The organism is Brevundimonas nasdae, assembly GCF_016654005.1.
Classification (GTDB): domain Bacteria; phylum Pseudomonadota; class Alphaproteobacteria; order Caulobacterales; family Caulobacteraceae; genus Brevundimonas; species Brevundimonas nasdae.
The window spans coordinates 1-112,774 of sequence record NZ_JAEPWN010000003.1 but is presented as its reverse complement, the minus strand read 5'-3'; the positions used below and the strand labels follow the sequence as shown (position 1 = coordinate 112,774).

104 protein-coding genes and 2 tRNA genes (1 of these 106 cut by a window edge) are annotated in these 112,774 nt (G+C 66.6%); 52 read left to right on the top strand and 54 right to left on the bottom strand.

Annotation, left to right across the window (positions count from 1 at the left end; all coding sequences use genetic code 11):
• On the top strand, positions 1-1,359 hold the 3' portion of the coding sequence (locus tag JKF87_RS06240) for a M28 family metallopeptidase (protein WP_201098407.1). It extends 294 nt beyond the left edge of the window; only the last 1,359 of its 1,653 coding nucleotides appear in the window; its start codon lies beyond the left edge, outside the window; it ends in the stop codon at positions 1,357-1,359.
• Between the two features lie 21 nt (positions 1,360-1,380).
• Here the strand turns inward: JKF87_RS06240 and JKF87_RS06235 are convergent, their stop codons facing one another.
• Positions 1,381-3,708, bottom strand: a complete 2,328-nt coding sequence (locus JKF87_RS06235; RefSeq protein WP_201098405.1) for a sensor histidine kinase — start codon at positions 3,706-3,708, stop codon at positions 1,381-1,383.
• 120 nt (positions 3,709-3,828) lie between these two features.
• Between JKF87_RS06235 and JKF87_RS06230 the strand changes: the two genes are divergently transcribed.
• On the top strand, positions 3,829-4,227 hold the full coding sequence (locus JKF87_RS06230; RefSeq protein WP_201098403.1) for a metallopeptidase family protein: 399 nt from the start codon (positions 3,829-3,831) through the stop codon (positions 4,225-4,227).
• A gap of 9 nt (positions 4,228-4,236) precedes the next feature.
• On the opposite strand, the gene mutM is transcribed toward JKF87_RS06230, so the two are convergent.
• Positions 4,237-5,100 (bottom strand): bifunctional DNA-formamidopyrimidine glycosylase/DNA-(apurinic or apyrimidinic site) lyase, encoded by an 864-nt coding sequence (mutM, locus tag JKF87_RS06225; protein ID WP_201098402.1) that lies wholly within the window; start codon positions 5,098-5,100, stop codon positions 4,237-4,239.
• 91 nt (positions 5,101-5,191) lie between these two features.
• Here mutM and JKF87_RS06220 point away from each other — a divergent pair, with 91 nt between their 5' ends.
• Both JKF87_RS06220 and typA read left to right on the top strand, forming a co-directional pair.
• Positions 5,192-7,255, top strand: a complete 2,064-nt coding sequence (locus JKF87_RS06220) for an OPT family oligopeptide transporter (RefSeq protein WP_201098401.1) — start codon at positions 5,192-5,194, stop codon at positions 7,253-7,255.
• Positions 7,256-7,487: 232 nt separating this feature from the next.
• Positions 7,488-9,320, top strand: a complete 1,833-nt coding sequence (gene typA, locus JKF87_RS06215; RefSeq protein ID WP_201098399.1) for a translational GTPase TypA — start codon at positions 7,488-7,490, stop codon at positions 9,318-9,320.
• Between the two features lie 224 nt (positions 9,321-9,544).
• On the opposite strand, the gene lpdA is transcribed toward typA, so the two are convergent.
• The 6 genes from lpdA to JKF87_RS06185 form a co-directional block, all read right to left on the bottom strand.
• A complete protein-coding gene (gene lpdA / locus JKF87_RS06210; protein WP_201098397.1) occupies positions 9,545-10,951 on the bottom strand; it encodes a dihydrolipoyl dehydrogenase in 1,407 nt (468 codons plus the stop codon).
• Positions 10,952-11,092: 141 nt separating this feature from the next.
• Entirely contained in the window at positions 11,093-11,365 is a 273-nt protein-coding gene (locus JKF87_RS06205; protein ID WP_201098392.1) for an HPr family phosphocarrier protein, read from the bottom strand.
• Positions 11,362-11,766 carry a PTS sugar transporter subunit IIA gene (locus JKF87_RS06200; protein ID WP_201098390.1) on the bottom strand — a complete coding sequence of 135 codons (405 nt, stop codon included), beginning with the start codon at positions 11,764-11,766 and terminating at the stop codon, positions 11,362-11,364. Before JKF87_RS06200 ends, JKF87_RS06205 begins: the two co-directional genes overlap by 4 nt.
• A 119-nt stretch (positions 11,767-11,885) precedes the next feature.
• Positions 11,886-12,314: an HPr kinase/phosphorylase gene (locus JKF87_RS06195; RefSeq protein WP_201098388.1), complete on the bottom strand. Its 429-nt coding sequence runs from the start codon at positions 12,312-12,314 to the stop codon at positions 11,886-11,888.
• Positions 12,311-13,939 (bottom strand): sensor histidine kinase, encoded by a 1,629-nt coding sequence (locus JKF87_RS06190; RefSeq protein ID WP_201098387.1) that lies wholly within the window; start codon positions 13,937-13,939, stop codon positions 12,311-12,313. The genes JKF87_RS06195 and JKF87_RS06190 overlap by 4 nt, the downstream gene beginning before the upstream one ends.
• Entirely contained in the window at positions 13,908-14,612 is a 705-nt protein-coding gene (locus JKF87_RS06185) for a response regulator transcription factor (protein ID WP_201098386.1), read from the bottom strand. The genes JKF87_RS06190 and JKF87_RS06185 overlap by 32 nt, the downstream gene beginning before the upstream one ends.
• A 208-nt stretch (positions 14,613-14,820) precedes the next feature.
• On the opposite strand from JKF87_RS06185, the gene JKF87_RS06180 reads away from it, so the two are divergent.
• Entirely contained in the window at positions 14,821-16,539 is a 1,719-nt protein-coding gene (locus JKF87_RS06180) for a hypothetical protein (protein ID WP_201098384.1), read from the top strand.
• Between the two features lie 16 nt (positions 16,540-16,555).
• On the opposite strand, the gene JKF87_RS06175 is transcribed toward JKF87_RS06180, so the two are convergent.
• The 4 genes from JKF87_RS06175 to JKF87_RS06160 form a co-directional block, all read right to left on the bottom strand.
• The gene (locus JKF87_RS06175) at positions 16,556-16,879 is read right to left on the bottom strand and encodes a TFIIB-type zinc ribbon-containing protein (protein ID WP_201098382.1); all 324 of its coding nucleotides are present in this window, start codon (positions 16,877-16,879) and stop codon (positions 16,556-16,558) included.
• Positions 16,880-17,120: 241 nt separating this feature from the next.
• A complete protein-coding gene (locus tag JKF87_RS06170) occupies positions 17,121-18,338 on the bottom strand; it encodes a BaiN/RdsA family NAD(P)/FAD-dependent oxidoreductase (RefSeq protein WP_201098381.1) in 1,218 nt (405 codons plus the stop codon).
• A 39-nt stretch (positions 18,339-18,377) separates the two neighbouring features.
• Positions 18,378-19,769, bottom strand: coding sequence for an adenosylhomocysteinase (ahcY, locus tag JKF87_RS06165; protein WP_201098379.1), 1,392 nt, complete (start codon positions 19,767-19,769; stop codon positions 18,378-18,380).
• Between the two features lie 118 nt (positions 19,770-19,887).
• Positions 19,888-20,268 (bottom strand): hypothetical protein, encoded by a 381-nt coding sequence (locus JKF87_RS06160; protein ID WP_201098377.1) that lies wholly within the window; start codon positions 20,266-20,268, stop codon positions 19,888-19,890.
• 125 nt (positions 20,269-20,393) lie between these two features.
• On the opposite strand from JKF87_RS06160, the gene JKF87_RS06155 reads away from it, so the two are divergent.
• Entirely contained in the window at positions 20,394-21,185 is a 792-nt protein-coding gene (locus tag JKF87_RS06155; protein WP_201098375.1) for an SDR family oxidoreductase, read from the top strand.
• Here JKF87_RS06155 and JKF87_RS06150 read toward each other — a convergent pair.
• Positions 21,172-22,167, bottom strand: coding sequence for a pepsin/retropepsin-like aspartic protease family protein (locus tag JKF87_RS06150; protein WP_201098373.1), 996 nt, complete (start codon positions 22,165-22,167; stop codon positions 21,172-21,174). The genes JKF87_RS06155 and JKF87_RS06150 overlap by 14 nt on opposite strands.
• Before the next feature lie 165 nt (positions 22,168-22,332).
• Here JKF87_RS06150 and JKF87_RS06145 point away from each other — a divergent pair, with 165 nt between their 5' ends.
• Complete coding sequence (locus JKF87_RS06145) at positions 22,333-22,695, top strand: hypothetical protein (RefSeq protein WP_201098371.1); 363 nt, start codon at positions 22,333-22,335, stop codon at positions 22,693-22,695.
• A 3-nt stretch (positions 22,696-22,698) separates the two neighbouring features.
• Here JKF87_RS06145 and JKF87_RS06140 read toward each other — a convergent pair whose 3' ends face one another.
• The 4 genes from JKF87_RS06140 to fsa form a co-directional block, all read right to left on the bottom strand.
• Entirely contained in the window at positions 22,699-23,646 is a 948-nt protein-coding gene (locus tag JKF87_RS06140) for a 2-hydroxyacid dehydrogenase (RefSeq protein WP_201098369.1), read from the bottom strand.
• Positions 23,647-23,655: 9 nt separating this feature from the next.
• Complete coding sequence (locus JKF87_RS06135) at positions 23,656-24,585, bottom strand: tyrosine recombinase XerC (RefSeq protein WP_201098367.1); 930 nt, start codon at positions 24,583-24,585, stop codon at positions 23,656-23,658.
• Between the two features lie 157 nt (positions 24,586-24,742).
• Complete coding sequence (locus tag JKF87_RS06130) at positions 24,743-25,456, bottom strand: DUF484 family protein (protein ID WP_201098897.1); 714 nt, start codon at positions 25,454-25,456, stop codon at positions 24,743-24,745.
• A gap of 35 nt (positions 25,457-25,491) precedes the next feature.
• Complete coding sequence (gene fsa / locus JKF87_RS06125; protein WP_201098364.1) at positions 25,492-26,145, bottom strand: fructose-6-phosphate aldolase; 654 nt, start codon at positions 26,143-26,145, stop codon at positions 25,492-25,494.
• Between the two features lie 30 nt (positions 26,146-26,175).
• Here fsa and JKF87_RS06120 point away from each other — a divergent pair, with 30 nt between their 5' ends.
• Positions 26,176-28,338 (top strand): primosomal protein N', encoded by a 2,163-nt coding sequence (locus tag JKF87_RS06120; RefSeq protein ID WP_201098362.1) that lies wholly within the window; start codon positions 26,176-26,178, stop codon positions 28,336-28,338.
• A 19-nt stretch (positions 28,339-28,357) separates the two neighbouring features.
• Here the strand turns inward: JKF87_RS06120 and JKF87_RS06115 are convergent, their stop codons facing one another.
• On the bottom strand, positions 28,358-28,753 hold the full coding sequence (locus tag JKF87_RS06115; protein WP_201098360.1) for a Tat pathway signal protein: 396 nt from the start codon (positions 28,751-28,753) through the stop codon (positions 28,358-28,360).
• 68 nt (positions 28,754-28,821) lie between these two features.
• Positions 28,822-28,897: transfer RNA gene (locus tag JKF87_RS06110), tRNA-Ala, on the bottom strand.
• A 161-nt stretch (positions 28,898-29,058) separates the two neighbouring features.
• On the opposite strand from JKF87_RS06110, the gene JKF87_RS06105 reads away from it, so the two are divergent.
• The 6 genes from JKF87_RS06105 (at position 29,059) to JKF87_RS06080 (ending at position 35,108) form a co-directional block, all read left to right on the top strand.
• A complete protein-coding gene (locus tag JKF87_RS06105) occupies positions 29,059-29,364 on the top strand; it encodes a YggT family protein (RefSeq protein WP_201098358.1) in 306 nt (101 codons plus the stop codon).
• A gap of 149 nt (positions 29,365-29,513) precedes the next feature.
• Positions 29,514-30,395 (top strand): 3-hydroxybutyryl-CoA dehydrogenase, encoded by an 882-nt coding sequence (locus JKF87_RS06100; protein WP_201098356.1) that lies wholly within the window; start codon positions 29,514-29,516, stop codon positions 30,393-30,395.
• Positions 30,392-30,952 (top strand): phthalate transporter, encoded by a 561-nt coding sequence (locus JKF87_RS06095; RefSeq protein ID WP_201098354.1) that lies wholly within the window; start codon positions 30,392-30,394, stop codon positions 30,950-30,952. The genes JKF87_RS06100 and JKF87_RS06095 overlap by 4 nt, the downstream gene beginning before the upstream one ends.
• 28 nt (positions 30,953-30,980) lie before the next feature.
• Positions 30,981-32,213 carry a DUF418 domain-containing protein gene (locus JKF87_RS06090; RefSeq protein WP_201098352.1) on the top strand — a complete coding sequence of 411 codons (1,233 nt, stop codon included), beginning with the start codon at positions 30,981-30,983 and terminating at the stop codon, positions 32,211-32,213.
• Between the two features lie 40 nt (positions 32,214-32,253).
• Positions 32,254-34,137 (top strand): cobaltochelatase subunit CobT, encoded by a 1,884-nt coding sequence (gene cobT, locus JKF87_RS06085; RefSeq protein ID WP_201098350.1) that lies wholly within the window; start codon positions 32,254-32,256, stop codon positions 34,135-34,137.
• A complete protein-coding gene (locus tag JKF87_RS06080) occupies positions 34,134-35,108 on the top strand; it encodes an esterase-like activity of phytase family protein (protein ID WP_201098348.1) in 975 nt (324 codons plus the stop codon). The genes cobT and JKF87_RS06080 overlap by 4 nt, the downstream gene beginning before the upstream one ends.
• Before the next feature lie 56 nt (positions 35,109-35,164).
• Here JKF87_RS06080 and JKF87_RS06075 read toward each other — a convergent pair whose 3' ends face one another.
• Genes JKF87_RS06075 through otsB form a run of 3 tightly spaced genes read right to left on the bottom strand, consistent with a single transcriptional unit; the run spans position 35,165 to position 39,196 of the window.
• On the bottom strand, positions 35,165-36,577 hold the full coding sequence (locus tag JKF87_RS06075; RefSeq protein WP_201098346.1) for an alpha,alpha-trehalose-phosphate synthase (UDP-forming): 1,413 nt from the start codon (positions 36,575-36,577) through the stop codon (positions 35,165-35,167).
• A 55-nt stretch (positions 36,578-36,632) separates the two neighbouring features.
• The gene (locus tag JKF87_RS06070) at positions 36,633-38,417 is read right to left on the bottom strand and encodes a glycoside hydrolase family 15 protein (protein ID WP_201098344.1); all 1,785 of its coding nucleotides are present in this window, start codon (positions 38,415-38,417) and stop codon (positions 36,633-36,635) included.
• Positions 38,418-38,431: 14 nt separating this feature from the next.
• Positions 38,432-39,196, bottom strand: a complete 765-nt coding sequence (gene otsB, locus JKF87_RS06065) for a trehalose-phosphatase (RefSeq protein WP_370874311.1) — start codon at positions 39,194-39,196, stop codon at positions 38,432-38,434.
• A gap of 170 nt (positions 39,197-39,366) precedes the next feature.
• On the opposite strand from otsB, the gene JKF87_RS06060 reads away from it, so the two are divergent.
• From JKF87_RS06060 to truA, 9 genes are all read left to right on the top strand, one after another.
• Complete coding sequence (locus JKF87_RS06060) at positions 39,367-40,359, top strand: KpsF/GutQ family sugar-phosphate isomerase (protein WP_201098342.1); 993 nt, start codon at positions 39,367-39,369, stop codon at positions 40,357-40,359.
• Between the two features lie 10 nt (positions 40,360-40,369).
• Complete coding sequence (locus JKF87_RS06055) at positions 40,370-41,653, top strand: glycosyltransferase family 4 protein (RefSeq protein ID WP_201098340.1); 1,284 nt, start codon at positions 40,370-40,372, stop codon at positions 41,651-41,653.
• A 30-nt stretch (positions 41,654-41,683) separates the two neighbouring features.
• Positions 41,684-42,844, top strand: coding sequence for a polysaccharide biosynthesis/export family protein (locus JKF87_RS06050; protein WP_201098338.1), 1,161 nt, complete (start codon positions 41,684-41,686; stop codon positions 42,842-42,844).
• A gap of 4 nt (positions 42,845-42,848) precedes the next feature.
• The gene (locus tag JKF87_RS06045; protein WP_201098336.1) at positions 42,849-43,412 is read left to right on the top strand and encodes a hypothetical protein; all 564 of its coding nucleotides are present in this window, start codon (positions 42,849-42,851) and stop codon (positions 43,410-43,412) included.
• A gap of 35 nt (positions 43,413-43,447) precedes the next feature.
• Complete coding sequence (locus JKF87_RS06040) at positions 43,448-43,849, top strand: acyl-CoA thioesterase (protein WP_201098334.1); 402 nt, start codon at positions 43,448-43,450, stop codon at positions 43,847-43,849.
• Positions 43,850-43,951: 102 nt separating this feature from the next.
• Positions 43,952-44,527, top strand: a complete 576-nt coding sequence (gene def / locus JKF87_RS06035) for a peptide deformylase (protein ID WP_201098332.1) — start codon at positions 43,952-43,954, stop codon at positions 44,525-44,527.
• Positions 44,524-44,757 (top strand): hypothetical protein, encoded by a 234-nt coding sequence (locus JKF87_RS06030; RefSeq protein WP_201098330.1) that lies wholly within the window; start codon positions 44,524-44,526, stop codon positions 44,755-44,757. Before def ends, JKF87_RS06030 begins: the two co-directional genes overlap by 4 nt.
• A 97-nt stretch (positions 44,758-44,854) precedes the next feature.
• On the top strand, positions 44,855-45,778 hold the full coding sequence (fmt, locus tag JKF87_RS06025; RefSeq protein WP_201098328.1) for a methionyl-tRNA formyltransferase: 924 nt from the start codon (positions 44,855-44,857) through the stop codon (positions 45,776-45,778).
• The gene (gene truA, locus JKF87_RS06020; RefSeq protein ID WP_201098326.1) at positions 45,778-46,521 is read left to right on the top strand and encodes a tRNA pseudouridine(38-40) synthase TruA; all 744 of its coding nucleotides are present in this window, start codon (positions 45,778-45,780) and stop codon (positions 46,519-46,521) included. Before fmt ends, truA begins: the two co-directional genes overlap by 1 nt.
• 21 nt (positions 46,522-46,542) lie before the next feature.
• On the opposite strand, the gene JKF87_RS06015 is transcribed toward truA, so the two are convergent.
• The 4 genes from JKF87_RS06015 to JKF87_RS06000 all read right to left on the bottom strand — a co-directional run bounded on the left by JKF87_RS06015 (position 46,543) and on the right by JKF87_RS06000 (position 50,393).
• The gene (locus JKF87_RS06015; RefSeq protein WP_201098324.1) at positions 46,543-47,586 is read right to left on the bottom strand and encodes an aspartate-semialdehyde dehydrogenase; all 1,044 of its coding nucleotides are present in this window, start codon (positions 47,584-47,586) and stop codon (positions 46,543-46,545) included.
• A 322-nt stretch (positions 47,587-47,908) separates the two neighbouring features.
• The gene (fabB, locus tag JKF87_RS06010; protein WP_201098322.1) at positions 47,909-49,126 is read right to left on the bottom strand and encodes a beta-ketoacyl-ACP synthase I; all 1,218 of its coding nucleotides are present in this window, start codon (positions 49,124-49,126) and stop codon (positions 47,909-47,911) included.
• Positions 49,127-49,189: 63 nt separating this feature from the next.
• Positions 49,190-49,726, bottom strand: a complete 537-nt coding sequence (gene fabA, locus JKF87_RS06005; protein WP_201098320.1) for a 3-hydroxyacyl-[acyl-carrier-protein] dehydratase FabA — start codon at positions 49,724-49,726, stop codon at positions 49,190-49,192.
• An 82-nt stretch (positions 49,727-49,808) separates the two neighbouring features.
• Positions 49,809-50,393, bottom strand: a complete 585-nt coding sequence (locus JKF87_RS06000; RefSeq protein WP_307417594.1) for an SH3 domain-containing protein — start codon at positions 50,391-50,393, stop codon at positions 49,809-49,811.
• A 66-nt stretch (positions 50,394-50,459) separates the two neighbouring features.
• Here JKF87_RS06000 and JKF87_RS05995 point away from each other — a divergent pair, with 66 nt between their 5' ends.
• Positions 50,460-51,446 (top strand): 2-hydroxyacid dehydrogenase, encoded by a 987-nt coding sequence (locus JKF87_RS05995; protein WP_201098316.1) that lies wholly within the window; start codon positions 50,460-50,462, stop codon positions 51,444-51,446.
• On the opposite strand, the gene JKF87_RS05990 is transcribed toward JKF87_RS05995, so the two are convergent.
• The 4 genes from JKF87_RS05990 to JKF87_RS05975 form a co-directional block, all read right to left on the bottom strand.
• Positions 51,443-52,648 carry a DUF6880 family protein gene (locus JKF87_RS05990; RefSeq protein WP_236261167.1) on the bottom strand — a complete coding sequence of 402 codons (1,206 nt, stop codon included), beginning with the start codon at positions 52,646-52,648 and terminating at the stop codon, positions 51,443-51,445. The genes JKF87_RS05995 and JKF87_RS05990 overlap by 4 nt on opposite strands.
• A gap of 2 nt (positions 52,649-52,650) precedes the next feature.
• On the bottom strand, positions 52,651-53,388 hold the full coding sequence (locus JKF87_RS05985) for a HesA/MoeB/ThiF family protein (protein ID WP_201098313.1): 738 nt from the start codon (positions 53,386-53,388) through the stop codon (positions 52,651-52,653).
• Positions 53,389-53,445: 57 nt separating this feature from the next.
• Positions 53,446-53,856 carry a BLUF domain-containing protein gene (locus tag JKF87_RS05980; protein WP_201098311.1) on the bottom strand — a complete coding sequence of 137 codons (411 nt, stop codon included), beginning with the start codon at positions 53,854-53,856 and terminating at the stop codon, positions 53,446-53,448.
• A gap of 120 nt (positions 53,857-53,976) precedes the next feature.
• Entirely contained in the window at positions 53,977-54,375 is a 399-nt protein-coding gene (locus JKF87_RS05975) for a BLUF domain-containing protein (RefSeq protein ID WP_275945236.1), read from the bottom strand.
• Positions 54,376-54,546: 171 nt separating this feature from the next.
• On the opposite strand from JKF87_RS05975, the gene hslV reads away from it, so the two are divergent.
• Positions 54,547-55,110 (top strand): ATP-dependent protease subunit HslV, encoded by a 564-nt coding sequence (gene hslV, locus JKF87_RS05970; protein WP_201098309.1) that lies wholly within the window; start codon positions 54,547-54,549, stop codon positions 55,108-55,110.
• Between the two features lie 7 nt (positions 55,111-55,117).
• On the opposite strand, the gene JKF87_RS05965 is transcribed toward hslV, so the two are convergent.
• Positions 55,118-56,257, bottom strand: coding sequence for an acyltransferase family protein (locus JKF87_RS05965; RefSeq protein ID WP_201098307.1), 1,140 nt, complete (start codon positions 56,255-56,257; stop codon positions 55,118-55,120).
• Positions 56,258-56,408: 151 nt separating this feature from the next.
• Positions 56,409-58,493, bottom strand: a complete 2,085-nt coding sequence (locus JKF87_RS05960; RefSeq protein ID WP_201098305.1) for a TonB-dependent receptor domain-containing protein — start codon at positions 58,491-58,493, stop codon at positions 56,409-56,411.
• Between the two features lie 214 nt (positions 58,494-58,707).
• Between JKF87_RS05960 and hisS the strand changes: the two genes are divergently transcribed.
• Positions 58,708-60,198, top strand: coding sequence for a histidine--tRNA ligase (gene hisS / locus JKF87_RS05955; protein WP_201098303.1), 1,491 nt, complete (start codon positions 58,708-58,710; stop codon positions 60,196-60,198).
• Between the two features lie 376 nt (positions 60,199-60,574).
• Here the strand turns inward: hisS and JKF87_RS05950 are convergent, their stop codons facing one another.
• Positions 60,575-62,698 (bottom strand): M13 family metallopeptidase, encoded by a 2,124-nt coding sequence (locus JKF87_RS05950; protein ID WP_201098301.1) that lies wholly within the window; start codon positions 62,696-62,698, stop codon positions 60,575-60,577.
• A 155-nt stretch (positions 62,699-62,853) separates the two neighbouring features.
• Here JKF87_RS05950 and JKF87_RS05945 point away from each other — a divergent pair, with 155 nt between their 5' ends.
• On the top strand, positions 62,854-64,695 hold the full coding sequence (locus JKF87_RS05945) for a cation:proton antiporter domain-containing protein (RefSeq protein ID WP_201098299.1): 1,842 nt from the start codon (positions 62,854-62,856) through the stop codon (positions 64,693-64,695).
• Positions 64,696-64,884: 189 nt separating this feature from the next.
• Positions 64,885-65,523 (top strand): TetR/AcrR family transcriptional regulator, encoded by a 639-nt coding sequence (locus tag JKF87_RS05940; protein WP_201098297.1) that lies wholly within the window; start codon positions 64,885-64,887, stop codon positions 65,521-65,523.
• A gap of 54 nt (positions 65,524-65,577) precedes the next feature.
• Here JKF87_RS05940 and JKF87_RS05935 read toward each other — a convergent pair whose 3' ends face one another.
• Positions 65,578-66,714 carry an aromatic ring-hydroxylating oxygenase subunit alpha gene (locus JKF87_RS05935; RefSeq protein WP_201098295.1) on the bottom strand — a complete coding sequence of 379 codons (1,137 nt, stop codon included), beginning with the start codon at positions 66,712-66,714 and terminating at the stop codon, positions 65,578-65,580.
• Between the two features lie 144 nt (positions 66,715-66,858).
• Between JKF87_RS05935 and JKF87_RS05930 the strand changes: the two genes are divergently transcribed.
• The 3 genes from JKF87_RS05930 to JKF87_RS05920 all read left to right on the top strand — a co-directional run bounded on the left by JKF87_RS05930 (position 66,859) and on the right by JKF87_RS05920 (position 71,622).
• Positions 66,859-67,818 carry an alpha/beta hydrolase gene (locus tag JKF87_RS05930; RefSeq protein ID WP_201098293.1) on the top strand — a complete coding sequence of 320 codons (960 nt, stop codon included), beginning with the start codon at positions 66,859-66,861 and terminating at the stop codon, positions 67,816-67,818.
• A 105-nt stretch (positions 67,819-67,923) separates the two neighbouring features.
• Complete coding sequence (locus JKF87_RS05925; RefSeq protein ID WP_201098290.1) at positions 67,924-70,017, top strand: PBP1A family penicillin-binding protein; 2,094 nt, start codon at positions 67,924-67,926, stop codon at positions 70,015-70,017.
• Between the two features lie 780 nt (positions 70,018-70,797).
• Positions 70,798-71,622: a hypothetical protein gene (locus JKF87_RS05920; protein WP_201098288.1), complete on the top strand. Its 825-nt coding sequence runs from the start codon at positions 70,798-70,800 to the stop codon at positions 71,620-71,622.
• Positions 71,623-71,769: 147 nt separating this feature from the next.
• Here the strand turns inward: JKF87_RS05920 and JKF87_RS05915 are convergent, their stop codons facing one another.
• From JKF87_RS05915 to JKF87_RS05905, 3 genes are all read right to left on the bottom strand, one after another.
• Positions 71,770-72,486: a M48 family metallopeptidase gene (locus tag JKF87_RS05915; RefSeq protein WP_201098286.1), complete on the bottom strand. Its 717-nt coding sequence runs from the start codon at positions 72,484-72,486 to the stop codon at positions 71,770-71,772.
• Positions 72,452-73,732 carry a polyhydroxyalkanoate depolymerase gene (locus JKF87_RS05910; RefSeq protein ID WP_201098283.1) on the bottom strand — a complete coding sequence of 427 codons (1,281 nt, stop codon included), beginning with the start codon at positions 73,730-73,732 and terminating at the stop codon, positions 72,452-72,454. The genes JKF87_RS05915 and JKF87_RS05910 overlap by 35 nt, the downstream gene beginning before the upstream one ends.
• 85 nt (positions 73,733-73,817) lie before the next feature.
• On the bottom strand, positions 73,818-74,441 hold the full coding sequence (locus tag JKF87_RS05905; RefSeq protein ID WP_201098281.1) for an SCO family protein: 624 nt from the start codon (positions 74,439-74,441) through the stop codon (positions 73,818-73,820).
• Between the two features lie 44 nt (positions 74,442-74,485).
• On the opposite strand from JKF87_RS05905, the gene JKF87_RS05900 reads away from it, so the two are divergent.
• Together JKF87_RS05900 and JKF87_RS05895 are read left to right on the top strand one after the other, a co-directional pair.
• Entirely contained in the window at positions 74,486-75,919 is a 1,434-nt protein-coding gene (locus JKF87_RS05900) for an ActS/PrrB/RegB family redox-sensitive histidine kinase (RefSeq protein ID WP_307417599.1), read from the top strand.
• A gap of 94 nt (positions 75,920-76,013) precedes the next feature.
• Positions 76,014-76,568 (top strand): ActR/PrrA/RegA family redox response regulator transcription factor, encoded by a 555-nt coding sequence (locus JKF87_RS05895; RefSeq protein ID WP_201098279.1) that lies wholly within the window; start codon positions 76,014-76,016, stop codon positions 76,566-76,568.
• Positions 76,569-76,809: 241 nt separating this feature from the next.
• Here the strand turns inward: JKF87_RS05895 and mmcB are convergent, their stop codons facing one another.
• The 3 genes from mmcB to thpR are packed head-to-tail and all read right to left on the bottom strand — an operon-like array spanning position 76,810 to position 78,383.
• On the bottom strand, positions 76,810-77,250 hold the full coding sequence (gene mmcB, locus JKF87_RS05890) for a DNA repair putative endonuclease MmcB (protein WP_201098277.1): 441 nt from the start codon (positions 77,248-77,250) through the stop codon (positions 76,810-76,812).
• 48 nt (positions 77,251-77,298) lie between these two features.
• Positions 77,299-77,847 carry a GNAT family N-acetyltransferase gene (locus JKF87_RS05885; RefSeq protein WP_201098275.1) on the bottom strand — a complete coding sequence of 183 codons (549 nt, stop codon included), beginning with the start codon at positions 77,845-77,847 and terminating at the stop codon, positions 77,299-77,301.
• Complete coding sequence (gene thpR / locus JKF87_RS05880) at positions 77,844-78,383, bottom strand: RNA 2',3'-cyclic phosphodiesterase (protein WP_201098273.1); 540 nt, start codon at positions 78,381-78,383, stop codon at positions 77,844-77,846. The genes JKF87_RS05885 and thpR overlap by 4 nt, the downstream gene beginning before the upstream one ends.
• Positions 78,384-78,513: 130 nt before the next feature.
• On the opposite strand from thpR, the gene JKF87_RS05875 reads away from it, so the two are divergent.
• Together JKF87_RS05875 and JKF87_RS05870 are read left to right on the top strand one after the other, a co-directional pair.
• Positions 78,514-79,263 (top strand): Bax inhibitor-1/YccA family protein, encoded by a 750-nt coding sequence (locus tag JKF87_RS05875; RefSeq protein WP_201098270.1) that lies wholly within the window; start codon positions 78,514-78,516, stop codon positions 79,261-79,263.
• A 116-nt stretch (positions 79,264-79,379) separates the two neighbouring features.
• A complete protein-coding gene (locus tag JKF87_RS05870; RefSeq protein WP_201098268.1) occupies positions 79,380-80,171 on the top strand; it encodes a hypothetical protein in 792 nt (263 codons plus the stop codon).
• A gap of 6 nt (positions 80,172-80,177) precedes the next feature.
• Here JKF87_RS05870 and JKF87_RS05865 read toward each other — a convergent pair whose 3' ends face one another.
• Both JKF87_RS05865 and JKF87_RS05860 read right to left on the bottom strand, forming a co-directional pair.
• A complete protein-coding gene (locus JKF87_RS05865) occupies positions 80,178-80,513 on the bottom strand; it encodes a DUF2794 domain-containing protein (RefSeq protein ID WP_201098266.1) in 336 nt (111 codons plus the stop codon).
• 344 nt (positions 80,514-80,857) lie between these two features.
• Positions 80,858-82,201: a trypsin-like peptidase domain-containing protein gene (locus JKF87_RS05860; protein WP_201098264.1), complete on the bottom strand. Its 1,344-nt coding sequence runs from the start codon at positions 82,199-82,201 to the stop codon at positions 80,858-80,860.
• A 141-nt stretch (positions 82,202-82,342) separates the two neighbouring features.
• Between JKF87_RS05860 and JKF87_RS05855 the strand changes: the two genes are divergently transcribed.
• The 4 genes from JKF87_RS05855 (at position 82,343) to JKF87_RS05840 (ending at position 85,250) form a co-directional block, all read left to right on the top strand.
• Positions 82,343-82,642, top strand: a complete 300-nt coding sequence (locus JKF87_RS05855; RefSeq protein ID WP_201098261.1) for a DUF6356 family protein — start codon at positions 82,343-82,345, stop codon at positions 82,640-82,642.
• Between the two features lie 82 nt (positions 82,643-82,724).
• On the top strand, positions 82,725-83,885 hold the full coding sequence (rlmN, locus tag JKF87_RS05850) for a 23S rRNA (adenine(2503)-C(2))-methyltransferase RlmN (RefSeq protein WP_201098259.1): 1,161 nt from the start codon (positions 82,725-82,727) through the stop codon (positions 83,883-83,885).
• Positions 83,886-83,979: 94 nt separating this feature from the next.
• A complete protein-coding gene (locus JKF87_RS05845; protein ID WP_201098257.1) occupies positions 83,980-84,414 on the top strand; it encodes a DUF350 domain-containing protein in 435 nt (144 codons plus the stop codon).
• A 5-nt stretch (positions 84,415-84,419) separates the two neighbouring features.
• Positions 84,420-85,250: a S1 family peptidase gene (locus tag JKF87_RS05840; protein WP_201098255.1), complete on the top strand. Its 831-nt coding sequence runs from the start codon at positions 84,420-84,422 to the stop codon at positions 85,248-85,250.
• Positions 85,251-85,301: 51 nt separating this feature from the next.
• Here the strand turns inward: JKF87_RS05840 and JKF87_RS05835 are convergent, their stop codons facing one another.
• Together JKF87_RS05835 and JKF87_RS05830 are read right to left on the bottom strand one after the other, a co-directional pair.
• Positions 85,302-88,160, bottom strand: coding sequence for a M16 family metallopeptidase (locus tag JKF87_RS05835; protein WP_201098253.1), 2,859 nt, complete (start codon positions 88,158-88,160; stop codon positions 85,302-85,304).
• Positions 88,161-88,335: 175 nt separating this feature from the next.
• Entirely contained in the window at positions 88,336-89,205 is an 870-nt protein-coding gene (locus JKF87_RS05830; protein WP_201098251.1) for an isoaspartyl peptidase/L-asparaginase family protein, read from the bottom strand.
• A 145-nt stretch (positions 89,206-89,350) separates the two neighbouring features.
• Here JKF87_RS05830 and JKF87_RS05825 point away from each other — a divergent pair, with 145 nt between their 5' ends.
• Positions 89,351-90,352, top strand: a complete 1,002-nt coding sequence (locus JKF87_RS05825) for an NADPH:quinone oxidoreductase family protein (RefSeq protein ID WP_201098249.1) — start codon at positions 89,351-89,353, stop codon at positions 90,350-90,352.
• Positions 90,353-90,394: 42 nt separating this feature from the next.
• Here the strand turns inward: JKF87_RS05825 and JKF87_RS05820 are convergent, their stop codons facing one another.
• Positions 90,395-90,793, bottom strand: a complete 399-nt coding sequence (locus JKF87_RS05820) for a YkvA family protein (RefSeq protein WP_201098247.1) — start codon at positions 90,791-90,793, stop codon at positions 90,395-90,397.
• A gap of 55 nt (positions 90,794-90,848) precedes the next feature.
• Here JKF87_RS05820 and JKF87_RS05815 point away from each other — a divergent pair, with 55 nt between their 5' ends.
• The 6 genes from JKF87_RS05815 to JKF87_RS05790 all read left to right on the top strand — a co-directional run bounded on the left by JKF87_RS05815 (position 90,849) and on the right by JKF87_RS05790 (position 96,878).
• Positions 90,849-91,631, top strand: a complete 783-nt coding sequence (locus JKF87_RS05815) for an SDR family NAD(P)-dependent oxidoreductase (RefSeq protein ID WP_201098245.1) — start codon at positions 90,849-90,851, stop codon at positions 91,629-91,631.
• A 202-nt stretch (positions 91,632-91,833) separates the two neighbouring features.
• Positions 91,834-91,908, top strand: a tRNA-Gly gene (locus JKF87_RS05810).
• Between the two features lie 404 nt (positions 91,909-92,312).
• Positions 92,313-93,008: a methyltransferase family protein gene (locus JKF87_RS05805; RefSeq protein ID WP_236261165.1), complete on the top strand. Its 696-nt coding sequence runs from the start codon at positions 92,313-92,315 to the stop codon at positions 93,006-93,008.
• A gap of 72 nt (positions 93,009-93,080) precedes the next feature.
• The gene (locus JKF87_RS05800; RefSeq protein WP_201098243.1) at positions 93,081-93,380 is read left to right on the top strand and encodes a hypothetical protein; all 300 of its coding nucleotides are present in this window, start codon (positions 93,081-93,083) and stop codon (positions 93,378-93,380) included.
• 152 nt (positions 93,381-93,532) lie between these two features.
• Complete coding sequence (locus JKF87_RS05795) at positions 93,533-96,082, top strand: cation-translocating P-type ATPase (protein ID WP_317134889.1); 2,550 nt, start codon at positions 93,533-93,535, stop codon at positions 96,080-96,082.
• 94 nt (positions 96,083-96,176) lie between these two features.
• Positions 96,177-96,878 (top strand): cytochrome b/b6 domain-containing protein, encoded by a 702-nt coding sequence (locus JKF87_RS05790; protein ID WP_201098241.1) that lies wholly within the window; start codon positions 96,177-96,179, stop codon positions 96,876-96,878.
• 21 nt (positions 96,879-96,899) lie between these two features.
• Here JKF87_RS05790 and JKF87_RS05785 read toward each other — a convergent pair whose 3' ends face one another.
• The 5 genes from JKF87_RS05785 to JKF87_RS05765 are packed head-to-tail and all read right to left on the bottom strand — an operon-like array spanning position 96,900 to position 100,203.
• Positions 96,900-97,601 (bottom strand): VIT1/CCC1 transporter family protein, encoded by a 702-nt coding sequence (locus JKF87_RS05785; RefSeq protein WP_201098238.1) that lies wholly within the window; start codon positions 97,599-97,601, stop codon positions 96,900-96,902.
• Entirely contained in the window at positions 97,598-98,626 is a 1,029-nt protein-coding gene (locus tag JKF87_RS05780; protein WP_236261164.1) for a sensor histidine kinase, read from the bottom strand. The genes JKF87_RS05785 and JKF87_RS05780 overlap by 4 nt, the downstream gene beginning before the upstream one ends.
• A complete protein-coding gene (locus JKF87_RS05775; protein WP_236261163.1) occupies positions 98,623-99,300 on the bottom strand; it encodes a response regulator transcription factor in 678 nt (225 codons plus the stop codon). The genes JKF87_RS05780 and JKF87_RS05775 overlap by 4 nt, the downstream gene beginning before the upstream one ends.
• Positions 99,281-99,895 (bottom strand): cytochrome b/b6 domain-containing protein, encoded by a 615-nt coding sequence (locus JKF87_RS05770; protein WP_307417609.1) that lies wholly within the window; start codon positions 99,893-99,895, stop codon positions 99,281-99,283. The genes JKF87_RS05775 and JKF87_RS05770 overlap by 20 nt, the downstream gene beginning before the upstream one ends.
• Before the next feature lie 5 nt (positions 99,896-99,900).
• The gene (locus JKF87_RS05765) at positions 99,901-100,203 is read right to left on the bottom strand and encodes a PepSY domain-containing protein (RefSeq protein WP_236261161.1); all 303 of its coding nucleotides are present in this window, start codon (positions 100,201-100,203) and stop codon (positions 99,901-99,903) included.
• A 210-nt stretch (positions 100,204-100,413) separates the two neighbouring features.
• Between JKF87_RS05765 and JKF87_RS05760 the strand changes: the two genes are divergently transcribed.
• Complete coding sequence (locus JKF87_RS05760) at positions 100,414-100,878, top strand: rubrerythrin family protein (protein WP_201098234.1); 465 nt, start codon at positions 100,414-100,416, stop codon at positions 100,876-100,878.
• A gap of 398 nt (positions 100,879-101,276) precedes the next feature.
• On the opposite strand, the gene JKF87_RS05755 is transcribed toward JKF87_RS05760, so the two are convergent.
• Positions 101,277-101,480, bottom strand: a complete 204-nt coding sequence (locus JKF87_RS05755) for a YgaP family membrane protein (protein WP_201098868.1) — start codon at positions 101,478-101,480, stop codon at positions 101,277-101,279.
• A 3-nt stretch (positions 101,481-101,483) separates the two neighbouring features.
• Positions 101,484-102,241, bottom strand: a protein-coding gene (locus JKF87_RS05750; RefSeq protein ID WP_088582593.1) for an IS5 family transposase whose coding sequence is annotated in 2 segments (ribosomal slippage) — positions 101,484-101,920 and positions 101,920-102,241 — 759 coding nt in all. Because the reading frame shifts where the segments join, the coding sequence is not laid out codon by codon here.
• Between the two features lie 270 nt (positions 102,242-102,511).
• Between JKF87_RS05750 and JKF87_RS05745 the strand changes: the two genes are divergently transcribed.
• Positions 102,512-103,747 carry a DUF3363 domain-containing protein gene (locus JKF87_RS05745; protein WP_201098232.1) on the top strand — a complete coding sequence of 412 codons (1,236 nt, stop codon included), beginning with the start codon at positions 102,512-102,514 and terminating at the stop codon, positions 103,745-103,747.
• A 56-nt stretch (positions 103,748-103,803) separates the two neighbouring features.
• Here JKF87_RS05745 and JKF87_RS05740 read toward each other — a convergent pair whose 3' ends face one another.
• Positions 103,804-105,933, bottom strand: a complete 2,130-nt coding sequence (locus tag JKF87_RS05740; RefSeq protein ID WP_201098230.1) for a CHAT domain-containing protein — start codon at positions 105,931-105,933, stop codon at positions 103,804-103,806.
• Positions 105,934-106,129: 196 nt separating this feature from the next.
• Entirely contained in the window at positions 106,130-107,050 is a 921-nt protein-coding gene (locus JKF87_RS05735; RefSeq protein ID WP_077354143.1) for a HEPN domain-containing protein, read from the bottom strand.
• Between the two features lie 352 nt (positions 107,051-107,402).
• Here JKF87_RS05735 and JKF87_RS05730 point away from each other — a divergent pair, with 352 nt between their 5' ends.
• The 4 genes from JKF87_RS05730 to JKF87_RS05715 all read left to right on the top strand — a co-directional run bounded on the left by JKF87_RS05730 (position 107,403) and on the right by JKF87_RS05715 (position 112,717).
• Entirely contained in the window at positions 107,403-108,191 is a 789-nt protein-coding gene (locus JKF87_RS05730) for a DUF5677 domain-containing protein (protein ID WP_201098228.1), read from the top strand.
• A gap of 414 nt (positions 108,192-108,605) precedes the next feature.
• Positions 108,606-109,118 carry an RNA polymerase sigma factor gene (locus JKF87_RS05725; RefSeq protein ID WP_181669196.1) on the top strand — a complete coding sequence of 171 codons (513 nt, stop codon included), beginning with the start codon at positions 108,606-108,608 and terminating at the stop codon, positions 109,116-109,118.
• Between the two features lie 15 nt (positions 109,119-109,133).
• Complete coding sequence (locus JKF87_RS05720; RefSeq protein ID WP_201098226.1) at positions 109,134-110,111, top strand: FecR family protein; 978 nt, start codon at positions 109,134-109,136, stop codon at positions 110,109-110,111.
• A gap of 80 nt (positions 110,112-110,191) precedes the next feature.
• Positions 110,192-112,717 carry a TonB-dependent receptor gene (locus tag JKF87_RS05715; RefSeq protein WP_201098224.1) on the top strand — a complete coding sequence of 842 codons (2,526 nt, stop codon included), beginning with the start codon at positions 110,192-110,194 and terminating at the stop codon, positions 112,715-112,717.
• The last annotated feature ends 57 nt before the right edge of the window (positions 112,718-112,774 follow it).

The following is a 112,774-nucleotide window of genomic DNA, read 5'->3' as shown; positions in this document are numbered from 1 at the left end:
ACCGTAACGGCCAGGGTCGGCGGCCAGAGCCTGTCTCTGGCGCGCGGGCCAGACGTGCTGGTGTCCAGCGACCGGCCCGTGGACCATATCACCGTCACCGACGCCCCCATCGTCTTCGTCGGCTATGGCGCCGATGCGCCCGAGCGCCAGTGGGACGACTTCAAGGACGTGGACGTGCGCGGCAAGGTCATCCTGGTCCTGGTCAACGACCCGGACTTCGAGGCCGAGGCGGGCGAGCCGGTCGCCGACAAGTTCGACGGTCAGGCCATGACCTTCTATGGCCGCTGGACCTACAAGTTCCAGGAGGCGGGCCGTCGCGGGGCGGCGGGCGTGCTGGTGATCCATGAGACGGCGGGCGCTGGTTACGGCTGGTCGGTGCTGCAGAACTCGTCCGCCGCGCCCAAGTTCGACATCGTCCGAGCCGATCCCAACGCCGAGCGTGCGCCCTTCCAGGGCTGGATACAGCGGGCCAAGGCCGAGGAGATCTTCCGCGCCGCCGGGCTTGATTTCGCGGCCCTGAAGACCAGCGCCCGCCGGGCCGACTTCCGCCCCGTCGTTTTGCCGAATGCGGCCATGAGCGTTGATTTCGGCCAGATCGCTGACCGGGTTGAAAGCCGCAACGTCCTGGCCCGCATCCCCGGTTCGGAACGCCCGAACGAGACGGTCATGTACGGAGCCCATTGGGACGGCTACGGCGTCGGCACGCCGAATGCGGCGGGCGACAAGATCTATAATGCGGCGGTCGACAATGCGACCGGCGTCGCCGCCCTGCTGGAGCTGGCCCACGCCTTCGCCGAGGGGCCGCGTCCGAAGCGTTCGATCGTTTTCGCCTCCTGGACGGGCGAGGAGGCGGGGCTTCTGGGCTCGACCTATTACGCCGCCAACCCGGTCTGGCCGCTGGAGACGACCGTGGCCAACATCAATGTCGACAGCCTGCTGCCGGGGACCGAGATCGACCCGAACATCGTGGTGATCGGCAAGGGCAAGAACCAGCTGGACGACTATCTGGCGCGGCGGGCCACGCAACAGGGCCGCACCCTGATCGCGGACCCCGCGCCCCAGGCCGGGGCCTTCTATCGCTCGGACCACTTCCCGCTGGCGCTTGAGGGCGTGCCGGCCCTGTTCCCCGCCGCAGGCTTCACCGGGGCCAGCGCCGCCAGCCGCGACTATGTCCAGAACCGCTATCACCAGCCGACGGACGAGTGGGACCAGACCTGGCGCATGGACGCCGCCGCCGCTGACGTTGCCCTGATCTACGCCGTGGGTCGTGATCTGGCCGATTCCAACGTCTGGCCGGAATGGAACCCGGACGCCGAGTTCGCCGCCGCGCGGGATCGCTCCAAGGCGTCACGGAAGTAGGCGCCGCCAAGAAGGCGGAGGCTAAAAGTCTTCGCCCTCCAGCGCCAGTTCGGGCGGGGCGGCGATGGTGGCGGCGCCGAAGGGCAGGTGCAGGATGAAGGCGGCGCCCTTGCCGGGGTCGCTTTCCACCTCGGCCCAGCCGCCGTGCAGTTCGACCAACGCCTTGACCAGGGCCAGGCCCACGCCCGGACCGCCGCGCTCGCGCCGCACGAACCGGTCAAAGACGTGGGGCTGCAGGTGATAGGGGATGCCGCGTCCGGTGTCGGCGACCGACAGGCGCACTTCCGACGCCGTCGCCTCGGCGGTCAGGGTGACAGCCCCGCCTTCGGACACGGCGCGGGCCGCGTTCTCCAGCAGATGCTCCAGCGCCTGACCCACGCGGCGGGCGTCGGCGCGGATCGGCCGCAGATCGGGCGGGTAGGTGACGGTCAGGCTGGCGCCGCGTCCCTCGACCTTGCCGCGCACCTTGGCGGCGGCTTCTTCGAACAGGTCGCCGATGCGCACGTCGCCCAGCGACAGCTCCATCTCGCCCGCGTCGATCTGGGACATGTCCAGCACGTCGTCGATGGAGCGGGCCAGCTGGCTGGCGGCGACGCGGATGGCGCCGGCGTGCTGGCGGCTGCGCTCAGGCAGGTCGCCCAGGGTCTCCAGCAGTTCCGAATAGCCGACGATGGTGGTCAGGGGGGTGCGCAGCTCATAGCTGACGCTGCCGACGAACTCGCGTTTCAGGGCCTGGCTTTCGGCCAGAGCCTGTTCGCGCTGGACCAGGGCCTGCTCCAGCTCGCGCCGGGCGGTGACGTCGGAGAAGGCGACCAGGGTTGCGCCGTCCGGCAGGGGGCGGGTCTGCCAGGCGGCGGCGCGGCCGTCGGTGGTGCGCCCCTCGCCCGAGATGGCGACACGGCTTTCCGGATCGGGATCGGCGACGCGGGCCTTCAGTCCCAGCCACAGGGCGGGATCGGGCAGGACGGGCTTGCACAGCTCAGCCAGGGCGTCGAACTCGGTCGCGCCCTCGATCCGGTCTGCGGTCAGACGCCAGAAGCTTTCGAACGCCTCGTTGTGCAGGCGCAGGCGTCCGTCCGACCCGAACACGGCGACGGCGTCGTTCAGCTTGTCCAGGGTGGCGCGCTGGACCTGAAGCTGGGCGTTGAAGCGGCTGCGCAGCTGAAGCTCGTCGGTGATGTCCGAGAAGATCAGCAGGATGCCGCCCAGAGGGTGGGGCTGGCGAACGACGCGCAGGGTGCGGCCGTCCGGCAGGGACCAGCTGTCGTCGGGCGAGGCTTCTGACGCCTCGTAGAACTGCAGCTCGCGCGCCTTCCATCCGGCGTAGTCGACCACCTCGGGCAGGCGGCGGCGCTGGCGCAGGCGATCCAGCAGTTCGGCGTGTGTCGGGCGTTCGTCCAGCCAGGCCGGGTCGATGTCGAACAGGGTCTGGAAGGCGGTGTTGTGGAAAGCCAGACGCTTGGACGGGCCGAAGATGGCCACGGCGTCGGCCAGATGGTTCAGGGTCTCGTCATGGGCCTCGACATGGCGGCGCAGGTTGTCGCGCGTTTCCTCGGCCTCGGTGACCTCTATGGCGAAGACGGTGACGGCGCCCCCGCCCGCCGGTTCGGCGATGATGCGCCAGGCGCGGCGCGCGCCCCCGCCGGTGGTCCAGCGGAAACCTTCCTGGCGCACGCCCAGACGGCCCGTCTCGGCGGCCAGAGCATCGGCGCCCCGGTCGAAGCTGAGGTTCTTCTCCAGCGCCTGTTCGATGGTCTCGGCGCCAACCTCGGCCAGCCAGGCGCGATTGGCCCAGGCCAGTTTGCCGGCGCCGTCCACGACCCAGGTCGGCGTCGGCGAGGCGTCGGCCAGCAGGGCCAGTCCGCTTTCGACGGCCTCGCTTCCGGTCAGGGTCAGGCTGGAGGCGGGCGACAGCCGCACCCAGGCGACGCCGCCGGCGACGCGGCCCTCGATCCGCCACGGCTCATGGTCCAGCGACAGCAGGCCTTCGAAGGCTTCGCCCCTATGGACCAGGGCCTCGATCTGACCGGCATGGGGCAGGGCCAGCCGGGCCAGTATGGCCTCGCCCGCTTCGGCGGTTTCATCGGACAGGCGCGCGATCAGTTCGGCGGGACCGATGGGGTCGCCAGCGGGGCGGCCGTCCGGCGTCAGCGGCAGGCTGACGTCGTCAAAGGCGCGCAACATGCTCTGGTGACGGCCCAGGTCGGCCAGGGCGTCAGCGCATCTGTCCTGGGCCAGGTCGCTGGCCGAGGCCAGGCGCGCGCGCAGGCGCACGGCCCAGGCGCTGACGGCCAGCGCCAGCCCGGCGGCCCCTGCGGTGGCGACATAGGCGATGTCGGCCTCGGCCATGTGTCTCCCTGCGACGCGATTCGCGGTTAACATACCCCAGTCGCGCGAATTTGCGCCTTTTCCGTTGCAGCGTCATCACGTCCGATTGCGACTTTGGTCCGGGACGGTGATAGCGAAGCCATGACCGACGTTTTCGCCCCCTCGCTCGACGACTTCGCCCGCTTGGCCCGCGAGGCCTTCGACGCCCTGCCTGCGCCGTTCCGACAGGCGGCGGGCGAGGTGGTGTTCCGCATCGACGATTTCGCCGACGAACAGACGCTGAAGGATCTGGAGATCGAGGACCCGTTCGAACTGACCGGGCTTTATCACGGCGTGGACATCGGCAGCCGCGACGGCCTGGGTCCGGCGTTCGAACCGTCGCGGGTCTTCCTGTACCGCCGCCCCATTCTGGACGAGTGGTGCGAACGCGGCGACGTGGGCCTGGCTGAACTGATCGCCCATGTGCTGGTTCACGAGATCGGCCACCACTTCGGCCTCAGCGACGACGACATCCACGCCATCGAGGATGCGGCGGACTAGGCCTGCGCCCTACGTCTTCTGGCAGACGGGGCAGTAGAAGGTCGAACGCCCGCCCTGGACGATGCGGGCGACGGTTCCCTTGCAGTTGTCGGTGCGGCAGGCCTGGCCCTCGCGGCCATAGACGTCGAACCGGTGCTGGAAATAGCCCTGCCCGCCCTCGACATTGGCGAAGTCCTTCAGGGTCGATCCGCCCGCTTCGATGGCGTCGTTCAGGACATTGCGGACCTCGGTCGCCAGCCTCTCGAGCCGGGCCTTGGATATCGAACCGGCGGCGGACAGGGGCGAGATGCGCGCCCGGTACAGGGCCTCGCAGACGTAGATGTTGCCCAGTCCCGACACGACCCGTTGGTCCAGCAGGGACACCTTGATGTTCTGCTTCTTGCCGTCGAAAGCCTCGGCCAGATGAGCGCCCGAGAAGCCGTTGCCCAAGGGTTCGGGCCCCAGGCCTGCGAACCACGGATGCCGGTCGACGCTGGCGGTGGGGATCAGGCCCATGAAGCCGAAGCGGCGCGCGTCGGCGTATCCGATGCGGACGGCCGCATCGTTTAGCACGGCGCAGGCGCTGAAGTGTTCATGCTTGCCCGCGATGGGGGCCGGTTCCTCGAACTCGCCCAACTGCATCCCGTCCAGGGTGAAACGTCCGGTCATGCCCAGGTGGGTGATCCAGGTGTCGCCGGTCGACAGCGGCGCCAGCAGATATTTGGCGCGGCGGTCGATCCGCAGGACGACGGCGCCCTCCAGCCGGTCGGCGAAATGATCGGGGAAGGGAAATCGCAGGTCTGGCCGGTTGATCCGCACGCGCGACAGGCGCGCGCCCTCCAGCACCGGCGTCAGGCCGCGTCGGACGGTTTCAACCTCGGGAAGTTCAGGCATGAAGCGGTTCCTAGACCGGGCGATCATGCAAAGCGAGTTGCCGCCTGCGTCATTCTGCGCTTACGGTCCCGGCAAACGTGGGAATTCTTCAATGACTGACAATAACGCCGCAACGCCAAAGCCTGGCGGCAAGCGGCTGGAACTGACGCTACGCTCGCTGGTGCTGGGGTGTCTTCTGGCCGTGGTCTTCACCGCCGCCAACACCTATCTGGGCCTGCTGGTCGGCCTGACCTTCGCCTCGGCCATTCCGGCGGCGGTCATTTCGATGGCCATACTGCGGGTGTTCCGCACCTCGACCATCTGGGAGAATATGACGGTCCAGACCGTCGCCTCGGTCGGCGGGGCCATGAGCTCGATCATCTTCGTCCTGCCGGGTCTGGTGATGATCGGCTGGTGGCTGGAGTTCCCGTTCTGGCAGTCGGTCGCCATCTGCATTCTGGGCGGCATTCTGGGGGTGACATTCTCCATTCCCCTGCGTCGCGCCCTGGTCACCAACGGCGGCCTGCCCTACCCGGAAGGCGTCGCCGCCGCCGAGGTGCTGAAGGTCGGTTCGCGCGGGGCTGAACAGACCGAGAGCGCCGTGCGCGAGAACAAATCGGGTCTGTGGATCGTCGTCGCGGGCGCCGTGGTTTCGGCCGGTTATTCGTTGCTGGTCGCCGGCCGCGTCTTCGCCGGTGAGGCCGCCAAATTCATCAAACTGCCTGCCGCGCTCGGCGGCGGCGCGACGGGCATGGGCTTCGGCATGCAGTTCGCCCTGCTGGGCGCAGGCCACCTGATCGGTCTGACCGTGGGTCTGGCCCAGCTGTTCGGTCTGATCCTGGCCTGGGGCATCGCGGTGCCGCTGCTGACCTCGCCCGACACAGTGACATGGCTGACGGCGCACGGCATTCCCTCGATCGCGGCGACCCTGCCTGCGGGCGCCCACGCCGAACAACTGGCCATGACGGTCTGGAGCCGTGAAGTCCGCTTCATGGGCGCAGGCGTCATCGGCGTCGCCGCCATCTGGACCCTGATCAAGCTGGCCGGACCTCTGGTCGCCGGTCTGGCCTCGGCCCTGGCCGCCAACGCCAAGCGTGAACACGGCGAAGCCCTGGACCGCACCGAACAGGACCTGCCGATCAAGCTGGTCGGTTCGATCTCGGTGGCCTGTCTGATCGGCATCGCCGGTCTGCTGGCCTGGTTCGCCCAAACGGCGCCCGCCCTGGCTTCGTCCACCCCGCTGCTGGTGATCGGCGGCCTGGTCTATGTGGTGCTGATCGGTTTCGCCGTGGCCGCCATCTGCGGCTACATGGCCGGTCTGATCGGGTCGTCCAACAGCCCGGTGTCGGGCGTCGGCATCCTGGCCATCATCATCGCCTCGCTGCTGATGCTGGGCGTCATGGCCATTGCGGGCGTGCCTGCGGATCCGTCGATCATCGCCTTCGCCCTGATCGTGACGGCTGTGGTCTTCTCGGTCGCCGTCATCGCCAACGACAACCTGCAGGACCTGAAGACCGGCCAACTGGTCGAGGCCACGCCGTGGCGCCAGCAGACGGCCCTGATCGTCGGCGTCGCCGCCGGCGCCCTGGTCATTCCCTTCATCCTGAACCTGCTGAACCAGGCGTTCGGCTTCGAAGGCGGCCCGGCGGCCATCGTCGAGGGCACCAAGACCCTGGCGGCGCCCCAGGCCACCCTGATCTCGGCCCTGGCGCGCGGCGTCATCGGCGGCGATCTGCGTTGGGACCTGATCGGTCTGGGCGCGGCCATCGGCCTGGTCATCATCGTGCTGGACGCGGTGCTGGAGAAGGCGACCAACAAGAAGATCAAGCTGCCGCCCCTGGCGGTCGGCATCGGCTTCTATCTGCCCGCCGCCGTCACGACCATGCTGGTCATCGGCGCCGTCTGCGGCTGGCTGTACGACCGGGCCTCGCGCTCGACCCGCTACGCCGACGTGGCGCGCCGCATGGGCGTGCTGCTGGCCTCGGGCCTGATCGTGGGCGAAAGCCTGTTCGGCGTGCTGACGGCGGGCGTCATCGTCTCGACCCGCAGCGACGCGCCCTTCGCCATGCTGCCCGCCGACACCGTCTGGCCGGCCATGCTGGCGGGCGTGATCGGCTTCTTCGTGCTGACCTTCGGTCTGTACCGCTGGGCCATCACGCGGGCCGCCAAGGTCTGATGCTTTAGGGCTGGAAATCACGCGGATGGGGGCGGCGGACACAGGTCCGCCGCCCTTTTTCGTTTGTGCGCGCACGGATCATCCGCAGCGATAATCCGACAGTGAGATTTCACCGCACTGGCGTTTTGGCGCCAAGGCCTGTAAGAGGCCGCCTGAAATCCTTCCCACATCTGCATCTTGTTGCAGCGGCGCGGCCTTTTCCGTGACCGAACACAGTCCGCCCGAGCCCGATATGAACCTTCGTAACGTCGCTATTATCGCCCACGTTGACCACGGCAAGACGACCATGGTTGACGCCCTTCTCGCCCAATCCGGCGTGTTCCGAGCCAATGAGGCGACCACTGAGCGCGCCATGGACTCCGGCGATCAGGAAAAAGAACGCGGCATCACCATTCTGGCCAAGTGCACCTCGGTGCTCTGGAACGGCAAGGCAGGCGAAACCCGCATCAACATCATCGACACCCCCGGCCACGCCGACTTCGGCGGCGAGGTCGAGCGCATTCTGGGCATGGTGGACGGCTGCGTCATCCTGGTCGACGCCGAAGAGGGCGTCATGCCCCAGACCAAGTTCGTGCTGACCAAGGCGCTGAAGATGGGCCTGCGCCCGATCCTGTGCATCAACAAGGTCGACCGCGCCCACGCCGACCCGGACCGCGTCCACAACGAAACCTTCGACCTGTTCGCCGCCATCGGCGCGACGGACGAGCAGCTGGACTTCCCGCACATCTACGCCTCGGGCCGCAGCGGCTGGGCGACGCTGGACCTGAACGTCCCCAACGACAACCTGCACCCGCTGTTCGACCTGATCGTCGAACACGTTCCGGCGCCCAAGGTTCAGGAGAACCGCGACAAGCCGTTCCAGATGCTGAACGTCCTGATCGAAAGCGACCCGTTCCTGGGCCGCCTGCTGACCGGCCGCATCCAGTCCGGCAAGGCCGTGCCCGGCATGGCCATCCACGCCCTGGACCGTGACGGCAAGGAAATCGAGCGCGGCCGCATCACCAAGGTTCTGGCCTTCCGCGGCCTGAAGCGTCAGGCCCTGGACGAGGGTTCGGAAGCGGGCGACATCGTCGCCATCGCCGGCATGTCCAAGGCCACCGTCGCCGACACCCTGTGCGCCATGGAAGTCACCGACGCCCTGCCCGCCCAGCCGATCGATCCGCCCACCATCTCGATGACGGTTTCGGTGAACGACAGCCCCCTGGCCGGCCGCGAAGGCGACAAGGTCCAGTCGCGCGTCATCCGTGACCGCCTGCTGAAGGAAGCCGAAGCCAACGTGGCCATCCGCGTGACCACGACCGAAGGCGGCGACGCCTATGAGGTCGCAGGCCGTGGCGAACTGCAGCTGGGCGTTCTGATCGAAAACATGCGCCGCGAAGGCTTCGAGGTCTCGATCTCGCGTCCGCGCGTGGTCTTCAAGACCGGCGAGAACGGCGAACGCCTGGAGCCGATCGAAGACGTCATGATCGACGTGGACGACGAGTTCTCGGGCATCGTCATCGAGAAGCTGTCGGCCCGTAAGGCCGAAATGACCGACATGGGCCCGTCGGGCGCAGGCAAGACCCGCATCCAGCTGAAATGCCCGTCGCGTTCGCTGATCGGCTATCAGGGCGAGTTCCTGACCGACACGCGCGGTTCGGGCGTGCTGAACCGCGTGTTCAGCCACTATGAGCCGCACAAGGGCGAGATCGCCGGCCGCCTGAAGGGCGTGCTGATCTCCAACTCGGACGGCGACACGGCGGCCTTCGCCCTGTGGAACCTGGAAGACCGCGGCGTCATGTTCGTCGGCGCAGGCGAGAAGACCTACCAGGGCATGATCATCGGCGAGAACAGCCGTTGGGACGACCTGGACGTCAACCCGATCAAGGGTAAGCAACTGACCAACGTGCGCGCCTCGGGCAAGGACGAGTCGGTCCGCCTGACGCCGCCGCGCCAGATGTCGCTGGAGCAGGCCATCGCCTATATCGACGACGATGAGCTGGTCGAGGTGACGCCGAAGTCGATCCGCCTGCGCAAGCAGGTGCTGAACCCCTCGTTCCGCAAGAAGCGCGTTCGCCCGGAGTAGTCGCGAGACGATGTCCTTCTCCCGGCGGGAGAAGGTGGCCCGAAGGGTCGGATGAGGGTTGTGCGGCGGACCAGTCCGGACACCGGACCCTCACCCTTTCGCGCCAGGACGACGGCTGCGCCGTCGTGCGCTCAAACCCTCTCCCGGCGGGAGAGGGATGCACAAAGAAAAACGGCGCGCCCCGCAAGGAGCGCGCCGTTTCTGTTTTCAGGGTGTGCGGCCGATCAGGCCTGCATGGCCCAGCCTTCGACATCCATGGCCGCCTGACGCACGGCTTCCGAACGGGTCGGGTGGGCGTGGCAGGTGCGGGCGATGTCTTCCGAGGCGCCGCCGAAGCTCATGGTGATGGCGGCTTCGTGGATCATCTCGCCGGCCTGCGGGCCGATGATGTGAACGCCCAGAACCTTGTCCGTGGCGGCGTCGGCCAGAACCTTCACGAAGCCGTCGGTCTCGTGATTGATCTTGGCGCGGCTGTTGGCGATGAAGGGGAACTTGCCCTTCTTGTAGTTGACGCCAGCGGCCTTGAGCTGCTCCTCGGTCTGGCCGACCCACGACACTTCCGGGGCCGTATAGACGACGCTGGGGACCAGGGCGTAGTCGACGTGGCCGTACTTGCCCGCGATGATGTCGATGGCGGCGACGGCGTCTTCTTCCGCCTTGTGCGCCAGCATCGGGCCGTGGGTCACGTCGCCGATCACCCACACGCCGTCAGCAACCTTGAAGTGGTCGTGGTCGATGAAGCCGCGCTTGTCGGGCGTCACGCCCACGCTCTCCAGACCCAGGCCGTCCGTATAGGGACGACGGCCGATGGCGACCAGGACGACGTCGCCCTTGATCGTTTCCGCAGCGCCGCCCGCCGACGGCTCGACCGTCAGCTCGACCCCGTCCTTGCCCGACTTGGCGGCCGTGACCTTGGCGCCCAGTTTGAACTTCATGCCCTGTTTGGTCAGGGTGCGCTGGAAGGTGGTGGCGACTTCGGTGTCCATGCCCGGCGTGATCCGGTCCAGGAACTCGACCACGGTGACCTCGGCGCCCAGGCGGCGCCAGACCGAACCCAGCTCCAGGCCGATGATGCCGGCGCCGACCACGATCAGCTTCTTGGGCACCGACGGCAGCGACAGGGCGCCGGTGGAATCGATCACCTTGCCCGCCTCGAAGGCGACGCCCGGCAGCGGGGTCGGCTCGGAGCCGGTGGCGATGACGATGTTCTTGGTCTCCAGCGTCTGGACCGAACCGTCCTCGGCGGTGACTTCAACCTTACCCTTGCCGACGATCTTGCCCTTGCCCTTGATCCAGTCGGCCTTGTTCTTCTTGAACAGGAACTCGATGCCCTTGGTCAGGCCCAGAACGCTCTCGTCCTTGGACTTCTGCATCTGGGCCAGGTTCAGCTTGGGCGAGACCTCGATGCCGATCTTGGCGAACTCGCCGTTGGCGGCTTCCCACAGCTCCGAGGCGTGCAGCAGGGCCTTGGACGGCATGCAGCCGACGTTAAGGCAGGTGCCGCCCAGCGTGCCGCGCATTTCGACGCAGGCAACCTTCAGGCCCAGCTGTCCGGCGCGGATCGCGGCGTTATAGCCGCCCGGCCCTCCGCCGATGATGACGACGTCGTAGGGAGCGGGGGCTTCGGCCATGATATCCTCTGATCGTTCAGCGCTTGGGATGCTGCGCGGGGCTTAGGCGCCAGACCCGTCGGGGTCAACCGCCGCGCTCCATATGGGTATGGGTTTGCGACCTTTGGAGGGGCCTGTGGCGTTTGCGTCGCCGCGTGGCGTCTATTGGTCTTCGTCGAACTTGCGCGCGACCAGATCCCGCAGGGCCTCGATGGCCTCGTCGGCGTCCGGGCCTTCCGCCGAGACGTCGATGCTGCAGCCGATGCCGGCGCCCAGCATCAACAGACCCATGATCGAGCGGGCGTCCACGGTGACGCCGTCGCGCGTGACCTGAATTTCGCTTTCAAAGCCGGAGGCCAGCTTGACGAACTTGGCCGAGGCGCGGGCGTGCAGGCCGCGCGTGTTGCAGATGTCGAACCGGGCCGCTGCGCTCATTTTTCGCCCGCAAGAACCCAGGACGCGACCGAGATGTATTTGCGCCCCGCGTCCTGGGCGTGGGCCACGCAGGCCTCCAGCGTCTCGCGGCTGCGCACGCTGGCCAGCTTGATCAGCATGGGCAGGTTCAGGCCGGCGATGACCTCGGCCTTGGTCTGCTCCATCACCGAGATGGCCAGGTTGGAGGGGGTGCCGCCGAACATGTCGGTCAGGAGGATGACGCCGTCGCCGTCGTCCACGGCCGCAGCCGCGTCAACGATGTCGCGACGTCGACGCTCCATGTCGTCTTCCGGGCCGATGCAGATGGCCGCGACGCCGCGTTGCGGGCCGACCACATGCTCCATCGCCGAAAGAAATTCTGACGCCAGTCCCCCGTGGGTGACGATGACCAGACCGATCATAAGGACTTCACTCGCAACCCGCCCAAACCGTCCCAGCACGTCGACATCGCCCCGGCTGGCGCCCGGACGCGCCCGCTCAGGACCGCAAGAGGCCTGTCATAGACCCGTTATCTGCGGGGTCAAAGCGTAAGCAACGCCGCATCGACCATGTCGGGGGCGGAGGGCAGGCGCGGGTCGAGGGCGAACAGGGGCAGGTCCACTCCCTCGAAACGCCGTGTCTGCGGCTCTGGAAGCCGTTCGACCGCCTCTGGAACACAGGCGACGGCCAGGACGACTCTGGCGATAGGGCGTGTCTCGACGGACACGATTCCCACGCCGCGCGCTTCGATTCTTCCGGCGATCTGCACCGGCGCCGTGGCGTAGAGCGCGCCCTGGGAGGCCCAGACGCGGGTGTAGTCGTCGCTGACCAGTCGCCAGCCGCGTCCGATCAGGCGCAGGCCCAGGTCGCTCTTGCCCGCGCCGGACGGCCCCAGCAGCATCACCGCCCGCCAGCCGTCCGGGCCGAAGCGGGCGACGGTAGTGGCGTGGAGGGGCTGAATCTGGGTCATGCGCGTTTGCCCACGGCCGGCAGGGCGATCACGAACCGGGCGCCGAGGATCCGGCCGTCTTCCGCCAGCCGGTTTTCTGCCCAGGCGAGGCCGCCGTGCGCCTCGGCGATCTGGCGCACGATCGACAGGCCAAGGCCGGAGTTGGAGCCGAAGGCCGCCCCCTTGGGCCGCGAGGTGTAGAAGCGTTCGAACACCGTCTCCAGGTTTTCGGCCGGGATGCCGGGGCCGTCGTCCTCGACGCGAATCTGGATCGGCTGGTCGCCGTCGGTCTCCTCCAGGGTCACGTGCACCACGCCGTCGGGGGGGCTGAACGAGCGGGCGTTGTCGATCAGGTTGCGGAACACCTGGCCCAGCGGCCCGTCACGGCCCATGACGCGCAGGAAGTCCTGCGGCTGGGTCAACTGCACGGGAATGTCGCCCGGCTTGGCTGTGGTCTCATAGACGCTGACGATGTCGCCCAGCAGCCGGTTCAGTTCGATGGCGCGCGGCCGGTCGCGCGACAGTTCGGCGTCCAGGCGCGAGGCGTTGGAGATGTCGGTGATCAGCCGGTCCAGGCGCCGTACGTCCTGCTGCAGCAGGTTGGTCAGCTTCTCGCGATGTTCATCCGTCTTGACCAGAGGCAGGGTCTCCAGCGCCGAACGGATGGAGGTCAGGGGGTTTTTGATCTCGTGCGACACGTCGGCGGCGAACCGCTCGATGGCGTCCATCCGCGTCGACAGGGTGTCGGTCATGGATTCCAGCGACCGGGCCAGATCGCCGATCTCGTCCTTGCGGTCCTCAAGATCGGGCAGGGAGATGGCGCGCGCGCGTTGCAGCTTCACCTGATCCGCCGCCGCCGACAGGCGCATGACCGGGCGGGCCACGAACAGATGCAGCATCAGCGACGCCAGCAGGTTCACCCCCAGCGCCACCAGGGCGAAGGGCATCAGGGCGCGGCGCTGGGCGCTGAGGATTTCATCCACATTGCCCGCCTCGACCGTCAGGGCGCCCAGCACCTGACGCACATGGCGCACGGGAATGGTGACCGAGACGACGCGCTCGCCCTGTTCATTGCGGCGGACGGTGACGACGGAGCGGCCGTCGAGGGCGGCGTTGACCTCGCCGCGAATGGCGGCCTCGGCCTTTTCGGCTTCCGCCGCTGCACGGGCCTTCTTGCGGCTGTCGTCGGCGACGGGGGTTCCGGCGGCCTGCGCCGCGCCCAGAGGCTGGCCGCTGACGGCCTCGGTCACCTGATAGGAATCGACGACCAGAAGGCCGTTGCTGTCATACAGGCGCACCCGCTGGCCCGCCGGGATGAAGCGGTCGGTCAGCCAGATGGAGGCGCGCTCCAGGTCCAGTTCGGGCGTGGGGACGCCGCGCGTCACCCCCTCTTCGCGCAGCACGTTGGCCAGCAGTTCGGCCTGAACGGTCAGGGATTCCTGGCGCGCCTCGATCAGGCCCTGGCGCCATTCGTTCAGCAGCAGGGCGCCGCCGAACAGGATCAGAAGGCTGAGCAGATTGAGCGAGAGGATGAAACCGCCCAGCCGCGAGCCGCCGAAGCGGAAGCGTCTTCGGCGGGCGGGCGTTTCATCCTCGGGCCGAGGCCCGGAGAGGTCAGCTTTCGCGGTAGCGGTAGCCGACGCCATACAGGGTCTCGATCGCGTCGAATTCGTTGTCCACGGCGCGGAACTTCTTGCGCATCCGCTTCACGTGGCTGTCGATGGTGCGGTCGTCGACATAGACCTGATCGTCGTAGGCGGCGTCCATCAGGTTGTCGCGGCTCTTAACAAAGCCGGGGCGCTGGGCCAGGGCCTGGAGCAGCAGGAACTCGGTGACGGTCAGCTTGACCGGCTTGCCGTCCCACATGGATTCGTGGCGGGCGGGGTCCAGCGACAGCTTGCCGCGCTTGATGGCCTTGCCCGAGATGTCGGCGGTGGGTTCGGCCTCGATGCCGTCGGCGCCGGTGCGGCGCAGCAGCGCCTTGACCCGCTCGATCAGCAGACGCTGGCTGAATGGCTTGTGGATGTAGTCGTCGGCGCCGAGGTTGAAGCCGAGAATCTCGTCGATCTCCTCGTCCTTGGACGTCAGCATGATGACCGGAATCTGCGAGGTCTGACGCAGGCGGCGCAGCACCTCCATGCCGTCCATGCGCGGCATCTTCACATCGAGGATCGCCAGATCCGGCGGCGTGCTCTCCAGCGCCGCAAGGCCCGCGGCCCCGTCGTGATAGGCCGTGATCTTGTGGCCGTGACTTTCCAACGCCAGTGAGACGGAGGCGACGATGTTCTCGTCGTCGTCGACCAGAGTGATGTTCGCCAAAGGGCTTCTCCTGAACTTAACGTTCCCGCGAGCGAGAACGCACGGCAAGCGTAACCGTTCGATCTGGTTCACAATAGGGCCGTTTAATTGGCCCTTCATGACATGATTTCAACGTAAGGAGGTCCTCGCCTCCGTCGTCTCGCGGAAAATTCATCGTTCAGCCTGGTCTGCAACCGGTCCTTAAAGGCTTCCCCGGTTAGAAGCGGGCATGGCCGGGCCGATCCATTACGAAGTCTATGTTCGCAAGACGGCCCTGTCCGACTGGGCCCTGCTGATTGCGTCGGAGAACCGCAGGCATGCGGTCGAGGCGGGGCGCGAGCACATCGACGCCAAACAGGCCGTCGCCGTGCGTGTCACCAAAGAGACGCTGGATCCGGATACGATGGCGTTTCAGAGCGTCGTCATCCTGAACCTGGGCTTGCCGGAGCAGAAGGTGAAAACCTCGTCCGAGACCGAAACACGCCCGGCCTGCAGCACCCCGGTCGAGCTTTACGCCCCCCATGCGCGGATGCTGGTGGCGCGGGTGCTGGAGGACTGGCTGAAACGTCAGGGCGTGACGGCGTTCGAACTGTTGCACCGACCCGATCTGGCCGAGCTTCTGGAGGCGTCGGGCGTGGAACTGCAGCACGCGGTGCAGAAGATCGCCGTGCCGGAGGCCCAGGCCTCGGGCCAGGAGGTCCACGCCATGATCCGGCACTATCAGCGGCTGGCGGACGCCACGGTGGCCCGGCTGCTGAAAGCGCGACGGGACGGACGGTTTCCGGCGCTGGACAAGGCGTCGGTCGCGGATGTGGCGCGCCGTCTGGTCGATGAGCCGGAGCGGGTCTTTGCGATGGGGGGCGTGGTGTCGCAGGCCCTGGCCGGCAAGAAGGGCGCGCGGGCGCGTCTGGACGCCCTGATGGACCTGGTCGCCTCTGCACCGGCGGATGGACCGGAACGCGCCCTGGTGCTGGGCGCCGTCGAACAGATCGCCGCCGAGATGCTGGCTGTGCGGGCCAATGTGGTCGAGATTCTGGAGCCGTCGCTGGATCTGGGCGCCAATCTGGCCGCCGTGATCCGCATGATCGCCCCGCGCGAGGTCGAGGCCCTGGTCGCAGTGGACGGTCGGATGGCGCGTCTGACCCCGCAGGTCGAGGGGCCGGCAAGGCGGCTGGGCGATCATCTGGCGGCGGGCGGATCGTCGCTGCTGACCGCCTCGCTGACGCGGATAGTGGTGCGCGAACTGACGGGGCAGCGCCGCCTGCGGCCCTCTGACCCGGTCGGCGAGATCGATATTCTGCGCGTTCTGGCCATGGGGCTGACGGCTTCGGCGGGACGGCTGCTGAGCCTGGAAGAGGTCCAGAACGCCTTCATCGAACGCTCCAGACGCCTGGTCGCCGCCGATTTCGTCGCCGCCTATGTCAAGGATTGCCCGACCGCCCTGGCCGAGGCCGAACAACTGGCGCGGCTGTGCGAGAACGTCACCGGCGGGGCCAGCAAGCGGGCGGCGGCGCGCTGGCTTCTGGCCTGTATCGCCGCGCTTAGATTCGAGACCGAGATGCGGCAATCGACGCCGGGCGGACCGACGGCGGCGCAGAGGCTGGCGACGCTGGCGCGGCTGCAGCGTTCGGTGCGCATATCGCATCTGGGCGAACCCGAAGAGACCCAGATCCTGGCCGCCATCGGCGTGGTCGGCGGCGCGGTGGAGGCCGACGTCGGTCTGACGGCCCAGATCAGCCGGGCTAAGATCGCGCCGCTGCACAGGCTGGGCGTGCTGCTGCGGCTGGCGGCGGGCGAGACGGCGCCGATCGGCCCGGCGGCGGATCGCGCGCGGGCCGAGGCGCTCAGGCTGTTGCGCGCACCCGAGGTCCGCACGGCTCTGGCCGACGCCCCCGGCGAGATGGCGGTGTTGAAACCTCTGATGCAGACGGCGGGACTGGCGGCCTGATCCGCCGCCTGACGGCTCAGTCGAAGATGTCGAAGATGCTGTCGCGTTTCTTCTTCTTATAGCGATAGTCGTCGTCGCGGCGGTGATCGTCGTGGCGTCTGTCATCACGACGCGGCTGATGCGGCGCGCTCCACGGCTGGGGCGGGGCCTGATGGTGGGGTTGGGGGGCGGCAAGGGGCGCAGAGGCGCGGCCTTCTTCGACGGCGGCGGCCATCAGCTTTTCCAACTCGCCGCGATCCAGCCAGACCCCGCGGCAGGTCGGGCACATGTCGAACTGGACGCCGTTACGCTCCAGCGTCTGCATGGCGGCGTTGTCGTTCGGGCACATCAACAGGGGCATGTGGGCTCCATGGGTTTCCAGAGGAAACGGGGGTCGATGCATGGAATCCTGAGGGGGAAATGATCCACGCACCGACGCACCCGTGCGGTCCGACATCGCATCGCTCGATCCGGCTGAGGAAGAACAGGGGCGCCGAACCGGAGCGGCGCCAGAGGGGCCCGTCCCGCCTCTTCAAGCTAGGGAGGCCCCCTGGCCCCCGCCATGCGTCGCGGGGCCGCAGGGGGCGTTATGCGGTTTCAGATCAGGCGTTCTGGCCTGCAGCCCAGCCGGACGACCAGGCCCACTGGAAATTATAGCCGCCCAGCCAGCCGGTCACATCGACCGCTTCGCCGATGAAATAGAGGCCCGGAACCGCCCTGGCCTGCATCGTCTGCTGGTCCAGGGCCGCCGTATCGACGCCGCCCAGGGTGACCTCGGCGGTGCGGTAGCCCTCTGATCCCACGGGTTTGACGCTCCAGGCGTTCACCGCCTGATCCAGACGACGCAGCACCTTGTCGGACAGGTCCGCCAGATTGCCCGCCGCCCCTTCGCGTTCGCACAGGCTTTCGGCCAGACGACGGGGGATGATGTGGCCGAGCGCCGTGTGGATCGCCTGACGCCCGTTCGCCGCCTTGGCCGCCTTCAGTTCGTCGAAGATGTTCCGCCCCGGCGCCATCGAGGCGACGATGGCCTCGCCCTCGCGCCAGTAGGAGCTGATCTGCAGGATGGCCGGGCCGCTGAGGCCGCGGTGGGTGAACAGCATGGCCTCGGTGAAGCTGGCCTTGCGCGTCCTGGCCTCGGCCTTGGTTTCGGGGGCGGAGGCGACGACGGCGTCCACCGCCACGCCCGCCAGCGGCGTCAGCGTCTCCAGCAGACCGGCCTCGAAGGTCAGGGGCACCAGGGCGGGGCGGGTGTCGGTGACGCGGATGTCGAACTGGCGCGCGACCTCATAGGCCCAGCCGGTCGCGCCCATCTTGGGGATCGACTTGCCGCCCGTCGCCACGACCAGAGACGCCGCCGTGACCTGTGATCCGTCGGACAGATGGGCCGTGAAGCCGTCGCCGCTGCGGGCCAGACGGTCCACGCCGGTCTTCATTTTCAGGCTGACGCCGGCCGCCGCCATGTCATCCGTCAGCATGCGGATGATCTGCTTGGCGCTGTCGTCGCAGAACAGTTGGCCCAGCGTCTTTTCGTGCCAGGCGATCCCGGCCCTATCGATGCGCTTGATGAAATCGTGCTGGGTGTAGCGGCGCAGGGCCGAGGTGGCGAACCGGGGGTTCTCGCCCAGGAAGTTCGCCGGACCGCAGCCCAGATTGGTGAAGTTGCAACGGCCGCCGCCGGAGATGCGGATCTTTTCGCCCGGTCGGTCGGCGTGATCGACGACCAGGACCCGGCGTCCGCGCCGTCCCGCCTCGATGGCGCACATCATGCCGGCGGCGCCAGCCCCGACGACGAGGACGTCGTAAGACGCCCTCGTCATTTTGGCCCCCTGCAAGCGGGGACCGGCCTCGGGGAGAGCTTAGTAACGGTAGTGATCCGCCTTGAACGGGCCTTCTTGCGGCACGTTGATATAGTCGGCCTGATCCTTGGTCAGGACGGTCAGCTTGGCGCCCAGCTTGGCCAGGTGCAGGAAGGCGACCTTCTCGTCAAGGTGCTTGGGCAGGGTGTAGACCTTGTTCTCGTACTTGGCGGCGTTGGTCCACAGTTCGATCTGGGCCAGGGTCTGGTTGGTGAAGGACGCCGACATCACGAAGGACGGGTGGCCCGTGGCGTTGCCCAGGTTCACCAGACGGCCTTCCGACAGCAGGATGATCTTCTTGCCGTCCGGGAATTCGACGTGGTGGACCTGCGGCTTGATCTCGTCCCACTTGAAGTTCTTCAGGCCCGCGACCTGAATTTCACTGTCGAAATGGCCGATGTTGCAGACGATGGCGTTGTTCTTCATCCGGCGCATGTGCTCGACCGTGATGACGTCCTTGTTGCCCGTCGTCGTGACATAGATGTCGGCGCGGTCGGCGGCGTCGTCCAGGGTCTGGACCTCATAGCCTTCCATCGCGGCCTGCAGGGCGCAGATCGGGTCGATTTCGGTGACGATCACGCGGGCGCCGCCCTGACGCAGCGAAGCGGCCGAGCCCTTGCCCACGTCGCCGTAACCGCAGACCACGGCGACCTTGCCCGACAGCATGACGTCGGTGCCGCGACGGATGGCGTCGACCAGGCTCTCACGGCAGCCGTACAGGTTGTCGAACTTCGACTTGGTGACGCTGTCGTTGACGTTGATGGCGGGGAAGGGCAGCTCGCCCTTTTCGGCCATCTGGTACAGGCGGTGCACGCCTGTGGTGGTTTCTTCCGACACGCCGCCGATGGCGTCGCGGATGGCCGAATAGAAGCCGGGCTTTTCGGCGATGTAGCGCTTCATCACCGCGAACAGGGCTTCTTCTTCTTCGTTCTGCGGGTTGGCCAGGACCGAGATGTCCTTCTCGGCCTTGGGACCCAGAACGGTCAGCAGGGTGGCGTCGCCGCCGTCGTCCAGGATCAGGTTCGGATAGCCGCCGTCAGCCCATTCGAAGATCTTGTGCGCATAGTCCCAGTATTCCACCAGCGTCTCGCCCTTGGTGGCGAAGACCGGGGTGCCGTTGGCCGCGATGGCGGCGGCGGCGTGGTCCTGGGTCGAGAAGATGTTGCACGAGGCCCAGCGCACTTCGGCGCCCAGGGCTTCCAGCGTCTGGATCAGGACCGCCGTCTGGATGGTCATGTGCAGCGAACCGGCGATGCGGGCGCCCTTCAGCGGCTGGCTGGCGCCGAATTCGTCGCGCAGCGCCATCAGGCCCGGCATTTCGGTTTCGGCGATCGCGATTTCCTTATTGCCCCAGTCGGCCAGGGTGATGTCGCGAACAATATAGTCGGTCATGGTCAGGCTCCTGGCCGGATGGGGCCGAATGGGGTCGAACGAGGGATTTGAGCCCTCCTTAACCCGACAGGCTTCCTGGAGCAATAAACATATAAGGAAATCCTTATATGTGGGTCGATCAGGCCTTCAGACTGACATATCCGCGCTCAACCATGCGCCGCAGGGCGTCATAGACCTCGACCAATTCCTCAAAGGCGGTGCGTGCGGCCGTCAGGCGAGCGGCCTGGTCGGGCGTGACCGGCGATCCTGAATGGGCCAGGCGCAGCGCCTCCGCCGCCCATTTGGCCCGCGCCGTCGCCGTCAGCACCGCCAGTTTCTGCATCGCCGCGGCGTCCAGGCCGTTCAGGCTCTGGCCGATGATCTCGCGGTTGGCGACATAGGCGGCGTAGTCGATCTGCTCCAGCTGGCCGCGCAGGCGGCGCTGCTCCTGCGGGTCGGTGTCCTGCGGTTCGAAATGGTCGCTGTAGCGGCGTGTGCTCGAAGTCATCTTGGTCGACATGACGGCCCCTCCCGGCCTGTCGCGAAGGCCATAGGCGACGAAGGGTGCGCTTTGTCGGTTAACGACGCGTTGCGGATCGCGCTTCAGCGCCGATATGGAAGGCGACGCCCAGCAAGGAGATCGACATGGACCTGAAACTGACCGGAAAACGCGCCCTGATCTGCGGCGGATCCTCGGGTCTGGGCCGGGCGGTGGCGACGGCGCTGGTCGCGGAAGGCGCCCATGTCGCCCTGCTGTCGCGCGATGCGGCCAAGCTTCAGGCGGTCGCCGACGAACTGAATGCCGCAGGTCCCGGCAAGGCGGTGGCGGTCACCGCCGATCTGTCCGATCACGAGGCCCTGCTCAAAGCCGCCGACCTGGCTGAGGAGCTGCTGGGCGGCCATATCGAGATCCTGCTGAACAATACGGGCGGACCGCCGCCGTCGGGCGTGTCGAACCTGGAGCCGTCGGTATGGCGCGATCATTTCGAATCCATGGTGCTGTCGGTCTTCCGCCTGACGGACCGGGTGCTGCCTCGCATGCGGGCGGCGGGATGGGGCCGCATTCTGAACGTCGCCTCGATCACGGTGGTGGAGCCGTCGGCGGCGCTGGGCGTGTCCAACACCCTGCGGGCCTCGGTCGCGGCCTGGGCCAAGACCCTGGCCAATGAGGTCGGCCCCGACGGGGTGACGGTCAACACCCTGCTGCCAGGCCGCATCGACACCCCGCGCATCCAGAGCCTGGACAAGTCCGCCGCCGAACGCACCGGCGTGACCCCTGCGGAGGCTCGCGCGGAATCGGTGAAATCCATTCCCGTCGGCCGCATCGGCACGACCGAGGAGTTCGGCGCCACCGCCGCCTTCCTGGCCAGCCCGTTGGCCGCCTATGTCACCGGCTCGCTGATCCGTCTGGACGGCGGGGCGATCAAGGCGATCTGACCTCGGGTCTGGGCGCAGGGCGGCGAAGCAGGCCGCCGAAGGTCACGCGGTTGCGGCCGTAGTCCAGGCTGATGCGGCTGAACCGGGTCAGGAGGTCGCCGCCCAGCAGCAGGGCCGGCTGCTCGATCAGGTTCATGATGCGAAAGGCGTGCAGGTCGGCGAACAGCAGGGGCGTCGGACCCAGCGACCGGCCCGCCACCTTCAGCGACCGCACGGTTCCCGTCTGGGCCGTGACCCCGCCGCCGACAATGCCGAGCAGACGGACCATGCGGGCGGCGTCATTGGACTGGCTGACCCCGACCGCCCGCATGAGGGCCAGGTTGCCGATGGAATACTGCGCCCCGCTGTCGATGAAGGCGGACACGTCGACGCCATCCGCTTCGACCCGGGTCAGGATCAACTGACCGGATTGGCCCCGGCGCCCGGTGACGACGACCTCTCGCTGCCGCAGGCTGTAGCTGGCCTGGGCGTCGCGTAGGACAGGGGCGTCGCGGGAGCCCGACTGTGAAAGGGTCACCCGCCGCGCGCTCATGTCCAGGGTCAGGCGGAACCGCGACAGCAGGTCCAGCCCCAGCAGGCCGTCGGCGCCCAGAAGACTGCGGGGAAAGACCGGAAGGGTCAGGTCGGTGAAACTCTGGCGTCCGATGTCGATCCGGGCGACCCGCACCGTCGGCGTGATCTCGGCGGCGGTGACCCCGTGCACATTGACCGAAGGGCCGGGCGGCAGGCCCAGGCTCTGGGCCAGTTCAACGGAGACGGCGCTGGCCTCGGCGCCGGTGTCGATGAAGAACAGACGCGGACTGTCGCCCTCCAACCGGACCTCGACCCCCATCCGGGTCAGCAGGTTCTGCAGCAGCCGCACTTCTTCGGAGGGTGAGGACTGATCCTGGGCGGCGGCCAGAAAGGGGGTTGAGGCCAAGAGGCCCAGCGCATCGCGTCGCGATGCGGTCGGCGGCGTCGGATCGTGAACTGGCGGGCGCAAACGCCTGTCCTCCTCAAGCCCCAGCGGGCCGTGACGAACTATAGACCTTCACTGATGACGGAAAAGCCGAGCCTGCTCGTCATCCTGAAGAAAAAGAACGGACATCGTGCGGCTGGCCAATCCTGAGTTGCGGCAGTAGTCTTGGTCCACCACAGGAGGCTGCCCATGCTGACCCTTCTCGCGCTTGCCCTGTCCGGCCAGTTGGCTGTTTCGTCGCCGCCATCGCCGCCTATCGTCAGTCAATCGCCTATCGCTTCCGTTATGAACCGGGTTCCTGAGGCCTGTGGTGATGGGATCGTTTCGGTCGATTTCCAGCCGTCGGCATCGGCGGGGTCTGGGCCATCGACCCTACGTTTCGATGGCGCACAGACTGCGGACGGGCGGGTCCGAAAATACATGCTTCTGGATCGTCGCGATCAAAACAACTGCCCGTCGCCGATCAGCTACGCTGTTCCGGATCAGCCGCGCGCCCTGGGCCGGGTGATCGGCGAGCGTGCGTCGGAGGCGCCAGTTCAGCTTAACCGCTAAGGCTCAGTCAGGAACCGGCGAAACGGGCGGCTTGCCGGCGAAGACGGCCTGCAGATTGGCGATCATCCGTTCGGCCATGGCTGTGCGGGTCTCGACGGTGGCCGAGGCGACGTGGGGCGCAAGGACGCAGCGGTCGCTGTCGATCAAGGCCTGCGGCACATTGGGTTCGTCGGCGAAGACGTCCAGCCCTGCGCCGCCCAGACGGCCGTGGGTCAGGGCCTCGACCAGCGCCGTCTGATCCACCACCTCGCCGCGCGCGACATTGATCAGGACCCCGGTGGGGCCAAGCGCTTCCAGAACCTCAGCCGAGACCAGGCCGCGCGTCGCGGTGCCGCCCGGCACGATGACGATCAGCACATCGACCGAGGCGGCCAGATCGACCAGCCGGGGTTCATGCCGCCACGGCGCGCCCGCGACGGGGTTGCGGGTGTGATAGGCGATCTTTCCGGCGAAGGGGGCCAGACGGCTGGCGATGGCCTGACCGATCCGACCCAGACCCAACAGGCCGTAGCGCAGGCCGCTGGCGGTGCGCGACAGGGGCGGCGGCCCTTCCTCAGCCCAGCGTCCGGCGCGGACATAGGCGTCCATCGCGGGCAGGCGTCGCAGGGTCGCCAGCGTCAGCAGCAGGGCCATGTCCGCCACATCGTCGTTCAGCACATCCGGCGTATGGGTGACCACGATCCCGCGCGACCGGGCGTGGGCCAGATCGACCAGATCATAGCCGACGGCATGGACCGAGATGATCTTCAGGTTCGGCAAGGCGTCGATCAGCCGGGCGTCGACAGGCGACGATCCGGCGGCGGCTATGGCGGTGATGCGTTCGGCCGCCTGCGGCGGGGGCAGGCCATCCGGGCCGGGACGATGCACGGTCCAGCCCAGCGACGGGGCGCGGCGGGTCAGAAGATCATCGGCGAGGCCGGGCAGGCCGATGGCGAGAATGTCGTGGCTCATGCGCCCAATCTAGGCGCGGGGGTGGGCCGCCGCATAGGCGTTCAAAAGTCTATCGGCGTCGACGCCGGTGTATTTCTGGGTCGTCGACAGACTGGCGTGGCCGAGAAGCTCCTGGATCGACCGCAGGTCGGCGCCTGCCCCTAGCAGATGGGTCGCGAAACTGTGGCGCAGGGCGTGGGGCGTGGTGCGCTCCGGCAGCCCCAGCCGTCCGCGCAGCCTCTGGACGCTGGCCTGAACGTGACGGGGGCTGAGCGGTCCGCCGCGTCGGGCGCGGAACAGGGCGTCGCTCGGCTGAAGCGGGAAAGGCTGCAGCGCCAGATAGGTGTCCACCGCTTCGCGCACGGCGGGCAGGACCGGCACGATCCGGGTCTTCGATCCCTTGCCGATGATGCGCACCGTCTCACCTAGCGGGGCGTCGGCGCGGGTCAGGCTCAGGGCCTCTGATATCCGCAGGCCGCAGCCGTACAGCAGGGTCAGGACGGCCCGGTCGCGCGCAGCCTCCCACGGTTCGGCGTCGGGATCGGCGTCCGGTTCGGCCAAGAGGCCGCGCGCCTGATCTTCGGTCACCGGACGGGGCAGGGACGGCTTGACGCGCGGACCGCGCACCAGGGCCAACTGCGGGGCGGGCGTGTCCATCCGCCGGTCCAGAAAGGCGTGAAATCCGCGAATGGCCGACAGGCTCTGGCTTAGCGACCGCGCGCCGAGAGGATGATCCCCGGCCTCCTTTGAACCTTGGCGTCGCTCGGCCATATGGGCGCGGACCTCGGCGGCGGTGATGGTTCCCATGGCCTTCAGCGACAGGGTCTCGCCGCGATGACGCTCCAGAAAGGCGACATAGAGCCGCCCGATATGGCCATAGGCCTCCAGCGTCCGGGGCGACAGCCGCCGCTCATGCGCCAGATGCTCCAGCCAGGCCATGAGGGCGTCGGAGGCGGTCATTGGCCCATTCTCCATCCGTCATTCTCGGGCTTGACCCGAGGATCGGGCGAGGAGCGAGACGAACCTTGGGGCTTGTGCGCTAGGCCTTCCGCATTTGCGACGGCGCATCCGGTCCTCGGGTCAAGCCCGAGGGTGACGGTGAATGACTTGCCGACGGTCAGACCAGCACCGGCCATCGCTCAGCCATCCGTTCGGTCACCCGCGCCAGGAAGGCCGCCAGTTCGCAGCCCATATTGGGGGTGAAGCCGTCTTCTTCGGGCGAGCCGAAGGCGCAGATGCAGGGGCGCGGCGGTTCGCCCGGCGTCAGATGCGGGGCCATGCGGACCAGGGCGATGGACTTCACCTGATCCTCGACGGCGCCGAAGAAGTTCAGCCCCTCGATCATCGGGCCAAGCCAGATCAGGCCGTGTTCGCCCAGCAGATTGTCGACGTCGCCTTCTTCCAGCGCGCGCCAGCCGAACGGCACGCCGCCGGGCTTCTCCATGGCGATGGCGGCGCCTGCCAGGCCGAACCGACCCTGGGCCGCCCCGTCCAGCCGACGGGCCAGGTCGGAATGGTTGCGCGCCTCCATCAGGTCCAGGGTGGCGACATGGGTCTGGGTCTGGGCGGCGAAATTGGCGCGGGCGATGGTCTCGACCTCGCGCCGGGCGCCCGTCTCGCGCTCGACCACAGCTTCGAGCCGGGTCAGGGCGGCGGCGCCGAAATCCACGACATTGCGGCCATGCGGACGCAGACCGATCTCCTCCAGCAGGGACCGGTCGTCCAGCAGGGTCTGGGGATGGGTCTGCAACCAGCCGCGCACCTCGGGCCAATGCAGATTGTCGCCCAGATGCGGGGTTGCGTCCGTTTCCGACGTTTCAAAGAGGCCCAATGAATCGCTCAAGAGACCTCTCCGAGAACGCGATGTTACAGAATCGACTGGCCGGTCTTGCCCCAGTCCGCCAGGAAGGCATCAAGCCCCTTGTCGGTTAACGGGTGCTTTACCAGGGCCTTGAAAGTGTCCGCGCCGAAGGTGGCGGCGTCCGATCCGGCGACGGCGGCGGCGGTCACATGGGCGACATTGCGCAGCGACGCGGCCAGGATTTCCGTCTCGAAGCCATGCACGTCATACAGGACGCGGATTTCCTCCAGCAGGGCGATGCCGTCCGCGCCATTGTCCTCCAGACGACCGACGAAGGGCGACACGAAGGTCGCGCCCGCCTTGGCCGCCAGCATGGCCTGGGCCGCCGAGAAGCACAGGGTGACGTTGGTCTTGATCCCCTTGTCCGAAAACACGCGGCAGGCCCGCAGCCCGTCCCAGGTCAGGGGCAGCTTCACCACGACGTTCGGGGCGATGGCGGCCAGCTTGTCGCCTTCCTTGACCATGGTCTCGAAATCGGTCGCGACGGCCTCTGCAGAGATCGGCCCCTCGACGAGCGCGCAAATCTCAGCAATGACCTCGGCGATGTTCCGACCCGACTTGGCGATCAGCGACGGATTGGTGGTGACCCCATCGACCATGCCCGTGGGCAGCAGTTCCTTGATGGAGGCGATGTCGGCGGTGTCGAGAAAGAGTTTCATGTCCGGCTTCATAGCCGAGGGCGCCGTTCGGTGAAAGTCGCCTCGGTCCTCATTCCCCTGCCGGTGCCGGAGGCCTTCGATTATGAAGTCCCCGAGGGGCTGAACCTGACGCGCGGCGATCAGGTGGCGGCGCCGCTCGGCCCGCGCCTGGTGCGCGGCGTGGTCGCCGAGGTGTTCGAGACGACCGGATCGAACCGGCGGCTGAAGGCGGTGGACGCGCGTCTGGATGATCCGCCCCTGCCGCCGCGCGTGGTGGACTTTGTCGAATGGGCTGCACGGTGGACCCTGTCGCCGCCGGGCGAGATGGCGGCGACGGCCCTGAAGGGGCTGCGGGCGCCGCGTCCGCGACCTGAACGCCGGGTGCGCCGGGTGGAGCGCCGTCAGCCTCTTCGCGCCACGCCGGCCCGTCTGGCGGTGCTGGAGGCCCTGGGCGCACAGACCCTGACGCCTGCCGATCTGGCCCGCGCCGCCGCGGTGTCCTCCGGCGTCATCAAGGGACTGGTCGACGAGGGGGTGCTGGAGACGGTCGAGATCACGGCGGAGGCGGCCTTCGACGCTCCCGATCCCGACCATGCCCCCGCCACTTTGAACAGCGATCAGGCGGCGGCGGCCGAGGCCCTGTCCCAGGGCGTGGCTGACGGCGGCTTCAAGCCCTTTCTGCTGGACGGGGTGACCGGTTCGGGCAAGACCGAGGCCTATCTGGAGGCCATCGCGCGGGTGCTGCGCGCCGAGCCGACGGCGCAGATCCTGATCCTGCTGCCCGAGATCGCCCTGACCCAGGCCCTGATCGAGCGGATCGCCGCCCGTTTCGGCGCCGCCCCCGCCGAATGGCATTCCGGCGTCGCCCCGCCCCGCCGTCGTCAGGTGTGGGAGGCGGTGTCGGCAGGCCGCTGCAACATCGTCGTCGGCGCCCGTTCGGCCCTGTTCCTGCCCTTCGTCAACCTGCGCCTGGTGATCGTGGACGAAGAGCACGACACCTCGTTCAAACAGGAGGAGGGCCTGGTCTATCATGGCCGCGATCTGGCTGTGGCGCGGGCGCGGATCGAGGGGGCGGCGGTGGTCCTGGCCTCGGCGACGCCATCGCTGGAGACCCTGTGGAACGCCCAGCAGGGGCGCTACGCCTGGCTGAAGCTGGGCGCGCGTCACGGCGTGGCGGTGATGCCGGACATCGCCCTGCTGGACCTGCGCCAGAACCCGCCTGGTCCCCAGACCTGGCTGTCCCAGCCCCTGCGCGAAGCCATCGGCGAGACCCTGATCCGCAAGGAGCAGGTGCTGCTGTTCCTGAACCGGCGCGGCTATGCGCCCGTGGTCCTGTGCCGGGCCTGCGGACATCGGCTGACCGCACCCGACACCGACAGCTGGCTGGTCGAGCATCGCTACACCGGGCGGCTGGTCTGCCATCTGACCGGCTTCTCCATGCCGCGACCCAAGCTGTGCCCGTCATGCGGGGCTGAGGATTCGCTGGTCTCCGTCGGCCCCGGCGTCGAACGGGTCGAGGAGGAGGTCCGCCAGCTGTTCCCCGAGGCCCGCACCGCCGTCTTCAGCTCCGACACCGTGCCGGACGGCAAGTCCGCTCGCGCCCTGATCCAGCGGATGACGGACGGCGAGATCGATATTCTGGTCGCCACCCAGGCGGCGGCCAAGGGGCATAATTTCCCCGGGCTGACGCTTGTGGGCGTGGTGGACGCGGACCTAGGGCTTCGCGGCGGCGACCTGCGCGCGGCCGAACGCACCTATCAACTGCTGGCCCAGGCGACAGGTCGGGCGGGTCGTGCGGACAAGCCGGGACGGGCCCTGCTCCAGACCTGGACGCCCGAACATCCGGTGCTGATGGCCCTGGCCGCCGGGGATCGCGACGCCTTCGTCGAGGCCGAGATGGCCGAGCGCGAGGCCGCGTCCCTGCCGCCCTATGGCCGTCTGGCGGCGATCATCCTGTCCAGCGAGAATGCGCAGGCGGTCGAGAAGCTGTCCAATGATCTGGCCCAGGCCATTCCCAACGCCGAGCGGCTGGAGGTTTACGGCCCCGCCGACGCGCCTCTGGCCCTGGTGCGGGGACGCAGGCGCAAGCGGCTGCTGGTGCGCGCCGACCGGGACGTGAACATCCAGGCCTTCCTGCGCGCCTGGCTGTCGCGGGTTAAGGTTCCGGGTTCGGTCCGCCTGACGGTGGACGTGGACCCCTATTCGTTCCTGTAGAGGTTGAGCGGGGGCGGCGTCAGAGCGCCATCACCGTGCCCAGCAGCAGCCGCGCGCCCGCCCGGCCCAAGGCGGCATTGGTCGCCGCCTGCAGGGCCGCCGCAAGTTGATCGACGTCGGGCGGCATTCCGGGCCGCATCCCGTTGGCGAACCTCTGGGCCGCCTCATTATAGGCCGAGCGCAATCGCGGCCCCGACGCCTGCACCCGCGCCCTCAGCGCCACATCCGGAACATCGACGCCCGTCTCGATCGACAGCACGCCCCTACGACCATTGGCCAGCAAGATGGTGGCCGTCACGACCGGCAGCCGGAAATAGGTCTCCGCCGACGCAGGCGCAGCCCCACCCGACGACGCCTTGGCCGGAGCAGCAGCCGCCGCCACAGCGGCCAGACCCAAGAGTGCACGACGATCCATGCGCACAACATGGCGCGGTTGCGCTTAAGAGCGAGTTACGGTGGTCGATCTGATTTCTGCGGACCGCCTGGTGGAGCCGAGGGGAGTCGAACCCCTGACCTCGTCATTGCGAACGACGCGCTCTACCAACTGAGCTACGGCCCCGTTTCCAGTGCTGGATCGGGCCCCAGGCGAGGTCGGGACATAAGAGGGGCGCGGGCGCGGTGTCAACGGGCTTGTGCGCGCAATGGGCGCAGGGACGACGCCTGGATTGTCGGGCGGCGGGCGACAGTCTAGAAGCCGGTTTCGCTCTAGGGAGACACTTCATGGGTTACGCCATCGTCTGGCTGATCAACACCATCATCAGTCTGATGATCTGGTTCATCATCGCGCAGGCCATCCTGAGCTGGCTGGTGGCCTTTGACGTGGTCAACTACCGCAATCGTTTCGTCTATTCGGTGGGAACCTTCCTGGACCGGATCACCAGCCCGCTGCTGGAGCCGTTCCGCCGCATGATCCCCAGCCTGGGCGGCATCGACATCTCGCCCATCGTGGTGATCCTGCTGCTGCAGTTCGTGACCGTGCTGTTCAACCGCTCGGCGGCGCCCGCTCTGATCGCCATGCTGGGCTGAGACGCAACCGCCGGACGCGCCCGGCGGTCCGGACCGGGGTTCGCAGCGACACGAACGGGTCGGAATCTGACCTTGGGGCGCCGATGGCCCCTTGCGCCGCGCTCGCACCTTCCTAAGGTGCCCGCCCCGACCATTTTCGACCACGGTTCATGAGCACGATCTCCACAGTCGCCGTCATCGGCGCCGGACAGATGGGCGCAGGCATCGCCCACGCGGTGTCCCTGGGCGGTTATTCTGTCCGGCTTTATGACGTGAACGCCCAGCGCCTGCCCTTGGCCCAGGGCGAGATCGCGGCCAGTCTGGCGCGTCATACGGGCCGCGGCCTGATCGCCCAGGCCGACGCCGATGCGGCCCTGAAACGCATCACCGCCGTCACCACCATCGCAGACGCCGTCACGGGCGCAGACCTGGTGATCGAGGCGGCGCTGGAGGACGAGGCGGTCAAGAAGGGCGTCTACGCCCAGGTCATTCCGCATCTGGGGCCGCAGACGCTGCTGGCGTCCAACACCTCCTCGATCTCGATCACCCGTCTGGCCTCGGCGACGGACCGGCCCGACCGGTTCGTGGGCCTGCACTTCATGAAGCCCGCGCCGGTGATGAAGCTGGTGGAGATCATCCGCGGCATCGCCACCTCGGCCGAGACCCACTCCGCCGCCGTCGCCTTCGCCGAGAGCCTGGGCAAGACCACCACGGACGCCGAGGATTTCCCGGCCTTCATCGTCAACCGCATCCTGGTGCCGATGATGAATGAGGCGATTTTCGCCCTGTATGAAGGGGTCGGCAATGTCGCCTCAATCGACAAGGCCCTGCGTCTGGGCGCCAATCACCCGATGGGGCCGCTGGAGCTGGCCGACTTCATGGGGCTGGACGTGGTGCTGGCCATCATGAACGTGCTGTACGACGGCTTGGCCGACAGCAAATACCGGCCCTGTCCGCTGCTGGTGAAATATGTCGAGGCGGGGTGGCTGGGCCGCAAGAGCGGGCGCGGCTTCTATGACTATTCGGGCGAAACCCCGGTGCCGACACGATGAGCGGCCGGTTCGAGAGCTATGAGGATCTGCCCGGTCAGGCGCGGATCGTCGAGCGTCCGGGCTCTGTCTTCGCGATCGCCGCCGCCCTGGTCGGGGCCGCCTGGCCGCCGCTGATCCTGACCCTGCCGATCTGGCCGCCCAGTTCATGGATGCCGGGCTGGGAGCTGGACTGGCGGCTGATGGTGCTGGTCATCGGCCTGATCGCCGCGCCGCTGGGCCTGTGGCGGGTGCAGGTCGAGCGTCGCCGCAACGGCAGGCCGGGTTCGCGCCTGGGCGTGGTCTGGCGCTTCATGCTGTTCGGCGGACTGCTGGCGGCGGTGCTTCAGGTGGTCATGGCCCTGGCCCTGACGGCGCTGGGCGCGATGGCGTCGGGCAACGTCATGCAGGCCCTGGGCGCCGCAGAGACCACCCTGCTGATCTTCGGCGTGGGCGCCCTGCCCCTGTCGATCATCGTCGGCATCAGCTACGGCCTGTGGGCGGGCCTATGCGCGGCCTTCATCGCGTTTGAGGCCAAGCCAGTGGTCAAGGATCGCCTGGGATTGATGCCCAGGACCTGAATAGAACGGGCGAGGCTTGGGGGATCCGATGTCTGACGCAGCTGGAATTCAGGCCCTGTCCCCGGTCGCGCCGCGTCTGCGCATCGCGTCTCTGGACGCCATGCGGGGGCTGGCGATCCTGGGCATACTGGCGGTCAACGCCTCGGCTTTCTCATTGCCCTTCATGGCCTATGGCGAGCCTGCGCTAAGCCCGTTTGCGCTGGTCGGCGCCAACGCCGTGGCGCGTTGGGCGGTCGAGGTCTTCTTCGAGCAGAAATTCCTGACCCTGTTCGCCCTGCTGTTCGGGGCGTCCCTGTATCTGGTCGGCGGCGAGCGCAGCGATGCGGCGCGCGGGCGTCTGTTGCGGCGGCGCCTGTTCTGGCTGGCGGTCATCGGCCTGATCCATGGTCTGGCCTTGTGGTACGGCGACGTGCTGCTGCTCTACGCCTGGTCCGGTCTGTTCGTGATGCTGATGCGGTCGATGTCCGCCCGGCGTCTGATCGCCATCGGCCTGGGGGCGACGCTGGTGATGGGGGGGCTGCACGCGGTCATGGCCTGGTTGGCGGTGTCGGGCCCTGAGGCTCTGGTCAATGAGATGCAGGGCGGGGCGCCCGGTTTCGACATCGCCGCCGTTCAGGCCTCCATCGCCGCCTATCGCAGCGGCTGGGGCGCGGCCATGGGGCAGAACCTGTCGGCCTGGCTGTTCGTCCAGGGCATGAGCGTGACCGTGTTCGTCTTTTCGACCATCCCGCTGATGATGCTGGGCATGGGGCTGTTCAAGTCGGGCTTCTTTGGCGGACAGGCCTCGACGCGGACCTATCTGGCTGTGGCCGCTGTCGGCGCCGCCGTGCTGGCCCTGCTGGGCGGGCTGAAATGGATCGAGGTCATGGCGCCTGCGGGCGGCCATCCGACCGGTGGTCTGGCGGATGCGGCCATGGCTTTCCCGATCCTGATCACCCTGGGTTACGCCAGCCTGATCATCCTGTTGACCACGCGCGGTCTGGACTGGGCGACGGCGGCGTTGAGGCCGGTGGGGCGGATGGCCTTCACCAACTATCTGACCCAGACCCTGATCATGACCACCCTCTTCTACATGCCGTGGGGACCGCGCCTGTTCGGACAGGTGGATTATGTCGGGCAGTGGGGCGTGGTTGTCGTCGTCTGGGCGCTGCAGCTGATCTGGTCGCCGCTGTGGCTGGCGCGGTTCAGCATGGGGCCGTTGGAGTGGGTGTGGCGCTGCCTGACCTACGGCCGCCGGGTGCCGATTCTAAAACAGGGCTGAGAGCGCTTTTATCGCGCGCGGTTAGCGACTAACTGAAGGCATGGCCGCCCCGGATACTCCCGCCGAAACCTTCAAGCGCGCGCTGGGCCATGCCGCCCGCGCCCTGGCTGAACAGCCGGAACTGGAAGTCGTGTTCGGCTCTGACGGGCCGAAAATGGTTGGCGGCGTCCTGACCCTGCCCCATCCGCCGCGCGATCCGTCCGGGCCTGAAAGCGCGTCGCTGCGCGGTCAGGCCGACCGGCTGGCCCTGCGTCTGGCCAATCATGATCCGGCAGTCGACGGGCGGCTGCGCCCCACCGACAGCAAGGCCGCCGAGGTGTTCGAGGCCGCCGAGCAGGCGCGGGTCGAGGCGGTCGGGTCCGAGTTTCTGGCCGGGGTGCGCGGCAATCTGGACGCCGCCCTGGTCACGCGCCTGGAGCGGACGGGCGCCCTGCGCATCAACGAGCCGGAGCGGGTGCCGGTGTCCGAGGCCGTGGCCCTGCTGGTGCGCGAACGGCTGACCGGACGGCCTGCCCCGGACGGCGCCAGGGCCATGCTGGATCTGGTGCGCGCCAATATCGAGGCCAAGGCGGGCGAGAAGCTGGACGCCCTGGCGGCTGCGGCGGGTGATCAGGCCGTCTTCGCCCTGAAGCTGCGCGAGGTGCTGCGCGCGCTTGACCTCGATCCCGCCGACGGGCGCGGCGAGGACGCGTCCGAAGATCCCGGCGACGAGGAGCCGGACCCCCAGGATCCTGCGTCTGACGACGATCAGGATGAGGAAGAAGAGGAGGACGGCGGCGAAGGCTCGCAGTCGATGGAGGGCGACGCCGACGATCAGTCTTCGGAGGATGAACGCGAGAGCCGCCCCGAAGGCGCGCCCGCCGACCCTGACGGCCAGGCCTCCGACGAAGGCCCCGAACTGCAGGAGGGCGAACAGCCCAACCGCCAGCAGACCGCCGACGACGGCCGGGCCGTGGACGCCTACCGCGTCTTCACCACCGCCTATGACGAGGTGGTGGACGCCGCCGACCTGTGCGACCCGATGGAGCTGGACCGGTTGCGCGCCCTGCTGGACGGCCAGCTGGCGGTGCTGTCCAGCGTGGTCTCGCGCCTGGCCAACAAACTGCAGCGCCGTCTGCTGGCCCAGCAGAACCGATCCTGGATCTTCGATCTGGAAGAGGGGATGCTGGACACCGCGCGCCTGACCCGGATCGTCACCGACGTCACCGCCCCCCTGTCGTTCAAGGCCGAGAGCGAAAGCCCGTTCCGCGACACGGTGGTGACTCTGCTGCTGGACAACTCGGGCTCGATGCGCGGGCGTCCGATCATGGTCGCCGCCGTCTGCGCCGACATCCTGGCGCGGACGCTGGAGCGGTGCGGGGTCAAGGTCGAGATTCTGGGCTTCACCACGCGCGCCTGGAAGGGCGGGCAGAGCCGCGAAGCCTGGATCAGCGCGGGCAAGCCCGCCAATCCGGGCCGCCTGAACGACCTGCGCCACATCATCTACAAGGCCGCCGACGCGCCCTGGCGGCGGGCCAAGAAGAACCTGGGCCTGATGATGCGCGAAGGCCTGCTGAAGGAAAACATCGACGGCGAGGCCCTGCAATGGGCGCACGGGCGCCTGTTGGCCCGCACCGAGCAGCGCCGCATCCTGATGGTCATTTCCGATGGTTCGCCGGTCGATGACTCGACCCAGTCGGCCAACGCCGCCCTCTATCTGGACAAGCACCTGCGCCAGGTGATCGCAGAGATCGAGGATCGCTCGCCGGTCGAACTGCTGGCCATCGGCATCGGCCATGATGTGACCCGTTGGTACCGCAAGGCCCTGACCATCGTCGACGTCGAGCAGCTGGCCGGGGCCATGACCGAGAAGCTGGCCGAACTGTTCGAGGCGGACACCGCCGCCGGGCCGACGCGGCGGTCGTCCCGGAAGCGCGCCGCGTGAAACGGATTCGCCGTCTGACGGCGGTCTGGGCGGCCCTGACACTGACGGCCTGCGCAGCGTCGCTGGGACCGCCGCAACCCTATCCTCTGGTCACGGACGGATGGACGCCTGCGGTCGTGCAGTTGCGCAGCGTCGGTCTGGGCCTGCCGGGCGGGGCGGTTCTGGCGGCGGGGGTGACCTTTGCGGGCGGGCTGTCGATCATCGCCGACCCGACCTCGCCGGTTCACAGCCTGTCGGACTTGAAGCTGACCGGCGACGGCAAGGTCGTCATGGTGTCGGACGTGGGCGATCTGGTCATCGCCGACCTGCGGCTGGATGGGCAGGGGCGTCTGGTCGGACTGGACCATCTGCGCACCCGCCGCCTGACGCTGCAGAACGGTCAGCCCATCGCCGACAAGCGTGACGGCGACGCCGAAGGCCTGGCCCTGACCCCGGAGGGCGACCTGTTGATGAGTTTCGAGCGAAACCATCGGCTGTGGAATTACGGCCCCCTGTCGGCCCTTCGGCCCGACCCGCAGGCTTTGCGCATTCCCGATTTCGACTTCGCCGAGAATGACGGGATGGAGGCGGTGTCGATCACCGCCGACGGATGGCGCATCGCGGGCGAGGCGGGCGGCCTGTGGGACTGCACCCCTGCGCGTTGCGTGGTGGTGACATCGCCGCCGCAGACGCCGGTTCCCCTCAGCGGCTGGCGCATCACCGGCATGGACCGCGACCCGTCGGGCGACGGCTGGTTCGTGGTCGAGCGCCGCTATCGCGCGCCCATCGACCTGCGCGCCCGCCTCCGCCGCCTGTCGCTGGACGGGTCGCTGGGGCCGGTGCTGGTTGAGTTGAAGCTGCCGGGAACGACGGATAATTTCGAAGGCGTCGCAGCCGAGCGGCGGGGCGACGCGACGCGGCTCTACATCCTGTCCGACGACAATTTCAATCCGGTGCAGCGGACCTTGCTGCTGGCCTTCGACCTGCGCTGATCCGCATTTTCGTCACCGTCGCCCTCGGTTCAGGCCCGAGTGTGGCGAAAGGGGGGCTAGGCCGCCCCCGGCCACTGGCTGTTTTCAGGCTCGCCGTCGGCGGGCAGCAGGGCCTTGACGAAGGCGTCGCGCCAGATGCCGACGTCGGTGTCGCGCACCACCTGCATCAACGCCTCCCATTTGCGGATGCGCTCGTCCAGCGGCATGGTCAGGGCCTTGTGGATGGCGTCGGACAGCTCCTCGCGGCTGTAGGGATTGACCAGCAGGGCCTCGCCCATCTGCTCGGCCGCGCCCGCGAACCGCGACAGGATCAGCACGCCGGGATCTTCCGGATTCTGGGCGCAGACATATTCCTTGGCCACTAGGTTCATGCCGTCGCGCAGGGGCGTGACCAGACCCACCCGCGCCGCCCGATAGATGCCCGCCAGCTGGTCCCGGCGATAGGTGCGGTTCAGATAGCGGATGGGCTGCCAGTCCATGTCGCCAAAGGCGCCGTTGATCCGCCCTGCCAGGGCGTCCAGCCGCGCCCGGATGTCCTGATAGGAATCCACGTCGTCGCGTGAGATCGGCGTCACCTGCAGCAGGAAGACCTCGCCCCGCATCGACGGATTGTCCTGCAGGAACTGCTCATAGCCCAGCAGCCGCTCCTCCAGCCCCTTGGAGTAGTCCAGCCGGTCCACGCCGACGATCATCTTGCGGAAGGCGGCGGAGGCGGCCATCCGGTCATAGGTCCGCGCGCCCAGCGTCGAGTTGCGCGCCGCAAGGAAGCCCTCGACGTCGATGCCGATGGGGAAGACGCCCGTCTGGACCCGGCGTCCGAAACACTCCAGCCCGCCGTCGCCGAACAGTTCGCCCCGCGCCTCGCTGACCACATAGTCGGTGAACAGGTCGCTCCATTCCTGGGTGTGGAAGCCGATCAGGTCGAAGTCGAACATGGATTCCACCAGACGCCGGTGGTGGGGCAGGGTGACCAGAAGCTGGCGCGTCGGCCAGGGGGTGTGCAGGAAGAAGCCGATCCGGTTGCGCACGCCCAGACGGCGCAGGTCCCGCGCCATCGGGATCATGTGATAGTCATGGATCCAGATCATGTCGTCGGGCTGGATCAGGGGCGCCAGAACCTCGGCGAAGCGTCGGTTCACCCGCTCATAGCCCTCGCCGTACGACCGTTCGTACTGGGCCAGATCGGTGCGGTGGTGGAACAGGGGCCACAGGGTCTTGTTGGCGTAGCCGTTGTAATATTCGTCGACGTCGTGCGGCTCCAGATCGACCAGGGCCACCGTGACCCCGGCCCGATCCTCGATCTTCACCTCGCCGGTCCATTGTTCGACGGTTTCGCCGGACCAGCCGAACCACAGGCCGTCGTATTTCCGAAGGGCCGCAGACAGGGCCATGGCCAGGCCCCCGGCGGACCCGGCGGCGGGATCCCTGGGTGCGGATACGCGATTCGAAACAACGATCAGGCGGCTCATCTACTCACTGCTGGCGGCGTCCCCAGCCCAGGGACGGAAAAAGGCGGTTCAGGTCTTAACGCACGTCGGTCCAGGATCGACTCAACAACACGGCGCAATTGATGATGCCGACCAGGGAATAGGTCTGCGGATAATTGCCCCACAGTTCCCCGTCCTCGATGGAGATGTCCTCGCTGAGCAGGCCCGCCGCCGTGCGGCGGCTCAGCATCTCCTCGAAGATGGTGCGGGCCTCGGCGGCGCGCCCGTTCTGCAGCAGGGCCTCGATGAACCAGAAGGTGCAGAAGTTGAAGGCCGTCTCCGGTTCGCCGAAATCGTCCGGCTCGACATAGCGGAACAGGAAGGCGCCCTTCTTCAGATCGCGTTCGATGGCGTCGAAGGTGGCCACCTGACGCGGATCGTGCGCCTCCAGGAAGCCCAGGTCGGTCATCTGCAGCAGGGAGGCGTCCAGTTCGCGATTGCCGAAGCTGGCGGCGAATCGCCCCTCGTCGGGCAGGAAGGCCTCGGCCTCGATCCGTTGGCGGATGATGGCCGCTCGCTCGCGCCAGATCTCGCCGCGCGGCTGCAGGCCCAGATGGTCCGCCGCCTTGGCCAGACGGTCGCAGGCCGCCCAGCACATGACCGAGGAATAGGTGTGGACCCGCGCGATCGTGCGGAACTCCCACAATCCGGCGTCGGTCTGGTCATGCATGGCGAAGGCGCGCTCGCCGACCTTCTCCAGCGCATGGAAATCCTCCACCGTGCCGGGCCGCAGCAGCCGCTGGTCATAAAAGGCCTGAACCAGAGGCAGGACGATCTGTCCGTACACGTCGTGTTGCAGATGCTCGTGCGCCTGGTTGCCGATCCGCACCGGCTTCATGCCGCGATAGCCCGCGACGCTCTCGATGATGCTTTCACCGATGCCGGGCTCCAGGCCCACGCCATAGACCGGCTGGACGTGGCCGCCCGCCGCGTCATCGACCAGGTTCCTCAGATAGCCGAGATAGTTCTCAAGAATGTCCACCGCGCCCAGCCGGTTCAGCGCCCGCACCGTGTAGTAGGCGTCCCGGATCCAGCAGTAGCGGTAGTCCCAGTTGCGCCCGCTCTCGGGGAACTCGGGCACCGAGGTGGTCATGGCCGCGACGATGGCCCCTGTCTCCTCATAGGCGCAGAGCTTCAGGGTGATGGCGGCGCGGATGACCGCGTCCTGCCAGTCCAGCGGCAGATACAGGGTCTGAACCCAGCTCTGCCAATAGTCCACTGTGCGATCCAGCGCGGCCTGAACGCCCGTGCTGATGTCCTGGTCATAGCCCTCGTCCGGGCCGAGGAAGAAGTAATAGGGCCGCTCCAGCCGGATCGTCCGTTCATTGAGAATGTGCGAGACCGGACAGTCGGTGGTCAGGCGGAAGACGATGTCCGGGCAGATGAAGCGGATGTGGTTCGAGCCCGAGGTGTGGGGCGCGGCTTTGGCGCCCCAGTCCGTCGATGGGCGCAGCCTCATCCTGACGCGCGGCGTGCCGTTCAGCGGTCGGACAATCCGCCCGAAAGCCAGCGGGCGATAGGTGCGGGCGTGTTTGGCGTGGCGGGGGGCGAAGTCGATGATCTCGACCGCCGCGCCGTCTCTGGCGGTCAGCACGGTGCGCAGCACAGGGGTGTTGCGCACATAGGCCTGGTCGACGCTGACCTGATCCTCCAGTTCGACGGCCCAGAAGCCGTGATCGGGCGTGTCGCCGTTCATCAGGGCGGAGAAGACCGGATCGCCGTCCACGCGCGGGGCGCAGGCCCAGACGAAGCGGCCTTGCCGGTCGATCAGGGCGCTGATGGCGCAGTTGCCGATGGGCCAGAGATCCAGATTGGGTTTCATGCTCGCATTCAGGCTCACGTCTGGGCCTCGGCGATTGCTTCCAGCCAGGTCAGGACGGCGTCGACGTCGTCCAGCCCGTAACGGGCGGCGGTCGGGCGGACGGGGCCGACCAGAACGCCGTAGCCGCCCAGGGCCTTGGCGGCCTCGAACCCGTCTTCATCGGTCACGTCGTCCCCGACCATGACGGGCAGGGCGTCTTTGAACGGCGCCTCGCGCATGAAGGCGGTCAAGGCCGTGCCCTTGGTCGCGCCGGGCGTCTTCAGCTCCAGCACCATATGGCCGGGCTGCAGCGTCAGACCGGTTTCGATCTGCAGGCGGTCGGCCAGCGCCTCGGCGGCGCGCGCCTGATCGGGGGCGCCGCGATAGTGGAGCCCGGCGGAAACCCCCTTGTCCTCGACGATCATGCCCGGACGGTGCGCAGCGAAGGCCTCAAAGGCCTCAAGCGCGTAGGCGACGCCGTCGTCGGCCGGTTTTCGCTCCGTCTCGCCGTCATGACGCCGCCGCTCCAGCCCGTGCACGCCGGAGGCGGCGGTCAGGGCATGGTCGGAAATCCGGTCGATCTCGGCGATGGTGCGGCCGCTGATGATGGCGACGCGGCCCCCTAGACGAAGGTCGAGCGCCTTCAACGCGGCGGTGCGGCGGGCGACCGGCCCGACCTCTCCCGGCGTCGGGGCCAGGGGGGCCAGAACGCCGTCCATGTCCAGGAACAGGGCCATGTGGTCTCCCCGTACAGGCGGTGCAGGCAGGATGAGGTCGACGGTTCCGGCGCGAGACGGCATGAGGCTTCGGCTCTTTCTTTTGTTCCCCGGTGTTGCAACGCGCCAGACCGGCAAAGGTTGACCAGAAAGCGACAAAGGCGTCTGAAAAGGACGAGTTGCGCGCCACGCGCGGGTGGGGCAATGGCCGCAGCCTCGAACAAAGGAGAGCCCGACTACGGGCCTGTCGCCAGATGACCGAGATCGAACATTCGTCGCCGGACGCCATCGCCGTCATGACCGAACGGGCGCGCGAGGTCGTCAAGCTGAACATGGAGGCGCTGGAGGCGCTGGAGCGCTCCATCGACGTCTCCATCGCCCGCGCCGTCGATGTGATCATGAGCCGCCCCGGCTATGTGGTCGTCACCGGCATGGGCAAGTCGGGCCATATCGGCGGCAAGATCGCCGCGACCCTGGCCTCGACGGGCACCAATTCCTTCTTCGTCCATCCGGCGGAAATGAGCCACGGCGACCTGGGGATGCTGCGCCCTGACGTGACGCTTCTGGCCATCTCCAACTCCGGCGAGAGCCGCGAACTGCGTGATCCGCTGATCTATTGCCAGCGCAACAACATCCCCGTCATCGCCATCACCCAGCGTCCGACCAGCTTCCTGGGCCGCAACGCCGCCGTCTGCCTGACCATGCCCAAGGTGGCGGAAGCCTGCCCCAACGGACTGGCGCCGACGACCTCGACCCTGATGACCCTGGCGCTGGGCGACGCCCTGGCCATGGTGCTGATGGATCGGCGAGAGTTCACGGCCATGGACTTCGGTCTGCATCATCCGGGCGGCGCCCTGGGCATGAGCCTGCAGAGCGTGCGCGAGTGGATGGGCGACAACGCCGCCGCCCCCGCCAGCGTGCCCCTGAGCGCCAGTTTCAGCGAAGTCGTCTCCGCCGTCACCGAGGGGCGCAAGGGCGCCGTCGCGGTTCTGGATGACGCCGGTTCGCTGGTCGGCATCGTCACCGACGGCGACCTGCGCCGCGCCTTCCAGCGCGACATCAACGGCCTGACCGCGGCCGACATCATGGGCGCCAATCCGATCACGGTGGACACCAATGCGCGGATGAGCGACGTGGTCGATCTGCTGACGGCCAACAAGATCTCCAACCTGTTCGTGGTGGAGGAGGGGCGCCCCGTCGCCATCGTCCACATCGCCGAACTGATGCAGGCGGGCTACGTCGCCTGACCGCGTGACCATGAGAATCCTCTACGACGCCAGCCGGTTGATGAGCCGGGCCGACCGCTCCGCCCCCACCGGGGTGGACCGGGTCTGTCTGGCCTATGCCGAATGGTTGTTGTCGCGTCCTGACGTGACGACCATTCCCGTGCGGGGGCGCAAGAACCGGCTGGTCACCGTCGACGGCGACTGGTTCCGGCGTTTCGTCGTCGATCTGCGGGCGCGCTGGAACGGCGCGGTCAGCACTCCCGCTGACCTGGCGCACGAAGCCCGTTTGCTGCAGGCCTTGACGGCGTTGGCCCGCCCCGCCGCCTCGGTCATCGGCGAACCGCCTGCGCCCGCGCCTGAAAAGCCCGCCGACAAGACCCGGGTGCTGAAACAGTTCTTCCGCTCCAACCACGCGCAGCGTCTGCCGGATGCCGACCTGTATCTGAGCGTCGGCCACACCACCCTGCATGAATCGACCGCATTGCAGGAGTTGGAGGCCGCCGGCGTCGAGCGGGTGATCCTGATCCACGACCTGATTCCGATCACCCACCCCGAGTTCTGCCGCCCGGGCGATGGCGACAAACACTATGCCCGGGTCACCAACACGCTACGCTACGCCAGCCGTGTGATCGTCAACTCGGCATACACCGGTGATGAACTGCGGGCCTTTGCGTCGCGAGAGGGTTTGCCCCAGCCGCCGATTCACGTCGCGCACCTGGGCCTGGAGCCCGTCTTTGTCGCGGGCGAGGCCATACAGGCGTCTCGACCCTATTTCGTCCATGTCGGCACCATCGAGGCGCGCAAGAACCTGGCTCTGCTGCTGACCCTGTGGCGCAGACTTGAGGAGCGGATGGGCGGCCAGACGCCGTCGCTGGTCCTGGTCGGGCGTTACGGCTGGGAGAATGAGGCGGTTCTGGATCATCTGCAGCGTTCGCCCAATCTGCGCGGGGTCGTGCATCAGGCCGCCAATCTGTCGGACGTGGTTCTGGCGCGGCTGATGCGCGGGGCGCAGGCGGTTCTGGCGCCCTCGTCGGTCGAGGGGTTCGATCTGCCTGCCGTCGAGGCCTGCGCCATGGGCCTGCCGCTGATCGCCTCGGACATTCCGCCGCATCGTGAACTGACGCCCCACGCACTGATGATTGATCCGCTGGATGGACTGGGCTGGCTGAACGCGATCCAACAGGCCGCCTCCGTCCCGCCGCCTTCCCCGTCCAGATATTCGGCCCCGACCTGGCCGGCACATTTCCAGATCGTGGCCGAGGCTATCGGTCTGGAACCCGTTTCGCCTCTGGCGAGCACGGGCAAAGACTTGTAATCAATCCGCGAACGAGGGCTTTTCAGCTTCATGACGCGCACCATTCTGCCGCTTGCCATCGTCGCCATTCTGGGCGGCTGCTCGACGCTTCCGCGCGACGGGCCTTCCGGCGCCTCCATCGATTCCGGCGCCACGACGGCTCAGGCCCTGGGCAGCTACGCCCTGGTGCCCCTGACCTATGAAGTGACCGAGCGGATCAAACATGTCCCGCCGCAGTTCTTCGGCACCCTGGCGACGGCCTCCAGCGAACAGCCCGTCGACATCATCGGCGAGGGCGACACCCTGGCCGTGTCGATCTACGACCCGTCGGGTTCCTTGTTCGGCGGCGGCGGGAGCAGCAATAGCCGCTCAGCCAGCATCGAGGGTGGAAGCCAGGCCCTGCCGGGCGCGGTCGTGGATCGCAGTGGTTCGATCTCCATTCCCTTCGCCGGGCAGATTCATGTCCAGGGTCTGACCTCGACCCAGGCCGCCGCCGCGATCCGCCGCGCGCTGGTCGGCAAGGTCGCCAATCCGCAGGTCATGGTCGCTATTGCGGGCAATGTCTCCAACAGCGTCAATGTGCTGGGCGACGTTCGCCAGCCGGGCCGCGTGCCGGTCGGCGTCAACCGCGACCGGATTCTGGACGTCATCGCCGCCGCAGGCGGTTCGGCGCGTTCCACCGACGACCTGACCATCTCGATCCAGCGCGCAGGTCAGACCTATACCGCCCCCCTGTCGGCCGTGACGACCGAGTTCGGTGAAAACGTCCGCCTGCAGCGCGGCGACGTGATCAATGTCCAGTACAAGCCGCGCCGTTTCTCCACCTTCGGCGCCCTGAACGCCGTGGCCCAGGTGGACATGCCCGCCGGTCCCATGACCCTGACCGGGGCCATGTCCAAGGTCGGCGGTCTGAACACCAACGCCGCCAACGCGCGGCGGGTCATGGTCTTTCGCTTCGAGCGGCCGGAAGTCGCTCAGGCACTGGGGATCAATCAACCCGCGACGCCGCGAGGCGTGCCGGTGGTCTATGAGTTGAACTTCGCCGACGCCGCCAATGTCTTCGCCGCCACCAATATGCAGGTGATGCCGGAGGACGTGGTCTATGTGCCCCTGGCGGGCGCCGCCGAGATGCGGAAATTCTTCGAAGTCGTTCAGAGCATGACCCGGGTCGTCTATGACATCTCGGTCACCAGCACCCTGAACAACAACTGATCCCATGGCCTGGCGCGACCTGTTTTCCGGCCTGACGGGCGGCAGGCGCGCCAAGGATCAGGAAGCGGATCACGATCCCTTCACCCGCCCCGAAGCCGTCGAGGCGACGGAGCCCGATGGTCTGGCCCTGGCTCTGGATGAGATCGAAGCCGCAGCGCTTGAGGTCTATGCTTCAAACGGCCTGCCGGACCAGCCGGGCCACTACCGCCGCGCGCCGAACGAGACGGAGTGGCGGTTCCTCGGCGCGCATCTGGCACCCGAGGCGCGGTTCGCCCTGGCGCTGGAGCATCCGCCCGAACAGGGTTGGCGGTTTGCGCGGCTTCAAGACCTCGGGGCTCGGTCGGATCGGGCGGACGTGCGCGAGGCCTCGCGCCTGCTGAACGACGTCGCCGAGTTGCGCCGCGCCCGCCGGGGCGTCTTGACCCAGGAACACCTGTTGATGGCGATGGAGCTTGGCGGGGCGTGGCGCGCCCTTCAGGACGCCAGGGCCATCCGAAGCTCGCAGTTGAGCCTGTCCGTCCCCCGGAAACCTCGCGCCAGACGCGACAAGCCCGTTTCCGAGGCGTAGGAACAGCGCCTCCCCGAACGCCAGAGCTTTCTCCCATGTCCGACACGCCCGCCTATCCGCCCGAAACCCAGCCCGTCGGCCGCATCGTCGCCATGCCGGCGGACACCAACCCCGAGGGTGACATCTTCGGCGGCTGGCTGCTGGCCCAGATGGACCTGGCGGGAGCGACCCCGGCGTTCGAGCTGGCGCGCGGACGTTGCGCCACGGTGGCGCTGGACGGCATGGTCTTCCACCAACCGGTCTCGGTCGGCGACGAGGTCAGCATCTACGCCGAGGTCATCCATGCAGGTCGCACCTCGATCCGCGTCAGCGTCGAGGCCTGGAAGAGGGCGCGCGGTCAGCCGCAGGTCGCCTCTGTGCGGGTGACGCAAGGCGTCTTCACCTATGTCGCCATCGACGAAAACCGCAAACCCCGCGCCCTGCCCGGCAAGGAGTGAGGGCTGCGCCGACTGCGGCGATCAGGCCATAGGGGCGCGACAAACCTGACCGTGCAGGTCGGAAATCTTGACCTTCTCATGGGGCGGGCTTACCTCCCGCTCATGGCTATTCGTCGCATCCTCACCATTGATAACGCCGCCGATCTGGCGATCCTGAAGCAGGTCTCCAAGCCCGTCGCGGCTGTGGACGACGCCGTCCGCACCCTGATGGACGACATGCTGGACACCATGTACGACGCGCCGGGCATCGGCCTGGCCGCCGTTCAGGTGGGCGCGCTGGACCGGGTCATCGTCATGGACCTGGGCGACAAGGACGGCGTGGTCTGCGAGACCGAGGAAGAGGCCGCCGAGAACGCCGAGGCGCGCAAGAACCCGCGTTTCTTCGCCAATCCTGAAATCCTCTGGTCGTCGGACGAGCTCTACACCTACGAAGAGGGCTGCCTGTCGATCCCGGAATATTTCGACAAGGTGGAACGTCCCGCCCGCGTCCGTATTCGCTATCTGAACCGTGCTGGCGAACAGGTGGAGGAAGAGGCCGAAGGTCTTTACGCCGTCTGCATCCAGCACGAGATGGATCACCTTAACGGCGTGCTCTTCATCGACCATCTGTCGCGGCTCAAGCGCGAGCGCGCCGTGACCAAGGTCAAGAAGGCCGCCCGAGACAGGATCGCCGCATGAGCCGCCGCACGCCCCGCCGCAACGCCTCCGTCGTCATTGACACCAACGGCCGTCGGCGCCTGACGCGCAGCCAGAAGATCGGCGTGGCGGGTGTGGCCACCGTCGCCGGGATCGCGCTGCTGGGCGTGGTCGCGGGCCTGCTGCTAGATCGGCTGTTGGATTTCGACGACGCGCTGGACGCGGGCGGCGAATGGGATGAGGGCGGCGGCGTCTTCACCCGCTGGCAGTAAGCGCCGCAAACCAAATTTAAGAGAGAGCATGATTCACGCTCCGGCCTGAACCGCGTAACGGTTCCGTCCGAAACGATCATGCTCTAAAGGCGTGCCCATGCGCCTTGCCTTCATGGGAACTCCCGATTTCGCCGTGCCGTCTCTGGCCGAGCTTATTGCTTCGGGTCACGAGATCGTCGCCGTCTATTCGCAGCCGCCGCGCCCCAAGGGCCGGGGTCAGAAGCTGACGCCGTCGCCGGTCCACGCCTTTGCCGAAACCATGGGCCTGCCGGTCTTCACGCCCGAGAGCATGAAGGCCCAGGACGCCATCGACACCTTCCAGAGCCTGGACCTGGATGCGGCCTGCGTCGTCGCCTATGGCCAGATCCTGAAGCCCGCCGTGCTGGAGGCGCCGCGTCTGGGCTGCCTGAACCTGCATGGCTCGCTTCTGCCCCGCTGGCGGGGCGCCGCCCCCATCCAGCGCGCCATCATGGCCGGTGACGCCCAGACCGGCGTCCAGATCATGCAGATGGGCGAGGGGCTGGACGAAGGCCCCATCCTGCTCAGCGAACTGATGGACATCCGCCCTGACGACACGGCCGCCAGCCTGTCCGAACGCATGGCCCATGTCGGCGCCGCCCTGTGGCCCCGCGCCCTGGCCGCCATCGAGCGCGGCGGCGTCACGCCCAGCGAACAGGCGGGCGAGGCCACCTATGCGCGCAAGATCACCCCGGCGGAGGCCCGCATCGACTGGACCCGTCCGGCGGCCGAGGTGGACGCTCATATCCGCGGCCTGTCGCCCTTCCCCGGCGCCTGGTTCGAGGCCCCGTCAGAGGCTGGCCCCGTGCGCATCAAGGCCCTGTTGTCGACGCTGGCGGATGGGTCGGGGGCGCCGGGCGCGGTGCTGGACGACGCCCTGACCGTGGCCTGTGGTAGCGGCGCGGTGCGTCTGATCCGCGTTCAGCGCGAGGGCAAGGCGGCGCAAAGCGCGGATGAGATGCTGCGCGGCTTTCCCCTGCCTGCGGGGACGGTGCTCGGCTGATGCCGCGCTACAAGCTGACCCTGGAATACGACGGCACGGCCTACAATGGTTTTCAGGCCCAGGACGGCCAGCCGACGGTGCAGGGCGCGGTCGAGGACGCCATCGCGGCCTTTTCGGGCGAACGCATCCGCATCGCAGCGGCGGGACGAACCGACGCCGGGGTCCACGCCACGGCCCAGGTCATCCATGCCGATCTGGACCGCGACTGGCCGGTCGCCACGGTGCTGAACGCCATCAACGCCCATCTGGTGCGCCAGGACGTCTGCGTTCTGGCGGCGGACTATGCGCCCGATCCTGAGTGGCACGCCCGGTTTTCGGCGACGGGCCGGGGCTATCTGTACCGCATCCTGAACCGCCGCCCCCAGCCGGTGCTGGAGCGTGACCGCGTCTGGCACGTCAAGAAGACGCTGGACGCCGAGGCCATGCATCATGCGGCCCAGGTGCTGGTGGGCCACCACGACTTCACCACCTTCCGCGACGTGGGCTGCCAGTCCAGGTCGCCGGTCAGGACGCTGGACGTGGCCCGTGTCAGCCGCTTCGACGAAGAGGTGCATCTGGTGTTCCAGGCCCGCAGTTTCCTGCACCGTCAGGTCCGCTCGATGGCCGGGACGCTGGTCGAGGTGGGCCTGGGCCGCTGGAGCGCCCATGATTTCAAGGCGGCGCTGGAAGCGAAGGACCGCGCGCGGTGCGGCCCCGTCGCCCCCTCGGCGGGGCTCTATCTCAGCGGCGTGCGCTACGACTGAACCCCGCCTGTTCGACCTGGATCAGCCGTTCTGCTGGATCAGGACCTCGGCGATCTGAACCGCGTTCAGAGCCGCGCCCTTCCTCAGATTGTCGTTGGACACGAACAGGGCCAGGCCGTGCTCGACCGTCGGATCGGGGCGCACGCGGCCGACGAAGACCGGGTCCTTGCCGGTGGCGTCCAGCGGGTTCGGCACCGCCGTCACCACTACGCCCGGCGCCTGACCCAACAGTTCCAGCGCCGCCTCGACCGAGATCGGGCGATCGAACTCAGCATTGATCGACAGGGAGTGACCCGAATAGACCGGAACGCGCACGCATGTGCCGGACACCGGCAGGCCGGGGATCTCCAGGATCTTGCGGCTTTCGTCGCGCAGCTTCAGTTCCTCGTCGGTATAGCCGTCTTCCGACAGGCTGTAGTTCAGGGCCACCACATTGTTGGCGATCGGCACGACCCACTTCTCAGGCGCGCCGAAATCGACCGCGCCGCCGTCGCGGGCCAGGGCCGCGCCCTGATCCACGGTCGCGCGGCTCTGGGTCTCCAGAACACGGATGCCCTCGACCCCGCCGCCCGACACGGCCTGATAGGTCGAGACGGTCAGACGCTTCAGGCCCGCCGCCTCATGCAGGGGCTTCAGCACCGGCATGGCGGCCATGGTGGTGCAGTTGGGGTTGGCGATGATGCCCTTGGGGCGGTCGGCCAGGGCGTGCGGGTTCACCTCGGCGACGACCAGCGGAACGTCCGGGTCGCTGCGGTAGGCGGACGAGTTGTCGATCACCACGGCGCCGGCGGCGGCGACCTTGGGAGCCAGGGCGCGCGAGGTTTCGCCGCCCGCCGAGAAGAAGACGATGTCGAGGCCGGCATAGTCTGCGGTCGCCGCATCCTCGACCACCACCTCGGCGTCGCCGAAGCGGATGGTCTTGCCCGCCGACCGGGCCGACGCGAACAGGCGCAGCGAGGCCAGCGGGAAATTCCGCTCGGCCAGCAGGCCGCGCATCATCTCGCCGACAAGGCCGGTGGCGCCAACGATGCCCACGTGGGGCGGATTGGACGGGGAAAAGGTCATGTAGGGCGTCTCCTGGGAAGGTGGGAGGCGCGGGGCGTACGATCCGGCTGGACCGCCCCGCGCGTCGGCGGGGCTTGGGATCGAGGTTGTCGCTTAGACCTTGCGCACACCCGAAACCGCCCCGCCGAGGCAGGTGGTTTTCGAGGTAATGGTTTTGGTCATGAGCATGGACACGGCGACGCTCTCTAAGGGCGAGAAACGGTCGTGTAAACAGGCAATCTGGGAATGATCGGGCGCAGGCGTTGCTGTGGCGTGTGCGTCGCGCAAAAACTTCGTCATCCTCGCCACAGGGGCGAGGATGACGGGGCCGGAACGGCGGGTCTCAGACCTTCGACAGGATCAGCGTGCCGTTGGTGCCGCCGAAGCCGAAGCTGTTCGACATGACGTGGGTCAGTTCGCCGTCGTGACGCTTGCGCAGGATGGGCATGCCCTCGAACGCCGGATCGAGGGTTTCGATGTGGGCGCTTTCCGACGCAAAGCCGTTCTGCATCATCAGCAGGCAGTAGATGGCTTCCTGCGCGCCCGCTGCGCCCAGCGAGTGGCCCGTCAGCGACTTGGTCGAGGAGATCATCGGCAGATTGTCGCCGAAGACGGCGCGCACGGCCTCCATCTCCTTGGAATCGCCCACCGGCGTCGAGGTGCCGTGCGGGTTCAGGTAGTCGATTTTCGGATTGCCGGCCTGCTCCAGCGCGATCTTCATGCAGCGCTGCGCGCCCTCGCCCGAGGGGGCGACCATGTCATAGCCGTCGGCGTTGGCGCCGTAGCCGGTGACTTCGGCATAGATGGTCGCGCCGCGCGCCTTGGCCCTCTCGTATTCTTCCAGCACCACGATGCCCGCGCCGCCCGCGATGACGAAGCCGTCGCGGTTGACGTCATAGGCGCGCGAGGCGACCGAGGGCGTCTCGTTGAAGTTCGACGACATGGCGCCCATGGCGTCGAACATGTTGGACATGGACCAGTCGATGTCCTCGCAGCCGCCGGCGAAGACCACGTCCTGCTTGCCCCACTGGATCTGTTCGACCCCGGCGCCGATGCAGTGGGCGCTGGTCGCGCAGGCCGAGCTGATCGAATAGTTGATGCCGCGCATCTGGAACCAGGTCGACAGGACCGCCGACGGGCCCGAGGCCATGGCTTTCGGCACCGCGAACGGGCCGATGCGCTTGGGCGCGCCCTTTTCGATGGTCGTCTGGGCCGCCTGGAGGATGACCTGGGTCGAGGGGCCGCCCTCGCCGACGATCAGGCCGATGCGGTCGTCCTTGATCTCATCCGCCGACAGACCCGACGACTTCAGCGCCTCTTCAAAGGCGATGTGGGCCCAGGCCGTGCCGTTGGCCAGGAAGCGGGCGGCGCGACGGTCGACCAGTTCCTCCCACGGGCCGATCTTGGGCGGCGCCCAGACCTGGCTGCGGAAGCCGTATTTGGCGTGATCGGCTGCATGAACGACGCCCGAACGGGCTTCGCGCAGCGACTGGGTGACCTCTTCGGCGCCATGGCCGATGGAGGATACGATGCCCAAGCCGGTGACGACGACACGACGCATGGTGTTTCCTTCTGATGCTTCTCGACCCGAGGGTCTTCCGCCTTGCTGACGGTATATAGGCGCTTAGGCGGCCGTCGGCTCGTCTTTGGCGGCGCCAAAGAGTCCGACCCGCATGTCGTTGCAGGTGTAGATGACCTGACCATCGGCCTCCAACACGCCGTCGGCGATGCCCATGACCAGCTTGCGGTTGATCACCCGCTTCAGGTGGATTTTGTAGACCACCTTCTTGACGTCAGGCGTCACCTGGCCGGTGAACTTGACCTCGCCGACGCCCAGCGCGCGGCCGCGGCCCGGTCCGCCGATCCAGCCCAGGTAGAAGCCGACCAGCTGCCACATGGCGTCCAGGCCCAGGCAGCCGGGCATCACGGGGTCGCCGATGAAGTGGCACTGGAAGAACCAGAGCTCTGGATTGATGTCGAGTTCCGCCTCGACATAGCCCTTGCCGTGGTCGCCGCCGTCCGAGTTGATCGTGACGATCCGGTCGAACATCAGCATCGGCGGGGCGGGCAGCTGGGCGTTGCCTGGACCGAACAGCTCGCCGCGGCCAGAGGCCAGCAGGGCCTCATGATCAAAGGACGAGGGGTATTGGGACTGGGTCAAGGCGCTTCCGTTTCGTAGAATATCAAAGCGCGGGTTACACGACCGCGCGGTTTGGCTCAACAGGGGGGCTTAAGGGCGGGGGTCAGCCGCGTCCGGTTCCAGCCGGACGGTTGGCGTTGCACAGGGCGCGTTCCTGGGTTCCGAACACCGAGCGCTGCGCCACCCAGCCCTCCAGCCGTCGCGCCCTCACCCGGCACCAGCCGTCCTCGCACTCGTCCAGCGACACCAGAGCGCGGGGCGACAGGCGTGCGCGCACCGAGGCGGTGTCGGAGCGGCCCGAGCGGATCGGCACCTCTTCTTCCGTCGTGTTGAACACCGAACGACGGCCCGACGAGACAGTGCGGTGGATCCAGGCCACGGCGCCGTCCGGGTCGCAGATCTTGCGCCATTCCGCCGTTTCGGCGATGACCTGAACCGGCAGACCGGCGGCGCGGTATTCCCACAGGATGGGATAGTCCAGCCCCGGCCCCTGGCGCGCGCGGACGTGTGAGGATTTCAGCGAAATCCAGCGCGGCACCTCCAGCCCCGTCGGCGTGGGGCGGCCGTCGGGCATGGACTGACCGGCGCTGGTCAGGACGCCCAGACCCCCGAACAGGGCGATGACAGCCCCGGCGACGACGATGCGGCGCCAGAAGCTTTGGAAGATGGCGGCGGCTTTGCTAGACACTGTATGGAACGACCCGTCGCGCGGGCCTCGATCCATTAAATCGCCGCCCGCAAACCAAGGCCTGCAATGTCCGCCTCCAAGCTTAAGGTCGTATTAACCAGACGCCTGCCGGACGCGGTCGAGACGCGGATGCGCGAACTTTTCGACGCCGAGCTGAACCTGAAGGACCAGCCGATGAACCGCGCGGCGCTGGAGGCCGCCGTCCAGCGCGCTCAGGTTCTGGTGCCCACCATCACCGATAAAATCGACGCCGACCTGATCAATGGCGCGGGCGAGCAGTTGAAGATGATCGCCAACTTCGGCGCGGGCGTGGACAATATCGACGTGGACGCCGCCGTGGCGCGCGGCATCATCGTCACCAATACGCCGGGCGTCCTGACCGAAGACACCGCCGACATGGCCATGAGCCTGATTCTGGCTGTCAGCCGCCGTCTGGTCGAGGGCGCGCAGGTGATCGCTGACGGCCGGTTCGAGGGCTGGACCCCGACCTGGATGTGCGGGCGCAAACTGTGGGGCAAGCGGCTGGGCATCGTCGGCATGGGCCGGATCGGCCAGGCCCTGGCCCGTCGCGCCAAGGCCTTCGGACTTCAGGTCCATTATCACAACCGCAAGCCTGTCTCGGCCCTGATCGAGGAGGAGCTGGGCGCGACCTACTGGGACGACCTGGATCAGATGCTGTCGCGCATGGACATCATCTCGCTGAACTGCCCCGCGACCAAGGACACGCGCCACCTGTTGTCGGCCCAGCGACTGGCCAAGCTTCAGCCCCACGCCATTCTGGTCAACACCGCGCGCGGCGAGCTGATCGACGAGGCGGCCCTGGCCCAGGCGGTCGCCATGCGCGCCGTCTCAGGCGTCGGTCTGGACGTGTTCGAGAATGAGCCGGACATCCACCCCGGCCTGCTGGGCCAGCCCAATGTGGTGCTGCTGCCGCACCTGGGGTCTGCGACCCTGGAGGCGCGTCAGGACATGGGCGACCGGGTCATCGCCAATGTCATGACCTACCAGAACGGCCACCGCCCGCCCGACCGGGTCATACCGGCGATGTTCTAACCGGCGCTCAGCAGTTCAGCCGACGTCGGGAAACGCTGCGCCAGCCGCGCGGCCCAGTCGGCTCTTTGCGGCAGGGACTTGTGGATCTCGCGCCGCCTGTGCTCGACCATGGCCGCCGCCTCGCGATGGGCGGGCCAGTCCATCAGGAAGCCCAGCCCTTTTTCGAAATCGGCGTGGGCGGCGGCAAGCGCCAGGGCGCGGTCCAGCGCCTCCACGTCGTCGAAGTCCGGCAGGCGCGCCAGATAGTCCTTGAGGACCGGCGCCGACAGCTCGTGCTGGAACAGCTCCCAACGCAGGGTCTGGGCCTCGTCCTTACGCCCTTCGGCGTCCAGAACGGCGATTGAGGCGGCCTCCCACGCCGGGGTCAGGCGCGGCGGGCCTGCGTTGGGCGAGCGTCCGAACGTCCATAGTCGGTTCGAAGCCGCAGGCGTCAGCGCCGCCTCCAGCGCCTCGCGCGCCTCGACGATCCGGCCCGCCGCGACCAGCCGCTGGGCGACGGCGGCGGCGAAATCAGGCGCGCCTCGTTCATCCCGGCTGACCAGAGACAGCCACAGGTCCAGGTCGCCCGCGCGGTCGGCCAGCCGCCGCATGACCGTCCGCATCCCGCGCGCGTCGGTCTTGGCGTCCAGATGGTCGATCAGGCCGCGGGCCAGATCCGGCGTCAGGGCGTCGTCCGCCAATGCGATCCAGCGGGCGTATTCCAGCGGCTGGCGGGCGACGGCCTGGGCCAGATGCTCCAGCGTACTGTCGTCCGTCCGCACGGCCTTGGCCGCGATCCGCCACAGGTCGGGAGCGGCGTCCTCGAAGGCGGCGGCGACCTCGCCCTTCTGGTCCTTGACCCGCGCGGCCAGACCGCGAAACAGATCAAGCCAGCCGATCATCCGCTCCAGACCTGCTGACGGGGCGGCGGGCGCCAGATCATCCAAGATCCCGCGCCGCAGGATGTCGAGATCGCGCAGCAGGTCGGGGCGTTTGCGCCACGACACCCGCGCCCGGCTGGTCGCGATGGTCGTCAGCCGCTTGTCCAGCTCCAGCCCCAGCACCTCGGGTCCGGCCTCGGCGGCCATGACCAGCCGCAGCCGGCGTTTCAGTATGGGGTCGCTGTCCGACGCCTCCATCAGCAGTTCGGCGATCCGCTCTGCGCCCAGTCCGGCCAGATTGGCGGCGTTCAGGCGTTTGGCGGCGACGGGACGGCGGGCCATGCCTAGGCGCCGCAGACGGGACAGGCGGGCTCGGCGGCGATCTTCACCGTGCGCGCGGCGGCGCTGAGGCCGTCATACAGCATCAGCCGCCCGGTCAGGGGCTGGCCCGCGCCGGTGATCAGCTTGATCGTCTCCAGCGCCGCCATCGACCCGATCACCCCCGCCAGCGCCCCGACCACGCCGACGCGCGAACAGGTCTCGGCGTCCGGCGGAACATCCGGCACAAGGCACTGGTAGCAGGGCCGACCGATGAAGACCGCGACCTGTCCGCTCCAGCGGCCAAGCGCGCCGGAGACCAGGGGCTTGCCCGCCGCCACGCAGGCCGCATTGACCAGATGGCGCGTCTCGAAGTCGTCGGTCCCGTCCAGCACGATGTCGAAGGCGCCGATCCGCGCGGCGGCGTTGTCGGCGGTCAGGCGCTCAGCGAAGGTTTCGATGGCGACATGGGGGTTCAGGGCCGTCAGGCGCGCCGCCCCGGCCTCGACCTTGGGCCGGCCCGTTTCGCCGGTCGAAAAGATGATCTGCCGCTGCAGGTTCGACAGGCCGACCGTGTCGTCGTCGATCAGGCCCAGGGTTCCGACCCCCGCCGCCGCCAGATACAGGGCCGCAGGCGCGCCGACCCCGCCCGCGCCGACGATCAGCACCCGCGCCTTCTTCAGCGCCTGCTGCCCCGGCCCCCCGATCTCGGACAGGACCAGATGGCGGGCGTAGCGTTCGACTTCGTCTTCAGAGAAAACCATGCCCTTCATCTAGCGACGCCCGGCCTGGGAAGCGAGGCCCCGACTTGGCGGGCAGGGTCAGGCGATCGGGCTTGCGGTCCGATGCGCCTCGGCCATCAGCTGCTCAAGCATCAGTCCGGTCTTCTGCGCCGTCAGTCCGGCGCAGATCAGGCGATCCAGCGCAGGCGTGGCGTCGATCCGCGACATGGGGCTGTCGGGAAACAGGCGCGCATCGACGGGGCGATCGGCCAGGATGCGGATATCGGTGTGACGGCGGTCGGCGCGGATGCGGTTCAGCGTGCGGTCCAGATCGACCCGCGCGCCCTCCATGACCTGGAAGAACCGACCGTGGCGACGCAGCAGGGCGCTGGTGACGTGGTCGCGTCGGTTGTTCGCGTTCGACACGCCGATGATGTCGATCAGCGGCAAAAGCCCTTCAGCCGCGGCGCCGACGGCGTCGCTGGCGAAAACAAGGCGAAACAGACTCATGGGTACTCGTACGCTTGAGCGCCAACTGGCGGACGATCCTGCCCTAGAGATGTATCATTAACGGAATACGACCGGGCGGTGACAGGACGCGCTCAGACCATTGGGCTCAGGCCGTTGGACTCAGGCCGCCAGGGTCAGATGGTCGCACATCAGCAGGCGTTGCAGGCCGTCAGCCGACAGGTGGCTAAGGCGGCGTCCCTGCAGCAGGGTCTGGGCCTGATCTGGGCTGAGGGCGCTGAGGCGGACGGGGTTGGCGGTCTGGCGTTTCAGCACGGGGCGATCCTGCAGAACCCGCAGGTTCCTGTGTCGGGGATCGCGGGCCACGCGGGCCAGAAGCCGGTCCACGTCCACGCGCTTGCCCTCGATCATCTGGGCGGCCTCGCCGTCATGAAAGATCAGGGCGCTGGTGATCTCGTCGCGCTGGTTGTTGCGCTGACACACGCCCAGAATTTCGGCCACCGAGCGCATAGACTGTCCGGCGCCAGCGACAAGTTCGCTTACAAAAACAACGCGGAACAGCAGTTTAACGCCCTCTGTGATCGTTATCAGCGATGATGTTTGCTCTTTTTCTCCAAAAATGGGGTGAAAGTGAGATGGTGTTATGCGAGTTTGCGGCGGGTCTGGGGCTCAGGGGCCGCGACGTTCAGCGCCGGACTTGATGCGCGGGCTTGGGCGGGCCATCTGGCGGACATGACCCAATCGCACGCTTCCAACTTCCCCGACTGGCACGGCACCACCATCCTGGCGGTGCGCAAGAACGGCCGCACCGTCATCGCCGGCGACGGCCAGGTCTCGATGGGGCCGACCATCGTCAAGGGTTCGGCGCGCAAGGTGCGGACCCTGGCGGGCGGCAAGGTTCTGGCGGGCTTCGCTGGGGCCACGGCTGACGCCCTGACCCTGATCGAGCGGCTGGAGGCCAAGCTGGAGCAGTATCCGGATCAACTGGCGCGGGCCTGCGTCGATCTGGCCAAGGACTGGCGCACCGATCGCTATCTGCGTCGTCTGGAGGCCATGCTGCTGGTGGCGGACAAGTCGTCGATCTTCACCGTCACCGGCGTCGGCGACGTGCTTGAGCCAGAATACGGCGTCGCCGCCGTGGGGTCCGGCGGCAACTACGCCCTGGCCGCCGCCCGCGCCCTGAGCGATGACACCGAACTGGACGCCGAGGCCATCGCCCGCAAGGCCATGAAAATCGCCGCCGAGATCTGCGTCTATACCAACGGCAATCTGACGGTGGAGACGCTGGAGGCCTGACCGGCCTTCAGGTCTTGGCCGGGGCGGGGCGGCCCAGGAAACGCTGGGCCAGCCAGCGCCGCACCGGCGCGTCGAACAGCTTCAGGCTGGTCCAGGCGATCAGCACCGATCCGACGAAGACCCCCACGCCGACCAGCGCGCCCAGCGCCAGCGGCGGCTTCGCGTCCACGACCCAGCCGGTGTAGATATAGATCAGCGGATAGTGGGTGATGTAGATCGGATAGGACAGGTCGCCGAAGAAACGCGCGACGCGGACCGACACGCCATCGACCTGCTTGTCGCCCGCCCCGATGGCCACGATCAGCGGGAACAACAGGATCACGCACAGGGCCTCGTACAGGCCGTTGACCCACAGATGCTCCGCCCCGCCGAAACGCGGCAGGGACAGGCCGACGATCAGCAGCAGGCTGGCGACCGCAAAGGCGTGATTGATGCGGATGCGCCGTCCCACCCGGAACAGCAGAACCCCGGCGCAGAAGGGGAACAGCACGCGCGTCAGGCCGATGCGCACGCCCTCGGCATCCAGCGCCCAGCCGCCGATCAGGTCGCCCCGTCCGCCGAACACCGCCAGATGGATCAGGGCCAGACCCGTCAGCGCCACGACCACGCCCAGCGCCCGGTTCGACAGTTTCCTAAGGCCCAGGGCGTACAGCAGGTTGGCGACATATTCATAGAACAGCGACCAGGCGGGGCCGTTCAGCGAATAGATCTCGCCCCAGCCGCGCACGTCCATCGACTTGGGTTGGGGGATCATCAGGGCGCTGAGGATCAGCACCGCGATCACCTGCCAGGCGGTGGCCGACTGGAACTTGGGAAAGATCGAATAGTCCTGGAACACGAACAGGGCCGCGCCCAACAGGCTGCCCAGGATCAGCATGGGCTGAAGCCGGATCAGGCGCCGCTTCAGGAAGTTCGCCACCGACATCTGGCCCCAGCGGTCGTCATAGGCATAGGCGATGACGAAACCCGACAGCAGGAAGAAGAAGTCCACCGCCAGGTAGCCGTGGTTGATGATCTGCCGGTGCGCATCGCCGCCAGCGTGCGCCTCGAGCACGTGGAACGCCACCACGATCAGGGCGGCGACCCCGCGCAGACCGTCCAGAACGGCGTAATGGGTCTTTGCGGCGGGCGCGGCAGGTGCGGTCATGGAACGCGGATCATCCCCAATGAAGAACGATCTTGTGAACGTTCTCATTCGGCTTGGCAATATGTCGCAGCACGCCGGTTTCTGATGCGCAAACGGCGGAGACGGATCGCCCGTCTCCGCCCGTTCGGACGTTGCGTTCAGGGTGTCGGGATCAGAACCGGGCGCGTAGGCCCAGCACGAGGTTGCGGCCCCGCAGCGGCACCAGATCGCTGATGAAGGAGGCGTGGTTGAACGCCAGTTCATTCAGCAGATTGGTCCCGCGCACATAGATCTGCGCCTCAGTCGGTCCCAGGTCGAAGTCGTAGGCCGCGGTGGCGTTGATCATGTTGTAGCCCGGCGTCGTCGTCTCATAGCTGGCGACGCGATCCTGTTCGAACACCCGCACATATTCGACCGAACCGGACCACGGTCCCTGGATCAGATCGGTGCGGGCGCCCAGACGACCGGCGGGAATGCGAGGCAGGTCGCCGCCGTCGTCCAGCTCGGCGCGGACATAGTCGCCGAACACCGTCGCCGACAGATTGGGCCGGAAGCGATGGGTGGCCTCGGCCTCGACCCCGGTGAAGGTGGCGTCATGCTGGGTGTAGCGGATCAGGCGGAAGTCTTCGAACCGGTCCAGAGTGTCGGCGTAGATATAGCCGTCATAGGCATAGCGATAGGCGCTGACGCCGAAGGTGGTCCGGCCTTGCGTCTTCTTGATCCCGGCCTCCAGCGAGACGACGCTTTCGGTCTTCAGGTCCACCGACCCCAGCTCATAGGTGTTGGTCGCCAGGTGGACGCCGCGCGCATAGAGCTCCTGGATATTGGGCGCGCGCTGCGAGCGGGCGGCCGAGAGCGACAGGACATAGTCCGGGGCGAACCGCCAGTTGGCGCCGATCGAGGCCGAGAAGGGCTGGAAGTCGCGGTCGGGGCGCGAAGCGACGGCGATATCGCCGCGCGCGCCGGTCTTCTGCCATTCCTGACGCACCGCCCCTTCAAAGGTCCAGGCTCCGGCGTCGAAGGTCTCCAGCACGAACAGGGCGCTGGTCTCGGTGCGGCTGGGGCGGATGAAGGATTCCAGACCCTCGGCGGCGAAGTCGCTGCGGGCGACCTGTCCGCCGATCACGCCGCGCAGGCGGCCGATGGGGGCGTGCTGCACCTCGACGCGGGCGTCATAGCCGCGATTGGTGAAGGTGGTGGTGATCTGGCCGTCGTCCCGTTCGTCATGGGCGTAGTCGGTATAGCCGCCGCGGAAACGGATGCGCTCGACCCCCGCGAACGGATCACGCAGTTCGCCGCGCACGTCGGTGCGGCGGCTGACCAGATCGACGGTCGGGGCATGGCCATGGCCGTGCTCATGGTCATGATCGTGGTCGTGACCGTCCTCGTCGTGGTCATGGCCGTGTCCGCCGCAATGCAGGTGCGTGCCGTGCGGGTGGCAGGATTCGTATTCATGGCTATGGCCCGGCAGGCCGTAGGTGCTGTTCTGCTGGGTGTAGGCGACGCCCAGATAGCCGCGCGACCCGATCCAGGATGCGCCCAGGGTGGCGGTGCGGCTGTCGTTGGCCGATCCGTCCAGACGCTTTTCGCTCCAGTCGGGAACCCTGTAGTCGTCGGTCTTACGCCGCGCCGCCTCGATGCGGACGGCGAAGCCGTTTCCGCCTGCGGTCAGGCCGGCCACCGCCGCCTCTTCATTGTCCGCCGAGCCGATCCGGAGTTCGGCGGCCCCCTCTCCGCCTCGGGGCGGGATGGCGGTCGGGATCTTGCGGTCGATCAGATTGACCGCCCCGCCGATGGCGCCCCCGCCGTACAGCAGCGCGCTGGGGCCGCGCAGAATCTCGACCCCCTGAAGCAGCAGGGTCTCGCCGCCGACCGCATGGTCGGGCGACACTTCGGAAGCGTCCAGCAGGGCCGACCCGCTGCTCAGCACCTTCACGCGCGGCGCGGTCTGGCCCCGGATGACCGGACGGCTGGCGCCCCCGCCGAAGGTGTCCGAACTGACGCCCGGCAGGCCGTTCAGGGTGTCGCCCAGCGTCGCCTCGCGCCGATGGACCAGATTGTCGCCGCTCAGCACCGCCACGCTGGACACGACCTGATCGCCGGAACGGTTCAGCGGGTCGGCGGTGACGATCACGTCATCGACCTTGGCCACGGCTGAACCAGATGGGGGCGCCGACTGAGGCAGGGGGGCGGCATGGGCCGTCGTCGTGATGGCCAGCGTCGCCGCAGCCGAGAGAAGCATGGTCTTTGTACGCATCGTCGCACCCCCATTTCCGAAAGAGGGGTGCTGGGTATGTTATACAGTAACGATTCTCAAGGGGGTTTTGAACCGATTGGGCGAATTCGCACGGAGCAAGATGTCGCAGCGGATCTTCAGGCTGCGTTTTGGCGCAAAGCCTCGGTCCGGAGAATTAAGGGGCTGATCGGCGGCTTGAGTTGCGGCGGCGTGGCCCTTGGCTTAATCGCGCGGCATGACTGATGAAGCCCCCATCCGCCCGCTCGCCCGCAATCCGCGCGGTTTCGCCGACAAGCGCGGGCGCGACCTGACCGCCGAACGCCGCATCGTGGCGCGCGTGTCCGAGGTCTATGAGCGCTGGGGCTTCGAGCCGCTGGAGACCCCGGCCTTTGAATACGCCGACGCATTGGGCAAGTTCCTGCCTGACGCCGACCGCCCCAACGAAGGCGTCTTCGCCCTGCAGGACGACGCGGGCTCGGACGAACCGGGCGACTGGATGGCGCTGCGATACGACCACACCGCGCCCCTGGCCCGGTTCGCGGCCCAGACCTGGGAGACCCTGCCCAAGCCCTTCCGCCGCTACGCTTATGGTCCGGTCTGGCGCAACGAAAAGCCCGGCCCTGGCCGCTTCCGCGAGTTCTGGCAGTGCGACGCCGACACCGTCGGCTCGGACCGGCCTGAGGCGGACGCCGAGATCATCGCCATGGCCTGCGAGGGTCTGCGCGGCGCCGGGCTGGATGCGGGCCAGGCCCAGATCCGCGTCTCGAACCGCAAGCTGTTCGACGGCCTGTTCGACGCCGGCGGCGTGACCGAGGCGGGCCAGCGCCTGACCGCCCTTCGCGCCATCGACAAGTTCGACCGTCTGGGCTGGGACGGCGTGGTCCAGCTTCTGGGCGAAGGTCGTCTGGACGATTCCGGCGACTACACCAAGGGCGCGCAACTGCCCGCCAAGGTGACGGCGGCCATCGAGGCCTTCCTGGCCTCGGCCAACACCCCCGGCCTGACGCGGGCCGAGACGCTGGACGCCGTCGCCCGTTCCGGCGACCTGGGCGCGGCGGGCGAGGCGGCGCTGAACGAACTGGCCGCCATCGACCGGGCGCTGAACGCCATGCAGGTCGCCCAGGACGCCGTGAAGTTCGATCCGACCATCGTGCGCGGTCTGGAATATTACACCGGCGCCGTGTTCGAGGCCGAACTGCTGCTGGACACGGTGGACGACAAGGGCCGTCCGGTCCGCTTCGGCTCCATCGGCGGCGGCGGCCGCTATGACGATCTGGTCGCCCGCTTCACCGGCCAGAGCGTGCCGGCGACCGGCTTCTCCTTCGGCGTCTCGCGTCTGGCCTCGGCCCTGCGCGCGGCGGGTCGAGGCGCAGAGGACGCGGTGCGCGGCCCCGTCGTGGTCATCGTCTTCTCCGAGGACGACATGGGCCACTACCTGACCGCCGTCGCCGAACTGCGCGCAGCGGGTGTGGCCGCAGAGCTGTACCTCGGCCGCGCGGGCATGAAGGCCCAGATGAAGTACGCCGACCGCCGCGGCGCGCCCGCTGTCGTCATCCTGGGCGGAGACGAGATCGCGGCGGGCGAGGTGACCATCAAGGACCTGGACGCCGGTCGCGCCGCCGCCGCCGGGATCACTGACAACGACGCCTGGAAGGCCGAGCGCCCCGGCCAGATGAAAATCCCTCGCGCAGGCCTGGTCGCGGCCATCAAGGCCATTATCGAATAAGTTTCGATAATAAATCTGTCCCAAGATAGGTTATCACTGATAAGTCGAAGAAAGTTCGATTGAGGGTGAACTGGTCGTTGACGGCCACGGGGGGCTTGGGCCAAATGAACTCACTCGAGGGCAAGCGTTGCTCAAGCGCGCAGCACTCGAAGGCGTTTCGGGGAGGAAACGTCCGCTCTTTAAAGAGCAAGATAGCCCGCTGCGATGTATCCCCCGCAGCGGGCTTTTCTATGCCCGGAATGCTGGCGTAACCGATGAAAAATATCGAGAAATTGTCCAGACGTCTGAAGGTCGGGGCCTCGGATTCTGCAGGAATTCTCCATGAAAAAAGGCCGGGGCGAACCCCGGCCTTTTTCCTTATCGACGAAGCTTCGTCCTACCAGAGGCGGACGCGCTCATCCGGGGTCAGATAGTATTTGGTCCCCGGCTTGACCTCGAAGGCGTCGTACCAGGCGTCGACGTTGCGCAGCGGGCCGATGACCCGGAACTGGGCGGCTGAGTGCGGGTCGGTGGCGACCTGCTGCTTCAGCGCCTCGTCACGGTACTTCGACTGCCAGACCTGGGCCCAGCCGTAGAAGAAGCGCTGGTCGCCGGTCGTGCCGTCCAGAACCGGCGCCGGACGACCGCCCAGCGACAGGTGATAGGCCTCAAGCCCCACCGCCACGCCGGAGGCGTCGCCGATGTTCTCGCCCATCGTGAGGCCGGGGTTGATGTGATAGCCGGCGATCGGCTCGTAGCTGGCGTATTGCGCGCCCAGACGCGCGGTCAGGGCCTCGAAATTGGCCTTGTCCTCGGGCGTCCACCAGTTGCGCAGAACGCCGTCGCCGTCGGACTTGGAGCCCTGATCGTCGAAGCCGTGGCCGATCTCGTGACCGATCACGCCGCCGATGCCGCCGTAGTTGACGGCCGGGTCGCCGTTCGGATCGAAGAAGGGCGGCTGCAGGATGGCCGCCGGGAAGACGATCTCGTTGTTGGCCGAGTTGTAGTAGGCGTTGACCGTCTGAGGCGTCATGCCCCACTCGGCCTTGTCGACCGGCTGGTTCAGGCGCGCCAGCTGATAGTTCCACTGGAAGCGGCCCTGACGCTCGACGTTGCCGACCAGATCATTGGCGCGGATGTCCAGGGCGGAATAGTCGCGCCACTTGTCCGGATAGCCGATCTTGACCGTGAATTTGCGCAGCTTCTCCTGCGCCGCCGCCTTGGTCTCCGTGCCCATCCAGCTCAGATTATCGATCCGGTGCGACAGGGCGGTGCGCAGATTGGCGACCAGTTCTTCCATCTTGGCCTTGGATTCGGCCGGGAAATACTGGGCGACATAGAGACGACCCGCAGCCTCGCCCAACGCCCCTTCGGCGAACGAGATGGCGCGTTTTTCACGCGTGCGCTGCTCGGGCTGGCCCGACAGGTCGCGTGAGTTGAACTCCCATGCGGCGTCCGAGAAGCGCTTGGACAGATAGGGGGCCATGTCGTCGGCGGTGTGGAAGGCTTCCCACGCCTGCAGCAGGGCCACCGGGGTCTCGGCGTAGATGGCGGCGATCTTGGGCAGGGCCGTGTTCTGACGCACGATCAGACGCGGCGCGCCGCCCAGTTGGGCCGCGTCGAAATAGGGCTGCCAGGCGAAGCCGGGCGCGTCCTGCGTCAGGCTGGCGATGGTGTATTCGTTATAGGTCTTGTCGCGGTTGCGGTTCTCGGCGGGGCTCCAGTGCGCCTCGGCGATCTTGCTTTCCAGCGCCACGATCTGGGCGGCCGTCTCGGTCGGGTTGTCCCAGCCGATCATGCCCAGGATGCGCGCCACATAGGCCTGGTAGAGCTCTTTCTTGTCGGCGAAACGGGCGTCCAGATAATAGTCGCGGTTCGGCAGGCCCAGGCCCGACTGGCCGGTCGACACGACGTAGCGGGTCGGCTGCTTGGAATCGATGGTGATGCCGGTGCCGAAGAAGGAGCCGCCGAACCGGCCGATGGTCTGGCCCATGTGGACGGCCATCTTCTCGTGCGTATCCGCGGCGCGGATGGCGGCCAGATAGGGCTGCAGCGGCTGGGCGTCCAACTGATCGACGCGGGCCTGATCGATGTATGAGCGATAGGCGTCGGCGATCTTCTTCTCGTCCGTCCCGGCGGTCAGGTCGGTGCGCGCGGCCAGGCCCGTCACCAGTTCCTTCATGCGGTTGTCCGACAGTTCGCGCAGCAGGGCGAAGGAGCCATAGCTGGTGCGGTCCGACGGAATGACCAGTTTGTCGATCGCCGCGCCATTGGCGTAGCGGAAGAAGTCGTCGCCGGGGTTCACCGAGGGGTCGCGACCGGCCAGATCGAAGCCCCAGGTTCCGTATTTGGGGGCGACGGTTCCCTGCCATCCTGCGGCGGTTTCTTCGCCCGAGAAGATCGAAACCATCTCGCAGGCGTCGTCGATGCAGGCGTGGTCGTGACCGATGTCCTGGGCGAAAGCCGCGCTGGCGGGCAGCAGAAGGGCGCCGACAGCGGCCCCGATAAGCAGACGTTTCATCATTGGATCCTTGATGCCGTCCCCGAAATGGACGGGTCGGCGCGGACCCTAGACCGGCATAGGGGGGTGTCGCCTTAAAAAAAATTCATGAAAGGCCTGCGACGACTCGCCACAGGGGTGGGTTCAGGGTCAGATGCGTCTGAAGCGGAGGGCGGATGCACGGACACGGCGCGGACTACAAGGATCTGGTGGTTTTCCTGGCTGCGGCCGGGGTGATCGTGCCTCTGGTCAACCGGCTGAAGATCAGTCCGGTGCTGGGGTTTCTTGCGGCGGGCGTGGTGCTGGGGCCGGATGGTCTGGCGCGGTTTTCGGGTGCGTTGCCCTGGCTGTCCTGGATCACGATCCGCGAGCCGGGGCAGTTGGCGCAGCTTTCGGAACTGGGCGTCGCCTTTCTTCTGTTCATGATCGGGCTTGAGCTGTCGTGGGAGCGGCTGCGCGCCATGCGCCGTCTGGTGTTCGGCCTGGGCATGATGCAGGTGCTGGCCTGTTCGGTGGTGCTGGCGGGCGGCTTCATGCTGATGGGTCAGTCGCTGGCTGGGGCGGCGGTGCTGGGCATGGGGCTGGCCCTGTCGTCGACGGCGGTGGTCATGCCGGTTCTGGCCGAGCGCGGGCGGTTGAAGGGGACGGTGGGCCGTTCGACCTTCGCCATCCTGTTGGCGCAGGATCTGTCGGTTGCGCCGATCCTGATCACGGTCACGGTTCTGGCGGCGCTGGCCCAGCAGGGCGGAGGACTGGACCTGGATCCGGCTGTGCTGGGGCGGGCCCTGTTCACCCTGGCGCCCGCCGCCATCGGTCTGGGCCTGTTGATACTGCTGGGACGGGTCGTGCTGCGGCCCATGTTCCGATCGGTGGCCAAGGCGCGCAAGGTCGATCAGGGCGGCGAACTGTTCGTCGCCGCCAGTCTGCTGGTCGTGGTCGGCGCCGGTCTGGCGGCCCAGGCCAGCGGTCTGTCCATGAGCATCGGCGCCCTGGTCGCAGGCGTGTTGCTGGCCGAGACCGAGTTCCGGCGCGAGGTCGAAATCTCCATCGAGCCGTTCAAGGGCCTGTTGCTGGGCGTCTTCTTCGTCGGGGTCGGCCTGGGGCTTGATCTGGACGCCGTCGCCGCCAATCCATGGGGCGTCATCGGTCTGGCGGCGGCCATCACGGTGGTGAAGACGGGCGTGATCTTCACCCTGGCGCGACTGTGGGGTCTGGCCGCCCGCCCGGCGCTGGAGACGGCCCTGGTGCTGGCCCCTGCGGGCGAGTTCGCCTTCGTCGTCTTCGCCACGGGATTGGTGGAGGGCGTCGCCCCCTCGGCTCTGACCTCGACGGTCGCCCTGTCCGCCACCCTCAGCATCTTCTCGATCCCCTTCCTGGCGATGCTGGGCCAGCGCCTGACGCGCCGCCCTCGTCTGGAAGCGGCGGCCATGCCTGACGAGAGGGAGTTGCCGCAGCAGGCGGACGGCGCGGTCGTCATTGTCGGCTTCGGGCGGGTCGGGCGGCTGATCGGCGAGATGTTGAAGGTGCACGACCAGGCCTTCATCGCCGTGGATGCGGACCCGGGCATCGTCGCCGCCGGACGTCGTGACGGCTATGACGTCTTTTACGGCGACGCAGGCCGCGCAGAGATGTTGGTGCGTTGCGGTGTCCAGACCACCCGCGCCCTGGTCGTGACCATGGATGCGCCCGGCAAGGTGGACGAGGTGGTGCGCACGGCGCGTCAACTGCGCGACGACCTGATCCTGATCGCCCGCGCCCGCGACGACCAGCATGCAGCCCGGCTCTATGCGCTAGGCGTCACCGACGCCGTGCCGGAAACCACAGAGGCCAGTTTGCAATTGGCTGAAAACACTCTGGTCGATCTGAGGGTGCCGATGGGACTTGTGCTTGCGTCGATCCACGAACGCCGTGATCAGTTCAGGCAGGTATTCCAGGCGGCGGTGTCTGATCAAAGACGTGACCGCCCGATGAGGGCCTTCAGGGTGTCCCAGAATAGGACGCGGGCAAGATTAGAATAGATTTGCAAACAGCTAAGCTTGTCTGGACCCAATTTTGTCATGGTTCCGTGATGGAAGCGATGCTTCTGTATTCGTCCCGTAGCGGACAAGCAGCATTTGTTTGCCTTGCCCTGGGTTGCGGACGCCCAATCCAGGGTCATCTTTGGGTGGCGTCTTTTGTGGCTAAACGTAGAGTAAAAGCCTGAATTTATGACCGATTCCATCGCACACGCCCTCGTTGAGCCTCGCCTGAATCGGCGTCAGGCCGCGAAGATCCGCACCCGTCAAAAGGTGCTGGACGCCGCCCGTTCGCTTTTTGCAGAGCGCGGTTATGAGCCGGCGACCATCCGCGACATCGCCAAGGGCGCAGGCATGTCCACCGGGGCCGTCTTCGCCAACTTCCAGGACAAGGCCGAACTGTTCGAAGCCGTTCTGACCGAAGACATGACGCGTCTGGCCGAAGTGGTCGAGGCGGGCTCCACGGCCGGCGACCCAGTCCGCAACCGTCTGGTCGAGGCCCTCAGCGCCGGTTACCATTCGTCGTTGGACCAACTTCCGCTGTTCCAAGCCATCGTCGCCCGCTCGTGGTTCCAGCCCCTGGCCGCTGAAATGCGCGCCCGCGCCGCGACCAAGAAGCTGCAACTGGCCATCGGCGCCATCGTTCAGGACGCGGTGACCAAGGGTGAGCTTCGCCAGGACGCGGATGTTCGTCTGCTGGTCGAGCTGATCTGGGATTCCTACCTGTCGAACTATCGCCGCGCGGCCTACGACAACTGGGATGCGCAGGCTCTGTCGGAACACATCGGCAAGCAGATTGATGTGATCTTGGCCGGGGCCCTGGCCAAGTAAGATGCTCTAGCGACCAAAGATAAAAGGCCTCCCGCACGGGAGGCCTTTTTCATTTCAGCTCTTCCAGCGCAGGGTCGTCGGCTTGATCGGATTGACGAAGGCCCGGCCCTCGGCCCGGCTTCTGGCCCATTCGCGTTTCAGCTGCTGGTACCATTTGGCCTGTTTGTCGGCGTCGTCGATCCAGATCAGCGCCGGATCGTAGCGCAGACCCTCGTTCTGCAGGTTCACCATGCCGCCGTCCTGTTTCAGGAAGGCGACCACCCCCATCCGCAGGAAGGGCTTGGCCAGTCGGAACACCCAGTGGTCGGACCAGAAGATCTGGGTGATGCGGGTCTTTGTGTCGGTCACCGGGGTCAGGCAGGTCAGGGCCAGCACCTGTTTTTCACCGACCTGGATATGCTCCCAGCGGAAGCCCGGCAGGCGGAAGGTGATCTCGGTCGCGGGCGCGCCGCCCAGGATCTTGTAAAGGCGGCTGTTCGACGATGGCGCGTGACGCACCATGGCCCAGCCATAGTCGGTCGGCGCAAAGGCCTTGGACTTTTCGTGCATCGAATGTTCGGACCGCCACCACCATTGCTGGTGGACATAGGGGCCGTGGGCGGGGTCCATCAGGCCGACGACGGCATGGTCGATATGGCTGTCGAAATCCATGGCCTCGACCAGCTTGGCCTCGCCGCCCACCACGCCGGGGAAGACCGGCGGCGCGTGGTCCGGTTCTGATGGATTGCGCGCGTCCGACGCCATCCAGACGAAGACCAGGCCCTGGCTTTCGCGCACCGGATAGGAGCGCACGCGGATGCGGTCGGTCTCGAACGCCTGATCCTCGACCAGCGAAGGAATGGCCGCGCAGACCCCGTCGGTGCGGAAACGCCAGCCGTGATAGGGGCATTCGACTGTCTCGCCCTCGCCCGGCTTCTCCACCAGCCTGCCCGCCGACAGGGGGGCGGCGCGGTGGGGACAGATGTCGCGCATGGCATAGACCTGGCCCGCGCGGGTGCGGCCGATCAGGACCGGCTCGCCCATGATCTCGTAGCGTTTCAGACTGGCCGGGGCGACGTCGCGGCCCAGGGCGACGAAATACCAGGTGTCGGTGACGAACCCCTTGCCGAACGGCGAGGCGCCCGCCTTTGACGGTGCGGCCTCGGCTTGCGGGGCGGTCGGGTTGGCGGCGTTTGAGGCGTCGGCGGTCATGGGGGTTGTTTAACAGCGTGAGGGCGACAGCCATAGACCCCGCGCCGCCGGGTTCGCGTGCGCGCGACGTCTTCCCCGATGGGCCGGTGAACAGCTATGACGAGGGCGATAAGGCCGCTTGAGCGGTTTCAGGGAAGTCACGCCATGTTCCGCACCCTCGCCCTCGCCGCCCTGTTGTCCGTGACGGCGCCGCTCGCGGCCCCCGGTGCGGCGCTTGCCCAGGATGGACACGTGAACCATGCGGCCCATGGCCCCGCCGCCTTCTCTTCAGACAGGATCACGGTCCGGGTCGACGGCGACCTGGATGGACGCGACATCATCCTGATTCCTGGGCTCAGCTCATCACCGGACATCTGGCAGGGGACGGTGGATCATCTGACCGCGCAGGACGGCGCGGGCTGGCGCGTTCACCGCGTCCATATCCAGGGCTTCGCCGGCGCACCGGCGGGGGGCAACGCCCAGACCGGCGCAGCGCCCACGCTGATCGGCGCGCCCGCCGCCGAGGAGATCGCCCGCTACATCCGTGAACAGGGCCTGCACAAGCCCGCCGTCGTCGGCCATTCGATGGGCGGAACCATCGCCATGATGCTGGCCGCGCGCCATCCCGACAGCGTCAGCAAGCTGGTGGTCGTGGACATGATCCCCTTCATGGGCGCGATGTTCGGCCCGCCGGGAGCCACGGTCGAAACCGTGACCCCGGTCGCGGACCAGGTCTGGGCCGCTCAGGCCAACAGCCCGCGCGACGCCTATGTGGCCCAGGCGACCACGGCCATCACCGGCATGGTCAACAATCCCGAGCGCCGCGAAGAGGCGCTGGAGGACATGCGCACCAGCGACCAGAAGGTGTCCGCCGCCGCCTTCCGCGAACTGATCACCACGGACCTGCGTCCGGAGTTGTCCAAGATCACGGCCCCGACCGAGGTGCTGTACGTCAAGTTCAACCCGCCCCTGACGGCCGAACTGACCGACGCCATCTATCAGGCATCATTCGCCACCCTGCCGGGGGTGCAGCTGAAGCGGATCGACGACAGCGCCCACTTCATCATGTTCGACCAGCCGCAGACGTTTTATGGCGATCTGGACGCCTTTCTTTCGGCGAAATGACCGCTCACGTTTGCGTGAGATCGACAGGGCCGTTTCGGCGCTCCGTCAATCCAGCTACATAAACCCGAGACGAAACCCGCCTGAGCGCGGCATCTGAGGATATACATGGCGGGTCCACGGGCTGCAGGTGACGATCGGGGCGCAAAGCCGAAGCGGACGCCGTTGCAGAGGCTGTTCTACTGGGGCGCGGTTCTGGCCGTCTGGGGGGTGATCTTCCTGGTGGTCTTCTTCGCGGTTTTTGCGCGCGGACTGCCCGACACCTCCAGCCTGTATAATGTCGATCGCCAGCCTTCGATCACCTATCTGGACCGCAACGGCGCCCTGATCGCGACGCGGGGCACCCAGATGGCGCCGCCTGCCGATCTGGACGCCCTGCCCGACTATGTCCCGGCGGCCTTCATCGCCATCGAGGACCGGCGTTTCTATCACCACCCCGGTTTCGACCCCATCGGCATGAGCCGGGCCATGGTGCGCAATCTGCGCGCCGGGCGGGTGGTGCAGGGCGGTTCGACCCTGACGCAGCAGCTGGCCAAGAACCTGTTCCTGACCCCCGACCAGAACATGCGCCGCAAGGTGCAGGAGCTGATGCTGGCCGTCTGGCTGGAGATGAAATTCTCCAAGAAGGAGATCCTGGCCCTCTATCTGAACCGGGTCTATTTCGGCGCGGGCGCCTATGGGATCGAGGCGGCCTCGCAACGCTATTTCGACAAGTCGGCCAAGGATCTGACGGTTGGAGAGGCCGCGCTTCTGGCGGGCCTGCTGAAGGCGCCTTCGCGCTATTCGCCGGTGTCCGAGAGCGAGCGGGCCGCCGCCCGCGCCACCGTCGTCCTCAATGAAATGGAAGAGGCGGGCGTCATCACCGCCGCCCAGCGCGAACAGGCCGTGACCCAGCCGGTCATCGTCTCGCGCACCCTGGCGACCCAGCACGCACAGTATTTCATCGACTGGCTGGACAAGTCGATCCGTGGTCTGGTCGGCGAACCGACCGAGGACATGGTGGTCGAGACCACACTGGACCTGACGCTGCAGACCGACGCCGAACGCGCCGTGCGCCGCATTCTGGACCGCGACGCCTCCAAGGGCGTGCAGCAGGCGGCCCTGGTCGCGCTGGACGGCGACGGACGGGTGCGCGCCATGATCGGCGGCGCCTCATACGCCGACAGCCAGTTCAACCGCGCCGTCGATGCGCGCCGTCAGGCAGGTTCGTCGTGGAAGCCGTTCGTCTATCTGGCCGCCATGGAGGCGGGCTATACGCCCCAGACCCCGGTGGTGGATGAGCCGATCACCATCGGCAACTGGTCGCCCAAGAACTATTCCGGCAACTACAGCGGCAACATGACGGTGGCCCAGGCCGTGGCCAACTCGACCAATACGGTCGCCGTCTCCATCGCCGACAAGATCGGCCGCGACAGCGTGGCTCGCGCCGCGCGCCGTCTGGGCATTCAGAGTCGCATCGGGCTGGAGCCGTCGATGGCTCTGGGCGCGGTCGAGGTCTCGCCGCTGGAGATGGCCACTGCCTATGACGCCTTCGCCAACGGCGGGCGCCGCGTGGACGCCTATGGCATCAGCCGCATCCGCACCCCGCAGGGCCGCGTCATCTATCAGCGCGCCAGCGGCCAGAGCGGTCAGGCGATCAACAACCCGCCGCTCTATTACATGAACCAGGTCCTGCGCGGAGTGGTGACGTCCGGCACCGGACGCAGCGTGGCCATTCCGGGCCGCGATCTGGCGGGCAAGTCGGGCACGACCTCGGACTACAAGGACGCCTGGTTCGTCGGCTACACTGGCGGTTTCGTCGCCGCCGTCTGGGTGGGCAAGGACGACAACACCGCCATGCGCGGCGTCACCGGCGGATCGTCGCCCGCCGCCATTTGGCGCGGCTTCATGGAGGCGGCCCTGCCGCGCCTGAACGCGCCCAGCATCCCCAACGGCCCGCCCATGCCCGAAGGCTGGACCGCGCCCGATCCGGTCGGTGATCTGATGAGCGGCCTGGGCGAAGGCGGCGCGCCGGTCGAGCCCGTCGATCCGAACCTCGGCGAACCCTATGTCGACCAACCGGCGCCCCAATATCAGCAGCCGTCGCCGAAACAGCCGGTCGTGCGCCCGACCTCGCCCCAGCCCGGCTATCGCGATCCGCCGAACCAGCAACCCGAAGGCCGCCCGGCGCCCGAACGCAAGCCAGACGCCCTGTTCTTCTGATCTTTGGCGCGAGGCCTCCCTGTCGAACAGCGATGAGGAGGCGGCGCGAAGGAGCCGCGCCTGTTCTTGTCCCGTGTGACCGGCGGCGGCGTTCCTGCCATGAATGTCAGGTCTCTGGCGACATTCTAATTCTTGCTAACGACCCAAAGGCGACATTCGGATGATCCGTTAGTTGCCAGCGGGACAGCGAAGGTATCCTCTAACGGGATAGTATCCGACAACCGTGGTATCGCGCGGCTGTCCGATCGTCGAAATATCTTCGAAATCCCAGCATTGCTCTGGCCTCTGCTCAGCGGATGGTGCCGTTTCGGAGAGTCTCACCTCCCTACCGCACACGCCGGCGTCGGTGATCCTGACAGACTGAATTACGACGCGGGTGCCCTCCGAAGAACAAAACGAAAGTTCAGTAAAGTCAGGATCGTGCTGTCTGGAGAGGCGGGCCTGCCCGTGCGTAAGACTTCGCTCTGCAACTACGGCCCTATGCGCTGAAACGGAATCTGGAGGTGAACTGGTGTATGACACCGAGGGGACGCAGGCCGATATCGACAGTGCGATAATTAAACCTACTGCTCGCTGAGCGATGCATAGCCTATTGGTCATGATCCCCCTCCGTTGAGGTTGATACGTTGCCCTAGCTAAGGGCTGCTTTCCCACCCCAAGCGGCGGTTCAGCGGGTCTGCTTTCGGCCCCTCCAGTCTGTGTCTGGTTCCGGGCCTGACACCAATGTCGTGCTCCGACCCATAGCTGACCTTTTCGGCCGAAGTCAGCTAGGCTGACCATATGCCAGCTTTCGAACACCACTATGTTCCACTTCATCCCGCTCCGGCGACTAAGGAAGAGTGTGACGAGCTCACCGTTCTCGGAACCCTAAACTACGACACCAAGATCGGGATCGCGCTAATCGTCCGACTGTTGGGCACTGAGGCCAAAGGGATCAGGGTGATCGCCATTGCTCTGCCGGAAGCGGGCGGCGGCCATGAAACCTTGGAGAAGTGGTTCAAACAGATCGTAGAGACCACATTGGCGTCGATCCGCTTGACCTACGATCAGGACGCTCAGCCTGAATACACACCCAACGGATTCTTGAGGCTCATGACGCAGACGGACGCCCCTGAACCCGAATATGGTTTCCCTGTCCAGATGACGCACAACGCCGACTGGCGCATCAACATCAACAACGTGATGGGCGTGTTCGGCGCCATCCACGGGAAGGGAAAGGCGGACATCGCTGCGCTATTGGCGGAGTCTCAGGTTTCGTCGCTTCCGCCTCACTACGCGGTCCTGTCGTTGGTCAGGGCCATCGAGCTACTATGGCCGATTGAAACCGATCGCCACGCGATCCTCAACGCCAGAGAGGCCGAGTTCGCAGCACTCGCAATCAGCCAGCGAGCGTTCCGCAATGCTCTTCCCGAACTGCGAAACAAGTGCGCCCACGCCCATGGGCGAGGTCGTGGAGAGCCAGAGCCGTGGGTCGGTCTAGGCTACAACAACCCGGTGGTAAGGCCGCTGAAGTTGCTGCTCACCAGCATCGTGGCACGCGGCCTTCGGGACATCCATGGCGTATCCGTCAGAGAAGCCGACCTTTATGCTGAGCAGCAAGTCTAGCGACGGTCGGCTTCGTCAGCGTAGTCGTGGTCGCCAGTGATTTAAAGGAACTGTCTCATCGGGAGCCGATAGTTGGGAACGTGTCTGCTCACCACCCTTACGCGAACCTCGTTGAGTCTGCCTTGGCGGCCGCGTGGAAAAGTGCTCTCACCGCCCCACGGCGTGCAGCGCGCCGCCGTGATCGCGCAGCCATTTGCGATAGGGTTTGTGGTCTCCGATCAGGCGCTCGACCACGGACCAGTAGGCGGGGCTGTGGTCGGCGTGGACCAGGTGGGCGACCTCGTGGGCGGCGAGGTAGTCGATGACCGGGGGCGGGGCCATGATGACCCGCCAGGAATAGCGGATGGTGCGGTTGTGCGGGCTGCACGAGCCCCAGCGGGATTTGGTGTCGGCGATCGACACCTTGACCGGCTTCTGGCCCAGGGTGCGCAGATGGTGCTCGGTGCGTTCCTCAAGCGTCAGACGGGCTTCGCGTTTCAGCAGGTTCTCGACCCGTCGGGCATAGGCCTCGCCCTCGCCGCCCGAGCGGATGACGGTTCCGTCCTCGACCAGACGCGCCGCCCCAGCGCCCGGCGTGGCTTCAAGCTGCACCCGGCGGCCCCGCAGCGAGATGACCTGGCCCGGCTCCAGCGGGCGGCCCCTGGGCTGGACGGCCAGACGCTCGGCGATCCACGCGGCCTTGGTGCGGGCGAAGGCGACGGCCTGGGTCAGGCCGCGCTCGGTCGGGGCGATGACCACGGCCTCGCCCGCGCGCGCATCGATCCGCACCGACAGGCGCCGGGCGCGGGGATTGACGGACAGTCTCAGGGTCGGGCCGGAACCCGCCTCGTCAAGCGGCAGCCGCTGACCGTTGCGGTACGCCACTGATGGCCTCGTTCTGGGCGATGAAATCGCGGACGCGGGGATAGATCTCGTCTCGGAAGCGACGGCCGTTGAAGACGCCGTAGTGGCCTACGCCCGGCTGGACATAGAGCACGCGCTGGTTCTCCGGGACATTGGGGCAAAGGCCGTGCGCCGCCTGGGTCTGGCCGACGCCGGAAATGTCGTCCTTCTCGCCCTCGACCGTCATAAGGCCGATGTCGGTGATCCGGGTCAGATCGACCTTGCGCCCGCGATGCTCCAGCAGGCCGCGCGCCAGCAGGTGCTGCTGGAAGACGATGTCGATGGTCTGGAGGTAGAATTCCTCGGTCAGGTCCAGCACCGACAGATATTCGTCGTAGAATTCCTCGTGCTTCTCGACCCCGTCGCCGTCGCCGTGGATCAGGCTGTTGAAATAGTCCCAGTGGGCGTCGCGGTGCCGCTCTTCGTTCATCGACATAAAGCTGTAGAGCTGGACGAAGCCCGGATAGACGTTCCGCCCGAACCCCGGATAGGGCAGGGGCACGGTGTGGATCATGTTCGACCTGAACCAGGTGAAGGGTTTCTCCTCCGCCAGTTGGTTGGTCACGGTCGGCGACAGGCGCGCGTCGATGGGCGAGCCCATGAAGGTCATGGAGGCCGGGCGGTTGGGATCCTTGTCCTCGGCCATCACGGCGCTCGCGGCCAGAACGGGCGGGCCCGGCTGGCAGACGCCGACGACATGGGCGCGGCCGCCGATCTCGGCCAGCATCAGGCGGACATGGTCGATATAGTCGAAGAAGTCGAACCGGCCTTCCAGCACCGGAACCTGACGGGCGTTGATCCAGTCGGTGACATAGACGTCGTGGTCCTGAAGGAAGGCCTCGACCGTGCCGCGCAACAGGGTGGCGTAGTGGCCAGACAGAGGGGCGACGATCAGGACGGCGGGGGCGGCCACCGGCTTGCCCGCCCGTTTCAGGTCGCCGATGTTGCGCGCGAACCGGACCAGACGGCACCAGGGGCTCTGCCAGATCACCTGTTCGGTGGTGCGGATCGGATGGCCGTCGGCGTGGATCGTCTCCAGCCGCCAGTCCGGCTTGCCGTAGCGGCGGGTCACGCTTTCGAACAGTTCGGCCGAGGCATAGGCCGTGCGGCCGATGGCGGTGTCGGACACCGGGTTCAGCGGCGAGGACCAGAACTGGCGCGCCATCTGGGCGCCGATGCGCCACGGCAGGGCCGACTGGTAAGCGAGTTCATGAAACGCGTAGAGCATGACTGTCCTGACGGCGGAGGCCGTTTGTGCAGAGCAGCATATAATGCGCAGGCCCGCAAAAGGTATTCACGGGCCGAAAACGGCCTCAGCCCCGATCCATCGCCTGTTCGATGATCCTGGTCGATTTGTCCGGGCCCAGACCATAGGCGACGGCGGTGCGGAACCGGCCGTCCGGTCCCATCAGATAGACGGTCAGGCTGTGGTTCATCGTATAGCCCTCGCCCTCGCCGACCTTTTCATAGAAGGCGCGATAGGCCTTGGCCGCCTTGGCGACCTGCTCCGTCGTGCCCGTCAGGCCGATGGTCCCCTTGGGGAAGCCGTCTGACGACAGATAGTCCTTCAGCATCTGCGGCGTGTCGCGCTGGGGGTCGATGCTGACGAAGATGATCTGCAGGTCCTTGCCCTTGTCGCCCAGCTGCTGCTGCACGGCGGCCATTTCGGCCAGGGTCGTGGGGCAGAACTCGGGGCAGTAGGTGAAGCCGAAGAAGACCAGGCTCCACTTGCCGTTCAACAGGGTCTGATCGACCGTCTGGCCGTCCTGATTGACCAGTTGGAAGTCGCCGCCGACCAGCGGCTGTCCTGACGAGGTGACCTCGGCGCCGGGTCCGACGCGGTCGCGTCCGCTGACCACCACCACGGTGACGATGGCCAGGGCGGCGGCGATGGCGATACAGGCGCCTGCGAACAGCAGGATGGAACGGCGCGGCATGACGGCCTCTCACGAAACGGAACTTGCCGGTCTATAGAAGGACCGTGACCTCGACAGAAGCCCACATTGCGCCGCAACCCCCCGACCTTGACGGCTGGAGCGACGTGCCGCGCCGTGGCCGGGGCTTTTCCCTTCGCACCCTGATCGTTCTGCGCTGGCTGACCATACTGGGCCAGAGCGCCGCGATCCTGACCGCCTATGGGGTGCTGCACTTCCCCCTGCCGTTGTGGCCCTGCCTGATCGTCATCGCCATCAGCGCGGGCGTGAACGTGGCGGCGATGGCGCGCGTGCGGCGGCTGGAGTCCAGCCTGCCAGATGGACGCCAGACGGCGATCCATCTGGGTTTCGACATTTTCCAGCTGGGCGTGCTGCTGGGGCTGACCGGCGGGTTGGAAAACCCCTTCTGCCTGCTGCTGGTCGCGCCGGTGACGATCGCGGCGGCGGCCCTTCCGGCGCGTCAGGCCCTGTTGCTGGGCCTGCTGGCCCTGGTGGCGGTGGCGGTGCTGTTCTTCTGGTCCGAACCGCTGCCGTGGCGGCCCTATGAGCATTTCCACCTGCCGACCCTGTACCGGCTGGGCATGGCCATGGCCCTGGTGACGGGGGTGGTCTTCACCGCCGGATACGCCTGGCGGGTGGCGGCGGACGCGGAAAAGCTGGAGCTGGCTCTGGCCACGACCCAGGACGTGCTGCAACGCGAACAGCGGCTGGCGGCGCTGGGCGGGCTGGCGGCGGCGGCGGCGCATGAGCTTGGCACGCCGCTGGCGACCATTCAGGTGGTGGCCAAGGAGATGAAGCGCGCCGCGCCGCCCGGCGGCGAGGTGGCGGAAGACGCCGACCTGATCCTGCAACAGGCCGAACGCTGTCGGGGCATTCTGGCCCAGCTGTCGCAACAGCCAGAGGGCGACGACGCCCTCTATGCCGATGTCGCGCTGAAGGCTTTGCTGGAGGAAGTGGTTCAGCCGCACCGGGGGTTCGATCTGGCGTTCGAGGTGGCGGTCCGCACCCCGCCCGGTCAGCCCGCGCCGCGCGTGCGCCGGATGCCTGAGGTGGTGCATGGCCTGTCGACCCTGGTCGAAAACGCCGCCGACTTCGCCCGGTCGCGCGTCGAAATCCGGGCTCTGGTGGATGCGGGTTGGATCGAGGTCGAAATTCTCGATGACGGTCCCGGCTTCGCCAGCGACATCCTGCCCCGTCTGGGCGAGCCCTATGTGACCAGCCGCCCGCACGGAAAGGCGCGGCGCGCCCTGGCCGACCAGATCGCCGCCGCCGCCCGCCGCCGCCCGCCGGTCGAGGCGCCGATTGCACCCAGCCAGGGCGGCATGGGCCTGGGCTTCTTCATCGCCCGCACGCTTCTGGAGCGGACCGGCGGCTCGGTCAGCGTGGGTCAGGGCTTGTCTCACGCGGACGGCAAACCCGCCGGACGGGGGGCGCGCGTCGCCGTTCGCTGGGCGCGTCCGGCGCTGGAAGTCGCCGAATGAGTGTGGTTTCGTGATTGGGTCTTAGCGTCGCAGGGGGAACCTTGCGCTTGACCCGCGCGCTGTCGGTCCCGACTTGAAGCGGCAGGAGAGAATAATGTCCGACCTAGAGACCCGTATCGCCGCCTTGCCCGACAAGTCCCTGCTGCTGCTGGACGATGATCAGGCCCTGCGCACCCGCATGGGCCGCGCCCTCGAAGCGCGCGGCTTTGACGTGACGACGGCGGAATCCGTCGCCGAAGCCACCGCCGCCCTGCGTGACAAGGCCCCCGCCTTCGCTGTGCTGGACATGCGCCTTGAGGACGGCAACGGCCTGAAGGTGGTCGAGGCGGTGCGCGATCGTCGCGCCGACGCCCGCATCGTCATGCTGACCGGATACGGCGCCATCGCCACCGCCGTCGCTGCGGTCAAGGCCGGGGCCGTCGACTATCTGTCCAAACCCGCCGACGCCGACGACGTGGTCAAGGCCCTGCTGGCCACAGGCGAGGCGCCTGAGCCGCCGGAAAATCCGATGAGCGCCGACCGGGTGCGTTGGGAGCATATCCAGCGGGTCTATGAGCTGTGCGACCACAATGTCTCGGAAACCGCTCGCCGCCTGGGCATGCACCGCCGCACCCTGCAGCGGATTCTGGCCAAGCGCGCGCCGCGGTGAACTGGGCCTATCGCTTTCGTGTGCGTGTATCGTGAGGCCGGTGTCGAGTTAGGTTCAATCGACATTCGTTAGGACAGGCTTCCGGTTCGTCATTCCGGGGCTGAGCGGAGCGAAGAACCCGGACCCAGGGCCGCATGCGCAATGCGGGACGCGCTTAAAGCCTGATACGTGCCGCCTGGGTTCCGGGTTCGTCCTTCGGACGCCCCGGAATGACGTAGTGAAGCTGAATGTCGATTGAACCTTAGTCCCGCATCGCCCGCCATGCGCCCAGGCGGGCAAAGGCGATGGTCAGGGCCTTGCGGCGCGCGGGCGCCAAAGGGGATGACGGGGCGTCGCGAAGGACGGCGCCGCCAAAGCCGTCGGCGACGATCAAGCCGGGTTCCTCGGGCAGAATGTCTTGCGGAAACTCAGGCGCGACGGCGAAATAGAAGGCGTCGCAGAACGGGCCGTATTCATGCCATTTGCGGTCGACGCGGTAGTCGTCGACGCCCGACTTCACCTCGCAGATGACGATGTCGCCCTTGGGGCCAATGGCCATGACGTCGGCGCGCCGCCCGTTGGGCAGACAGACTTCCAGCAGGGGCGCATAGCCCATATCCATCATCAGCCGCGCCGCCCCGCGCGTGACGGACAGGGTGGTTTCGGGGCGGCTGAAGACCAGTTCGAGCGTGACGGCGGACATTTCGCTCTTATGTTCCGCTTGTGTTCCGCCCGCAAGCGTGGGGGCGGATCAGCGGATCAGGGTCAGTCGGTTGAGCGCCCATTCCTCGCGCGTCTGTCCCCACAGATTGGCGACGACATGGGCGAAGGGCTCGGGCAGGGCGGAGGGGCCGCGATTGCGCGAGCCCAGACGCTGGGCCAGGCGCGCCGAGGCGGCGTTGCCGTCCTCGATGGTGTGGATGACGTCGTCCCAACCCAGCACATCGAAGGCGTAGTCCATGCTGGCGACAGCCGCCTCCTGCGCATAGCCCTTGCCGGTGGCGTCGGGGTGCAGCGACCAGCCGACCTCCGCGCCGGGCCAGCCGTGCGGGCGCCACGGTCCGATCCGGCCCAGCCATAGGCCGGAGGATTTCTCGATCACCGAGAAGAAGCCCACGCCCGTCAGGCTCCAGGCCCCCGCCACGGTCGCCAGGATGCGCCAGGTCTCCGCCGGCGTCTTGACCCCGCCGATGAAACGGGTGGTTTCGGGATCGGCCTGGAACTCGGCCCAGCGCGGAAAATCCTCCAGCGTCGGCGGGCGCAGGATCAGGCGTTCGGTTTCAACCCGGATGTCGCTCACAACAGATACTCACGCTCCAGTTCGTAATGGCTGCCGTCGTCGGTCAGGACGCTGGAATAGAGGCCGAAGCGGTCGATGCGGATCGGCGGCGAATGCAGCAGATTATGTCCCGCCATCCAGGCCCCGATGCGGTCGGGATTGGTCTGGGGCTTCAGATAGGCCAGGGTGACATGGGGCCGGTATTCGCGCGTCTCCATGACCACGCCCGCCCGTTCCGCCGCCTTCTTGCAGCGTCCGGCCAGAACCGAGAGGGGTTCGTTCGGCGTCTCGACCCCGGCCCACAAGGTGTGGCTGCGGTGGTTGTCGCCAAAGGCGCCGACGCCTTTCAGAGTGATCTCGAACGGCCCGCCGCCGATGCGCGACAGTTCCGAGGCCAGGTCGTCGGTCCGACGTTCGTCCATCTCGCCGTAGAAGCCCAGGGTGACGTGCAGGGCCTCCAGCGGTCGCCAGCGCGCGCCGGGAAGGCCGCTTTGGCGGCGTTTCAACGTATCCGTGACATCGTCCGGCAGGGTCAGGGCGGTGAACAGGCGAAGCATGCGACCGTTGGTAGCGGTGGGAACGTCCGTCTCCAAGTCCGGTTTTCCTTGCAGTCGGGGTCGTGCATGCCGATATTTGCGGCAACGATCCGGGGAAACCTCTTCGGACCATGGGAGAAAGTTCGTCGCCATGAGCGATTTCAACAACGGCTATGCCCGCCCGCTGCCGCAGACGGCCGACATGTCGATCGACGCCGGTCTGCGCGCCTTCATGCTGGGCGTTTACAACAAGCTGGCGCTGGGCCTCGTGGTCGCAGCGGCGCTGGCCTATACGACCGGCAACGTCCCGGCCGTGCAGCAACTGCTCTACACCGTCGGTCCCGACGGCCGCATGGGCATGACCATTCTGGGCATGGCGGTGCAGTTCGCGCCGCTGGTGCTGATCTTCGGTTCGATGTTCTTCATGAAGAACCCGACGGCCCAGGGGACCAGCGTCCTCTACTGGCTGGTCGTGGCCACCATGGGCGCCTCGCTGGGCTGGGTCTTCCTGGTCTATACGGGCGCCAGCGTCGCCTCGACCTTCCTGGTGACCGCCGCCGCCTTCGGCGCGCTGAGCCTGTACGGCTATACGACCAAGCGTGACCTGTCGCCGATGGGCACCTTCCTGATCATGGGCGTGATCGGCCTGATCATCGCCTCGCTGGTCAACATGTTCTGGCCGAACGGCGTCCTGTACTGGATCATCAGCGCCGCCGGCGTGCTGCTGTTCTCGGGCCTGATCGCCTTCGACACCCAGCGTCTGAAGATGAGCTACTACGCCCTGGGCGGCGACAAGAACGCCATCGGCGTCGCCACCAGCTATGGCGCGCTGAGCCTGTTCATCAACTTCGTGAACCTGTTCCTCTTCCTGCTGCGCTTCATGGGCGGCAACCGCAACTAAGGTCAGTCGCAAGACGGATCTGGAAAGGGCCCCTCGCGGGGCCCTTTTCGTTTGCATGCAACCTAACGGCGCCTTCTTATGGTCGCGGCGCGGGTGGTGCGTTGCTGAGGTGAGACATGTTTCGACGTTTGCTGGCGCCGATCTTTTTCGCTCTCGCGATGACTGGGACTGCCCTGGCTCAGGATGCGCCGCCGCAGCAGGTTCAAGTCTGGTCTATCCCTGAGACGGTTCGTCTGGGACAGGCAATTTGGCGTCAGGACATGGCGTCAGCGCGCGCAACTGACGCTTTTCTGGCGGCCTATGCTGGCAAGCTCCCAGAAGGCCTGATTGGCTGGATCGTTGTGGAAGACGGGCGCAATCAGCGTGTTCGCTTTTTGGCGGGTACGATGGATGCGCCGCTAGCCTTCAAGGATGTGGTGGTGGACGATCACCTGCGCGCTGGGGCCGTGGTCGACGCTGCCGACCTCACACTCACGCCCGATGAGCTCGCGAGGTTTTCAGCACGGATGACGGCTGCGCTGGGGATTGGGACATTGCGTTGCGCGGCGCGGTACAACCCGGTTATCCTGAAAAATCCGGACGGAGAGGGATGGCTGGTCTGGTTGCTGGCCTCGACGACGCAGCCGGGTCTGGTGCCTATGGGCGGCCACTATCGGTTCCATATCAGCGCAGACGGCAAGACGGTGGAGCGCCGGGAACAACTGTCGAGTAGTTGTCTGGATATGGATAGCAGCCAGGTTCGGCAGGGCGGGCAGATCGCAGGCCTGTTCACCAACGTGATTGTCGCGCCTCAACCGCTGGAGATTCACGTGTTTGTGTCGCTGCTGAACCAGTTGCCGATCTACACGAGCGCAGGCGGCAAACTGTGGGAAGTGAACGGCGCGCGAATTCAGCCAGTGAACCGCTGATCGGCGCTATTCCACCACCTGAAAGCGGCGGGCGTCGAAGACGCGCAGGACCTGGGGCAGGTCGCGGCCGCGGCGCAGGACCTGGCCCCCTTCGCCGATGACGGCCCATTGGCCCTGGCGGGTCTGGAGCGCGGGGCGTTTTTCGATGCGGTAGGCGGGGGCGTCCCCGGTGCGGCGAAAGACGGCGAACTCGGCGAAGTCTTTGTGGCCGGCCATGGCGTAGTCGCGCCATTCGCCCTGGGCGACCATGCGGCCATAGACCTTCAGGATCGGGTCCAGTTCGCGGCGGTCGAAAAAGACCGGCCCGATCTGCGGCCCGGTTTCGTGAGGGTTCATGCTCATGGTTTGAACTTAAGGGCGCGTTCCGCCAGCGCCAGTGGCGCCGGATAAATCGCCCCCGACACGAAATGGCCCCGTTTCGGTCCTTCGCCCGCCCGGTTGGCCGACGAAACAAGACACATCGGCTCGTCGGAGTTCGGAAGTGTCCGGATACTGAACAGCCCCCCCAGCCCCCTGGATGTTTCCATTAAAGGGCTCCGGCGGCCGATGCTTCCTCCAAGCGAGCGCCCGCCCTGCCGATCCCTCCCCCTCCCAGGCAAGGCGGGCGTTTCGCTGTCTGGAGCCTGGTTTCGGGGTGCAGCCGTGTCCCCCGGCCGGAAGGGCCGGAGGAACGGGCCGGACTTTCCTCAGATCGTCAGCGTCAGCTTCTCGGTTTCGCCGTTGCGCGTCACCGTCACCTCGACGGCGCCCGACGCGGACTGCAGCGCCCGGGCCGCCGCGCGGGAATCCTTGATCGTGGCGCCATTGATGCTGGTGATCAGGTCGCCGGCGATCAGCCCGGCCTGGGCGAAGGGCTGACCTGCCTCGACGGCCGACACCTGGGCGCCGCCGTCGGAATCCCGCACCGTCGCGCCATGGGCGGCCACAGCGCTGGCGCCGATCACCACGGGCACATCCGCCGTCATCTCGACCGGCAGGCTGACCGTGGCCTCGCGCCCGCCGCGCAGATAGACCACGCTGAGATCGGAGCCGGGCGCAGCGATGCCGACGGTGGCGTTGATCGAACCGGCGTTGGCGACCGGGCGGCCGGCGATGCGGGTGATGACATCGTTGTGGCGCAGGCCCGCGCGCTCGGCCGGAGAGCCTGGCGCGACATCGGCGACCACGGCGCCCCGCACTATGCGCAGGTTCAGCTCACGCGCCCGTTCAGCATTCAGAGAGCCGAAGATGGCCCCGGTCGAGCCGCGCTTGACCTCTCCGTTCTTCCTCAGCTGGTCGGCGACATAGAGCATGATCCGCGTCGGCACGGCGAAGGCGATGCCGTCATTGCCGCCCCCGAACCCGCCCGACAGGATCGAGGTGTTGATGCCGATCAGACGGCCCCGGCTGTCCAGCAGCGGTCCGCCCGAATTGCCGGAGTTCACGGCGGCGTCGGTCTGGATATAGTCCTCGACCGCATCGCCCAGGCCGGAGCGGTTCAGGCCCGAGACCACGCCCATGGTCAGGGTCTGGTCCAACCCCAGCGGATAGCCGACGGCGAAGGCCAGATCGCCGGTGCGCAGGGTGTCGGAATCCACCGTCTGCACCTGACGCAGGTTCAGCGGGCGCCCGTCGGGCACGATCTTCAGCACCGCGATGTCGGTGGCCTTGTCCGCGCCGATCAGGGTGGCGTCGAACAGGCGCCCGTCGGTCAGGTCGATGGTGAACTTGCGCCCGCCCTCGACCACATGGTTGTTGGTGATCACAATCCCTTCGGCGGCGTCGACGATGACGCCAGAGCCCGAGGCGTAGGGCTTGGGATCGCCGCCGTCCGAACTGGGGCCGCGCGACTGTCCCAGGGTCGTCACCTGCACCACGGCGGGCAGGGAGCCTTCCAGGCCGGAGGAGAAGCTGAACACGCCGCGTCTTGCATCATAGGGCAGGCTGGCGGGGGCGGCCTGGGCCTGTGCGAGCGCCTGAACGGGTGCGGCGGCGCCGAACACGGCGACGGCGACAGCGATGGACGAAACGGCCCTGAAGCTTAGCGGCATGAGCTTTCCTTTGATCGAATGCGGACCCTAAACCGAGAAATCCGTGCTGACGATGGCCTGTTTCGCTCTCTGGATTTGGGGGTTGCGCAAAAGCCGTTTCAGGGGGACGATTGTAATCTTGTATCACCGGAGTTTGATCTCATGAGCCAGACGACGATCGACCGCACCCGTTCGGGTTCGACGCCGTTCGCCCGGCTGTTTCGTGATCACCCGCGCGAGGTGGGCGAAACCTATTTCGAACATATGGCCGCCTCGTCCGCCTTTGGGTTCAGGCTGATGGGCCTGGCCTGCGCCGCCTTCGCTCACGCCCTGGTTCCGGGGGTGCATAAGGCGACCGTCTCCACCGCCATTCGCGGCATGGCCGCCGACATGGGCGGCCGTGCAGAGGAAGCGCGCGAAACGCGCATGCGCGACGCCGGCGTCTGGGACGTCGGGCTTTAGGAACCGTCCTTTTCCGCCCGGCCATGCAATCGCCGGGATCCGTGCTATATAGGCAGGCTCAACTGCATGCAGGATCGCCGCCTTGAGCATCACGCTCGACCTTTCGCGCGTCTCTAACGCGCCCGCCGTCAAGCCTCTCGTCAACCTGTCCGGGCTGACGCGCGAGGGTCTGCGTCAAGCATTGATCGACGCCGGTGTCTGCCCGCCTGAAAAGGCCAAGATGCGCGCCAGCCAGATCTGGGGCTGGATCCACCACTATGGCGTGACCGAGTTTTCGGCCATGAGCAATGTGGCCAAGGACATGCAGGCCAAGCTGGCCGAGCATTTCACCCTGGCCCGCCCCGAGATCGTCGAGCGTCAGGTGTCCAAGGATGGCACGCGCAAATGGCTGATCCGCACGGCGCCGGGCATCGAGGTCGAGGCCGTCTATATTCCCGACGTGGGCCGCGCGGGCGCCCTGTGCGTCTCGTCCCAGGTCGGCTGCACCCTGAACTGCACCTTCTGCCACACCGGCACGCAGAAACTGGTCCGCAACCTGACCACGGCCGAGATCGTGGCCCAGGTCCAGGTGGCGCGCGACGATCTGGAGGAATGGCCGTCGCCCATGGAAGACCGCCGCCTGTCCAACATCGTCTTCATGGGCATGGGCGAGCCACTCTACAATCTGGACCATGTCGCCGACGCCATCGACATCATTTCCGACAATGAGGGCATCGCCCTGTCGCGCCGCCGCATCACGGTCTCGACCTCGGGCGTGGTGCCGCAGTTGGAGGCGCTGGGCACGCGCACGGCGGCCATGCTGGCCATCAGCCTGCACGCCACCAACGACGCCCTGCGCGATGTTCTGGTGCCGCTGAACAAGAAATATCCGCTGGAGCAGCTGATGGCGGGCATCCGGGCCTATCCGGGCCTGTCCAATGCGCGCCGCGTCACCTTCGAATACGTCATGCTGAAGGGCGTCAACGACAGCCCTGAAGAAGCCAGGGCGTTGCTGAAACTGATCGAAGGCATTCCGGCCAAGGTCAACCTGATCCCGTTCAACCCCTGGCCTGGCACCGACTATCAGTGCTCGGACTGGAAGACGATCGAACGCTTCGCCGCCATCCTGAACAAGGCCGGATACGCCAGCCCAATCCGCACCCCGCGCGGCCGCGACATCTTGGCCGCCTGCGGCCAGCTGAAGTCCGAAAGCGAAAAGATCCGGGCAAGTGCGGCGAGAAAAGCAGAGCAGGCCGCAGCTTAAAGGCCGCGCCGGCACTGGCTTGTAATCTTTCGTCACAAGGTGTGGCCGTGGGGCGCTTGCGGATTGGGGCGACAATCAGGCAAGGCGTGGAGCCATGGACCCGTCCGATGTTCTGACCAGCGCCGAGGTGCAGGCTTTCGCCTCGGGCTTCCCGATCATGGTGATGCACCTGGTCGTCAGCCTGCTGCTGCTTGCGGCGGGGGCGGCGGTCTATGTCATGCTGACGCCATGGCGCGAGATCGCGCTGATCCGTGAGGGGAACCCGGCCGCCGCCGTGGCCTTCGCCGGGGTTCTGGTCGGGCTGGCCATTCCGCTGGCGGTGTCGATGTCGGTGTCCAACTCGGTGCGCGACATCGCCATATGGGGCGTGGCGACAGTGGTGCTGCAGCTTCTGGCCTTCCGGGTCGTGGACATGCTGCTGACCGGCCTGCCGCAGAGGATCAAGGACGGAGAGGTTTCCGCCGCCGTGGTTCTGGTCGGCGCAAAGCTGGCCACGGCGTTGATCATGTCCGCCGCCCTGACGGGGTGAGCGGGATGCAGTTTCCCCGCCTGCCCGACTGGGCCATCTATGCGGCGGTCGTCGGGGTGCTGCTGAGCGTCTCTGTTGCGCGACGCGAGAACGCGGATGCGCCGCCTGCCCCGCCGCCGCCGGATGCGGTGGAGGGGGCGCTGCTGGGGCCGATCACGCCCTTTGACGCCGCCGTCACGGTCAATGCGCCAGAGACGCCGTTCCAGCCCACCTCCGGCACCGCCTTCTCGATTGCGGGCGAGGGGCGCTGGGTCACGGCCCGCCATGTGGTGGAGGGATGCCGCAAGCCCGCCCTGGTCATCGGCGGCGGGCGCGCCATCGCCGCCGACGTGCGCCTGGCTGCGCGCGCGGACGTGGCGCTTCTGATTACGGACGGGGGTCCGCCCGCCCTGCCGGTCGCTGTCGATGCGCCCCTGCACAAGAACCAGCGCGCCTTCCATCCGGGCTTTCCGCAGGGCAGCGCGGGCGAGGTGACCTCGCGTCTGCTGGGGCGCGAAACCCTGCAGATTTCAGGGCGCGGGGCGCGGTCCGAGCCGGTTCTGGCCTGGGCGGAAGTGGGGCGGACGCGCGGCCTCACGGGCACCCTGTCGGGGCTTTCGGGGGCGCCTGCGCTGGATCGTCATGGGCGGGTGATCGGCGTCACCCTGGCGGAATCACCGCGTCGGGGCCGGATCTATACGACGGCACCGGAATCCTTTGGCCCCGCCATCCGGGGCGAGCAGCGCGCGGACGAGGCGTCGCTGGGCGAGCCGGTCACGATCGACAACTATGGTCGGGTGTCCGACACCCTGCGGCGCGACCTGCGCGTGGCCCAGGTGGTCTGCCTGTCGGTCTGAACCGCCGCCTCCTCCCCGCGTGAGACGGGAAGGAGGTCCGGGTTTCCGGCCTTACTTAAGCGTGGCGCTGTTCAGGTTCAGGTCGTCGATGTTGATGACTTCGACGTTGGGGTGTTTGGCGCGCAGGGCGTCCAGGAACAGCGAACCGTCGCCCACGATCACCAGGCTGGCGCGGTTGATCGGCAGGTGGTTGGCGAAGGCCGCCTGGACCTGTTCCGGGGTCACGGCGCGCACCCGGCCGGCATAGGCGGCCAGTTCGGTCATCGGCAGGTCGTACTGGGCCAGGCCCGCGACCAGAGAGCCCAGCCCGTCCACCGTCTCCAGCGAATCGCCGAAGCCGCCGATCAGGGTGGCGCGTCGCGGGGCCAGATCAGCCTCGGTCGCGCGCGTCGCGCCCAGCTTGCCGACTTCGCTCAGCAGCAGATCAGCGACCTTTACGGCGGATTCGTTCTTGGTCTGGGCCGAGGCGGTGAACAAGCCCGCATTGGCGCGGACGCCCAGCGACGAGCTTGCACCATAGGACAGACCGCCCTTGATGCGGATTTCCTGGTTCAGACGCGACGAGAAGCCGCCGCCCAGCAGGGTGTTGCCAACCGTCAGCGGGAAGTAGTCGGCGTCGGTGCGCGACACGCCGCGGATGGCGGCGAAGACGGCGGCCTGACCGGCGCCCGGCTGGTTGATCACCACCACGCGCGGGGGCAGGGCGGCGCCGGCGGGATTGGCGACTGCGGCGGGAGCGGCGCCGGTTACGGTCCAGTCACCGAACGCCTGCTGCGCCAGCTCACGCGCGGCCGCAGGGGTGATGTCGCCCGAGAAGACCAGGGTCGCGTTCGCGGGGCGATAGCGGGCCGCATGGAAGGCGGCGACATCAGCGGTGGTGATCGTCGGCACCGATTCCACCGTGCCCGATCCGGGGGCGCCGTAAGGGGCTGCGCCATAGATGACGCGGGCGGCGGCCAGACGGGCGACCGGGCCGGGCTGGCTGAGGGCCACGCGCAGGCCGTCCAGGGTCTGGGCCTGCTGACGCTCCAGCTCCTCGCCGTCGAAGGCGGGGTTCTTCACCAGATCCGCCATCAGGGCCACCGTCTGGCCAAAGGCGTTGGCGGGGGCGTTGGCGTAGACGCTGGAGAAGTCCGATCCCGCGCTGGCGCCGATCACCGCGCCCAGTTGCTCGATCTGGGTGGCGATCTCCGGGGCGGATTTCGTCTTGGTGCCCTGGGTCAGAAGGGCCGAGGTCAGGGTGGCGACGCCCGCCTTGTCAGATGGATCGGTCGCCGTGCCCGCATTGATGTTTAGACGCGCCGAGATCAGCGGCAGGCCGTTGGTCGGGGCCACCAGGACGCGCAGGCCGTTGGCGAGGCGGAACTCGCTGACGGCGGGTGTGGCGGGGGCCACTTCGGCGCCCGGTTGCGGCAGGGCCGCGCGCTGGCCCTCCGGCAGCAGGGTGACCGGTGCGCCTGCGGGCGCAAGGTCGGCGACCTTGACCGGCGCATCCACATTGGTGCGCGCGACCGACGGCGGATTGGCGGCGTCGGAGGCCAGGTACAGGATCGTCGACTGGCGTTGCGGCGTCAGATACTTGCGGGCCACGCGCTGGACGTCGGCGATGGTGACGGCCTGGATGCGGGCGACCTCCTGATCGGCGGCGGCTGCGCTGCCCGTGTTGATCAGCGAGAAGCCCAGGGTCTGGGCGCGGCCTTCGACGGTTTCGCGGCTGCGCAGGGCGTCGGCGACCAGTTCGTTCTGGGCCTCGGACAGTTCGGCGGCGGTGACCGGCTGATCGCGCAGCTTGGCGATTTCTTCGTTCAGGGCGGCGACGCCTTCTTCGGCGGTGTGGCCATCAGCCATGATCGAATAGGCGGCCAGATTGCCGGCCTGCTGTGCGAAGTCGGGGTTGGAGCCGATGCTGGTGGCGATCTGCTTGTCATAGACCAGCGAACGATACAGGCGGCTGCTTTCACCGGTGGACAGGATGCCGTCCAGCACCTCCAGCGCCGGGCGGTCGGCGTCGGCGTATTTCACGGCGGGCCAGGCGATCACCGCCGTCGGCAGGGGTACGTTCGGCGCATAATAGGTGACGGTCTTGGGACCTGTCGGCTCGGGCTCCGCGACATTATTGGCCGGGATCGGCGTCGTCGGGTTCTTCAGCGGGGTGAAATACTGGTCGACCCAGCGGTCCAGCTGGGCCTGATCGAAATTGCCCGCCACGATCAGATAGGCGTTGTCCGGGCGATAGTAGGTGGCGTGGAAGCGACGCACGTCGTCCAGGGACGAGGCCTCCAGTTCTTCGATCGAGCCGATGCCCGGACGGCGATAGGGGCTGTCCTTGTAGATGGTTTCAGGCAGGAACAGGCCGAACAGGCGGCCGTAGGGGCTGGCCAGAATTCGCTGGCGGTACTCCTCCTTCACCACGTCGCGTTCGGAGATGAAGGTCGGCTCGTCCACGACCAGCGACCCCATGCGGTCGGCCTCGGCGAACAACAGGCGTTGCAGGTGGTTGGCCGGAATCGTCTCGTGGTAAGCGGTCACGTCGTCGGCGGTGAAGGCGTTGTTGCCGCCGCCCACATCCTCGGTCAGGCGGTCGAAGCTTTCGGACGGCAGGTTCTTGGTCGCCTTGAACATCAGGTGTTCGAACAGGTGGGCGAAGCCGGAGCGCCCTGCGGGGTCGTCCTTGGACCCGACCTTGTACCAGACCTGCACCGTGACGTTGGAGGTGTTGGTGTCGCGCGCCGAATAGACCTCCAGCCCGTTGGGCAGCACGCGCCGGGTGAAGCCCAGCGGCGGGACGACGACGCCCTGCTGCGCCTGGATGGCGGCGGCGGGTGCGGGGGAGTTGTCGGCGAAGGCGGCCGGGGCCAGGCTCAGCAGCAGGGCCGATGCGGCGACGGTGGCGGTCAGGCGGAATTTCATTCAGGCGGCTCCAGCGCTGGGCGAATTTGGCGCGACCGTACCAGTGATCCGCACAAACGCACCTTACAGAGATGTAATGAAATGGCGTTGGTCGAATGGTGTTCCGCTGTCGGCGGCGGCTTTTACCTGCCGGACGTGTCGCGGATCAGTAACGCCAAGCTTGTCGTCGCAGACTTCAGTCCCTGAAGACTTCAACCCCGATGTCGCCGTCTGGGGTCAGCCAGGCGTGTTTCATGCCCTGACTGTTGAAGGGCGCGGCGATATTGCCCTGGGCGTCCAGGGCGATCAGGCCGCCGTCGCCGCCCATGACGCCGATCTCGTCGATCACGGCCTGGGTCGCGTCCGCCAGCGACTGTCCCGCCGCGACACGCCAGGCGACCTGTGCGGCGGCGGCGACGCGGATGAAATACTCGCCCTGCCCCGTGCAGGAGGCGGCGGCGCCTGCATCCGCCCAGGTTCCCGCCGCCGGGATCGGGGTGTCGCCGACGCGGCCCGGCATCTTGCCGAATACGCCCGCCGTCGAGGTCGCCGCCGCCAGCCGCCCGTGCGCGTCCAGCACGCAGGCGCCGACCGTGCCGTGGCTGAGGGTTCCCGGCGGATGATTGTCCTCGCCCTTGCCCGCCCCGGTGAACCAGGCGGCTTCGTCGGCGATCATCTCCAATGCCTGATCATGGGCGAACAGGGCTGCGCCTTCGCCGACCAGCATGACGTGGGGTGTCTTTTCCATCACCGCGCGGGCGGCGACGACGGGGTTGCGGAACCCCTGAAGCGCCGCCACCGATCCGGCGCGACGGGTCGATCCATCCATGATGCTGGCGTCCAACTCATAGGCGCCGGCCAGGTTCGGCGAGGCGCCCTTGCCTGCGACATAGAGACCCGAATCCTCAAGCATGACCACCGCCGCGACGGCGACGTCCAGGGCGCTGTCGCCTGCGTCCAGCCGGACCTTCATGGCCTCGACCACCTGGCGCATATGGACGATTTCGGCGTCGTAGTTGCGTTCGCGCCGGGCGCCGGCGCCGCCGTGGATGATGAGGGCGGTCATGTCGTCTTCCTGAGCCTGTTCGGTCGCCTCTTTCAATCGGGCGTGCCGCTCTTTAGCGTCACCACGAAGGCTGCGCCATGGCGGCCGGATCGATCATCGCAACGGTGTCCGGCGCGTTTTGGCGTCGGGGCCACGGAGGGAAATGATGCGCGCTGTACTGTCCAAGACTGCTGGTGGTCCCGAAACCCTTGAGATCGAGGATGTGCTCGATCCGACGCCCAAGGCGGGCGAGGTGATCATCGAGGTCAAGGCGGTGGGCATCAACTTCCCCGACACCCTGATCATCGAGGACAAGTATCAGTTCCGTCCCGAACGTCCCTTCTCGCCCGGCGCTGAAGTCGCGGGCGTGGTCGAGGCGGTGGGCGAGGGCGTCAAGGGCGTGTTCAAGGGCGACCGCGTCATCGCCGTGCCGGGCTGGGGCGGTCTGGTCGAGCGTCTGGCGGTCAAGGCCGAGACCCTGATCCCCATTCCCGACGCCATGAGCTTTGAAGAGGCCGCCGCCCTCGTGATGACTTACGGCACCAGCTATTACGCGCTGAAAGACCGGGCGAAGCTGCAGCCGGGCGAGACCCTGCTGGTGCTGGGGGCTGCGGGCGGCGTCGGGGCGGCTGCGGTCGAACTGGGCAAGGCCATGGGCGCCAAGGTGGTCGCCGCCGCCTCGACCAATGACAAGGTCGAGTTCGCGTTGGAGCTGGGCGCCGACAACGGCCTGATCTATCCGTCCGGCGCGCTGGACAAGGCTGCGCAGAAGCAGCTGTCCGGTGAGTTCAAACTGGCCACGGGCCGCGACGGCGCCGATGTCGTCTATGATGCTGTGGGCGGCGACTACGCCGATCCGGCGCTGCGGGCCATGGATTGGAACGGCCGTTATCTGGTTGTCGGCTTCCCGGCGGGCATCCCGTCCCTGCCGCTGAACCTGACCCTGTTGAAATCGGTGTCGGTGGTCGGGGTCTTCTGGGGCGCGGCTGTGGCGCGCGATCCGCAGGGACACGCCGCAAACATGGCCGAACTGATGCAGTTCTATGCCGAGGGCAAGATCAGGCCGCGCGTGTCCCAGACCTATCCGCTGGAGCGTGCAGGCGAGGCCATCAAGGCCCTGGGCGACCGCAAGGCCCTGGGCAAGATCGTGGTGACGGTCGAAAGCTGATCGCGCCGTCCGCGCCCTTCGCCCCGTGCGGGAGAAGGGCGCCTATTTCTCTTTCAGGCTTTTTACGGCGTCTGCGGCCAACAGCCTGTGGCGCGGCTTGATGTGGGCGCTGACCATGGCGATGACGGCGGCGATCACCGCCGCATCGTCCGTATAGCCGATGCCCGCGAAGACATCGGGAATGGCGTCGATGGGCATGACGAAATAGGCCAGCCCCGCAAAGATCATCCCCTTGGCGCGCAGCGGCGTCTCCGGGTCGCGCGCGGCGTACCAGGCGGCCAGGGCCTGATCGGCGAAGGGTATCCGCGCCGCCGTGCGCTGGATCTTGGGCCAGAAGCTGCGCGTCACGCGCATCTCGTTGACCTTCACGACCGATGGAACCAGCGCCTTGTTCGGGTCGATGGCGTCGGCGGGATCTGCGGGTTTGGCTTTGGCGGTCATGGCCGCTAAATCCTCAAACGAAACTCAGGTTCAATAATACATAGGAACGTCTGGCATGAAACTCGACACCAGCATCGCCGCCGTGGTCACCGGGGGCGCTTCGGGCCTGGGTGAAGGCACGGCCCGCGCCATCGCCGCCACCGGCGCCAGGGTCGCCCTGTTCGACCTGAACGAAGAGCGCGGCGAGGCGATCGCCAAGGAAATCGGCGGCGTCTTCTGCAAGGTCGACGTGACCGACGACGCCTCGGTCGCCTCAGCCTTCGAAAAGGCCCGCGCCGCCCATGGCCAGGAGCGCCTGACCGTCAACTGCGCCGGCATCGCCACGGGCCAGAAGACCGTGTCGCGCAAGAAGGACACCGGCGAGATCCGCGCCCATGACATGGCGGCGTTCGAGCGCACCGTGCGCGTCAACCTGTTCGGCACCTTCCGCGTCCTGTCGCAGTCGGCGGCGGGCATGGTGACGCTGGAGCCGATGGCGGACGGCGAGCGCGGCCTGATCGTCAACACGGCCTCGGTGGCGGCCCAGGACGGCCAGATCGGCCAGGCGGCCTATTCGGCGTCCAAGGGCGGCGTCTACGCCATGACCCTGCCCATCGCCCGCGACCTGGCTCAGGAAGGCGTGCGCTGCAACACCATCCTGCCTGGCATCATGTGGACGCCGATGATGGCCGGGATGGACCAGAAGGTTCAGGACAGCCTGGCCGCCGCCATCCCCTTCCCCAGCCGCCTGGGTACGCCTGCCGACTATGCCTCGCTGGTGCTGGAGCTGGCGCGCAACGTCTATATCAACGGCGAGTGCATTCGTCTGGACGGGGCGATCCGTCTGGCACCGCGCTGAGGCGCGCAACGGCAGTCTGGAACAGAGCGAAGAGCGAACGTCGATACGTCCGGCCAAGCTTGTGATCGGAGATGAAAAGCTTAGGAAAATCAGTTTATTGCGAACTGTTTTGCGATAGGCCGAAAAAAGGGGTTGCGGTCCGCCGCAACCCTCCGCTATACGCCCCCTCCTCGACGGGGAGCGCAACTGGCTCCTACGGAGTGCGGGCGTAGCTCAGTGGTAGAGCACAACCTTGCCAAGGTTGGGGTCGAGAGTTCGAATCTCTTCGCCCGCTCCAGTCGAGATTGCTAAGGCAATCAAGAGGTTAGGCAGGGGCGGTCCTTCGGGATCGCCCCCCTCCTTTTTTCCCGCCGCTACCACCCCGCTACCAAAAACTTTTCGGGCGTCTAGCGCTGGCTTGCTACTATCGGGTGAACTTCCATGAAATCCGCTGGACTCTGCTGAAAAAGCGAGCCGCCGTGTCCGCGAACGGTGGGTGGTGAACAAAATTGTGAGCACACTTGAAGTGGCAGCGCTCAATGCGCTTTTCAGAACCGCGCCACCCAGCACGTTCACATCGGTTGTCTTGCGCTTCACGCAATGTCGTATGCACACAGCCGATCGGTTCTGAAGGCCGAACCCCACACATTGCCGGACCAAGCGGGCGGACATATTTGACGAGTATGGCCATGCTATAGGCCAATGATCGACGATGCGCGCCATCGACTAAAGGGCTTCCGCCTTCAGGCGCGCGACGATCCTCATCTGGACGGCAGGCCTATGCCGGACGCGCAATCGCTTCACACCCTTCAACTGATCCGCAAGGGCGTACTTGCGGTCGGCATCCTGGCGGTTGTCATCCTGGCGGTCTTCACGGGGGAAAGGCTCTGGTCAGATGCGGTGCATGCGGGCTTTCGGGCCGCCGGCCTCGTGATGATCGGGATCGCCATCGTTGGACGGGCCTGGTGCTCGCTCTATATCGGAGGCCGCAAGGCCGCCGAGATAGTGGATCGCGGCCCTTATTCCGTAACCCGCAACCCTCTCTATCTGTTCAGCTTCATCGCGGCGCTCGGTATGGGTCTTCAGACCGGCAGTCTGGTTCTGGCGGGGCTGTTCGTGCTTGTGGCTGTAGGTGTCTTCTTCGCCACGGTGAAGCGTGAGGAGGCCTGGCTTCAGGCCCGCTTCGGCGAAGCCTACAGTGAGTATCGGCGTCGCACGCCCCGGTTCTGGCCGCGGCTCTCGGCCTGGCGAGACCTTGAGACGCTTCAGATCCGACCAGACCGGTTCGTGATGACCCTGAAGGACGGTTCGGTCTTTCTTCTGGCCGTACCGATTTTCGCCTTCGTGGCCTGGCTGCAGTCGAAGGGCTGGGTGAATGCCGTCATCACGCTGCCCTGAGCCAATGACACCGGTACCGGCAACCACAAACGGGCGGCCTCCAAGCCTGGCTGTTCACCGCGAGAGTCCGGCATGAGCACCTACACCGTGTTTCCATTCAAGTCGTCCGGCGTTGCGCCGAGCGTCTACTGGATCGAACAGGGCGACGATGTCCTGGCGGCGGCTGAGGGCCTGAGGCTGCTGGCCGACCACCAAAGCGCCGTCCGCGTGACGGTCTGGCGAGGGGAGGCCCTGGTCTTCAGTGGTCCCTCCGCCGAATGCGCCGCGTGGCTCTCGAGCGAGCCTCAACGCCGCTCAGACTGTCCGGCGATCTCCCACCCGGACCAACTCTGCAGCACAGACTGCGGACGACTGCGCCTCGATGTTGGCTGACGTCTGTCTTGGACAAGACGTCAACGGTTCGGGGGCTGCTGCCCCGGTTGCCTCTTCTCCGTCAGCGCCCCGGGACCTTCGCCAGCCTCTGGTCGTCGTCACCCAGACCTTGACCTGAATCAAGGTGTCGTCGCGCACCCGACCTAAGGTGCGTGTGGCTCGATCGGGGCTGCGACGGGTTTGATGATGTGGACGTGACATGGCCCGGCCTCGATCAGGATGAGGCCGACCGACGGCTCCTGTCCGCAGGTCCGAACATCCCTTCTCCTGTGCGCGCCCGCAGCCTGGGCAGGATTCTGCTTTCGACCCTGCAAGAACCGATGTTCCTGCTGCTGGTCGTTGCGGCCGGGCTGTATCTGTTTCTGGGCAGCCTCGCCGAGGGTCTCTTTCTGACCCTTGCCGCGGTCGGGACGATCAGTCTGGTCGTAGTGCAGCAAGCGCGGAGCGAAAGCGCTATGAAGGCGCTGCGCGACCTGTCCGAACCGACCGCCAGGGTCATGAGATCCGGTGTCGCGTGCACGCTCGCCATCGACCGGCTGGTTCAGGGCGACATCCTGCTGGTGAGCGAGGGCCAACGCCTGCCCGTCGACGGTCGCCTGGTCGATGGCGACGTGCTGAGCGTGGATGAGTCGACCCTGTCGGGAGAGTCCGCCCCGGTCATCAAGACCGTGCGCCAGGCGATCTCGGATCCGGACGGCGCCGGCGACGCCGTGTTTTCCGGCACGCTCGTCGTGTCCGGCCAGGGCGTGGTCGAAGTGCTGGAGACCGGGCCGCGGACGAGATTGGGTCAGATCGGAACCTCGCTGGCCGCCATTGCGCCTGACCGGACGCGACTGGAGAGGTCGACTGGACGCCTGGTCGCCCTGTTCGGCTTTCTGGCGGTTGTGCTCAGCGCCACGGTCGTCCTGGCCTACGGGCTGATGCGGGGCGACTGGATCGAAGCACTTCTCGCAGGCATCACCGTCGCCATCTCGCTCATTCCCGAGGAGTTTCCGACCGTCCTTGCCGTGTTCATCGCGCTGGGCGCCTGGCGTCTGGCGCGCCATCAGGTTCTGGTGCGGCGCGGCGCGGTGATCGAGACCCTGGGATCCGCCACCCTTCTGTGCGTCGACAAGACCGGCACCCTGACCGAGAACCGGATGTCGGTGGCCGAGGTCTGGGTCGAAGGAAAGAGTGTCGACGCTTCGGCGGGGCCTTTGCCGCCTGATGCCGGTCTGGTCCTAGATGCCGCTGCATTGGCAAGCGCGTTGCAACCGACCGACCCGATGGACCGCGCCATTCGCGAGCGGTCGCCATCGACGGGCGGCGGGACCGTGACCCGGGCCTGGCCGCTCGAAGCTAAGCGGATGGCTGTGATCCAGACATGGCGGCTTGCTGACGGCAAATCGGCCGCCGCGGCGAAGGGGGCGCCCGAGGCGATCTTCAGCCTGTGCAAGGCGTCGGAGAAGACCCTGGCGCCGGCAAGAGAGGCTCTGGATGCGATGGCGGCCAGAGGGCTCCGCGTCCTGGCTGTTGCAACGGTCCGTCAGGTCGATGCTGGATTCACCGATCCGGATCAGGCCCCCTTCATCTTCAGCGGACTGATCGGCTTTCTCGATCCGGTGCGAGAGGATGTGCCGGGAGCCTTGCAGGAGGCGCGTCGCGCCGGAATCAGTGTGGCGATGATCACGGGCGACTACCCCGCTACCGCGCTCGAGATCGCGCGACAGGCCGGCGTCGATGTGGACCCTGGCGTGATGACGGGAGACGAGATCGCGGCTTTGTCCGCCGAACTTTCGGAACGCATCCGCACGGTCCGGGTCTTCGCCCGCATCCAGCCTCAGCAGAAGCTGGCGCTGGTCCAGGCCTTCAAGGCGAATGGCGAGATCGTCGCCATGACGGGAGACGGGGTCAACGACGCGCCTGCGCTCCAGGCGGCCGATATCGGGATCGCCATGGGAAAGCGGGGGACGGACGTCGCGCGCGAGGCGGCCGACATCGTGCTGATGGACGACAGTTTCGGCGCCATCGTCGGCGGGGTCCGCCTGGGCCGCCGGATCTTCGCCAATCTTCGTAAGGCGCTGACGTTCATCGTCGCCGTTCATGTGCCGTTGGCCGGTCTTGCTCTGATCCCGATCCTGATGGGCGCGCCGCCCCTGCTTTTCCCGGCCCATGTCGTCTTTCTTCAGCTGATCATCAGTCCGGTCTGCTCCCTGGTCTTCGAGGCGGAGCCCAGCGAAGGCGACGCGATGACGAAGCCGCCCCGTTCCGATACAGCGTCGCTGTTTGGTCCGCGCCAGATCGCGTTCGGGGCCCTGCAGGGGGTGGTCATCCTGTCCGGGGTGCTCGGCTTCTATGTCTGGATGCTCGCTCAGGCGCCGGAAACGGAGGCTCGCGCCGCCCCCTTCATCGCCCTTGCGATCGCGAACATGGTGCTGGCTTTGACGGACTCGGCCACCTCGGGCGTGTCTCTGTTCGATCCACACCGCCGGATCTTCTGGCTGATTTGCGCCAGCGCGGTGATCGTTCTGGGGGGCTGCGTGTCCGTGCCGTTCGTCGAGGATCTGTTCCGCTTTGCCACGCCGTCTGGCGACGCTCTCCTCTTGGCCATTGCCGTTGCACTCGTCAGCGGAGGCTGGGCCGGCCCCTGGCGGTGGATCGTTCAGCGGGCGCAAGCCACGCCCGGCCCGCTGCGGGAAGCGGGGCCCGTCGTGGCCGGCTGATCCGTCCAGTCCTTGATCTGCCTGAACGACGGACCGCGCCGCGGTCAGGCTGACGTCAGGTTTTCCAACCAGCGTCCATTAAACGGAGGTTTCTATGACCAGCACGGCTCCGAAGGCGATCAGGATCATCAAGACCTGGGACTGGGGCGTCCGCCTGTTCCACTGGCTCCTCGTGGCCGCGATCGCGCTCGCCTTTCTGTCCTCAGAGGAGGGCAGCGCCCTGTCACCCTGGCACGGGTCAGCGAGCTGGGTGGCGGCGATCCTGATCGCCTTCCGGCTCCTCTGGGGCTTTGTGGGCGGGGAACACGCACGCTTCGCAAACCTGATCCGTCCGTCGCGGATGGCGGGCCATGTGAGAGGACTGTTCGCGGGGCGGGTTCATGCATCGCTGGGCCACAACCCGCTGGGCGGGATCGCTGTGATTGTGCTTCTGGCCCTCGTCGCCGCGACCACCTTCACCGGCATCACGGGCGGCGAGGGCGGGCATGAGGCCATCGCCTACATCCTTCTGGCTATGATCGCCCTGCACGTCGTCGCGGTGGTGGCCATGTCGTTCTTGACCCGGGACAACCTGATCGGCGCCATGATCACCGGCAGCAAGAAAACCACTCACTTTCCTAGTGCCTTGGATGCCACCCCGCCGGCGCGCTTGGCCGTTCCCCTCGCCGTTCTCGTCGTGGCGGGGTCCGCCTATGCCGCGACCCGCATCGACCCGCAGGCCTTCACACCGGGCGCGCATGGCGAAGCCGGCGAAGGCGGTGACGGCGGCGAAGCCGGGGAAGCGGACGAAGACTGAACCGGCTTGAGCACAGCCGGGCTAGATGACGGTCCCGAACAGGTGGCCGATGCCGGCGGTCAAACCCATGGCGAATGCCCCCCAGAAGGTGACGCGCACGATAGCCTTGGCGATACCGGCGCCGCCGACCCTGGCGCCGATACCGCCCAGCAGAGCCAGCCCGACGAGGGCTGAGCCCGACACCAGGGCGACGAGCAGCGATCCGGGGGCCACGACCACCATCGCCAGCGGCAGGACCGCTCCCACCGAGAAGGTTGCCGCCGAAGTCAGGGCGGCTTGGATCGGGCGCGCCGCCGTATGTTCCGATAACCCCAGTTCGTCCCGCGCGTGCGCCCCCAGCGCATCATGGACCATCAGCTGGCGCGCGACTTCCAACGACACATGCGCATCGACGCCCCGGCTGCGATAGATCGCGGCCAGTTCGCGGGTCTCGGCATCGGGGTCAGCATCGAGCTCGGCGCGTTCGCGTGCCAGATCGGCCGCCTCCGTATCGGCCTGCGAGCTGACCGAAACATATTCGCCCGCCGCCATGGACATGGCGCCGGCGACCAGGCCGGCAACGCCCGCGACGAGGATCCCGGTCTTGCTGGTCTGGGCGGCGGCGACGCCAACGATCAGACTGGCGGTCGACACCAGCCCATCGTTGGCCCCCAGAACAGCGGCTCGAAGCCAGCCGATCCGGGAGACCAGATGGCGTTCGGGATGGCGCTCAAGACGGCTCATGATTGGGTCTCGGTGGAATGGGCAAAGACGAGGATTAGTTCGGACCGATCCGGCCGGGTCTCGATCCATCCACCATGCGCCGCCATGATGCGCGAGACGATAGCCAATCCCAGACCCGCGCCGCTTGTGCTGGCGTGATCTCCACGGCGATAACGTTGGCTGAGGTCAGCAAGGCGCTCCGGCGTCAGTCCGCCCCCGCCGTCGCTCACCGAAAGCCGCGCGCCCGGGCCGGCCGTAACCGTCACCGTTCCGCTGGACGGCGTCACCCGCAGCCCGTTCTCGACCAGATTTCTAAGCGCGGCGCCGATGGCCTCTCGGCGACCTTTGACTAAGACGTCATCATTGAGTTCCAACGCCACCGACTTGTCGTCCGCGACGGCGAGAGGGGCATACTGCGAGACGATTTCCGTAGCGATTTCGGCCAGATCAACCGAAGTTGCCGACACAGGAGCCGCCGCCTGCGCGTCCAGCTGCGCCAGCACCAGAAGCTGATCGACCAGTCGCGACATCGCCGAAACATCCCGTTTCAACCGCTGGCCCTCGGGCGATTCGAGCCGATCCAGCTCGAGCGCGAGCACGGCCAGCGGCGTTCGCAGTTCATGGGCGACGTCGGCGGCAAAGGCTTCCTGACGGGTCGCGGCTTCATCGAGACGCGAGAGCATACCGTTGACGGCGTCGGCGAAGCCCGTCGCCTCGGCCGGAAAGTCATGCACATCGACCCGGAAACCCTTGTCGGCGGCCTGGGCGGCCTCAATCCGCGCGCCGGCAAGGCTCAGCGGCCGCAGGGATGACCGGATCACCCAAAGCGCAGCCAGGGTCATGGGCACGATCAAGACGAGCAGGGGCACCACGACATGGTCGGCGACCTCGTTCGCGATCCCCGCGAACTGGATCTCGTCCCGCCTCGCGCGAGACGACAGGCCGTACTCGACGCCGACAAACAGAAGCAGAATGAAGCCGCCGATGACGCTCATCAGCGCAAACCCGAGCATCAGGCGCTGGAAGATAGAGGGGGTGCGGGTCAAGCGACGGCGTCCCGCATCAGATAGCCCAGCCCACGGACGGTGTGCAGCATTCCTGTGCACCCCGCATCGTCGAGCTTGCGGCGCAGTCTGGAGACCGCCACCTCGACGGCATTGGGCGTGACCGGCTCGTTGAATGCATAGAGCGATTCCTCCAACGACCCCCGGGTCACGACCGAACCCGCCCGACGCATCAGCGTCTCCAGAAGGTCGCCTTCACGGCGGGAGAGTTCGATCGGCAGGTCACCGTGCGCGGCCTGGCGCGACGCGACGTTAAAGGCGAGCGCGCCGACGTGAAGCACCGGCGTCATCCGCTGACCGGGCCGCCGCAGGATCGCGCGACACCGCGCCGACAGCTCCGAAGCCTCGAATGGCTTGACCAGATAGTCGTCCGCGCCGGCGTCCAGCCCCGTAACCCGATCGTCGAGCCCCCCGCGCGCGGTCAGCACCAGAATGGGCGTCAGGTCGGTCGCGCGCCGCAGGGTCCTGACCCAGTCGAGCCCGTCGCCATCCGGCAGTCCGAGGTCGAGGAGGATCAGATCGTAGGTCGCGCTGGCGACCGCCTCCGCCGCGCCCTCGATGTCCTGACGCCAGTCCACGACGAAGCCGTCGCGGGCGAGCCCTTCGCTCAGGAGCTCGCCCAGCCGGACCGTGTCTTCAACGAGGAGGAGACGCATGATCGACATCCGTTCCGCTGGCGGCGCGTTTCCAGCCGGTCACCATCGACATGACCAGATTTTCGCGGTGACGCCAGCTTTCCACGAGGGCTGCGACGACATGCAGGATCGCAAGCGCCATGATGGTGTTGGCGGCGGTCTCGTGAGTGGCCTCAAGCCAGGGTGCTCCCCAGAAGGCATCGAGTCCCATCATCCAGCCGGTGACGCCGCAGGAGAGCGACAGGAGGATCAGAGCGATCATCATCAGGCCGCCTGCAGGATTGTGACCGATGTAGCGCGGCTCACGCCGCTGGATCATGGCCGTCAGGTAGCCGGCGAGGCGACGGGGGCCGGCAATGAAGTCGGAGAACCGCGCATGCTGCGGACCGACAAAACCCCAGACCAGCCGGATCGCGATCGCCGCGACGATCACATAGCCGACGTATCGGTGCACCGCCTTCAGCTCACGAAACACAGTCAGGTTGGCGACGATCCCTGTGACAAGGGTCCAGTGAAACAGTCGAACGACCGGATCCCAGACCTTGGTGCGCTTGGGTGTCTCCGCAGGGGATGGGGCGAGTGACCCATCCCCAAGAACCACGGTTGCCTTGGTCACTGCGCTCAATCCTCGTTGTTCTGGACCACGGCGCCAGTCACTGGGTTGAAATAGACCTCGGCGCGACGGCCATTGGCGGCGCGGGCATAGATCTCGTAGCAGCTGCCGCTGACCTGAAAGACGCGGATGTTGGTGTAGCCGAGTTGGGCCACACGAGCCCGCATCTGGGCCTCGGTCAGCCATTGGGCGCGGGGCGCGGTGGTGCAAACCGGGCCGGCCGAGACCGAGGTCGCAAAGCCGGTCATGGCCATGCCTACGGTAGCGGCGAGGGTCAGGGCGATGCCCGAAGGAATCAGGAACGTCTTCATGGGGAGCCTCGAGAAAGCTGGACTTGTCGCCGGACGACATCACCCGGTGACGCCAACCTGACGTCCGAAGCTGACGGCGACCTGACGGCTGGGGCGACATTCAGTCCGAACGTGAGCGGCCGGGTGATTTCATTTCGTCAGGCTCCGGTCAGCCTTCGGGCCGAGACAGCACCGGCGCATCGGGCGCATCCCAGACACCGGAGCCTTCCCATGACCCTCAAGATCTTTCTGACCACCGCCGTCGCCGTCGCCCTTTCGGCCGGAGCGGCATCCGCTCAGGACCTGAACCCGCAGACGCGGGCCAATCTGGAAGCCGCCATGCATGGCGAGGCCTTCGCCAACCTCAAGTATCTTCGCTACGCTGAGGTCGCCCGCGAGAGCGGCAATGCCGAACTGGCCCAACTGTTCGAAAGCTCCGCCAACGTCGAGGCCAACGAGCATTTTGCGCGCGAAGCCGACGCCCTGAAGCTGGACGGGACCAACGAGGCCAATCTGGTGGATGCGATGGCCGGGGAGCAGTACGAGAACGTCACCATGTATGTCGGGTTCGCAGATCAGGCCCAGGCAGCGGGCGATACGCGCGCTGCAGCGATGTTCCGGCAGATCGCCTCCGACGAAGGTGATCACTACGAACGCTATCGCGCCGCAGCTGAACGCCTCCGTCAGGCCCGCTAGACTGTATTGCGCTGCTCCCTTCGTCACGAGCGGACGAGGGGGGCACAGGCGTGGGTAGACCTGTGGCTGTATGACGTATTCCCGGTTTCTGCAGTCTTTGGTCTGGACGCCAGCGTCGGCCCGCCCATCCCACGGTCGTGAACGTCTGACGCCTTGTGGTCGGCCGGTCCTGCCGTACATCTCGAAGACCCTTAGGTCAGAAATGCTCACCGAGACCGAAGCCGTGGCGGACAACCGACCATAGCGCGTTCGCTTTGGTAGCGGATCCACTCCTCCATGTTTCCGCAATGAGCTGTCGTTTTATTGGTGATTAAAGGCGACGTTCGGCACATCGAACGGATAGCCCCTGTCCTTGAAGGGTGGTTACACAGGGTCTTTGTAAGCGCTTAAGACCGAACTTAGCGGAAGGCTGCTCCGGTCCTGACGCCGAACCTTTTGAACAGCATCGCCGCGGGACAGAAGCCGGTGAAAGCAGCCTGGAGCGCATTCAGGCCGGCGAAGATCGTCAGCGCGATCCACCAGGGATTCACGAAATGCGCCAAGGCGACACTTGCCAGGATAACACAGCCAAGGAAGGCGAATACGGCACGGTCTAGGCTCAGGACTCATAGCCAGAAGAGCACGGTAGCTGCGAGGGCGATGGCGGAGAGGAAGACGGTCGGGCATCGATCGTAGCGGGTGGCGACGCGCCGCCAGTCTTTCAGTCGGCCGAACATGATTTCGATGCGGTTTCGGCTTTTGTACCGGCGCTTGTCGTAACGGACAGGCACAGTCCGGGATTTCCGACCGGGGATGCAGGGCGTGATGCCCTTGGCCTCCAGGGCATCCCTGAACCAGTCCGCGTCATAGCCCCGGTCGCCCAACAGCCATTGGGCCTTGGGAAGGCTGTCCAGCAGGGCCGCAGCACCGGTGTAGTCGCTGACTTGGCCTGCCGTCATGAACAGGCTGATGGGGCGTCCGTTCGCATCGGTTACGGCGTGAAGCTTGGTGTTCATGCCGCCTTTGGTGCGTCCGATGAGCCGCCCAAGACCCCCTTTTTTACCGCGAGGCTCGAAGCCGTACGGTGCGCCTTGAGATAGGTCGCGTCGATCATGAGGGTGCGCCGTTCGGCCTGAGCGCCGGACAGTCCCTCCATCATCCGGATGAAGACCCCGGCCTCGCTCCAACGCTTCCAGCGATTGTACAGCGTCTTGTGTGGGCCATAGACCGGCGGCGCATCACGCCAGCGAAGCCCGTTGCGGTTGACGAAGATGATCCCGCTCAACACCCGACGATCATCCACCCTGGGCTTGCCGTGGCTCTTGGGGAAGTGCGGCTGCAGCCGCGCCATCTGCTCGTCCGTCAGCCAATAGAGGTCGCTCATATCCAGTCTCCTTGCAGAGCCTGAATCAGATCGAGCACATCACATCAATGGGTCCTGAGCCTATGATGACTGTTGATAGGATATGTCGGAATGTGATTTCGATGGATGACAATCTGCAAAAAGGGTCGGAGGGCAAGATAAAAGGGTGTTTTTGGCTGCTCCGGTTTCTTCTATTCTGTCCGACAGTTAGCCGCGTGCTGGAGTGCGATTGACGACTTGCCTTGAGTTGTCGTCCTTCGAGCCTTCGTTGCATGCTCTGGAGGACTGCGAATGCTGATCCGCGACGAGATAGACGGCAGAGTTTCCACCGGCTCCGGCCGGACCGCCGACGCCGTGCGCCTCGGCCTTCCGTTGTCCCTCAAGACCGAGCGGATGAACGTCAAGAACGGCATGCTCAAGCGTCTGGCGAGTTCCAAAGCCTTCGCTTTGGGCAATCGTTCAGGGGTGCTCAAGGCGGCGCAGAACCGGTCAGGCCGCGCCTTCAGGCTGGACGTTCGCCAGAAGGTGATCGTCAAGGCGCTGGTCTCTCGACACATGGGCAAGGGCGCCGACCGGGCCGCCGCACTGGCCAAACATGTGTCTTATCTCGGACGGCCGGGCGCCGGCGTCGAGGGTGAGCGGCCGGAGTTTTTCGATCGCAGTGCCGATGGCGTTCAGCCCGGCGTCGAGACCGATGGCTGGAGCCAGGACAGGCATCATTTCCGCTTCATCATCTCGCCTGAGCACGGCGAACGGCTCGACATGAAATCCTATGTCCGCGAGGTCATGGGACGCGTCTCCGCGGACCTCGGAGAACCCAATCTGAAGTGGGTGGCGACCTGCCATTTCGACACCGATCAACCCCATGCCCATGTGCTCGTTCGGGGCCGCCGCGAAGATGGCCGGGATCTCGTCATTCCCCGCGATTACATTGGTTATGGATTCCGCGCGCGGGCGCAGGAAGTGGCGCAGGAGCGGCTTGGCGATCTGTCACGGGTCGAGGCCGAACGACGCATCTGGAAGGAGACGGAGGCGGATCGCTTCACCGGTTTCGACCGGCGGCTGATCGCCGAGACGGACAAGCACGGGATGGTCGATGACGGGGTCGGATCGACCGACGCTTGGGCGGCGCTGACACGGGGGCGGCTGAGACATCTGGAACAGCTTGGGCTCGCGACGCGGTCCGGGCGGCGGTATCGGCTCGACGGCGAGATGGAGAAGAAGCTGCGCACACTGCAGGTGCGGCGCGACATCATCCGCACCCTCAATCAGCGTCGGCTAGAGGGCGCGAGGGATGTACGGGTTCTCGGTAAGGACAGTGTACGAGGGGTGGTTGTGAAGACCGGGTTTCATGATGAGGCAGGGGCTTCGCCCTGGGCGGTCGTGCGCGACGGATCGGGCATCGAGCATTACGCACGGCTCCGGCCAGGCAAGCCCACTGAGGTCGGAAAAACAGTATCACTCGAGCCCGTCGGCAACGGACTGGCGCAGATCGCAAAGGGGCGAGGCGAAGATCTTAGCCGCTGAGGCCTGGCGCCTCGGGAGTTCAGAGCGTCGGGAGGCTCCACCCCTTCACTGACCGTTTAGGTCAAAAGGACAGGGCTACCCCAAGACAAAAGATTGCTGATCTGCTCGGCAGCACGTTCGCTCCGAAGGCGACTGATCGCTTCCTGCGTCGCATCAACCGTTTCGAAGTCCCGGATCAATCGCTCGGGCTGCTGCATCCGCGCCATCGTTGAGGCCAAGGCTTCGGCGACGGAGGATCCCGCGAGATCGAGAGACAGTGAACAGCCGAAGGCAAGCGCGGCATAGTAGTCGATCGGCCAGAGATGCCCGATGACGCTCTGATCCGCGGTGGTAAGCTCGTGTCCAAAGCCGATGCGAGCTAGTCCGCCCCGGTTCTGGGTCGCCGTTGCGCTGCAGATATTCAGCACCAGAAGACGCCGGCCGGTTTCAGGACGCGCGTAAGCCGCGATCTCGGTTGATGTCAGCACAGTTCCGTCAGCCAGCACCAGTCCACTTTCACTTTGCCGGAAGGGTGACTGTTCGCCGTGTCCGATGATCCACAGGAGGTCGGCATCTGGATCTTCATAGAATGCCTGGAACGCACGCTGGTCCAAGGGCGCTCCGACAACCTTGATCTCCCAGCCGGCGTGCAGACCCACAGCCCGGATGAAACTAACCTCGGCCTCCGTTGTCTGGGTTTCGCCCGGCCAGATACTGACGCATCGGGTGGTCCTGTCCTGAAGCGGAGCGGCAAGGCTCGCTTCCATGGGTGCCAGCCAGCCGAGAATGTTCGAAAGCGTCGCCTGTACCGGGTCACGATGAGCGGGCATGACGACCACCGATCGCGGGCGCCATCGTTCAGGCAGATGAGGCGCCAGCTCGTCGAAGCGATAGTGGCGCGCGATCGCTGCCGTGAGCTCCGGCGCTTTGTCATGAGCCGGCGCGCCGAGCATACGCTCGTCCAGAAGCAGCGCGCGGTCACCCGCCGGGCCGCGGAAATATTCATTCAGGGCAGTCGATAGGCCCGCTAGGAGGCCTTCCAGGCTCTCGCCGCCTTCATCCCCTTCAATCAGATGCCGGCCGCCAGGCCAGAGATAAGCAACGCCGTTCTTGTGTGCTGAGCCGATGTAAAGGACATCGGCACTGGCCTGCTCCATCCCGTCGACCCCGTACCAGGCCCACAACAAATCCATGATGTCCGCGACCGTCCCGAAATCGGTCAGACTGAAGATCAACGGGTGGATAATGGCGACGCGAGCTTCCAGGGCAAGGATTGCCACAGGGCCGCTCTCGAGCGCCCTGTAATCGTCCGCAAGTTTCCGGACTTCACCGAGTATCTGGACCCGAGCGGCGGTCCAATCCTCGTAGTCATCGATGGTGACCGCCAAAAGTTGGACGACCTCGTGTTCGACGAGGACATGGCGCAGGTCGCGGAGTGCTTCCTTGGCCCACTCCTGATGCGTTTGAGGCGTCCATTGAGCGGCAGCCGTCGTGAACAACACGGCCATCGTGGCCTTGGAGCGGTCGTCTATGCCGGGACGGCCATAGATTTCCGCCATGCTGCTGACCAAGGGCTCTGCGCATTTGTGCCCGCGATTGGTCGCCCAGTTGGCGATAGTGACGATCGCAGGAACGCCTCGCACGACATCTCCGGCCACGATCTCGTCCAAGACGTGAGCGATGCAGTAATCGGCGATCTGGTCGCACCAGTCGTCCATGCCGCCGAATTTTCTGGCGATCATGAAGGCGGCAGTGATCCAGTCGGTCAGGTTACGAAGACAGGCGGCATTCATTGGCCTGGCGACGCCGTCATACGGCGGCAGGCGATAGTCGCCTTTGTTGGCCCGCAGGTTGACGTTGTGGGTTCGGCTGGCGGACCAGTGGAGCCAGTTGTAGCAATCGCCATGCGCTCCCATCGCGACCGTCGTCATGATGGCGGGGATCGAAATTATGAACCGCATAGCGTCCAACCAGACAGCGCCCTCGTCGTCGCCGATGCGTCGGGTCTCGGCGGTCAGATCGCCGCGGATGGTTTCGGCCAGGTCGAAGAACGGTTGTCGATCTGCTCCCTGAGCTTGTTCGATAGCGTCCCGGAAAAAGCCAGCTACCGCCACCGGTGCCACGCCTTTCCACTCGAACTCGGCATCCCAGTTGGCGAGACCCGGATAAGCCGCTGAGGTCGTCGGAAAGCTATCGCGCAAGGTCATTGGTTTCCCTCGGTTCGTTGGGCGTCACCACCCGCTCGCTGACGGCGTGATGGGTTCACTCTCACCGGTTGCGACGGACGAGAACATAGGCAGCCCCGTGTCTGGTTGATTAGCGCGTTGCATGCGCCGCATGGGAGGCGAGGCATTTATGGTTGACCGGATTGCGGTGAATGCCCGCACCCGGTGGGCTGTTTGGTCAGACGGATTGACCGGCCTGATCACGCAGGTCGGCTAGCCGTTTCTGGCACGCCGCATCGATCAGGCCTCGCAGAATCCCGATCCGTTCAACAAGATATGCCAGCTCTTCGTCGGTGATCTTGAAATGCTTCGAATATCGACCCTTCACATAGGCGGCGCGAAGGAGTTCGAAGCTGCGCCGCTGAAGCTTAGTTTCGTGGGGCCAGGCGTCCGCCAAGCCAGCCACAAGCGGCTCCGTTAGCCGACGCAGGTTCGTCAGTTTGTGGGATTTCGGGGAGTAGCCGGTCAGGACAAGTAGTAGTCCGGCGTAAAGAGTCTCGGTCGCCTGGTGCAGGAGAAAGGCAGTCTTACGAGTGAATCCCCGGCCGCGAGTGAAAGCTGCTGTCTCAATGAACTCGTCGGCGCTTTCGGTCGCTTCCGCGTAGGTGTCTTCCGCCTCCTGCAGAGCCGTTTCAGGCGAGAGCGGGGTAGGCTCGATGAAGCTGACAGACGGCGTGTTCAGCAGGGTCACGCCGTCCCGTACGATGTCGATGAAGAAAGACCGGCCGTGTTCCAGCTTGTAGTTCACATCATCCAGACTGTGGACGATGACGCTGACTGGCGTTCGCAGCATTTGCCCCGAGGTGACGTCGGCCAGCAGCCGCTTTTCGGCCTTCTCCCAGAATTCGAAGTCCGTCAGGTCCTCGTGATCGACGACGACCAGCAAATCGAAATCCGAGAAGTATCTGCCGACGGGGTCATGAACCCAGTCGCCGCGCGCGTAGCTGCCGAACAGGATGATCTTGAGGATGCGTCCGTCGCGCAGGCGCGGCGCCTTGCGCGTCGAGGTCGCGACAGCGAACTCTTCCCGCAGGATGGCCACGGCGTGGTCCAGCTCCCGGCGTTTCGCAGGCGTCAATGACCTCAGAGGTTTCTTCATCAGTCAGAGTCTCTCTGATTGGCGGGCAGTCGGCAAGGAAAAGCACGGCTTGCGTGTTGTCTTGGACGTTTTCGCGGGACGGGGAATCTGCCAGAGTGAAGCTCAGCGGGTAGACGTGAATAGAGGTCGGTCTTCGGTCCGGGGAACGCGTGCTTCGGCAGGCGTTAGGATGCGGCCGCCCTTCAATCAGCGCGCCTCTTTGTCGGAGGATTCCAATGCCCGCGCCCCATTCCCCGCTTGCGGGAGCTGCGACGAGGTTGCGAGCAAAGCCGGGCGCCCGCCGGTGAACCCCAACAGGAAACTGCGCCGGCGGCGACGGGCCCTCGGAGCCCGCGATGGGGTATCCGCGCCCGTGACGCCCGTGGATGAGGCGCTGGAAGAGCTCATCCACGTCAGCGGGTTTTCGAACGATGTCTCCATGGCCTTGAGTGGGTCGGCGACGGACCGCGCCCGCGAATTGGCGTCTATGGTGCATGCCAAAGCCTGCGCCCACGGTCGGTCGATCGGGTTCGTCTGCCGCTCCAACATGTTCGATCATTCCGCCATTCTGGGATTGGCGCGCATGATCATCGAATGCCTCTCGACGTACGCCTACCTGGTCGAACAGGTGACCGAGGAGGACTGGGCCTTCCGGTACGCCGTGCTGCGACTTCACGACACGGTCTCCAGGATCAAGCTGCTTCGCGCCTGGCCCGCATGCGCAGGCACCGCCGACCTGAAGGCGGGTCGTGAAGACCTGATTATGGAAATTAGGTCACATCCGGCTTTCGCGGGCTTCGATGGTGAACAACAGAAACGCCTCGTGTCCGGCGAAACGATCTTCATCGGCGGTATGCGCAAGTCTGCAGCCCTTGCGGGCTGGAATCCTGATGTTTTCACTGCGCTCTACGGGTACTTCTCAGCCCACCTCCACGCGGCCCCGATGAGCTTCTTCCGCATGGACGATCATCGGGTGGACTACTTCTATCCCAATGACGCGCAAAAGCAGATCGCCTCCGTCGGTATCGCGACCGCCGCCGCTGCACTGAGACGTCTGTCGCTCCTTCATCTGGGCGATTTCGATTACAGCGGTCACCCTACGCTGTCGGCTGTCACGGCCGGCATGCGGGAGGCGGATGCAGCGTGTGAAGTTTTCGGGTAATCCGGAAACCTGCCGGACCTCGAGTTTCAAATCTCGTGCCGTTGCGATACGATTGGAGGCGGGCGCCGGTCTATAGGCGCATGTCCAATGGCCGCAGGGGCTGGCGCGAGCCAGTAGCGGCCGGACTCTCTCTCAAATTTCCGGGCCTTGTGTCGCAAGGTTCCAACGCCCGCCCCTTTCCACCTTTCCGGGTCTTGCGGACCCAAATCAAATCAGCCACGATTCCGGGGTCGGCCTTGGCCGATAGGGGCGTGGAATCCCCTGCGACATTCTAGCTGATCATGACGACGACGGTTTCGAGCTGTCCGCCGTCCTGTCCGGACGCGTAGATAACGTCGTCCGACGACCCCTCACGGGCGCAGGTATTTCCATGTGCGACTCTCAGCGCCCCTTCATCTGGATGGAGGCGGTTGCGTGTCGGAAGCCAAGACCGTGGGAGACGAGAACAGCGGCCGGTCCCGCCGGCACGCCCGACTGGAAGCCTTCTATCGTCGCTATTCCCCATGGCTGACGGCGCGACTGCGTGGTCGGTTCGGTTCGGACACTGAGGATCTGGTCCAGGAAATCTGGCTACGAGTGGCAGCGATCGAGGCGGATCTGGACATCCGTCACCCCCGGGCATTCCTGTTGAAGGTCGCCTTCAACATCGGTCTCAGCGGGGATCGTCAGCATCGGCGCCGGCGGCAGATACTCGACAGCGCCGCTCCGTTGGGAACAATGGCCCTGGAGCCGACCCAGAACGCGGCGGTGCAGATTCAGGAAATCGTGCTCGCCTTGCCACAACCTCTCCGGGATGTCTTTGTGTTATCCAGATTTGGCGGTTTGACGAACAACCAGATCGCCGAGCAACTGGACATCAGTCCGAAGACCGTCGAATGGCGCATGACCAAGGCCTTGGCTCAATGCGCCGCAGAGCTTCGGCGCTAGGGAATGGGGCGTATCATGGGCAACCCGAAAGCACGGGTTGAAACCGCGGACCGGGAAGCGGCCGAGTGGCACGAACGCCTCGGCGCGCGCAGCGTCACGACAGAGACGATCCGTGAGTTTTTCGACTGGCGGAAATCTCCGGCCAACGCGGACGCGTATCGTCGGGTCGAGCTGATCTGGACGGAAAGCCGGAAGCTCGCCGGCCGGCCGGAGATTAACGAGGCGCTCAACGACGCCATGTCGCGTCGACTCCGCAAGACGTCAGAGGATCGATCGACCAGAAGACTGCTGGGCTTGGCCGCCATCGGCGCAGCTGCGGCACTCGTGATCGGCGGATGGACGTGGTGGCAGGGGCGATCCACCTTCACGACCGGCGTGGGCGAGCAATGGGTCGTACAGTTGGCGGACGGGTCGTCGGTTCGCCTCGACACAGATTCCCGGATGAGGGTCAGGTTCAGCGAAGGCCAGCGTCTCGTCGATCTTGAACGCGGACAGGCGATGTTTTCCGTGGCCCATGACGGTCAGCGACCATTTGTCGTCGCGGCGGGCGACGCGCGCGTGACGGCCTTAGGGACGGTGTTCGACGTCCAGCGGCAAGGCGCCGGCGTCAGCGTCACTCTGGTCAGCGGCGCGGTGGATGTGACCCGTTTGTCCGGGCCGGAAAGGCCGTTGCGACTTGCGGCGGGCCAAGAGGCGCGAGTGACCCCGGCCGGCACAGCCAGTCGCTCGGTTGATGTGCCCACGGCCACCAGTTGGACCGAGGGACGGATCGTGTTCCGAGACACGCCGATGAACGAAGCGGTTGCCGAGGTGAACCGGTACCTCACTGCAAAGGTTGTTCTGGAGGCGAAGGATCTTGCGACAGTGCCGGTCAACGGCGTGTTCAAGACGGGGGATCGTGACGCCTTTGTCGCAGCGGCGTCGGGCGTTTTCGGTCTGGAGCCGTCGGCCGGGCCGGACGGCTCGATCCGATTGTCGGAACGCGGAAAATAAATCCGTCGAGGCTCCGGGGTCCCCCGGGGCCTCGATCACCTCCTCTTCGACGTCGCGTGGCGTCGAGGGGAGCCCTGAATATGAGTCGCTTGAGTCTATTGTCCTGCAGCGCGATCGTCGCCTGCGCCGTATCCATCAGCGCGACGGCCTGCGCTCAGGATGCGCGTGAGTTCAACATTCCGGCGGGTCCGCTGCGGGATGGACTGAATCTTTTCGCGACCCAGGCCGACCAGCAGATTCTTTTCGCCGGGGACTTGGTCGCGGGCCGGACGACGCCGGGGCTGGTGGGACGATTTGCGCCACGGGATGCGCTGGATCGGCTGCTGGCGGGATCAGGAATCGTCTGGTCGCAAGGACGGCCGGGCGTCATTTTCTTGCGCCGTGGTGAAGTCCTTGCCAACGCCGAGGCCGTGACGGCGCTTGACGATGTCGTTGTCACCGGAACCCTGTTGAGGGGGTCGGGGAATCTGGCGTCCCCGGTTGTGACCCTGAACCGCGACGACCTCGATCGCCGCGCCGCCGCCACAGTGGCTGAGGCGCTCATCTCCCTGCCGCAAAATTACGCTGGCACGTCTACGCCGATCAGCCAGGCCGCTCTGTCCGATGCTGGCGGATCCAACAATGTTTTCGCGACCGGCATCAATCTGCGTGGCCTCGGGGCAGCGTCCACGCTGGTTCTCGTCAACGGCCGTCGCCTGGCGGGTACCGGGTCGCGGGCCGAGTTTGCAGACATCTCCGCCCTGCCGTCCGCCGCCGTGGAGCGTGTGGACGTGCTGTTGGACGGGGCTTCGGCCTTGTATGGCGCGGACGCGGTCGCCGGAGTGGTCAATGTGATCATGCGCCGGGCATTCGACGGGCAGGAGTCCCGTTTCCGAGCCTCCGCTGCGAAAGGCGGCGCTGAGGAGATACAGCTCTCGCATCTGGCTGGCCGTAGCTGGTCCTCCGGCGCGGCCTATCTGTCCTACGAATATCAAACCGGAAACGCATTCAGCACTTCTGACCGCCCTTATACACGAGACGGTGACCTCCGTCCCTTCGGCGGCACCGACCATCGCGGCTTCTACAGTGCCCCCGGCAATATCGTCGCGGTCAATCCGGCGACGTCGACGTTCGGGGTCCAGTACGCCATCCGACCGAATGCCAGCGGATCCGCGCAGGGTCCGGCGGATTTTGCGGCCGGTCAGACCAACCTGCAGTCCGGCCTCCTGGGGGTAGACCTGCTGCCGGAAGTCCAGCGCCACAGCGCCTATGGGCGGGTCAGTCAGTCTTTCGGCGGCCGGCTCGAGGTGACGGGCGACGTGCGCTACAGCTACCGCACGACGGACCTGAACACCGCTCCATCGGCGGGGATATTCACAGTCACGCGCGCCAATCCATGGTTCGTCTCACCCACCGGCGCCGCGTCTCATCAGGTCGCCTATTCCTTCGTCCGCGACATCGGTCCTGCACGCAGCCATACGCAGTCCGAAAGCCTCGGCGTAACGCTTGGAGCACGCTTCGATCTCTCGGCGGACTGGTCGGTCGAGGGCTACTTCGCCCAGGCGACCGAGCGCGCAGATTTCGGCAACAGCAATCGGGTCAACACCCGATATCTGGCCGAGGCGCTCGGCACGATTCCAGACGACCCGAACACGGCGTATCGGGCCGCGGTGGATGGATATTTCAATTTCTTCGGAGGCGGGACCGTCAACAGCTCCGCCGTGCTTGATTTCATCGGCAGCGGCTATGGCGAAGTCCATAATCGAAGCCGCACGCGCTCGGCCAACCTCCTTGTCCAGGGGCCGATGATGCGCCTTCCGGGAGGCGATCTGTCGATCGCCCTCGGCGCACAGGTTCGCGACGAGACCTTCTACACCCGGGGCGCGACCTTCCTGTCCGCGGCCGCTCCCTTGTCATTCTCAAGCCCGACAGCCGAGCGTTCGATCGCAGCGATCTTTGCAGAGACCCGCATCCCGATTGTGGGTCCCGATAACGCCAGGCCCGGGATCCGTCGCCTTGACCTGTCGATAGCGGGCCGACTTGAGGACTACGACGATTTAGGGACGACCACGAATCCCAAGATCGGGCTGGTCTGGTCGCCGGCAGAGCCCTGGGTCGTGCGATCGTCCTGGGGGACCTCCTTCCGCGCGGGGGCTCTGTCCCAGCTGTTCGATGCGCCCGGGGTGTCTCCAACCTTTCTTAACCGGGCGGGCGGGGTTCAAACCTTGATTCTCATGGTTTACGGCGGCAACGCGGACCTGAGACCTGAAACCTCCGAGACCTTCACCGCCGGCTTCGACTATCGGCCGAAAGGCGGGCCTTCGTTCAGCTTCAACTACTTCGATACCCGGTTTGAAGACCGGATCGCCCAGCCTGTGAACGCGAACTTCAGCGGCGCCTTGATCGATCCGACTTTGAGCCCGTTCGTGACCTTTGTTGATCCGGTGAATCGGCCGGCCGATCGCGCACTCATCGAATCGTATGCCGCGGTTCCCGGCTTCTCCACTTCGTTCCCGGTCACCGCCTACGGCGCCATAGTCGACACCCGTTGGGTCAACACAGGCGCTGTTCGGGTCAACGGCTTGGATGTTGACGTGCCCCTGAGAATTTCCTCCACGCGGAGCTAGAGTCCGGCCCTTGAAAGGACGGACGGAATGAAACGAGCGAGATTCACGGAAGAGCAG

Bases quoted from the DNA above. Each gene is read 5' to 3' on its own strand.
- JKF87_RS06235 (WP_201098405.1), bottom strand. From the start codon at position 3,708: ATGGCCGAGGCCGACATCGCCTATGTCGCCACCGCAGGGGCCGCCGGG.
- JKF87_RS06230 (WP_201098403.1), top strand. From the start codon at position 3,829: ATGACCGACGTTTTCGCCCCCTCGCTCGACGACTTCGCCCGCTTGGCC.
- mutM (WP_201098402.1), bottom strand. From the start codon at position 5,100: ATGCCTGAACTTCCCGAGGTTGAAACCGTCCGACGCGGCCTGACGCCG.
- JKF87_RS06220 (WP_201098401.1), top strand. From the start codon at position 5,192: ATGACTGACAATAACGCCGCAACGCCAAAGCCTGGCGGCAAGCGGCTG.
- typA (WP_201098399.1), top strand. From the start codon at position 7,488: ATGAACCTTCGTAACGTCGCTATTATCGCCCACGTTGACCACGGCAAG.
- lpdA (WP_201098397.1), bottom strand. From the start codon at position 10,951: ATGGCCGAAGCCCCCGCTCCCTACGACGTCGTCATCATCGGCGGAGGG.
- JKF87_RS06205 (WP_201098392.1), bottom strand. From the start codon at position 11,365: ATGAGCGCAGCGGCCCGGTTCGACATCTGCAACACGCGCGGCCTGCAC.
- JKF87_RS06200 (WP_201098390.1), bottom strand. From the start codon at position 11,766: ATGATCGGTCTGGTCATCGTCACCCACGGGGGACTGGCGTCAGAATTT.
- JKF87_RS06195 (WP_201098388.1), bottom strand. From the start codon at position 12,314: ATGACCCAGATTCAGCCCCTCCACGCCACTACCGTCGCCCGCTTCGGC.
- JKF87_RS06190 (WP_201098387.1), bottom strand. From the start codon at position 13,939: ATGGCGTCGGCTACCGCTACCGCGAAAGCTGACCTCTCCGGGCCTCGG.
- JKF87_RS06180 (WP_201098384.1), top strand. From the start codon at position 14,821: ATGGCCGGGCCGATCCATTACGAAGTCTATGTTCGCAAGACGGCCCTG.
- JKF87_RS06175 (WP_201098382.1), bottom strand. From the start codon at position 16,879: ATGCCCCTGTTGATGTGCCCGAACGACAACGCCGCCATGCAGACGCTG.
- JKF87_RS06170 (WP_201098381.1), bottom strand. From the start codon at position 18,338: ATGACGAGGGCGTCTTACGACGTCCTCGTCGTCGGGGCTGGCGCCGCC.
- ahcY (WP_201098379.1), bottom strand. From the start codon at position 19,769: ATGACCGACTATATTGTTCGCGACATCACCCTGGCCGACTGGGGCAAT.
- JKF87_RS06160 (WP_201098377.1), bottom strand. From the start codon at position 20,268: ATGTCGACCAAGATGACTTCGAGCACACGCCGCTACAGCGACCATTTC.
- JKF87_RS06155 (WP_201098375.1), top strand. From the start codon at position 20,394: ATGGACCTGAAACTGACCGGAAAACGCGCCCTGATCTGCGGCGGATCC.
- JKF87_RS06145 (WP_201098371.1), top strand. From the start codon at position 22,333: ATGCTGACCCTTCTCGCGCTTGCCCTGTCCGGCCAGTTGGCTGTTTCG.
- JKF87_RS06140 (WP_201098369.1), bottom strand. From the start codon at position 23,646: ATGAGCCACGACATTCTCGCCATCGGCCTGCCCGGCCTCGCCGATGAT.
- JKF87_RS06135 (WP_201098367.1), bottom strand. From the start codon at position 24,585: ATGACCGCCTCCGACGCCCTCATGGCCTGGCTGGAGCATCTGGCGCAT.
- fsa (WP_201098364.1), bottom strand. From the start codon at position 26,145: ATGAAACTCTTTCTCGACACCGCCGACATCGCCTCCATCAAGGAACTG.
- JKF87_RS06115 (WP_201098360.1), bottom strand. From the start codon at position 28,753: ATGGATCGTCGTGCACTCTTGGGTCTGGCCGCTGTGGCGGCGGCTGCT.
- JKF87_RS06105 (WP_201098358.1), top strand. From the start codon at position 29,059: ATGGGTTACGCCATCGTCTGGCTGATCAACACCATCATCAGTCTGATG.
- JKF87_RS06100 (WP_201098356.1), top strand. From the start codon at position 29,514: ATGAGCACGATCTCCACAGTCGCCGTCATCGGCGCCGGACAGATGGGC.
- JKF87_RS06095 (WP_201098354.1), top strand. From the start codon at position 30,392: ATGAGCGGCCGGTTCGAGAGCTATGAGGATCTGCCCGGTCAGGCGCGG.
- JKF87_RS06090 (WP_201098352.1), top strand. From the start codon at position 30,981: ATGTCTGACGCAGCTGGAATTCAGGCCCTGTCCCCGGTCGCGCCGCGT.
- cobT (WP_201098350.1), top strand. From the start codon at position 32,254: ATGGCCGCCCCGGATACTCCCGCCGAAACCTTCAAGCGCGCGCTGGGC.
- JKF87_RS06075 (WP_201098346.1), bottom strand. From the start codon at position 36,577: ATGAGCCGCCTGATCGTTGTTTCGAATCGCGTATCCGCACCCAGGGAT.
- JKF87_RS06070 (WP_201098344.1), bottom strand. From the start codon at position 38,417: ATGAAACCCAATCTGGATCTCTGGCCCATCGGCAACTGCGCCATCAGC.
- otsB (WP_370874311.1), bottom strand. From the start codon at position 39,196: ATGCCGTCTCGCGCCGGAACCGTCGACCTCATCCTGCCTGCACCGCCT.
- JKF87_RS06060 (WP_201098342.1), top strand. From the start codon at position 39,367: ATGACCGAGATCGAACATTCGTCGCCGGACGCCATCGCCGTCATGACC.
- JKF87_RS06055 (WP_201098340.1), top strand. From the start codon at position 40,370: ATGAGAATCCTCTACGACGCCAGCCGGTTGATGAGCCGGGCCGACCGC.
- JKF87_RS06050 (WP_201098338.1), top strand. From the start codon at position 41,684: ATGACGCGCACCATTCTGCCGCTTGCCATCGTCGCCATTCTGGGCGGC.
- JKF87_RS06045 (WP_201098336.1), top strand. From the start codon at position 42,849: ATGGCCTGGCGCGACCTGTTTTCCGGCCTGACGGGCGGCAGGCGCGCC.
- JKF87_RS06040 (WP_201098334.1), top strand. From the start codon at position 43,448: ATGTCCGACACGCCCGCCTATCCGCCCGAAACCCAGCCCGTCGGCCGC.
- def (WP_201098332.1), top strand. From the start codon at position 43,952: ATGGCTATTCGTCGCATCCTCACCATTGATAACGCCGCCGATCTGGCG.
- JKF87_RS06030 (WP_201098330.1), top strand. From the start codon at position 44,524: ATGAGCCGCCGCACGCCCCGCCGCAACGCCTCCGTCGTCATTGACACC.
- fmt (WP_201098328.1), top strand. From the start codon at position 44,855: ATGCGCCTTGCCTTCATGGGAACTCCCGATTTCGCCGTGCCGTCTCTG.
- truA (WP_201098326.1), top strand. From the start codon at position 45,778: ATGCCGCGCTACAAGCTGACCCTGGAATACGACGGCACGGCCTACAAT.
- JKF87_RS06015 (WP_201098324.1), bottom strand. From the start codon at position 47,586: ATGACCTTTTCCCCGTCCAATCCGCCCCACGTGGGCATCGTTGGCGCC.
- fabB (WP_201098322.1), bottom strand. From the start codon at position 49,126: ATGCGTCGTGTCGTCGTCACCGGCTTGGGCATCGTATCCTCCATCGGC.
- JKF87_RS05995 (WP_201098316.1), top strand. From the start codon at position 50,460: ATGTCCGCCTCCAAGCTTAAGGTCGTATTAACCAGACGCCTGCCGGAC.
- JKF87_RS05990 (WP_236261167.1), bottom strand. From the start codon at position 52,648: ATGGCCCGCCGTCCCGTCGCCGCCAAACGCCTGAACGCCGCCAATCTG.
- JKF87_RS05985 (WP_201098313.1), bottom strand. From the start codon at position 53,388: ATGGTTTTCTCTGAAGACGAAGTCGAACGCTACGCCCGCCATCTGGTC.
- JKF87_RS05980 (WP_201098311.1), bottom strand. From the start codon at position 53,856: ATGAGTCTGTTTCGCCTTGTTTTCGCCAGCGACGCCGTCGGCGCCGCG.
- hslV (WP_201098309.1), top strand. From the start codon at position 54,547: ATGACCCAATCGCACGCTTCCAACTTCCCCGACTGGCACGGCACCACC.
- JKF87_RS05965 (WP_201098307.1), bottom strand. From the start codon at position 56,257: ATGACCGCACCTGCCGCGCCCGCCGCAAAGACCCATTACGCCGTTCTG.
- JKF87_RS05960 (WP_201098305.1), bottom strand. From the start codon at position 58,493: ATGCGTACAAAGACCATGCTTCTCTCGGCTGCGGCGACGCTGGCCATC.
- hisS (WP_201098303.1), top strand. From the start codon at position 58,708: ATGACTGATGAAGCCCCCATCCGCCCGCTCGCCCGCAATCCGCGCGGT.
- JKF87_RS05950 (WP_201098301.1), bottom strand. From the start codon at position 62,698: ATGAAACGTCTGCTTATCGGGGCCGCTGTCGGCGCCCTTCTGCTGCCC.
- JKF87_RS05945 (WP_201098299.1), top strand. From the start codon at position 62,854: ATGCACGGACACGGCGCGGACTACAAGGATCTGGTGGTTTTCCTGGCT.
- JKF87_RS05940 (WP_201098297.1), top strand. From the start codon at position 64,885: ATGACCGATTCCATCGCACACGCCCTCGTTGAGCCTCGCCTGAATCGG.
- JKF87_RS05935 (WP_201098295.1), bottom strand. From the start codon at position 66,714: ATGACCGCCGACGCCTCAAACGCCGCCAACCCGACCGCCCCGCAAGCC.
- JKF87_RS05930 (WP_201098293.1), top strand. From the start codon at position 66,859: ATGTTCCGCACCCTCGCCCTCGCCGCCCTGTTGTCCGTGACGGCGCCG.
- JKF87_RS05925 (WP_201098290.1), top strand. From the start codon at position 67,924: ATGGCGGGTCCACGGGCTGCAGGTGACGATCGGGGCGCAAAGCCGAAG.
- JKF87_RS05920 (WP_201098288.1), top strand. From the start codon at position 70,798: ATGCCAGCTTTCGAACACCACTATGTTCCACTTCATCCCGCTCCGGCG.
- JKF87_RS05910 (WP_201098283.1), bottom strand. From the start codon at position 73,732: ATGCTCTACGCGTTTCATGAACTCGCTTACCAGTCGGCCCTGCCGTGG.
- JKF87_RS05905 (WP_201098281.1), bottom strand. From the start codon at position 74,441: ATGCCGCGCCGTTCCATCCTGCTGTTCGCAGGCGCCTGTATCGCCATC.
- JKF87_RS05895 (WP_201098279.1), top strand. From the start codon at position 76,014: ATGTCCGACCTAGAGACCCGTATCGCCGCCTTGCCCGACAAGTCCCTG.
- mmcB (WP_201098277.1), bottom strand. From the start codon at position 77,250: ATGTCCGCCGTCACGCTCGAACTGGTCTTCAGCCGCCCCGAAACCACC.
- thpR (WP_201098273.1), bottom strand. From the start codon at position 78,383: ATGCTTCGCCTGTTCACCGCCCTGACCCTGCCGGACGATGTCACGGAT.
- JKF87_RS05875 (WP_201098270.1), top strand. From the start codon at position 78,514: ATGAGCGATTTCAACAACGGCTATGCCCGCCCGCTGCCGCAGACGGCC.
- JKF87_RS05870 (WP_201098268.1), top strand. From the start codon at position 79,380: ATGTTTCGACGTTTGCTGGCGCCGATCTTTTTCGCTCTCGCGATGACT.
- JKF87_RS05865 (WP_201098266.1), bottom strand. From the start codon at position 80,513: ATGAGCATGAACCCTCACGAAACCGGGCCGCAGATCGGGCCGGTCTTT.
- JKF87_RS05860 (WP_201098264.1), bottom strand. From the start codon at position 82,201: ATGCCGCTAAGCTTCAGGGCCGTTTCGTCCATCGCTGTCGCCGTCGCC.
- JKF87_RS05855 (WP_201098261.1), top strand. From the start codon at position 82,343: ATGAGCCAGACGACGATCGACCGCACCCGTTCGGGTTCGACGCCGTTC.
- JKF87_RS05845 (WP_201098257.1), top strand. From the start codon at position 83,980: ATGGACCCGTCCGATGTTCTGACCAGCGCCGAGGTGCAGGCTTTCGCC.
- JKF87_RS05840 (WP_201098255.1), top strand. From the start codon at position 84,420: ATGCAGTTTCCCCGCCTGCCCGACTGGGCCATCTATGCGGCGGTCGTC.
- JKF87_RS05835 (WP_201098253.1), bottom strand. From the start codon at position 88,160: ATGAAATTCCGCCTGACCGCCACCGTCGCCGCATCGGCCCTGCTGCTG.
- JKF87_RS05830 (WP_201098251.1), bottom strand. From the start codon at position 89,205: ATGACCGCCCTCATCATCCACGGCGGCGCCGGCGCCCGGCGCGAACGC.
- JKF87_RS05825 (WP_201098249.1), top strand. From the start codon at position 89,351: ATGCGCGCTGTACTGTCCAAGACTGCTGGTGGTCCCGAAACCCTTGAG.
- JKF87_RS05820 (WP_201098247.1), bottom strand. From the start codon at position 90,793: ATGACCGCCAAAGCCAAACCCGCAGATCCCGCCGACGCCATCGACCCG.
- JKF87_RS05815 (WP_201098245.1), top strand. From the start codon at position 90,849: ATGAAACTCGACACCAGCATCGCCGCCGTGGTCACCGGGGGCGCTTCG.
- JKF87_RS05805 (WP_236261165.1), top strand. From the start codon at position 92,313: ATGATCGACGATGCGCGCCATCGACTAAAGGGCTTCCGCCTTCAGGCG.
- JKF87_RS05800 (WP_201098243.1), top strand. From the start codon at position 93,081: ATGAGCACCTACACCGTGTTTCCATTCAAGTCGTCCGGCGTTGCGCCG.
- JKF87_RS05790 (WP_201098241.1), top strand. From the start codon at position 96,177: ATGACCAGCACGGCTCCGAAGGCGATCAGGATCATCAAGACCTGGGAC.
- JKF87_RS05785 (WP_201098238.1), bottom strand. From the start codon at position 97,601: ATGAGCCGTCTTGAGCGCCATCCCGAACGCCATCTGGTCTCCCGGATC.
- JKF87_RS05775 (WP_236261163.1), bottom strand. From the start codon at position 99,300: ATGCGTCTCCTCCTCGTTGAAGACACGGTCCGGCTGGGCGAGCTCCTG.
- JKF87_RS05765 (WP_236261161.1), bottom strand. From the start codon at position 100,203: ATGAAGACGTTCCTGATTCCTTCGGGCATCGCCCTGACCCTCGCCGCT.
- JKF87_RS05760 (WP_201098234.1), top strand. From the start codon at position 100,414: ATGACCCTCAAGATCTTTCTGACCACCGCCGTCGCCGTCGCCCTTTCG.
- JKF87_RS05745 (WP_201098232.1), top strand. From the start codon at position 102,512: ATGCTGATCCGCGACGAGATAGACGGCAGAGTTTCCACCGGCTCCGGC.
- JKF87_RS05740 (WP_201098230.1), bottom strand. From the start codon at position 105,933: ATGACCTTGCGCGATAGCTTTCCGACGACCTCAGCGGCTTATCCGGGT.
- JKF87_RS05735 (WP_077354143.1), bottom strand. From the start codon at position 107,050: ATGAAGAAACCTCTGAGGTCATTGACGCCTGCGAAACGCCGGGAGCTG.
- JKF87_RS05720 (WP_201098226.1), top strand. From the start codon at position 109,134: ATGGGCAACCCGAAAGCACGGGTTGAAACCGCGGACCGGGAAGCGGCC.
- JKF87_RS05715 (WP_201098224.1), top strand. From the start codon at position 110,192: ATGAGTCGCTTGAGTCTATTGTCCTGCAGCGCGATCGTCGCCTGCGCC.